At 55.7% G+C, this 87381-nt stretch carries 99 protein-coding genes and 5 pseudogenes; 78 read left to right on the forward strand and 26 right to left on the reverse strand.

The window, feature by feature from the left end:
* From EJL02_RS11395 to EJL02_RS14480, 3 genes are all read left to right on the forward strand, one after another.
* Positions 1-296: putative ABC transporter permease (locus tag EJL02_RS11395; protein WP_243114469.1), on the forward strand; the 296-nt coding region annotated here is incomplete at its 5' end.
* Positions 297-370: 74 nt separating this feature from the next.
* A complete protein-coding gene (locus EJL02_RS11400) occupies positions 371-856 on the forward strand; it encodes a phage holin family protein (protein WP_125116518.1) in 486 nt (161 codons plus the stop codon).
* Complete coding sequence (locus EJL02_RS14480; RefSeq protein WP_243114470.1) at positions 853-2181, forward strand: N-acetylmuramoyl-L-alanine amidase family protein; 1329 nt, start codon at positions 853-855, stop codon at positions 2179-2181. Before EJL02_RS11400 ends, EJL02_RS14480 begins: the two co-directional genes overlap by 4 nt.
* 61 nt (positions 2182-2242) lie before the next feature.
* Here EJL02_RS14480 and EJL02_RS11410 read toward each other — a convergent pair whose 3' ends face one another.
* The 3 genes from EJL02_RS11410 to EJL02_RS11420 are packed head-to-tail and all read right to left on the reverse strand — an operon-like array spanning position 2243 to position 2798.
* On the reverse strand, positions 2243-2347 hold the full coding sequence (locus EJL02_RS11410; protein ID WP_125116519.1) for a manganese catalase family protein: 105 nt from the start codon (positions 2345-2347) through the stop codon (positions 2243-2245).
* On the reverse strand, positions 2347-2604 hold the full coding sequence (locus tag EJL02_RS11415; protein ID WP_125116520.1) for a spore coat protein CotJB: 258 nt from the start codon (positions 2602-2604) through the stop codon (positions 2347-2349). Before EJL02_RS11415 ends, EJL02_RS11410 begins: the two co-directional genes overlap by 1 nt.
* Positions 2601-2798, reverse strand: coding sequence for a spore coat associated protein CotJA (locus EJL02_RS11420; protein WP_125116521.1), 198 nt, complete (start codon positions 2796-2798; stop codon positions 2601-2603). Before EJL02_RS11420 ends, EJL02_RS11415 begins: the two co-directional genes overlap by 4 nt.
* Positions 2799-2925: 127 nt before the next feature.
* Between EJL02_RS11420 and EJL02_RS11425 the strand changes: the two genes are divergently transcribed.
* The 3 genes from EJL02_RS11425 to EJL02_RS11435 are packed head-to-tail and all read left to right on the forward strand — an operon-like array spanning position 2926 to position 4475.
* A complete protein-coding gene (locus EJL02_RS11425; RefSeq protein WP_125116522.1) occupies positions 2926-3486 on the forward strand; it encodes a TIGR01440 family protein in 561 nt (186 codons plus the stop codon).
* 7 nt (positions 3487-3493) lie between these two features.
* Complete coding sequence (locus tag EJL02_RS11430; RefSeq protein WP_125116523.1) at positions 3494-4198, forward strand: HAD family hydrolase; 705 nt, start codon at positions 3494-3496, stop codon at positions 4196-4198.
* Positions 4199-4214: 16 nt separating this feature from the next.
* Positions 4215-4475 (forward strand): TIGR03905 family TSCPD domain-containing protein, encoded by a 261-nt coding sequence (locus EJL02_RS11435; RefSeq protein WP_125116524.1) that lies wholly within the window; start codon positions 4215-4217, stop codon positions 4473-4475.
* 47 nt (positions 4476-4522) lie between these two features.
* On the opposite strand, the gene EJL02_RS11440 is transcribed toward EJL02_RS11435, so the two are convergent.
* The 9 genes from EJL02_RS11440 to EJL02_RS11480 form a co-directional block, all read right to left on the reverse strand.
* Complete coding sequence (locus EJL02_RS11440; RefSeq protein WP_164510407.1) at positions 4523-5179, reverse strand: 4'-phosphopantetheinyl transferase family protein; 657 nt, start codon at positions 5177-5179, stop codon at positions 4523-4525.
* A 123-nt stretch (positions 5180-5302) separates the two neighbouring features.
* Positions 5303-6172, reverse strand: coding sequence for a 4Fe-4S binding protein (locus EJL02_RS11445; RefSeq protein WP_125116526.1), 870 nt, complete (start codon positions 6170-6172; stop codon positions 5303-5305).
* Complete coding sequence (locus EJL02_RS11450) at positions 6165-6311, reverse strand: CD1871A family CXXC motif-containing protein (RefSeq protein ID WP_125116527.1); 147 nt, start codon at positions 6309-6311, stop codon at positions 6165-6167. The genes EJL02_RS11445 and EJL02_RS11450 overlap by 8 nt, the downstream gene beginning before the upstream one ends.
* On the reverse strand, positions 6308-6919 hold the full coding sequence (locus tag EJL02_RS11455; protein WP_243114471.1) for a TlpA family protein disulfide reductase: 612 nt from the start codon (positions 6917-6919) through the stop codon (positions 6308-6310). Before EJL02_RS11455 ends, EJL02_RS11450 begins: the two co-directional genes overlap by 4 nt.
* A 168-nt stretch (positions 6920-7087) precedes the next feature.
* Positions 7088-9079: a carbohydrate-binding domain-containing protein gene (locus tag EJL02_RS11460; protein WP_125116528.1), complete on the reverse strand. Its 1992-nt coding sequence runs from the start codon at positions 9077-9079 to the stop codon at positions 7088-7090.
* Positions 9080-9093: 14 nt separating this feature from the next.
* The gene (locus EJL02_RS11465; protein WP_125116529.1) at positions 9094-9789 is read right to left on the reverse strand and encodes a DUF4956 domain-containing protein; all 696 of its coding nucleotides are present in this window, start codon (positions 9787-9789) and stop codon (positions 9094-9096) included.
* Complete coding sequence (locus EJL02_RS11470) at positions 9782-10501, reverse strand: polyphosphate polymerase domain-containing protein (protein ID WP_125116530.1); 720 nt, start codon at positions 10499-10501, stop codon at positions 9782-9784. Before EJL02_RS11470 ends, EJL02_RS11465 begins: the two co-directional genes overlap by 8 nt.
* A gap of 215 nt (positions 10502-10716) precedes the next feature.
* Positions 10717-11955 (reverse strand): sensor histidine kinase, encoded by a 1239-nt coding sequence (locus tag EJL02_RS11475; protein ID WP_125116531.1) that lies wholly within the window; start codon positions 11953-11955, stop codon positions 10717-10719.
* Complete coding sequence (locus tag EJL02_RS11480; protein WP_125116532.1) at positions 11952-12626, reverse strand: response regulator transcription factor; 675 nt, start codon at positions 12624-12626, stop codon at positions 11952-11954. Before EJL02_RS11480 ends, EJL02_RS11475 begins: the two co-directional genes overlap by 4 nt.
* A gap of 272 nt (positions 12627-12898) precedes the next feature.
* On the opposite strand from EJL02_RS11480, the gene EJL02_RS11485 reads away from it, so the two are divergent.
* The 6 genes from EJL02_RS11485 to EJL02_RS11510 all read left to right on the forward strand — a co-directional run bounded on the left by EJL02_RS11485 (position 12899) and on the right by EJL02_RS11510 (position 17099).
* On the forward strand, positions 12899-13084 hold the full coding sequence (locus tag EJL02_RS11485; RefSeq protein WP_125116533.1) for a DUF6514 family protein: 186 nt from the start codon (positions 12899-12901) through the stop codon (positions 13082-13084).
* Between the two features lie 142 nt (positions 13085-13226).
* Positions 13227-13754, forward strand: a complete 528-nt coding sequence (locus tag EJL02_RS11490; RefSeq protein ID WP_125116534.1) for an RNA polymerase sigma factor — start codon at positions 13227-13229, stop codon at positions 13752-13754.
* On the forward strand, positions 13754-14488 hold the full coding sequence (locus EJL02_RS11495; protein ID WP_164510408.1) for a DUF4367 domain-containing protein: 735 nt from the start codon (positions 13754-13756) through the stop codon (positions 14486-14488). The genes EJL02_RS11490 and EJL02_RS11495 overlap by 1 nt, the downstream gene beginning before the upstream one ends.
* A gap of 55 nt (positions 14489-14543) precedes the next feature.
* Positions 14544-14972, forward strand: coding sequence for a hypothetical protein (locus EJL02_RS11500; RefSeq protein ID WP_125116536.1), 429 nt, complete (start codon positions 14544-14546; stop codon positions 14970-14972).
* A 177-nt stretch (positions 14973-15149) separates the two neighbouring features.
* A complete protein-coding gene (locus tag EJL02_RS11505; protein WP_125116537.1) occupies positions 15150-15815 on the forward strand; it encodes a GTP pyrophosphokinase in 666 nt (221 codons plus the stop codon).
* Positions 15816-15833: 18 nt separating this feature from the next.
* Entirely contained in the window at positions 15834-17099 is a 1266-nt protein-coding gene (locus EJL02_RS11510; protein WP_125116538.1) for a DNA recombination protein RmuC, read from the forward strand.
* A gap of 294 nt (positions 17100-17393) precedes the next feature.
* On the opposite strand, the gene EJL02_RS11515 is transcribed toward EJL02_RS11510, so the two are convergent.
* Positions 17394-18068, reverse strand: a complete 675-nt coding sequence (locus EJL02_RS11515; protein WP_125116539.1) for a response regulator transcription factor — start codon at positions 18066-18068, stop codon at positions 17394-17396.
* A 168-nt stretch (positions 18069-18236) separates the two neighbouring features.
* Between EJL02_RS11515 and EJL02_RS11520 the strand changes: the two genes are divergently transcribed.
* The 5 genes from EJL02_RS11520 (at position 18237) to ybaK (ending at position 24433) form a co-directional block, all read left to right on the forward strand.
* Positions 18237-20072, forward strand: a complete 1836-nt coding sequence (locus tag EJL02_RS11520; protein WP_125116540.1) for an HlyD family efflux transporter periplasmic adaptor subunit — start codon at positions 18237-18239, stop codon at positions 20070-20072.
* A gap of 68 nt (positions 20073-20140) precedes the next feature.
* Positions 20141-20803, forward strand: coding sequence for an ABC transporter ATP-binding protein (locus EJL02_RS11525; protein ID WP_125116541.1), 663 nt, complete (start codon positions 20141-20143; stop codon positions 20801-20803).
* A gap of 3 nt (positions 20804-20806) precedes the next feature.
* Positions 20807-21982, forward strand: a complete 1176-nt coding sequence (locus EJL02_RS11530) for an ABC transporter permease (protein ID WP_125116542.1) — start codon at positions 20807-20809, stop codon at positions 21980-21982.
* Positions 21983-21995: 13 nt separating this feature from the next.
* Complete coding sequence (locus EJL02_RS11535) at positions 21996-23843, forward strand: S-layer homology domain-containing protein (protein ID WP_164510409.1); 1848 nt, start codon at positions 21996-21998, stop codon at positions 23841-23843.
* A 110-nt stretch (positions 23844-23953) separates the two neighbouring features.
* Positions 23954-24433, forward strand: coding sequence for a Cys-tRNA(Pro) deacylase (gene ybaK / locus EJL02_RS11540; RefSeq protein WP_125116544.1), 480 nt, complete (start codon positions 23954-23956; stop codon positions 24431-24433).
* On the opposite strand, the gene EJL02_RS11545 is transcribed toward ybaK, so the two are convergent.
* A complete protein-coding gene (locus EJL02_RS11545) occupies positions 24420-25190 on the reverse strand; it encodes a hypothetical protein (RefSeq protein WP_125116545.1) in 771 nt (256 codons plus the stop codon). The two genes, ybaK and EJL02_RS11545, sit on opposite strands and share 14 nt — an antisense overlap.
* Positions 25191-25318: 128 nt before the next feature.
* Between EJL02_RS11545 and EJL02_RS11550 the strand changes: the two genes are divergently transcribed.
* Genes EJL02_RS11550 through EJL02_RS11565 form a run of 4 tightly spaced genes read left to right on the forward strand, consistent with a single transcriptional unit; the run spans position 25319 to position 28190 of the window.
* Positions 25319-25831, forward strand: a complete 513-nt coding sequence (locus tag EJL02_RS11550) for a YqeG family HAD IIIA-type phosphatase (protein WP_125116546.1) — start codon at positions 25319-25321, stop codon at positions 25829-25831.
* The gene (locus EJL02_RS11555) at positions 25824-26684 is read left to right on the forward strand and encodes a TIM barrel protein (RefSeq protein ID WP_125116547.1); all 861 of its coding nucleotides are present in this window, start codon (positions 25824-25826) and stop codon (positions 26682-26684) included. The genes EJL02_RS11550 and EJL02_RS11555 overlap by 8 nt, the downstream gene beginning before the upstream one ends.
* Entirely contained in the window at positions 26681-27115 is a 435-nt protein-coding gene (gene aroQ, locus EJL02_RS11560; protein WP_125116548.1) for a type II 3-dehydroquinate dehydratase, read from the forward strand. Before EJL02_RS11555 ends, aroQ begins: the two co-directional genes overlap by 4 nt.
* A 10-nt stretch (positions 27116-27125) precedes the next feature.
* Positions 27126-28190, forward strand: a complete 1065-nt coding sequence (locus EJL02_RS11565) for an aminopeptidase P family protein (RefSeq protein ID WP_125116549.1) — start codon at positions 27126-27128, stop codon at positions 28188-28190.
* An 84-nt stretch (positions 28191-28274) separates the two neighbouring features.
* Here EJL02_RS11565 and EJL02_RS11570 read toward each other — a convergent pair whose 3' ends face one another.
* The 5 genes from EJL02_RS11570 to EJL02_RS11590 form a co-directional block, all read right to left on the reverse strand.
* Positions 28275-28517, reverse strand: coding sequence for an HPr family phosphocarrier protein (locus EJL02_RS11570; RefSeq protein WP_125116550.1), 243 nt, complete (start codon positions 28515-28517; stop codon positions 28275-28277).
* 297 nt (positions 28518-28814) lie between these two features.
* Positions 28815-30224: a hypothetical protein gene (locus tag EJL02_RS11575; RefSeq protein ID WP_125116551.1), complete on the reverse strand. Its 1410-nt coding sequence runs from the start codon at positions 30222-30224 to the stop codon at positions 28815-28817.
* On the reverse strand, positions 30205-30741 hold the full coding sequence (locus tag EJL02_RS11580) for an RNA polymerase sigma factor (RefSeq protein WP_125116552.1): 537 nt from the start codon (positions 30739-30741) through the stop codon (positions 30205-30207). The genes EJL02_RS11575 and EJL02_RS11580 overlap by 20 nt, the downstream gene beginning before the upstream one ends.
* 169 nt (positions 30742-30910) lie before the next feature.
* Complete coding sequence (gene aspS, locus EJL02_RS11585) at positions 30911-32236, reverse strand: aspartate--tRNA(Asn) ligase (RefSeq protein ID WP_125116553.1); 1326 nt, start codon at positions 32234-32236, stop codon at positions 30911-30913.
* Between the two features lie 118 nt (positions 32237-32354).
* Positions 32355-33800, reverse strand: a complete 1446-nt coding sequence (locus EJL02_RS11590; RefSeq protein WP_164510410.1) for a lipopolysaccharide biosynthesis protein — start codon at positions 33798-33800, stop codon at positions 32355-32357.
* Between the two features lie 170 nt (positions 33801-33970).
* Here EJL02_RS11590 and csaB point away from each other — a divergent pair, with 170 nt between their 5' ends.
* The 14 genes from csaB to EJL02_RS11660 all read left to right on the forward strand — a co-directional run bounded on the left by csaB (position 33971) and on the right by EJL02_RS11660 (position 48435).
* Positions 33971-36211 carry a polysaccharide pyruvyl transferase CsaB gene (gene csaB, locus EJL02_RS11595; RefSeq protein ID WP_243114475.1) on the forward strand — a complete coding sequence of 747 codons (2241 nt, stop codon included), beginning with the start codon at positions 33971-33973 and terminating at the stop codon, positions 36209-36211.
* Entirely contained in the window at positions 36208-37386 is a 1179-nt protein-coding gene (locus EJL02_RS11600; protein WP_164510411.1) for a glycosyltransferase, read from the forward strand. Before csaB ends, EJL02_RS11600 begins: the two co-directional genes overlap by 4 nt.
* Before the next feature lie 274 nt (positions 37387-37660).
* Positions 37661-38152, forward strand: coding sequence for a 5-(carboxyamino)imidazole ribonucleotide mutase (purE, locus tag EJL02_RS11605; RefSeq protein ID WP_125116557.1), 492 nt, complete (start codon positions 37661-37663; stop codon positions 38150-38152).
* A gap of 103 nt (positions 38153-38255) precedes the next feature.
* On the forward strand, positions 38256-38966 hold the full coding sequence (gene purC / locus EJL02_RS11610) for a phosphoribosylaminoimidazolesuccinocarboxamide synthase (RefSeq protein ID WP_125116558.1): 711 nt from the start codon (positions 38256-38258) through the stop codon (positions 38964-38966).
* Positions 38967-38991: 25 nt separating this feature from the next.
* Complete coding sequence (purF, locus tag EJL02_RS11615; protein WP_125116559.1) at positions 38992-40485, forward strand: amidophosphoribosyltransferase; 1494 nt, start codon at positions 38992-38994, stop codon at positions 40483-40485.
* Between the two features lie 3 nt (positions 40486-40488).
* Entirely contained in the window at positions 40489-41910 is a 1422-nt protein-coding gene (locus EJL02_RS11620; protein WP_125116560.1) for an amidophosphoribosyltransferase, read from the forward strand.
* 36 nt (positions 41911-41946) lie between these two features.
* Positions 41947-42984, forward strand: coding sequence for a phosphoribosylformylglycinamidine cyclo-ligase (purM, locus tag EJL02_RS11625; RefSeq protein WP_125116561.1), 1038 nt, complete (start codon positions 41947-41949; stop codon positions 42982-42984).
* 18 nt (positions 42985-43002) lie between these two features.
* Positions 43003-43626: a phosphoribosylglycinamide formyltransferase gene (gene purN, locus EJL02_RS11630; RefSeq protein ID WP_125116562.1), complete on the forward strand. Its 624-nt coding sequence runs from the start codon at positions 43003-43005 to the stop codon at positions 43624-43626.
* A gap of 17 nt (positions 43627-43643) precedes the next feature.
* Positions 43644-44369: an IMP cyclohydrolase gene (locus EJL02_RS11635; RefSeq protein WP_125116563.1), complete on the forward strand. Its 726-nt coding sequence runs from the start codon at positions 43644-43646 to the stop codon at positions 44367-44369.
* Positions 44366-45541 carry a phosphoribosylaminoimidazolecarboxamide formyltransferase gene (locus EJL02_RS11640; RefSeq protein ID WP_125116564.1) on the forward strand — a complete coding sequence of 392 codons (1176 nt, stop codon included), beginning with the start codon at positions 44366-44368 and terminating at the stop codon, positions 45539-45541. Before EJL02_RS11635 ends, EJL02_RS11640 begins: the two co-directional genes overlap by 4 nt.
* Positions 45538-46125 (forward strand): hypothetical protein, encoded by a 588-nt coding sequence (locus EJL02_RS11645; protein ID WP_125116565.1) that lies wholly within the window; start codon positions 45538-45540, stop codon positions 46123-46125. The genes EJL02_RS11640 and EJL02_RS11645 overlap by 4 nt, the downstream gene beginning before the upstream one ends.
* Positions 46122-46661: a hypothetical protein gene (locus EJL02_RS11650; RefSeq protein ID WP_125116566.1), complete on the forward strand. Its 540-nt coding sequence runs from the start codon at positions 46122-46124 to the stop codon at positions 46659-46661. The genes EJL02_RS11645 and EJL02_RS11650 overlap by 4 nt, the downstream gene beginning before the upstream one ends.
* Complete coding sequence (gene purD, locus EJL02_RS11655) at positions 46658-47914, forward strand: phosphoribosylamine--glycine ligase (protein WP_125116567.1); 1257 nt, start codon at positions 46658-46660, stop codon at positions 47912-47914. The genes EJL02_RS11650 and purD overlap by 4 nt, the downstream gene beginning before the upstream one ends.
* Entirely contained in the window at positions 47911-48435 is a 525-nt protein-coding gene (locus EJL02_RS11660; protein WP_125116568.1) for a hypothetical protein, read from the forward strand. Before purD ends, EJL02_RS11660 begins: the two co-directional genes overlap by 4 nt.
* A gap of 238 nt (positions 48436-48673) precedes the next feature.
* Here EJL02_RS11660 and EJL02_RS11665 read toward each other — a convergent pair whose 3' ends face one another.
* On the reverse strand, positions 48674-50650 hold the full coding sequence (locus EJL02_RS11665; RefSeq protein ID WP_125116569.1) for a fructose-1,6-bisphosphatase: 1977 nt from the start codon (positions 50648-50650) through the stop codon (positions 48674-48676).
* A 121-nt stretch (positions 50651-50771) separates the two neighbouring features.
* Entirely contained in the window at positions 50772-51515 is a 744-nt protein-coding gene (locus tag EJL02_RS11670) for a tRNA 2-thiocytidine biosynthesis TtcA family protein (protein ID WP_164510412.1), read from the reverse strand.
* 278 nt (positions 51516-51793) lie between these two features.
* Between EJL02_RS11670 and rplM the strand changes: the two genes are divergently transcribed.
* The 12 genes and pseudogenes from rplM to EJL02_RS11740 all read left to right on the forward strand — a co-directional run bounded on the left by rplM (position 51794) and on the right by EJL02_RS11740 (position 61036).
* Positions 51794-52222, forward strand: coding sequence for a 50S ribosomal protein L13 (gene rplM / locus EJL02_RS11675; RefSeq protein ID WP_125116571.1), 429 nt, complete (start codon positions 51794-51796; stop codon positions 52220-52222).
* Between the two features lie 15 nt (positions 52223-52237).
* Entirely contained in the window at positions 52238-52645 is a 408-nt protein-coding gene (gene rpsI, locus EJL02_RS11680; RefSeq protein WP_125116572.1) for a 30S ribosomal protein S9, read from the forward strand.
* Between the two features lie 477 nt (positions 52646-53122).
* Entirely contained in the window at positions 53123-53944 is an 822-nt protein-coding gene (locus EJL02_RS11690; protein WP_125116573.1) for a ParA family protein, read from the forward strand.
* Complete coding sequence (locus tag EJL02_RS11695) at positions 53901-54836, forward strand: ParB/RepB/Spo0J family partition protein (RefSeq protein WP_125116574.1); 936 nt, start codon at positions 53901-53903, stop codon at positions 54834-54836. Before EJL02_RS11690 ends, EJL02_RS11695 begins: the two co-directional genes overlap by 44 nt.
* 12 nt (positions 54837-54848) lie before the next feature.
* Positions 54849-55124, forward strand: coding sequence for a DUF5720 family protein (locus EJL02_RS11700; RefSeq protein WP_125116575.1), 276 nt, complete (start codon positions 54849-54851; stop codon positions 55122-55124).
* Between the two features lie 288 nt (positions 55125-55412).
* On the forward strand, positions 55413-56291 hold the full coding sequence (locus EJL02_RS11710) for a DUF6017 domain-containing protein (RefSeq protein ID WP_125116576.1): 879 nt from the start codon (positions 55413-55415) through the stop codon (positions 56289-56291).
* Between the two features lie 48 nt (positions 56292-56339).
* A complete protein-coding gene (locus EJL02_RS11715; RefSeq protein WP_125116577.1) occupies positions 56340-56702 on the forward strand; it encodes a DUF7768 domain-containing protein in 363 nt (120 codons plus the stop codon).
* 150 nt (positions 56703-56852) lie between these two features.
* Positions 56853-57353 carry a PcfB family protein gene (locus tag EJL02_RS11720; RefSeq protein ID WP_125116578.1) on the forward strand — a complete coding sequence of 167 codons (501 nt, stop codon included), beginning with the start codon at positions 56853-56855 and terminating at the stop codon, positions 57351-57353.
* Positions 57350-58369 (forward strand): annotated as a pseudogene (locus EJL02_RS11725) (type IV secretory system conjugative DNA transfer family protein); the annotation flags it as partial. The gene EJL02_RS11720 and the pseudogene EJL02_RS11725, both read left to right, overlap by 4 nt.
* A 90-nt stretch (positions 58370-58459) precedes the next feature.
* A complete protein-coding gene (locus tag EJL02_RS11730) occupies positions 58460-60340 on the forward strand; it encodes a recombinase family protein (RefSeq protein WP_125116579.1) in 1881 nt (626 codons plus the stop codon).
* A 26-nt stretch (positions 60341-60366) separates the two neighbouring features.
* Positions 60367-60720, forward strand: coding sequence for a TnpV protein (locus EJL02_RS11735; RefSeq protein WP_125116580.1), 354 nt, complete (start codon positions 60367-60369; stop codon positions 60718-60720).
* A 16-nt stretch (positions 60721-60736) separates the two neighbouring features.
* Positions 60737-61036, forward strand: coding sequence for a hypothetical protein (locus EJL02_RS11740; protein ID WP_118280934.1), 300 nt, complete (start codon positions 60737-60739; stop codon positions 61034-61036).
* A gap of 27 nt (positions 61037-61063) precedes the next feature.
* Here the strand turns inward: EJL02_RS11740 and EJL02_RS11745 are convergent, their stop codons facing one another.
* A complete protein-coding gene (locus EJL02_RS11745) occupies positions 61064-61432 on the reverse strand; it encodes a helix-turn-helix transcriptional regulator (protein ID WP_005933665.1) in 369 nt (122 codons plus the stop codon).
* 144 nt (positions 61433-61576) lie between these two features.
* Between EJL02_RS11745 and EJL02_RS11750 the strand changes: the two genes are divergently transcribed.
* The 13 genes from EJL02_RS11750 to mobQ all read left to right on the forward strand — a co-directional run bounded on the left by EJL02_RS11750 (position 61577) and on the right by mobQ (position 70657).
* Positions 61577-61756: a helix-turn-helix domain-containing protein gene (locus EJL02_RS11750; protein WP_125116581.1), complete on the forward strand. Its 180-nt coding sequence runs from the start codon at positions 61577-61579 to the stop codon at positions 61754-61756.
* The gene (locus EJL02_RS11755; protein WP_125116582.1) at positions 61740-62432 is read left to right on the forward strand and encodes a response regulator transcription factor; all 693 of its coding nucleotides are present in this window, start codon (positions 61740-61742) and stop codon (positions 62430-62432) included. Before EJL02_RS11750 ends, EJL02_RS11755 begins: the two co-directional genes overlap by 17 nt.
* Before the next feature lie 16 nt (positions 62433-62448).
* Positions 62449-63414: an ATP-binding cassette domain-containing protein gene (locus EJL02_RS11760; RefSeq protein ID WP_125116583.1), complete on the forward strand. Its 966-nt coding sequence runs from the start codon at positions 62449-62451 to the stop codon at positions 63412-63414.
* The gene (locus tag EJL02_RS11765; RefSeq protein WP_026650085.1) at positions 63392-64156 is read left to right on the forward strand and encodes an ABC transporter permease; all 765 of its coding nucleotides are present in this window, start codon (positions 63392-63394) and stop codon (positions 64154-64156) included. The genes EJL02_RS11760 and EJL02_RS11765 overlap by 23 nt, the downstream gene beginning before the upstream one ends.
* A gap of 7 nt (positions 64157-64163) precedes the next feature.
* Entirely contained in the window at positions 64164-65066 is a 903-nt protein-coding gene (locus EJL02_RS11770; protein ID WP_125116584.1) for a sensor histidine kinase, read from the forward strand.
* Positions 65067-65173: 107 nt separating this feature from the next.
* On the forward strand, positions 65174-65347 hold the full coding sequence (locus EJL02_RS11775; protein ID WP_125116585.1) for a receptor: 174 nt from the start codon (positions 65174-65176) through the stop codon (positions 65345-65347).
* A gap of 12 nt (positions 65348-65359) precedes the next feature.
* A complete protein-coding gene (locus tag EJL02_RS11780; RefSeq protein ID WP_125116586.1) occupies positions 65360-66049 on the forward strand; it encodes an ABC transporter ATP-binding protein in 690 nt (229 codons plus the stop codon).
* A gap of 5 nt (positions 66050-66054) precedes the next feature.
* Positions 66055-66807 (forward strand): ABC transporter permease, encoded by a 753-nt coding sequence (locus tag EJL02_RS11785; RefSeq protein WP_243114474.1) that lies wholly within the window; start codon positions 66055-66057, stop codon positions 66805-66807.
* 453 nt (positions 66808-67260) lie between these two features.
* Entirely contained in the window at positions 67261-67674 is a 414-nt protein-coding gene (locus tag EJL02_RS11790) for an RNA polymerase sigma factor (protein ID WP_125116588.1), read from the forward strand.
* Between the two features lie 103 nt (positions 67675-67777).
* Complete coding sequence (locus EJL02_RS11795; protein ID WP_125116589.1) at positions 67778-68230, forward strand: RNA polymerase subunit sigma-24; 453 nt, start codon at positions 67778-67780, stop codon at positions 68228-68230.
* Positions 68231-68240: 10 nt separating this feature from the next.
* Positions 68241-68702, forward strand: coding sequence for an RNA polymerase sigma factor (locus tag EJL02_RS11800; protein WP_125116590.1), 462 nt, complete (start codon positions 68241-68243; stop codon positions 68700-68702).
* Positions 68703-68730: 28 nt separating this feature from the next.
* A complete protein-coding gene (locus EJL02_RS11805; protein ID WP_125116591.1) occupies positions 68731-69021 on the forward strand; it encodes a DUF3847 domain-containing protein in 291 nt (96 codons plus the stop codon).
* 190 nt (positions 69022-69211) lie between these two features.
* The gene (gene mobQ / locus EJL02_RS11810; RefSeq protein WP_076917517.1) at positions 69212-70657 is read left to right on the forward strand and encodes a MobQ family relaxase; all 1446 of its coding nucleotides are present in this window, start codon (positions 69212-69214) and stop codon (positions 70655-70657) included.
* Positions 70658-70764: 107 nt separating this feature from the next.
* On the opposite strand, the gene EJL02_RS11815 is transcribed toward mobQ, so the two are convergent.
* Both EJL02_RS11815 and EJL02_RS11820 read right to left on the reverse strand, forming a co-directional pair.
* Positions 70765-71055, reverse strand: coding sequence for a type II toxin-antitoxin system YafQ family toxin (locus EJL02_RS11815; RefSeq protein WP_002596328.1), 291 nt, complete (start codon positions 71053-71055; stop codon positions 70765-70767).
* Positions 71052-71330 (reverse strand): type II toxin-antitoxin system RelB/DinJ family antitoxin, encoded by a 279-nt coding sequence (locus EJL02_RS11820; RefSeq protein ID WP_005924829.1) that lies wholly within the window; start codon positions 71328-71330, stop codon positions 71052-71054. Before EJL02_RS11820 ends, EJL02_RS11815 begins: the two co-directional genes overlap by 4 nt.
* Before the next feature lie 126 nt (positions 71331-71456).
* Here EJL02_RS11820 and EJL02_RS11825 point away from each other — a divergent pair, with 126 nt between their 5' ends.
* The 7 genes and pseudogenes from EJL02_RS11825 to EJL02_RS11855 all read left to right on the forward strand — a co-directional run.
* Entirely contained in the window at positions 71457-71855 is a 399-nt protein-coding gene (locus EJL02_RS11825) for a cysteine-rich VLP domain-containing protein (RefSeq protein ID WP_007860226.1), read from the forward strand.
* Between the two features lie 113 nt (positions 71856-71968).
* Positions 71969-72718: a phage replisome organizer N-terminal domain-containing protein gene (locus EJL02_RS11830; RefSeq protein ID WP_007860225.1), complete on the forward strand. Its 750-nt coding sequence runs from the start codon at positions 71969-71971 to the stop codon at positions 72716-72718.
* On the forward strand, positions 72715-73578 hold the full coding sequence (locus tag EJL02_RS11835) for an ATP-binding protein (protein ID WP_007860224.1): 864 nt from the start codon (positions 72715-72717) through the stop codon (positions 73576-73578). The genes EJL02_RS11830 and EJL02_RS11835 overlap by 4 nt, the downstream gene beginning before the upstream one ends.
* A 64-nt stretch (positions 73579-73642) precedes the next feature.
* Complete coding sequence (locus EJL02_RS11840) at positions 73643-73816, forward strand: transposon-encoded TnpW family protein (RefSeq protein WP_008978040.1); 174 nt, start codon at positions 73643-73645, stop codon at positions 73814-73816.
* 77 nt (positions 73817-73893) lie between these two features.
* On the forward strand, positions 73894-74259 hold the full coding sequence (locus tag EJL02_RS11845) for a hypothetical protein (protein ID WP_007860222.1): 366 nt from the start codon (positions 73894-73896) through the stop codon (positions 74257-74259).
* Positions 74260-74345: 86 nt separating this feature from the next.
* Positions 74346-75170: pseudogene (locus EJL02_RS11850) on the forward strand (VirD4-like conjugal transfer protein, CD1115 family); the annotation flags it as partial.
* Between the two features lie 216 nt (positions 75171-75386).
* Positions 75387-75515: pseudogene (locus tag EJL02_RS11855) on the forward strand (Maff2 family mobile element protein); the annotation flags it as partial.
* Between the two features lie 154 nt (positions 75516-75669).
* On the opposite strand, the gene tet(40) reads toward EJL02_RS11855, so the two are convergent.
* Positions 75670-76890, reverse strand: coding sequence for a tetracycline efflux MFS transporter Tet(40) (gene tet(40) / locus EJL02_RS11860; protein WP_125116592.1), 1221 nt, complete (start codon positions 76888-76890; stop codon positions 75670-75672).
* A gap of 45 nt (positions 76891-76935) precedes the next feature.
* Entirely contained in the window at positions 76936-78855 is a 1920-nt protein-coding gene (gene tet(W) / locus EJL02_RS11865; protein ID WP_069988272.1) for a tetracycline resistance ribosomal protection protein Tet(W), read from the reverse strand.
* Positions 78856-79442: 587 nt separating this feature from the next.
* Between tet(W) and EJL02_RS11875 the strand changes: the two genes are divergently transcribed.
* The 11 genes and pseudogenes from EJL02_RS11875 to EJL02_RS11930 all read left to right on the forward strand — a co-directional run.
* Entirely contained in the window at positions 79443-79724 is a 282-nt protein-coding gene (locus EJL02_RS11875; protein ID WP_330411767.1) for a sigma-70 family RNA polymerase sigma factor, read from the forward strand.
* A complete protein-coding gene (locus EJL02_RS11880) occupies positions 79717-79917 on the forward strand; it encodes a helix-turn-helix domain-containing protein (RefSeq protein ID WP_006858003.1) in 201 nt (66 codons plus the stop codon). The genes EJL02_RS11875 and EJL02_RS11880 overlap by 8 nt, the downstream gene beginning before the upstream one ends.
* A 586-nt stretch (positions 79918-80503) precedes the next feature.
* Positions 80504-80899, forward strand: a complete 396-nt coding sequence (locus EJL02_RS11885) for a plasmid mobilization protein (RefSeq protein WP_109056364.1) — start codon at positions 80504-80506, stop codon at positions 80897-80899.
* The gene (locus tag EJL02_RS11890; protein ID WP_125116593.1) at positions 80871-82493 is read left to right on the forward strand and encodes a relaxase/mobilization nuclease domain-containing protein; all 1623 of its coding nucleotides are present in this window, start codon (positions 80871-80873) and stop codon (positions 82491-82493) included. The genes EJL02_RS11885 and EJL02_RS11890 overlap by 29 nt, the downstream gene beginning before the upstream one ends.
* Positions 82494-82677: 184 nt before the next feature.
* Positions 82678-82890 carry a hypothetical protein gene (locus tag EJL02_RS11900; protein WP_005927784.1) on the forward strand — a complete coding sequence of 71 codons (213 nt, stop codon included), beginning with the start codon at positions 82678-82680 and terminating at the stop codon, positions 82888-82890.
* Complete coding sequence (locus EJL02_RS11905; protein ID WP_006859736.1) at positions 82880-83629, forward strand: phage replisome organizer N-terminal domain-containing protein; 750 nt, start codon at positions 82880-82882, stop codon at positions 83627-83629. The genes EJL02_RS11900 and EJL02_RS11905 overlap by 11 nt, the downstream gene beginning before the upstream one ends.
* Positions 83626-84483 (forward strand): ATP-binding protein, encoded by an 858-nt coding sequence (locus tag EJL02_RS11910; RefSeq protein WP_006859737.1) that lies wholly within the window; start codon positions 83626-83628, stop codon positions 84481-84483. Before EJL02_RS11905 ends, EJL02_RS11910 begins: the two co-directional genes overlap by 4 nt.
* Complete coding sequence (locus tag EJL02_RS11915) at positions 84480-84668, forward strand: transposon-encoded TnpW family protein (RefSeq protein WP_002569233.1); 189 nt, start codon at positions 84480-84482, stop codon at positions 84666-84668. The genes EJL02_RS11910 and EJL02_RS11915 overlap by 4 nt, the downstream gene beginning before the upstream one ends.
* 111 nt (positions 84669-84779) lie before the next feature.
* Positions 84780-86390, forward strand: coding sequence for a recombinase family protein (locus EJL02_RS11920; protein ID WP_117536987.1), 1611 nt, complete (start codon positions 84780-84782; stop codon positions 86388-86390).
* 90 nt (positions 86391-86480) lie between these two features.
* A pseudogene (locus EJL02_RS14660) lies at positions 86481-86576 on the forward strand (Maff2 family mobile element protein); the annotation flags it as partial.
* A gap of 83 nt (positions 86577-86659) precedes the next feature.
* A pseudogene (locus EJL02_RS11930) lies at positions 86660-87298 on the forward strand (VirB6/TrbL-like conjugal transfer protein, CD1112 family); the annotation flags it as partial.
* Between the last annotated feature and the right edge of the window lie 83 nt (positions 87299-87381).

Consider the following 87381-nt stretch of genomic DNA (forward strand, 5'->3'; position numbering starts at 1 on the left):
GAGTGTGCTTCGTCCTGATCGGCCTGCTCGACGAGTGGCAGGATCACCCGCCGCTCTGGCTGCAAATGCTCGAGGGGGCGATGCTCGTGACCGCGCTCGAGCTGATCACCGGACTGATCGTCAACCGGTGGCTCGGCTGGAATGTGTGGGACTATTCCGACGTGCCGCTCAATCTCTGGGGGCAGGTGTGTCCACAGTTCGCGGTCGCGTGGTTTTTCCTCTCAGCGCTGGCCGTGTGGCTGGAAAACGCGCTGCACCGGCTGGCGGCGCGGCTGATGCACCGGCAGGGGAGGTGATCTTTTGCCGGGTTGACCATAGGACGGAAAAAAGCGCCCACACAGGGCGCACAAGTAGAAAGGAGACACCGAAAATGGATCATGTAACCGAAATCAAGGCCGCTTGCGCGGCAGGTGTGGCTGTGCTGACCGCCCTGTGGGGCTGGTTCGGCTGGGTGATCGTGCTGTTTGTCGCCTGCATGGTGGTAGACTACCTGACGGGCACAATGGCCGCGATGTACGCGGGCAGCTGGTCGAGCTCTACGGCGTGTAAGGGGATTTTACATAAGCTGGGCTGCATTGTCGTGGTTGCAGTGGCCGGGGCAGCGGATCTGCTGCTCGGCATGATGCTCGCGCACCTGCCAGGCATTACGCTGCCGTTTGAGTATACCGTGCTGATCTGCCCGGTCGTGGTGATCTGGTACATCCTGACCGAGCTGGGCAGCATCATCGAAAACGCGGTGGCGTTGGGCGCGCCGTGCCCCAAATGGCTTGCAGGTGTGGTGGACGCAGCTAAGGACGCAGTGGAGGAGACCGGCAGCAAGATCCTGCCGCAGTCGGAGGGGGACGAGGACACATGAGCAGTATCCGATGCGACATTTACGACCCGTCCGAGTGGACCATCTGGTTTGCGGCGGCGCCCTACGGCGCGGCCAGTAAGCCCGCCAAGACGCTGAAAAAATGGGCGGCCGAAGAGGGCGCAGATGTGGTGTACAACCTCTGTCTGTTCAACATGACCGGCTCGGGCAGCGACCAGTACGGCGTCATCAAGGGGCGCACCTTGCAGTATCTGCGCGCGAAGGACGTAGACTGCGGCTATGGTGGCACGGCTGAGCGCCTGACCGTCAGCCCGGGCAACGTGGTCGCAGGCGTCAAGGTCGCGGTGCGCGACGGCGTGGTGCTGTCCGGGCTGGACAAGTCCACCTACCGCAGCCGCAACATGATCGGCGAGCTGGCCGACGGGCGCATCATCGTCGTGCAGTCCTCGGACGGCTGCACCGAGGAGCAGGTGGCGCGCTACGCCGCCGGGCGGTACACGATCGAGCTGCTGTTGGTGCAGGACGCGGGCGGCAGCACCGGCATGTACCGCGTGAATGACGGCTACTTATTCGCCCCCGAGAAGGAGGGCACGGACGGCAGACCGGTGTGCAGCGTAGTATGTATGAGAAAGAAGAACAAGGAGGGCAAACCTATGGGCAAGAAGAAGGTATTTCTGGGCGTAGGCCACGGCGGCAGCGACCCCGGCGCGGTTGGCTATCTGGTCGAGAAGGATGTGAACTTTACGATGGCGACCGCCTGCCGCGATTTCCTGACGGCCTACGGCGTGGACGTCAAGATGAGCCGCACTAAGGACGAGGACGACACGGTCAATCAGGAGGTCGCGGAATGCAACGCCTATGCGCCCGATCTGGCCGTGGACATTCACAACAACTCGGGCGGCGGCGACGGCTTCGAGGTGTACCACACGATCGGCGGCGGCACGGGCAAGACGCTCGCGCAGAACATCGAAAAGCATGTCAAGGCCATGGGCCAGAACAGCCGCGGCGTCAAGACGCGGCAGGGCAATAATGGCGACTACTACGCGTTCATCCGCGAGACGGTTGCGCCCGCCGTGATCTGCGAGGGCGTGTTTGTCGATACCAAGGCGGATGCTGCGCAGGCCGACACGCTGGCCGAGCAGCAGGCGTTCGGCGTCGCGTACGCCAAGGGTATCCTTGATACACTCGGTCTGGCGTATGATGAGCCGGAGGAAGCGCCGGAAGAGGCGGAGACCGACGAAGAGGTGCAGGCGGCCATCACCAAGGTGCAGCAAACGGCTGGCCTTGCTGCGGAGACCATGCAGTATCTGCTGGCGTATGAGTACGGTACGGATCTGGTGATTAAGCTCGCGAACGCAATGAAATAACGGTGTTCAATTTGGACACGGGAAAGCCCGGGGCGTTGTGCCTCGGGCTTTATTATCTGTTTTAGCAATTAGCACCGCCCAGCTGTGTGATAACGATCTTGGCGGTCTGCGGGTCGGGGTTTTTGATGTTGACCGGGTATTGCAAGCGTTTATCGTATGACCACATTAGTTATCCTCTCCTTCCCACGGCCACGGGTCGTCGATCCAGCGCCAGCTGCCGACACGGGTATCCACCTCGCGGGCGGTCAGCGGGCCGAAGGCGTCCTCGTATTCCGCTGCGGCCTTGTCGAAAGCGGTGCGCATTTTGCTGTAATAGGCCAGCGCCGCGGTGTTCTGCGGGTGGCCGTCGAGGTACTCGATCACATCCACGAGCGCAAAATCATACATGCGCACGCGGCTGAGCAGTTTTTCACGTTCGGTCATTGGGGAACGGCCTCCTCTCCGAGGAAAGGCTTGTCGAGTGCCGGAAAGATGGTGCCGCGGCTGAAGGCCAGCGCGGGTTCATACGGCGTATCAAAGCTTTGCGCCGGCACGAATGCCATGGCAAGCGAAAGCAGACGGGGATCGATGCTGTCCGCAGGCAGCGCCTGATCGCCCGAAGGGTTGGTCGTATTCATATGCAGATTGCTCCTTGTTTGTCGGTTTGAGGTCTCGCCTCAATCTCAGTGTATGCTGCCGGAAAAAAGACGGTGAAAGCGGGAAGAAACTGTGGTATACTGTAACTATAAAAGGAGGCATGGAAAAATGGAGCTTTCTGAAATCAGAGAACAGAGCGCAAAAGCGGCGGCTCTGGTGTGTGACGCGGCAAAGCTGCGTGCAGGAGATTTGTTTGTGGTCGGCTGTTCGTCGAGCGAGATCTGCGGCGAAAAGATCGGCACGCATTCGAGTGTAGAGGTGGCCGAGGCCGTGTTCGAAGGCATCTACGGCGTGCTGCGGGAGCGGGATATCTATCTGGCTGCGCAGTGCTGCGAGCACCTCAACCGTGCGCTTGTGGTCGAGCGGGCGGCATGCGAACGGTTCGGGCTGGACGAGGTCAACGTTATCCCGCAGCCCAAGGCGGGCGGTTCGTTCGGCACGACCGCGTATAAGCGGTTTACCGATCCGGTCGCGGTGGAAAGCCTCAAGCAGTCCGCATCTGCGGGCATGGATATCGGCGGAACACTGATCGGCATGCATATCAAGCCGGTTGTTGTGCCGCTGCGCATCGAGGTCAAGCACATCGGTGAGGCGATCCTGCTTTGCGCACGCCGCCGCGCGAAATTTGTCGGCGGCAGCCGCGCGGTGTATAACGAAAAACTGTTGTGAGGGATGTATGGGACTGAAAGCGGTATTTTTTGATCTGGATGACACGCTGTACAGCAGCTTTCAGGCATGCGACGCGTATGCCTATGAGCGGCTCGCGGCTTGGGCGGAGCAGGAACTGGGCATTTCCGGCGACGGATTCGCGCAGGCCTTCCGTGTGAACCGGCAGCGCCTTTCCCGCCAGCAGCCCGGCATGCCGCCGGTGCATGACCGCGTGCTGTTTGCACAGGGCGCGCTCGAGCGGCTGGGCTGCAACGCCATCCGCTATGCGCGGCGCGCGCATCGGGTCTACTGGGATGCGGTGCTGGAGAAAATGGAGCTGCGTCCGGGCGTAACTGAACTGCTGGACGATCTGCGGCAAGCCGGTGTCAAGACGGCGGTCTGCACGGATATGCTGGTGGATATCCAGATGGAAAAACTGGAGTATCTGGGCCTTGCCGATCGCGTGGACTATCTGGTTTCGAGCGAAGAGGCGGGCATGGACAAGCCGGGCGCGCCGATCTTCTGGCTGGCGCTGCAAAAATGTGGCTGCCTGCCGAATGAGGCAGTGATGGTGGGAGATAACTTCCGGCATGACGTGCAGGGCGCGATGGACGTCGGCATTGCAGGGGTCTGGCTCAACTGGACCGGTCTGCCGCAGCCGCAGGACGAGCGCCCGTTCTATGAGGCGGACACATTTGCGCAGGCGGCGGAGCATATCCGCGCCCTGCTGTGAGGAGGATTAGCAAACAATGCAGCATTTTGACTATAAACCGCGCGGCGTATGCCCGATGCGGATCTCATTCGATCTGGATGGGGATAAGGTGCACAATGTCTCCTTCCTCGGCGGCTGCAACGGCAATTTGCAGGCGATCAGCCGCGTGGTCGAGGGTATGACCGTCGATCAGATCGAGGGATATTTCAAGGGGATTTCGTGCAGCGGCAAGGGAACCAGCTGTTCGGATCAGCTGGCGACCGCGGTACGCGCGGCGTACGAAAAGGAAAAAGCCTGACAAAAAAAGGACGATGCAGATTGCATCGTCCTTTTGCTATATCGGGATCATTCCATGATGTGCAGCACGGGCTGCTCCGCACCGGCCTGCTCCACACATACCGCGAGACGGTAGTTGCGGTCGGCAAACTCGGGCAGGAAGAGCGAATAGCTGCCGGTGACTTCGTCGCAGTCCAGACGCGGCGGCATGCGGTGGATATCGATCCAGAAGCTGCGCAGCGGCAGGTCCAGCCCGCGGCCGGTGGACTTGACAAAGCTCTCCTTGAGCGTCCAGAGCTTGTAGAAGGCGTCATCCCGTGCAGAGGGAAGCACCGTGTTGAGGTAGCGCACTTCTTCCCGGTGGAAAAAACGGGAAGCGATGTCGCGCCGGCCGGGTTCACAGCGCTCGATATCCACGCCGACCGGGTGATCGCTGACGGCACAGACCGCCCATTCGCCCGAATGGGACAGGCTGAAGTGGATGCCGGGTTCGGACACCAGATAAGGCTTGCCGCCTTCGGCAATCGAGATGGCAAGCGGGTGCACCACCCAGGGATGCTGCTGTGCAACTGCGTATTCGAGAAGGAGCGAGGCGGCAAAGCCCTGCGCTCTGGCTGCTCCGTGTCGTCGGTCGAGCTGTTCCAGCCGTCCGCGGGATAGTCGGGCGCGGGACGCGCTGTCGTCCGGGTTCACAGCGGATACCGGGATAGCGTATACAGCAGTCAAGAAAATTCCCCCTAATGATTTGCGCGTGTGCGAAAGTAAAATCCTACCCCTATTATATCACGATGGAACAGAGGTTGACAATTCTCTTTCTCTTGCGGAATGAAAAAATGGATCAATTTGGATTTATGTGTTGCTTTTGTGGTGCTGCGGCACGGGATTGACCGTGCAGACCGCGCCGTGCGGGCAGGCGCGGCGGCAGTCGCCGCAGCGGATGCATTCCGGGCTGTTGGGTGTTTGCCAAACGGGAATATCCAGCTTGCAGGCACGCTGGCAGGCGCCGCACTGGGTGCATTTTTCCGCATCGATGCGGAACCGGTAGAGCGCGACCGGGTTAAACAGACCGTAAATCGCGCCGAGCGGGCACAGATACCGGCAGAACGGCCGGTACACCACGATGCTCAGCAGCAGCAGCGCTGCAAGGATTGCGGTTTTCCAAGTGAACAGCCAGCCGAGCGCCGCGCGCAGCGGCGGGTTGGACGCGATGAGCGGGATACCGGCAAACAGCGTGCCGGACGGGCAGATGTATTTGCAGAACCAGGGCTGCCCCTGTCCGACGATGTCCAGCACGGTCAGCGGCAGAACAATGACAAACCCGACCAGAATGACGTATTTCAGATATTTGAGGACGCGGTCACCCGGCAGGCGGCGCAGTTTTTTCGGGAAGGGAATCTTGTCCAGCAGATCCTGCACCAGCCCGAAGGGACACAGCCAGCCGCAGACCAGCCGGCCGAACAGCGCGCCGAACAGCAGGAAAAAGCCGATCACATAAAAGGTGAACTTGTTGGTGCGGCTGGTGATGACGGCCTGAAAAGAGCCGATCGGGCACGAGCCGAGCGCGCCCGGGCAGGAATAGCAGTTCAGCCCGGGGACACAAACCAGCTTGCCGGCCCCTTTGTAGATGCTTCCCTTGGCGAAACCGGCGGCGTAACCGTTCGTCAGGGCGGCAAAGACCAGCTGCACCAGCGTGCGCAGGTGCTTGCGCAGTTTACCCAAGGCCGATGCACTCCATGCAGATGTTGACCGCTTTGCGGAATACGGTCTGCGTTTCCCCGCGCAGTACGCCCAGCGCAAGAAACAGCACGGCAACCGCCAGCGTGATGATGGCGGCGCGGTTGCGGCGGATAAAACTCATGCCTGCACCTCGGAAAGCATCTGGTCAATGGTCTGCTCCCACTGCTCCTTGCTTTGCGCGCTGACGATGGCAGAGCCGACCTGTGTGCCCTCGCTGTCCACAAAGAAGGTGGTCGGCACATAGCTGATCTGCGACAGCACGCCCAGCAGGTCGTCCGAGGGCAGCAGATGGGTGTAGTTCGCGCCGGTCTGAGCGACGATGTCGCGGGCGGTCTGCACCTGTTCTTCATTGATGCTTCCGTCCGTGTTCAGTACGTCGGAAACCATACCGATGATCTGCACGTTGCGATCGGCGTATTCCTGCGCCAGCTCACCCAGATCGGGCATCTCGTTGATGCACGGGCTGCAGAAGGTCGCCCACACGTTGACCATGGTCAGATCGTAGTCGGCCAGCATGGACTGATCGACTGTGTTGCCGTCTAGATCGGTGGCGGAAAACTGGCTCAGCACACCGGCCTGCGCGGTATCGCTCTGTGCGCTGTCGGTTTGCGTTTGGTCGGTCGCAGGCGTCAGCTGGCCGCCGTCCGCGGAAGAAGATCCACCGCAGCCGCCCAGCGACAGCATCCCGGCGAGCGAGATGCTCAGCAATGCAAATGGGATTCGTTTCATGGGAATTCCTCCGAAACCTTGATTTTAATTATTATACGGGTGACAAAGCGGTCTGTCAACTGAAAAGATGACATGGGAAAACAGGATAAAAGAAAACCGTCCAGGAAAGCATTTCCCGGACGGTTTTGTCTGGATGGGTATGGGGAAAAGAGGCGTATCGGAACGGGGTCAAGCGGATGCGGCGGTCTGGCTTTGCGGCATTTCGCCGCGGCCGCCCTGCGTGCCGCCCATGCCGCCGTGGCCCATACCGCCGCCGCTGCCGTACAGCAAGCCGTCCAGCGTGACTTCGGTGGAGGCGTCGCCGGTCGTGACGGTGTAAGTGCCGTCCGCTTCCAGACCGGGGCAGCTGATGACCACCGAGCTGAACGCCTGCGGCGCATCCCAGGAGGCCAGCACGTTGCCGGCGCTGTCGCAGACCGAGACCGTGCTGCCCGCGGCCTGTGCATCCACGGTGAGCAGGATTGCGCCCTGCGTGGAGCTGTCGCCGAAATTCTGCGCCATGCCGGACGAGCCTACGCCGATCAGCGTGCCGCCGGTGATGGCGGCGTCGCCGTTGTAGTCGAGCGCCGAATCCGCGCTGCCGTCCTTGGTGGAAACATAGACTGTGCCGCCGCTGACGGTCAGGTCGCCGTTGGAATCCAGCCCGTCACCGCCCGCGTTGACGGTCAGGCTGCCGCCCGTGATCGTGATGCTGACGCCGTCTTCTGCGGCAAACTGATCCTGTCCGTTGCCGCCAAAGCCGCTTTCGTTCGCGCCGCCCGCGGCGTTGACGCCGTCGTCGCTGGCAGTGATGCTGATGTCGCCGCCGCTGACCGTGACGGTCAGGCCTTCCAGCCCTTCGTAGCAGGTGGGAATGTCGATCTCGCCGTCCGAGACGGTCAGCGCGTTGTCCGCGTGGAACGCGTCGTCGCCGGTTTGGATGTTGGCGGTGCCGCCGCTGACGGTCAGGTCGCCGTTCGAGTGGAAGGCGTCGTCCGCGCAGTCGAGCGTGAAGCTGCCGCCCAAAATGGTCAGCGCGGTGCCTGCTTTGAAGCCCTTGGTGCTGACCGTGTCGGTCGTGTCATCCTCGGACGCAGCGGAAGCGTCGGATGCCTGATTTTCGTCCGCGGCAGGCGCTGCGGCTGCATCCGAAGCGGCGGCATTGTCTGTCGGCGCTGCACCCTGCGGCGGATCGGCAGGCGGCTCTGCGCCCTCCTGCGGCATTTCGCCGGTCGGACGATCGGGCGGCTGCGTGCTGCCGTCCGCATTGGGCATGCGGCCGCCCTTGCCGCCCATACCGCTGCCGGGTGCGGCATCGCTCGTGTGTGTTTCGCCGTTTGCACTGCCGCCGCCGGTGGTGATCGTGCAGGTCGCGTCGTCCACCTGCATCCAGCTGCTTGCACTCAGACCGTCGCCTTCCGCGGTGATGGTGAACGTGCCGCCCGCAAGGTAGACAAAGCCCTTGTCGGCGTCCTCTTCGTTGTCGCTCTGGATGGCGTCTTTGCCGGTCGTCAGGGTGAAGGTGCCGTCCGCGATGCGTACGCTGTCCTTGCCGGACAGGCCCTGTCCCGCGGCAGTGACCACATAGGTGCCGCTGGCGATCGCCAGATCATCCTTGCTGACCACGCCGTGTCCCGCGGGGGAATCGACGGTGAGTGTGCCCAGCCCGTTTAGAGTGAGGTCGGATTTGGAAAAGACCGCGCCGTCGATGTTGTTGTCGTCCAGTTGGGTGAAGGTTTCACCGGCGGACAGCGTGTTCTGCGAGTCCGCTGCGGTGGTCACAAATACCTTGTCGGCCTGCCGGACGTAAAGCGCGGCGCAGTCCGTGCAGTGGATGCTGGCGTTATCCAGCACGAGCTGGACTTTGTCGGTGTCCTCGGCATCCACGATCACCATGCCGTCATCCAGTGTGCCGGACAGGAGGTAGGTGCCCTCGTCGGTGATGGTGACCGTGCTGCCGTCAATGGTGACCGCGTCGCTGTCGCTGGACGCGGAGCTGCCCGAAAGCGTGATGGCGGCGGCGGTCGTCTCGTCGTAGCCGACTTCCAGATCGCGGTCGGTGAACATGTCGTCCAGCGTGACCGTCGCGGTCTGGCCGGCTTCCTCCGTCGCTTGGGCGGACTGACAGCCGGACAGCAGTACGGCAGCCGCCAGCAGCGGCAGCAGGCAGTGTTTTTTCATAACAGATGGCTCCTTTATAATTCCGTGGTGAGGGTTTCCTGCTTGGAAACCGTGATCTCCAGATTGCCGTTGCGGCAGCGGAGCTTGTCGATCAGCTCTTTTTCCACATCCGCGCTGCGCAGCGTGATATTGTAAGTCAGACGGAACAGGCTGCCCATGTTGGTGGTTTTAACCTGCGTCAGCTCGCAGGCGGAGGTGTATTCGCGCAGCAGCCCGTCAAAGACACCGGTGTAGTCCAGGTCCTCGGGGATGGTGATGTGCAGGGTTTTGTACAGCGCTGCCTTTTTCCCCGCGCCGAAATCGATGTGGTTGTACAGCATGGTGGCTGCGCCCAGTACGACGGCGAACAGGAAGCCGTAGGCGATATAGCCCATGCCGATGATCAGGCCGGTGCCCATGGCCAGAAAGATCGCGCCGATCTCCTTGGCCGTGCCGGGAACCGAGCGGAAGCGCACCAGACTGAACGCACCGGCCACGGCAACGCCCGCGCCGACGTTGCCGTTGACCATCATGATGACCATGCAGACAATGGCGGGCAGCAGTGCCATGGTGGCGACAAAGCTGCGGGTATAGCGCGTGCGGTACATGTAGCAGCCCGCGAGCAGCAGCCCGATGACCAGCGCGCTTGCCACGCAGAGCAAAAAGTCGGAAACCGGGATGACCGTGGTCATCTCCGTGTCAAACAGGCCGCGAAACAGATTGTCAAGCATAAAGCAGTCCTCCGGAAAAGTCAGTGTCCAGCATATTCTGGTATGCTGCGCCGTATTTGGAAAATGAGGTGTGGAAAACGCCGTGTTCGGTGAGCGTATGCGTCATCCAGAGCGGCATACCGCCGGAGGTTTTGATCTCCATGAGCGTCTGGCCGCACGCCAGCAGAGACGTGCCGTAAACCGGACTGCCGAGCGAAAAGTCGCGGCAGCGGTACAGGATGTTCTCGTCGAAGGTGACGCGGAAGTCGCTGCCATCCAGCGCATAGAAGGCTTCGCGCTCGTAGGAGAGAAAGACCGCGGGACGCAGCGTGCGGTAATACGCGCGGAAATATTCGATTTCGTTCGCGATCTGGGACTGCACGGGCAGGGCGCTGCCGGTGCGGAAGCTGTCCATCGCCTGCGCTTCCGGCAGAACCAGACGCCGCTTGTAAACCACAGACTGGAACTTCTTTTTCAGTTCGACGAATACCGGGTCGCCCGGCCGCGCCTGACGGTAGCTGCGGATGCGCAGTTTTTCCTTATAGGTGGGCTTTTCCAGCGACCGCCGGATCAGCCGGAAGGTGTCGGTATCATAGTAGATATTCCGGATGGTGCTGCGGCCGAACCGATCCAGCTGCATATGCTCCTGCATGGCGCGCAGCAGCGCTTGCTTTTGCTGCGCGGTCAGTAAGTATTTGATTTCGTATCGCTCAAAGGTCGTCTGATACGCCATAGAGGGTTCCTCCTTCTTGCCGGGCCGGCGGCCTATGGCCGCGGGCCGTATCGTATTTTGACTGTGTTCAGTATACCGCCGCTGCCTTAACTAAACTTTAACAGAAACTTTAAGTAAACTTAAAACAACCGGATTGTTTTCCGGGGGTGGTAAAAAAAGAAACAGAACCCGCCGAAAAAGGCGGGTTCTGTCGGGTTATGGTGCTTTGCAATGGGTTATGCGGGAAAAGTGACAGTGATGAGCAGGGAGGCTTCGTCTGCGGTGGAAGCCGTGATTTTCCCCTTGTGCGCGGTGACGATCGCCTGCGCGATGGAAAGCCCGAGGCCGTAGCCGCCGGTCTGCGAGTTGCGCGACTGGTCGGTGCGGTAAAACCGGTCGAACAGGTGCTCGGTCTGGGTTTTGGTGATGTGCTCGGCGGCGTTTCGGACGGTGAAACGGATGAGGTTCTTTTGCTGTTCCAGCGTGCAGGTGATGGTGCTTTGCGGGGTGGAATACTTGACTGCGTTGTCCAGCAGGATGGAGAACAATTTGCGCAGCGATTTTTCATCCCCGCACACCGAGAGCATCGGCTGAAGGTGCAGCTCGAGCGCTTTGCCCTGCGTCCGTGCCACGGCCTGAAACGGTGCGATCGTTTCCTCCGCAATGTCGGACAGCGGCAGCTCGAGCATTTGCAGCTGGGTCTGTTCTTCCTCCATGCGGGAGAGCAGAATCAGGTCGTTCGTCAGGTCGGCCAGACGTCTGGTCTGCGTCTGGATATCGCTGACCCATTCATTTTCCCCGTAATCCATGGCGAGGATTTCCGCATCGGCGTTGAGAATGGTCAGCGGGGTTTTCAGTTCATGTCCGGCATCGGTGATAAATTGCTTTTGCTTTTCGTAGTTTTCTAGAAACGGCCGCACGATTCGTCCGGACAGAAACACCAGAAGCAGCAGCACCAGCAGCGAGCCGACGATCGACACGGACAGACAACTCAAAAGCAGGGTTTTGAAGTTGTCCAGTCCTCGGCTGCAATCGAGGAATAGGATAAGCGTTTCCGACGAGGAGTCGTCCACCAGAAAACGGTATTGATCAGTGAATCCCTGCGTTTTGCCCTGCGTCCATACCGCCTGTGCGTAGGCGATGGCGGCGGAGGAGTCCACCGCGGCGATTTTGCCGGTGTTGACTGCATGCACGCTGCCATCCTTGTCAAGCGTGACGAAAAAGTAGCGCGTTTCATAGGGCAGCTCGGGCGACAGATGAGGGCCTTTTTGGGGCATGGGTTCCTCCGGCGGGGTGTCGTGCAGGGCCTTTGGGAAAAAACCGTTGTTGTCTGCCAGCAGCGAAAGCGTGCTGTCCGCGTCCCGGATCACCTGACAGTAGTAAACAAGGTTGACGGCGCTCATGATGACCAGCAGCACGGCCAGCAGCGACACCATGGCGGCGATGATCAGTTTGATGCGAAGTTTTCGGATCATGGCAGTTCCTCCAGCGAGTAACCCGCGTTGCGGGTGGCCTTGATCTGGATATCGGCGTGCAGCGCGGACAGCTTTTTGCGCAGGTAGGAGATGTAGACCCATACCACGTTAATTTCGGCTTCGCTGTCATAGCCCCAGATCTTTTCCAGCAGGCGTTCGGAGGAAATCAGGCTGTGCGGATTGCGCAGGAGCAGCTCGAGGATCTGGAATTCCTTGTTGGCCAGCCGGAAACTGCCGGCGGGTGTGGACAGCTCAAAGCTGGCACAGTCCAGCGTCACGTTGCCCATTTGCAGGCGGGAATCGGTCTGGGCGCTTTGCGTGCGGGTCATCGCGCGGATGCGCGCGAGCAGTTCCTGCGTGTGGAACGGCTTGGTCAGATAGTCGTTTGCGCCCGCGTCCAGCCCGAGCACTTTGTCATCGACCTCGGCTTTGGCCGTCAGCATGAGTACGGGGATGCAGTTGCCCTTGCTGCGGATGGTTTTGAGCACGGTGATCCCATCCACTTTGGGCATCATGATATCCAGAATAACGCCGTCGTAGTTGTCCGCTTCCAGATAGTCCAGGGCGGCTTGGCCGTCGCCGACTGCGTCCACGGAATAATTGTTCCGTTCCAGAATGGTGACCAGCGCTTTGGACAGCGCTTTCTCATCCTCTGCCAGTAATAATCTCATGTGAAAGTCTCCTTGAGGGCAAAGTATGCCGCATGCCGTTTCCTGCTTTTATTATACAATACCGGTGCAACTTTAAATAGAGTTTAACGATGCACAAAATGCTAAACGCATAACTGGTGGAACACACAGGAAGAAAGTGGAAGAATAAGGAAGAAAAGTGCGAAATAACAGGGAAAAAATAAAAAAAGACAGACAGTTTTGAAATTTTTGTCGATAAAACGGATTATATTTTATTGAACGGTGGGGGAAGAAACAGATGGGAGGCAAAAACAATGCGGTATCGGATGATCGCGTGCAGCAGCGGACAGTTTGGCTTGGAAGGGGACGGCGTGTATATAGAGGATGTTTTCGTATCCAGACAGGAAATGGTACATTTTGTCGGGCGGCTCAATCGGTTTGATGTTTCGCCCTGCCATATATACGATGTGATCGAGGATTATTTTGGGGAACTCGTTTGACGGAGGAGTCAGATAATTCCAAAAAAGGACGCAGAATGCGTCCTTTTTTTCATAGCGCGACAGTTTTCGACAAAATTCTTTGCGTTTCGCGGAAAAAATCCGTATAATAACAAGTGATTGCACCGAAAGAAAGAGAGGGAGCATGCGGATGAAAGCGGACAAGGTGGAACGCTTGTATCGCAAATATGCGAAAATGATGCTTTGTGCGGCGCATTCCGCGACGAATGACCCGCAGCTGGCGGAGGATGCCGTACAGCAGACATTCGAGAAACTGCTGCGCATGGAGGATCGGATCAAGGAAGAGGAAGAAAAGATGACGGGCGGTCTGCTGATCCTGATGACCCGGCAGGCGGTCAGCGAACTGTTTGAAAAGAAAACCAAGGCGGTTGGAATGCAAACGGTGGATGATGAGAATACACCGGAGGCTGTGGATGAAATGGGGGACATCCTTGGCCTGATCTTCCAGAAGGATTTTGTGCAGGACCTGACCAAATCGCTGGGATGGCTGAAGGAGAAATATTCGGTTCCGATCATCTTGCGGTATGGATATGAAATGAATAACGATGAGATCGCGCGTCTGCTGCATATTGACAAAGGCAAAGTATGTGTGCGCATTCACCGGGGCATGAAAAAGATCCGGGAATATCTGGAGAAAGGAGGCGGGCTGTAATGGAGCAGAATCAAAAGCATGAGCAGGAAATGCTGGAACAGATGCTGAAATACGCCAGCGCGCAGTCGCTGGAAGCGCTGTATGACGAATATGCGGATGAAACGACGGATGACAGCCAGCCTTCCGAGCAGTTGGACAACGCGGTCATGCAGATGCTGGCAGATGCGCGGGAAAAAGAGCAGCAGGAGGAACGGGCGCGGAACAAGGCGGTGCGGTACCGGCACATGCTGCGGCGGCTGGCCGCTGCGGTGGCGCTGGTGGTTGCGATCGGCGCGGTCGGCGGTATGCTGGTGATGAATGTTGAGGCGTGGCGCGTGCCGTTTTTGAATTTTGTGTTTGAGATCACCGGCGAGGGAACCGAGGTACGGCTGAACGGGGAGGATGAACTTGCGAAACAGACAGTTTCCTTTTCTGTTCCGGTGCCGGAATATCTTCCGGAAAATTTTGAATTGACCAATAGTATGGATGATACGGTCAAAAGCTATTTGACGTATCAAGATGATGCAGGGAACGAGATTATTTATATTTTCACTTCTTCTGATGAAACCATGTGGACAAAATATGCGGATCAGGAGAAAGAAAATGTCAGCATCAATGGCATGAACGGATATTTAATCGGCGGGTCGGGGCAAGAAGGAATTACCCTGATTTGGGGAAGTGAAGATGAAGTATTCACTTTATGGGGTGAAATTTCGGCGGATGAACTGATCAAAATTGCGGAAAGTATAAAATGAAATAAACCCCTTTCTTTTCCAGTATATTAGATGACTGGTAAAGAAAGGAGTATACATGAAAAAGTATTTCAGATACGTCGCTTTATGTCTGGTATTGTCCATTTTTATGTCGAATGTTTCGCTCGCAGTCAGTGAGGATGCCATCACATTATCCAATGCAAGTGATGCGTTTGTGCAGACTTCGCATACCTCGGATTTGGATACGGATACAGGATTGTATATTTATGCTGCGGATGTGATTGCCAAATCGGGCGCAACGTCAACATATGTTTCCTGTGTGATTCAGAGAAGAGAAAACGGGGAGTTTGTAAACGTCCCGGGCGCTTGGCTCTCGGATTCACAGTCCGGCAGATTTGCAGCGGTTGGCGGCCAGCGATATGTGTATAAAGGTTATTGGTACCGCACGCAGGCCACCTATATTGTTCATATCAATGGTCAGGAATATAAGATTGTTAACAACAGTGACCAGTATTGGTACAACTGATTTGTCCAACCCATCAAGTGATTTATTAACAACGGAAAGACCAGTCACGAAAAGCCTCACGTTTGGTGGGGCTTTTTTGTGCCCGAAAGCCGGCCGGCGGCCGCGGATTGTGCGCTTTCCGGATTTATGGTATAATATAAAAAACATCCGTATTACTGTTTTCACGGAGGAGATCTTATGGACCTTGCTGATTTTTTCGCGATTGATAAACTGTCCGAGCACGACGAAGAGCAGCTGCTCCAGTCCGCCATGCAGTTGCAGCAGATGATGATGCTGTACGAAGCGGGCATCCGGGAAATCAAAACCAAACTGGATATTTTGAACGATGAATCCCACCTTTCGGGCAAACCCAGCCCGATCGACTCGATCAAAAGCCGTATCAAGACGCCGCGCAGCATCATCGGCAAGCTCAAGCGCCGCGGCTTTCCGATCTCGCTGCAATCCATGATGGAAAACCTCAATGACATCGGCGGCATCCGCGTGATCTGCCCGTTCATCGAGGATATCTATACCGTGGCCGATATGCTCATGCGGCAGGATGACCTGACCCTCATCGAGCGCAAGGATTATATTCAAAATCCTAAGCCGAATGGCTACCGCAGCCTGCATCTGATTCTGGAAGTGCCGATTTTCCTGTCCGACCGTACACAGCCGGTGCATATCGAATTGCAGCTGCGCACGATCGCGATGGACTTCTGGGCCAGCCTGGAGCATCAGCTGCGCTATAAGTCCAACGTAGAAGTGCCCGCGCATATTTCGGACGACCTCAAGGCCTGCGCGGATGTGATTGCGGCAACCGATGAGGAGATGCAGCGCATCGCCAAGGAATTACATGTACTCTGAACCGAAAGGAATCCCCCTATGCAATATATTCCCGTTATCACGCTGGCGCTGGTCGCCGTGTTGCTTGTGCTGGTCATCGTGCTGCTCGTGCGGCAGCGGCCGCAGGACAGCGGCGGCGCGCACGGCTCGATCACGGCGCTGGGCACACTGGTCAGCCAGAACCTGCGCGAGGGCCGCGAAGCGCAGCTGAACCAGCTTGCCGCCATGGACAAAAGCCTTGCCGGCAAAATGACCGGCGTGACCGATCAGCTCGGCCAGTTCGAGCGGCGGCTGCACGGCTTCACTGCGGAAACCACACAGAATCTGGAGAACATCCGCGTCACGGTGGACCACAACCTGCGCGCGATGCAGGTGGATAACAACAAAAAGCTGGACGATATGCGTCAGATTGTGGACGAAAAGCTGCAAAAGACGCTTTCCGAGCGCATGAATGAGTCCTTTCGGCTGGTCAATGAGCGGCTCGAGCAGGTCTACAAGGGCCTGGGTGAGATGCAGACGCTCGCGCAGGGCGTGGGCGATCTGAAAAAGGTGCTGACCAACGTCAAAACCCGCGGTATTGTGGGCGAAATTCAGTTGGGCGCGATTTTGGAGGACATCCTCGCGCCCGAGCAGTACGCCGTCAATGTCGCCACGCGGCCGGGCAGCCGCAATGTGGTTGAGTATGCGGTCAAGCTGCCCGCGGAGGACGGCGGCCACGTCTGGCTGCCGATCGACTCCAAGTTCCCGGGCGATACTTACGGCGCGCTGCGCGACGCCTATGAGGACGGCTCGCGCGAGCAGATCGACGCCTGCGTCAAGCAGCTGATCGCAACCCTCAAGGCCGAAGCCAAGGATATCCGCGACAAGTATCTGGAGCCGCCGTATACGACCGAGTTCGGCATCCTGTTTTTGCCGTTTGAAGGCTTGTATGCCGAGGCGGTCAGCCGCGGCATGGTCGAGGTGCTCCAGCGGGAGTACCATGTCAATCTCGCAGGTCCCAGCACGATGGCGGCGCTGCTCAACTCGCTGCAGATGTCGTTCCGCACGATCGCGATCCAAAAGCGCTCGGGCGAGGTGTGGAGCGTATTGGGTGCGGTCAAGACCGAGTTTGATAAGTTTGAAGCCTGCCTGACGCAGACGCAGACCCGCCTGGATCAGGCCAGCCGGGAGCTGGATAAGCTGGTAGGCACGCGCACGCGCGCGATCCGCCGCAAGCTCAAGGGCGTGACCGAGCTGAGCGAAGCGGAAAGCGAGTCGGTGCTCGGGCTGACGGATGGCGCGGGCGCACCGGAAGAGGAAGAATAACGCCAAAGCAAAAGGGCTGTCCCGCGGGACAGCCCTTCATAAATTCTTAAGAAATATTTCACAGTTTTGTGCAGGACATGCCGCGGAAAACCGGATACAATAAAAGCAGAAAAACGACAGGAGGATCGTGGTATGAAGCAGGACCAGCAAAAGACAAACGGACTGTGGGCGTTGTTCCAGCACTGGGCGGATGTTTTCTTCGGCCCGATCGAACGCGGCAAATACCGCGGCTGGTAACCAAAACGGCAATTTAACGTCCCTGCGGCCAACGGGTTTGGCTGCGGGGACGTTTTGTTATGTTTCGATGTAATAGCCTACGCCGCGTTCCGCGTGAATCTGCGCTGCCGAACCGATCGTGCGCAGCTTGCGGCGCACGAGGGACAGATAGACCTCAATCGCGTTGTAGGCGGATTCGGTGTCCAGCCCCCAGACCTTTTGCCGCAGGGTCTCGCGGGGCAGGACCTGACCGGTGTGTAGCAGGAACAGCTCGATCAGCTGCAATTCCTTGCAGGATAGCCGGACTTCGCCCTTCGGGCCGTGCAGCAGGCAGTGCCCGCGGTCGAGTGACAGGTCGCCCGCCTGCAGCAGGCGGGGCTGCAAAACCGGGCTGCGCCGGCTGAGCGCGCGTATGCGCGCGAGCAGCTCGCCGAGCAGATAGGGTTGGGTCAGCACATCGTCCGCGCCGGCGTCCAGCACCAGAATGCGGTCGCGCGCGGACAGATGTGCTGCCACGATCAGCAGCGGCACGGACATGCCGTCCTCCCGCAGCGCGGGCAGGAGCGCAGCCAACTGCTGCGCAGCCGCTTTGCCTGTGCTGTCGGTCAACAGGACTGCGACGTCATACAGTCCCTCCGGGCAGAGCAGTGGTTCCGTGCCGGGCATTGGGATATGGTCGTATAGAATATGGTCGCGCCGGAGCGCTTGCGGAATCTTTTCATTCTCCGTTTCCCCAATCAGAAGAACACGCATGAAGAATCTCCTTTCCTTCGGGGGTGCTTCTCATTGTGATAGTTTTTTGTGGAGTTTTTGTGTCTGGGCGATGGAAAAATTGTTAAGTTGCGGTTTCTTCAATCTTTCTTCAAACCATTGCGCTTATGATGTAACGCGGCAATAGACCGGAGCAGGAGGGAGCATAGATTGAAACTGCCGTTTGATACATTGCGAGGGAAAAAGCCGCGCAAGGGAAGAAAGCTGTTTTCGTTCCGCAAAGCGGAGACCGAGCAGCCGCAGACGGATGCGGCGCCCGGCGCGCACAGCAAAAAGAAAAAGCGCGGGAAGCTGAAAAAGAAGGTGGTCATCCCGGCCGTACTGATCGTTGTGCTGGTCGGCGGTTTGGGTGTGCGGCACTTTTTGCTGGCGGGGAAGGACGAGGTCACCCAGACCTATACCGAGAGCGAAGCGTCCCGGCAGGACATTCAGCTGACCCTGTCCGCAACCGGCACCATCGAGCCGGCCAACCAGTACGAGGTGACCAGCGCCGTGCAGGGCGAGGTGCTCTCCTGCACGTTTGAGGAAGGCGACGAGGTCAAAAAGGGCGATGTACTGTATGAGATCGACAGCACGGACGCGCAGAACTCGATCGAGCAGGCGGAGCTGTCGCTTCAGCAGAGTCAGAACAGCTATAACCAGACGGTCGAGAGCCTGGATGATCTCAATGTCAAGTCGGACAAATCCGGCGTAGTGACCAAACTGTATGTTGAGGTGGGCGATCAGGTGCAGGCGGGGGCGACGATTGCGGATGTGCGCGATTCTTCGTCCATGGAGCTGACCGTGCCGTTCAATTCCGCGGACGCGGCTTCGTTTGGTGTGGGCGCGACGGCAACCGTCACGCTCGACGGCTCGTTTGAGACGCTTACCGGCGCGGTCACGGCGATCGATGCGGCGGATACCGTGCTGGACGGTTATCAGATCGTCCGTTATGTTACCATCCGGGTGAGCAATCCGGGCGGCCTGTCCACCTCGTCGGCGGCCAGCGCAACGATAAACGGCGTAGCCTGCAATCAGGGCGCAAACTTTACTTATCTGTCCGAATTTACCATCACTGCCGATACCGCCGGCAAGGTGGCGAGCCTGTCCATCCGGGAAGGCTCGTCCGTGTCGGCGGGACAGACCGTAGCGACGCTGTCTTCCACCTCGGTGGCAAATCAGGTCGAGAACAGCAAGCTGTCGCTTGCGCAGCAGGAGCTTTCCTATCAGAATACCGTGGATAAGCTGGACGACTACACGATTACTGCCCCCATCGACGGCACGGTGATCACCAAAAACACCAAGGTCGGCGATACGCTGGACGCCACCAACGGCCAGACCACGCTGGCCGTCATCTACGACCTGTCCTATCTGACCTTTGATATCTCGCTCGATGAGCTGGATATCAATGAGGTCGCAGTTGGCCAGACGGTCAACATCACCTGCGATTCGCTCGAGGATGCAGGCACAATTGAGGGCGTGGTGACTAAAGTTTCGGTTGCAGGCACGACCGCCAACGGGGTAACCAGCTATCCGGTCACCGTGCAGATCGACAATCCGCCGGAGGATCTGCTGCCCGGTATGAACGTGGACGCGACCATTGTGGTCGAAGAGGCGACGGATGCGATCGCGGTGCCGATTGCTGCGGTGCAGCGCGGCAATGTGGTCTATGTCAAGGATGACAGCGCCAAAAATACGGACGGCACAATGGTGAACGGCACGCTGCTGCCCGACGGCTGGAAGGCGGTTGAGGTGGAAACCGGCCTGTCGGATGCGAACTACATCGAGATCGTTTCCGGTATTGCAGAAGGCGATATCGTTTATGTGCCGCAGGTGATCCGTGAGTCGTCCGAGGAGCAGGGCGAGATGGGTGAGATGCCCGGCGGTATGGGCGGCATGGGTGGTATGTCCGGCGGCGATATGGGCGGCATGCCCTCCGGCGGCGGAGGCGGCATGCCTTCTGGAGGCGGCGGTATGCCTTCGGGCGGCGGAGGCGGTATGCCGTGAGCCGGATACAGCAAACCGCAGCCCAAACGCCGCTCATCGAGCTGCGCGATATCTATAAGATCTACCATATGGGTGACACCGATGTGCATGCGTCGGACGGCGTTTCCATGAAAATTTACCGGGGCGAGTTCGTGGCGATCGTCGGCCAGTCCGGTTCGGGCAAGAGTACGCTGATGAATATCATCGGCTGTCTGGATGTGCCGACAAGCGGGCAGTATTTGTTAAACGGTGAGGACGTGTCCGAGCTGACCGATGATGAGCAGGCCGAGATCCGCAACAAAACGCTCGGCTTTATCTTCCAGCAATACAACCTGATTCCCAAACTGAACGTGCAGGAAAATGTCGAACTGTCGCTTTTATACGCCGGTATGCCGGCGGACGAGCGCGCTGAGCGGGCGCGCTATCAGATCGCGCGCGTCGGCCTTGCGGGCAAGGAGAAAAACCTGCCGAGTCAGCTTTCCGGCGGTCAGCAGCAGCGTGTGTCCATTGCCCGCGCGCTCGCGGGCAACCCGTCGGTCATTCTGGCCGACGAGCCGACCGGCGCGCTGGATTCGCGCACCAGCCGGGAAGTGCTGGACTTCCTGCGCAAACTCAATGACGAGGGCAACACCATCGTCCTGATTACGCACGACAACAGCATTGCGCAGGAGGCCAAGCGGGTCATCCGCGTGGCGGACGGTAAAATCATTTTTGATGGCCCGGCGCGTGAGGCCTTCCCGAGAGGAGACTGACGGATGGGATTTACACAGGCGTTCAAGCTGGCGCTCAAAAGTCTGGCGGGCAGCAAACTGCGCGCGTTTCTGACCATGCTGGGCATCATCATCGGCGTCGGCTCGGTGATCATTCTGGTTTCCCTCATGCAGGGCATGACGGGTGAGGTCACCTCGATGTTTGAGGACATGGGCACCAATGTGCTGACCGTCAATGTCACCGGCCGCGGCTCGTCCCGCACGGTGGACGTGGACGATATGTATGACCTGTATGAGCAAAACACCGATGTGTTCATGGGCATGAGCCCGACGGTGTCGGTTATGGGTTCGGTCAAAACATCGACCGGTTCGGACAGCTTTTCGTCCACCACGGTCAGCGGCGTGTCCGAGCAGTATGCCGAGATCAACGACCTCGGGCTGCAAAGCGGCCGCTTCATCAGCTATGCTGACCTCGAGGCGCGCAGCAAGGTGGCGGTCGTCGGCGCCTATGTGGCGAACATGCTGGGCGGGAACGCGGTCGGGCAGACGGTCAAGGTTAACGGCAATGCGCTGATCGTGGTCGGCGTATTGGCAGCGCAGGACGACGCGTCCGAAGGCTCGGCGGATGACTGCATCTATCTGCCGTATACGACGGCCTCCAAGCTGACCTTTGGCGAGATCTCAACCTATACCTTTGCCACATGGGATGCCTCGCTGAACACACAGGGCACGACCATTCTGGACAATGCACTGTATGCGGTGTTTGAAAACGAGGATTTTTATACCATCTCCGACATGCAGGAGATGATTGACTCGATGGAAGAGATGATCGGGATGATGACCATGGTGCTGGTCGGCATTGCAGGCATTTCGCTGCTGGTCGGCGGCATCGGCATTATGAACATTATGCTCGTGTCGGTCACCGAGCGCACGCGCGAGATCGGCATCCGCAAATCGCTGGGCGCAAAGCGGCGCGATATCATGCGCCAGTTCGTCATCGAGGCGGGAACGACCTCGGCGCTCGGCGGCGTGATCGGTATTGTGTTCGGCGCGGCGGTGGCGGTGTCGCTCGGGCAGCTGATCGGTATCAACGCGACCCCTTCGGTGAGCGCGGTCGGGGTCAGCTTCGGCGTTTCAGTGTTCATCGGCGTGTTTTTCGGCTTCATGCCAGCGAGCAAGGCGGCAAAACTCAACCCGATCGATGCGCTGCGCTATGATTAAAAGGAGGAAGAACATGAAAAAACTGATTTCGCTCGTGCTCGCGGCGGCGGTCCTGCTTGGCTGCCTGCCGGCGGCGCTTGCCGCGTCCGTGGCGTCGGAGAGCGTGGTCGAACAGGTGATCCGCGCGGCTGGCATCATGGTGGGCAACACGAGCGGCAACCTGAATCTGGACAAATCGGTCACCCGCGCGGAATATGCCAAGATGCTGGTCGCAGCGTCCAGCTACAAAGACAAGGTGGCGGGTACGTCCAATGTTTCCCCCTTCTCCGATGTGCCGTATACGCATTGGGCGGCGGGCTACATCAAAACCGCGGTGCAGCAGGGCTGGCTGACCGGCTATCTGGACGGCAGCTACAAGCCGGATAAGACGGTCACGCTGGAAGAGGCAGCGACCGGCTGCCTCAAGCTGCTCGGCTACACAACTGAGGACTTTTCCGGTTCGTACCCGTATGGTCAGTTGGCGCTGTATCAGTCGCTCGGGCTGGACACGGGCGTGACCGCGTCGCAGGGCACGACCATGACCCGCCGCAACATGATGTACCTGTTTTACAACCTGCTCAACGCGGATACCAAGGATGGGCAGGTGTATGCCCAGACACTGGGTTATACGCTGAACAGCAACGGCGAGATCGACTACCTGAGCATGGTTTCCGACACGATGGAAGGGCCGTTTGTCGTGGAGGGCAGCCTGTCCGATCTGGTTTCGAGTGCGGGCAGGACGGTTTACCGCAACGGCTATGCATCCACGGCCGACGCGGTGCAGCAGTATGACGTAATTTATTATAACGATTCGGCCATCTGGGCCTATGCCAACGCGGTCAGCGGCACCTATCAGGCGGCGTCTCCGTCCGCTTCTTCGCCGACCTCGGTGACGGTGGCGGGCAATACCTATGAGATCGAGACGAGCGAAGCCGCCTATGCGCTGTCCACGCTGGGCGGGCTGAATATCGGCGATATCGTGACCCTGCTGCTCGGACGGGACGGCAAGGTGGCCTACGCGCTGCCGGCGGAGGATTATGCCTCCGCCGTGGCCGGCGTAGTGACGGCGGTCGGTACGGGCACCTATCACAACGCGGTCGGCAACGCCTATACGACGCGCACGGTCACGGTGGCGGCGACCGACGGCAATTGTTACACTTATCCCTGCTCCAAAACCTCGATTGAAGAGGGCGATTTGGTTTCGATCGGTTTCGGCTCGTCCGGAACCGATGTTTCTATCCTGCCGTCTTCGTCGGTGACCGGTACGGTATCCGGTCACACGATCGGCAGCAAAACCATGGCGGATGATATCCGCATCTTGGACGTAAATGACACCAGCACCGTGCGTGTGTATTATTCCCGCTTAAACGGTGCGGTGCTGGACAGCCGGGATGTGCGGTATTATGCGGAAAATGAGGACGGTGAGATCACCGATCTGATTCTGAACGACTTTACGGGTGACCTGTACGAATATGGCATCATCACCTCGGTGGAGGAGGAGTCGAATGACATGAGCCTGTCCGGCAGTTATACCTATCTGCTGAACGGTGAAAAGCAGACGATCGCGACGAGCGGCAAAACGCTCGGCGCCAAGACCGGCCCGGCGCGGCTGACGATCGAAAACGGGCAGCTCGCCGCGACGCGCACCCTGTATCAGATCAAGAATCCGGACAGCATCACCCAGCTTGGCGTGACCAAGGATGAGGAAAGTTGGCTGTTTGCGGATGCCTGCGCGGTGTATCTGTATGACAATTCGGCGTACAGCCTGCTTTCGCTCAACGAATTGCGCAACAACTTTGATGCGTACAACATCACCTGCTATTATGACAACGACACGGATGACGGCGGCCGCATCCGCATCATCGTGGCGCGGCCGGCATAAGGTCGGACGAAAAAAGGGTTTCTCCTATGGAGAAACCCTTTGATATTTCTTGCGCTTTGCACAAACAAAAGATATAATATCTGTATAAAATGCAGATTGGAGCGAGAACAATGGCTTCGGATAAAACCAATGTAATGCGTGTGCTCGAGCAGCATAAAATCGCGTATACCGCACATGAATATCCGCACGGCAAGGAAGCGGTGGACGGCGTGAGCGTGTCCAAACTGCTGGGACTGAACGTCGATCAGGTGTTCAAAACGCTGGTCGCGCGCGGCCGCTCGGGCAGTTTTCATGTATTTGTCATCCCGGTGGCCAAAGAGCTTGACCTGAAAAAGGCCGCCAAGGCCGCGGGAGAAAAGTCGGTGGAGCTGGTGCATGTCAAGGAGCTGCTGGGCCTGACCGGCTATGTGCGCGGCGGCTGCTCGCCGGTGGGCATGAAAAAGGCGTTTGCCACTGTGTTTGACGAGAGCGTCAACACTATCCCGACCGTGATCGTGTCGGCGGGCAAGATCGGCTACCAGATCGAGTGCGCCCCGGCGGATTTGATCGCGCTGACGCGGGCCAAAACCGCGCCCATCACGACGGACTGAGCAGTTCTTCGGCATCCGGAAACAGTGCGAACACGGTCTGCACGCCGCAGCCGGCCAGCTGCGCGAGCTTGGCCTCGAGCGTGGAGGTATCGTCGAACAGCACAAAGTGCGCGCGTCCGTCGGGATCGGTGTAGGTGAAGTATTTGGCGCACAGCTCGCGCGAGAAAAAGGTCTGCGCACCGGTGCGCGTCAGCAGGGCTTCGCGCTCGGTTTTGGTCAGGGTTTTGCCGTTCGGCGTGTTGGAGGGCAGCATGAAATCCTGCGAGACCGGCTGCAAGAACGCTGCGATGCGCGCCGCGCCGTAAATGCCCTGCAAAGAGGAAATGTAGGCGGTCAGACTGCCGCCGGAGAGCGCGGTCGGCGTGGTCAGTATGGCGTGCGTCAGCTGGCGGCCGCAGGGAAGCGGGACGAAAAACGGGATGCCCGCATCGTGCAGCGCGGTGTCGAACGCCGCAAGCAGCGCGCGGCCGCGCGGGGTATCGTGTTCAAAATCGGCGAATACGCCGGGCGCGCCCGTGCGACGGGCTTCATAGACCAGATCGGCCGCCAGCCGTTCCGGGTTGCACATCGCCAGATCGAGCGGCGGGTCGCATAAGCCCAGCAGGCAGTGCGCCTGCGCGGTGGGAAGCTGCAGCCGCTGCAAGGCGCCTTTGGGCGTGATGCCCAGACAAAGGTGCAGCACGGGCATGCCCTGCCCGGCTGCGCGTGCCGTATCCCGGCCGGTGCATACCAGCACCAGATTTTTCGTATATACCATCATGATCGACTCCCTTGTGTTCGGGCAGCGGCGCATGGTGGGGAGAGCGGCGCTGCACTGGACTTTTTGGACAAATTCTATTACACTATATGTGGCACCCGCCAAAGTGAGAACGCAGGAGTGAACGAATGAGCAAACTGATTCCGGATTATGTGTTTGAATCCATTTATGATATTACGCCCGCGCTGCTGCAGCAGCACGGGGTGCGCGGCGTGCTGATCGACCTGGACGGGACGATGGCCTCACGTAAGGCCGCGCTGCCGCCGGATACGCTGGCGCCGTTTGTGCAGACGCTGCGCGAAGCCGGGCTGCGCGTGCTGGTGTTTTCCAACAATCGCGAGACGCGTGTGCGCAAATTCTGTCAGGCGCTGGGCGCGGAGTACCATTGCCGGGCGGCCAAGCCGCTGGCATTCGGCTTCCGCCGTGCAGCCGAGCGGTTGGGGCTGCCGCTGACACAGGTCGCCGTGATCGGCGATCAGATTTTTACCGATGTGCTGGGCGGCAACCGCGTCGGCGCGCTGACCTGTTATGTGCAGACGCTCGACCGGCATTCGTTCTGGATCAATCTGCGCTATCAGATCGAGCGCGGATTCATCGAGCGCGGCAAGCACAGAATGGAAGCGAGGGAACGGCATGAGTGAGGCGAAATTCGGTCCGGCGGGCAATTCTGAGTCCTTTGCCGCCGAAGGGTTCAAAAAAAGCGAGGACGCGCCCGCGTGGCTGGCAGCCAAGGGGCTGACCGCGTTTGAATATCAGTGTGGCCGCGGCGTGCGCTGCGGGGAGGAGACCGCGCGCAAGATCGGCGCGGCGGCGGCTCTGCACGGCATCGCCATGAGCATCCACGCGCCGTACTTTATCAACCTTTCCTCGGAGGAAAGCGAGCGCATGGAGAAAAACGTCGGCTATGTGATGGAGACAGCCAAGCTGGCTGTGCCGCTCGGCGCGACGCGCATGGTGGTGCACTGCGGCGGACAGGGCAAGCTGACGCGCGAGCGCGCGATGCGCAACACGCATGAGAATGTGAAAAACATTCTGCGCGCGCTCGAGGAAGCCCATCTGACCGGCTGCACGGTCTGCCTGGAAACCATGGGAAAAAAGAGCGTGCTCGGCTCGGCAGAGGAGGTCTGCGAGCTGGTCGCAGCGGATGAGCGTCTGCTGCCCTGCATCGACTTCGGGCATCTCAATTGCCGCACAGGCGGCGGCATGTCCACGCGGGAGGATGTAAAACGCCTGTTTGACCTGATGGAAAACACCATCGGTGTTGAACGCACGCGTGTGCTGCACGCGCATTTCTCGCATATTGAATATAACGACAAGGGAGAGGTGCGGCACCTGACCTTTGCCGACACCGCGTACGGACCGGATTTTGCGCCGGTTGCACAGGAGGCCGCGGCACGCGGCTACACCCCGACGTTTATCTGCGAGTCGGCCGGCACACAGGCCGAGGATGCCGTGACCATGATGCAAATTTTTCAAAAGGAGATAGAAAAATGAAAAAAGTGCTGCTGATCCATGGACCCAATATCAATTTGACCGGTCAGCGCGAGCCGGGCATTTACGGCTCGGAAACGCTGGCCACCATCAATGCGGAGGTCGTGACCAAGTGCCAGCGGCTGGGAATGGACTGCGCGGTGTTTCAGTCCAATTCGGAGGGCGCGCTCATCGACCGCATCCATGCCGCGCGCGAAGACTGCGACGCCATCATCATCAACGCGGGCGCGTATACGCATTACAGCTACGCTCTGCGGGACGCGATTGCGGCGGTGCGGCTGCCTGCCGTAGAGGTGCATATGTCCAATGTGGATGCGCGCGAGGAATTCCGCCACAAGTCGGTCATCGGGCCGGTCTGTGCGGGTTCGATTGCGGGCTTCGGCAAGCACAGCTATCTGCTGGCCGTGGATGCGGTCAAGGCAATCATTGGGTGAGGCGACAAAAATGAAACGAAAGGAATTGCAGGAGCTTTTGCTCGAAGCGCCCTATGACGCGCTGGTGCTGACGAGCGAAGTCAACCGCCGCTATGCGACCGGTTTCCACTCGACCGCGGGTGCGGTGTATCTGTCCGCGAAGCAGGCAGTGTTCTTCACGGATTTCCGTTATGTCGAAGCGGCGCGCGCCGCGGTGACGGACTTTGAGGTGCGGGAGATCGGCGGCGGCCGCAGTTATACCGCGGCGATCAACGAGCTGATCGAGCAGGACGGCGTCAAAACGGTTGCGCTCGAGGACGGGACGCTGACCTATGCGGAGTACATGACATGGGCTTCCGCGCTGCACGCGACCGCCATGCGGCTGGAGGACGGCGTGGCCTGCCTGCGTGTGGTCAAAGAGGACGACGAGGTGCAAAAGATCGTTGCGGCGCAGCGCATTGCCGAGCAGGCGTTTGAGGAGGTCATGAACGACATCCGCATCGGCGTGACCGAAAAGGAGATCGCCGCGCGCCTGACCTATCTGATGCTGCATTACGGGGCGGAGAATATGTCGTTCGACCCGATCGTGGTATCGGGCGCGAACAGCTCCAAGCCGCATGGCGTGCCGACCGAGAAAACCATCGCCGCGGGCGATTTTGTGACGATGGATTTCGGCTGCATCGTGGACGGCTATTGCTCGGATATGACGCGTACGGTCGCGGTCGATCATGTGACCGAGGAGATGCAGCGCGTATATGACACCGTGCTGGATGCACAGCTGGCAGGCATCGCGGTGTGCAAGGCGGGCGTGCCCGGCTCTGAGGTGGATGGCGCGGCGCGCCGCGTGATCGAGCAGGCGGGCTACGGCGATGCGTTTGGCCATGGCTTTGGTCACGGCGTCGGTCTGGAGATCCACGAGGCGCCGAATGCTTCCGTGCGGTCGGAAATGCCGCTGCCGGCAGGCAGCATCCTGACCGCGGAACCGGGCATCTATCTGCCGGGCAAGTTCGGCGTGCGCATCGAGGACATGCTGTATGTCATCGAGGACGGCTGCATCAACCTGACCGAGGCGCCTAAAACGCTGCGTATTTTGTAAGGGTACCATCAGACAGAAAAAAGCACCGGAAACGAATTTCGTTTCCGGTGCTTTGCATGTTAAGTAACCGATAGGAGGAAGAGATTAGTCTTCGTCTTCGATTTCCAGATAATCAGCCAGATCCTTGAACAGTGCGGTCGGGTCAACGTCATCCTCCAGCACGATCTGCAGGGGCTCGTTGAGGGACAGCAGGAACATGCCGAGCAGGCTCTTGGCGTCTACCATGCCGCTCTTGCCGTGAATCCAGATGTCGAAGCCGTACTTGGTGACGATCTTGTTGATCTTCTGAATGTCGTCCGTATTCTTAACACGAATACCTCTGGTCATAAAAATTACCTCCATTTCAAAAACGCGTTTTTCCTTTTCTGCTAACATTATAGCATAAAAATGCGGAAAGAAAAGAGTTTTTTGCGCCATTCGGCATTTTTCATCATTTTGAAGCGTGGATTCGTGTGCATTGCATAAAACTTGTGTTTTATGCACAAAAAGTGCGCAGAAAAACTGTGCAATGTGCGAATTTCACAATAATATAACAAAAAAACAACAGCCTGCGTATCAGCAGGCTGTTACATTCCGGACCGGACGGCCCCACACCGTCCGGCACTGTTTGCCCCCACGGGCTTTCTACTCTTCTATCGAAATGGTGAATTGATCGATGCGAACAGCCGCAATCGTTTCGGTTTTCAAAAAGCGGCGGCTTTCCGATCCAGCCTGAAATTCATACTCGATGCCGAACTCTGCTGTTGCGGCATCTGTGCTGCCGGAACTGAGTGAACTGCCGCGTGCTGCGGTTTTTACGATGGTGCCATCCCGCAGGACAAGCGTTACGGTTGGCGCCTGCCGGTCGTAAAAGAACGAATGTTCCTTAGAGGCGGAGTCGATCGGCATTGTGCCGGTCAGCTCCAGACCGAGCGGCGAAATGGTCAGTCCGGTCAGATGCATGTCGTTGGCGGCGTTCAGATTCAGCTGGCGCGTCAGCGTTTGTGCGCTCGGCGCGCAGAAGGAAAACGACCAGCCGTCTTTGGTCAGCGGGGTGAAGCGCTGATAGGAGATCTGCGGCTCCAGATAGGGCAGATCCTGCTCGGTCAGCCCCTCAAACTGGGTCTCGTACAGTTCCGTGTCGCAGTCGGCATCGCCGTAGCCGTGCTGCGAACCGAAGTACAGACGGCCGGTGCGGATATCCCGCAGGGAATCAATTTGCGCGGCTACGCTGTCGTACAGATTGCGTTCGGGCATGCGCAGCGAAACGCACAAAAGGTCGCCCTCAAAGGCGACGCCGGCAAATTGGATCTCGGGCGATTGGTAGGACTGCGGCAGGAGGGCGTTGGTGCAGTCCTGCTGCTGGAGGGCGGCCAGACGCTGCGCACCGCTGTCCTCTTCCTGCAAGGAAACCGGATGCGAGCGATAGATCGCGGCCAGATCGACCGGCGCGGGCAGCGAGTCGGTTTGCTCCATGGTGGAGGCCGGCTCGATCGTCAGCGTCAGCTGCCGGTCGCCGGGGTCTTCGGTCAGCGAAAAGGCGCTGTAATAGTATTCGACCGACGGGTCGGTGCTGTCAAGCGAACCCGTGCCGCTCGACGAAACGCAGTACTCCTCCGAGCCGTCCATCAGCAGGGAGGCATCGCCCAGCATGGTCATGCGGGAATCGCCGTGGATGTCCGAGCCGTCCTCATAGCGGAAGGAATAGAGCACGGCGACCTGTTGTTCGCTGACGATGGCGTCCTCCAGCGTAATAGTGCATCCATCGACCGTCTGCGTTTGCCATACGGGCGTAGCCAAACCGTCCGGCATCATCACGCCCCGCCCGAACAAGGCGTTCCAGCCGCCGGAAAGCTGCACCATGGCAGCGGCTGCGGTCGCCGTCAGCAGGACGGCGGCAAGGACAGCGGCCAGAATGCGCTGCGGGCTGCGCAGCGGCATGCGGTGGCTGCGGCGGGCACGCTGCTCGCGCACGGCGCCGGCAATGTCGTACATCGGGGTCTCGATCTGTTCGAGTGCCTGACGGATCCGCAGGTCATCCGGTGTGAGTTTCATACGACTTGCTCCTCCTTTCTGCCGGCGTCCCCTCCAGCGCTTGGGCCAGCTTTTTGCGTGCGCGTTCGTACCGCTTGCGCAGAGTAGCGGCCGGCCTGCCGTAAATGACGGCAAGTGCGTCAAAGCTGCGCTGTTCAATGACACGGCTGTATACCAGCGCGCGCTGCTCGGGTGAGAGCGTTTCCAACGCGCGCCGCAGGTCCTCGCCGATATAATCCGGATCGGACGCCACGGGCGGCGGCGTGACCAGCTGGCGCTTACGATGGCGCAGCATGTCCACGCAGGTCGTGTAGGCAAGGCGGTACAGCCATGCGCTCAGGCTGGTGCCCGGACGGAACCGGCGATGGTTGTCATAAGCTTTGATGAAGGTCGTCTGCACGGCGTCCTGCGCTTCGTGATAGTCGCACAGGATGTGGTGACAGTACCGCAGGAGCGGCTGACCGTATAGTGCAATTGCATCTGCGAGCGCTGCCTCGCTGCCGCTGGCAAAGCGCTCGTCCAATGGGCGGGCGTCCATGACTGCGCCCCCTTTCGTAGGAACATGTTCACCCGTTATAACGGATGTGGGGCGCGTTTTGTGACAGGGGTTTCGGATATTTTTCCGTTTTGTTACGAATATTCGTGAAAGACAACAAAAAGAGCCGCCGGAATTGTGCATTCCGACGGCTCTTTCTTTTGAAATGGGATTACGGCTCGAGGCGGTTCATGTCACGCGGGAACATGGACGCTTCACGCACATTGTTCAGACCGAGCAGCTGCATGGTCAGGCGCTCCAGGCCGATGCCCAGACCGCCGTGCGGCGGCATGCCGTACTTGTGCAGCATGGTGAAGGACTCAAACAGCTCGACGTTCATCTTGCGCGCTTCCAGCTTGGCGATCTGCTGCTGATAGTCGTGGATACGCTGGCCGCCGGTCGTGATTTCCAGACCGCGGAACAGCAGGTCAAACGACAGCGCGAGCTTGGGATCTTCCGGATCGTCCATCGCGTAGAACGGGCGCTTAGCAGACGGGAAGTGGGTGACGAACACGAAATCACTGCCGTGCTCTTCCTTGGCCCACTGGCAGAGCAGCACTTCCTCATCCGGGTTGAGGTCGTAGCGGTTCTTGGACTTGTGGCCGTATTTCTCTTCCATGATCTGCTTGGCTTCGTGGAAGCGGATGGTCGGGATCTCGGTGATCTCCGGCACATCGGTTTTCAGCATCTCAAGTTCTTCCGGGCAGTGCTCCTTGACGTACGCCATCACATACTTGAGCATGCCGGTCTCCATTGCCATAACGTCGTACATCGAGTCGATATACGCCATCTCGAAGTCCAGGCCGATATATTCGTTTAAGTGGCGCGAGGTGTTGTGGCGCTCGGCGCGGTATACGCTGCCGATCTCAAACACGCGGCCGAACGCGCCGGCCAGATACTGCTTGTGGAACTGCGGGGACTGCGCCAGATAGGCCGGCTGGCCGAAGTAATCCAGCTTGAACAGGTTTGCGCCGCCTTCCGCGCCCGCAACCACGATCTTGGGGGTGTGGATGTGGGTGAAGCCCTGCGACTGCATATACTGTGCAAAGCCGTCCGCGATCGCGCCCTGCACGCGGAATACCGCCTGCTTGCGCGGATGGCGCAGCGTGATCGGACGCAGCGGCAGGTCAACGTCGAGCGACAGGCCCATATACTTCTTGCCCAGCGGCACCGGTAGCTGGTCGTACGGACGGGCAAGCACCTGGATCGCGCTGAGCACGACCTCCACGCCGTGTTCGGCGCGCGGCTCTTCGCGCACCGTGCCGGTCACTTCGAGCACCAGCGCATCCTTGATTTCGCTGCGCTTGATGCCGCCGATCTCATCGCCCTGGAAGGTGCACTGGATCAGGCCGCGCTCGACGCGCATGATGACGAACGCAAAGTCCGACATGTCGCGCACGCGGTGTACCGTGCCGCGGAACGTAACTTCGCCGCCGACTGCATCGCAGACGCGCTTGACCGTATCGACGTACTGGCCCGCTTCGTGAATCATTTCCATAATCATTAACGCCTCTCTATTTCAGCATTTTCATACAGGGTCATATTATACCATTGATTTGCGGGATAGACAAGATTTTTGAGAGAAAAAGGTGGGAATTTCAACGGAAAAATTGGATTTACCGCTTGAGCTTGCGCAGGACGGCTTGCATTTCCGCGCGTCCTTCGCCGCTGGCGACGATGCAGACTGCATAGACCACCGCGCCCGCAGGCACGGCGCACACCAGCCGCAGCAGGTTGCTCACCGGCAGCATCGTGCAGGCAAAGGCCGCCGCGCCGCACAGCAGGGCGGAAACCACGATGCGAATGATGTTTTTGGCGGGAACGCGGAACAAAAAGCGGCGGCGCACCCGCGCGCAAGTGATGAAAAAGTAGGATGCGAAGGCGACGATCGAACCGATGGCGCCGCCCGTGAAGCCGACGGCCTGCAGCAGCAGGACGCTGGAGATCACCTTGATGACCGCTGCCGCCGCGCTGTTCTGCAGCACGGAAACCGTGGACTGCTCGAGCTCGTACGCCTTGTTGGCGTATTCGGTCAATCCCATGAACAGCATGGCCAGCGCGGTATACGCGATGACCGGCGCGCCCGCGTCATACCCTTTGGCGAACAGCACGCGCGACATCGGCAGCGCGACCGCCGTCAGTCCGGTCACGGCCGGCACGGCGATCAGCAGGTACAGCCGCACGCCCTGATCGAGCAGGGGCTTGGCCGTTTCGCGGCCGCCCTCACGCCACGCGCGCAGCACCGCGGGATAGACGCCGCGCATGATGCCGACCGAGATCATGGTGAACAGGCCGGACGCGATCGAGTTGTTGGAGGAATAGATGCCGTAAACATCCATATCGAAAAAGCCGACCACCAGATATTTGTCGATCTGGTTGAGCAGCGTGACCGAGATGGAAACGCCCATCAGCGGCACGCCGAAACGTAGGAATTTGTTCAGCAGATCGCGCGAGAACCAGCGCAGCCGCGCGATCGACGGCAGACCAAGCGCGAGCACCGCACCGATCCCGGCCACGCCGTCCGCCACGGTGTTGGCACAGATGGCGGGGAAGGGGGACGCAGGGTTGCGCATGCCGAACACCAGCGCGTAGGCGACCAGCAGCTTGAGGCCGGCCGAGGTCAGGCTCAGCGAAATCGAGGCCCGCATCCGGCCGAGCTGGATGAGTGCGGCGTTGAGGATCTGGAAGATCGTGTAGCTGAAAAACATGGTCATGAATCCCAGATACAGCGGATCGCACAGCAGGATGGCCGCGCCGCAGCAGAATACTGCGACGGCCGCACAGATGATCAGGTAGATGGTCGAGACCGTGGAAAACAGGCCGCGGCCCTGATCCTTGCCGAATTCCTCTCCGACATAGCGGGTGGCGGCGTTTGCCATCCATCCGGCCAGAATCAGATAGGCGATCTGCACGTTGAAATTGATGAAGTTGAACGTGCCGACCGTGGATTCGTAAAACAGGTGGGTATACAGGGAGGTACACGCGATTACCAGCAGGCCTTCAATGACCTTCGCGGGCAGAAACAGCATCGCGTCGCGTGTCATGGTGTTTTTTGAGGACAAAGGGAAACCCTCGCTTTCGGTCAGATAGATATAGTATAGCATGGTTTGGGGGCAAAAACAAATAACGGTTTGTAAACACCGCGACTTGTGTTTTGCATTTGCGTTCTTTTCGTGCTATACTGTCTGTATCTGTGAGAAAATGTCCTTTGGAGGAATCTGTTTTGCGAGTGATGCATGTGATGGGCGGCGGCGACGTGGGCGGCGCCAAGACCCAAATTATGAATACCGTCACCGGGCTTGCCAGACGCAATGATGTGATGCTGATTTCCTTCCGCGCCGGCCCGTTCGCGGACGAGGCGCGTGAGCGCGGCATCGATGTGCGCGTGATCGAGCGGCACAACCCGTTCCGTGCGGCGCGGGCGATGCGCGATCTGGTGGACCAGTTCCGGCCGGACATCATCCACTGCCACGGCGGCCGCGCCAATCTGATGGGCGCGATGGTGCGCCGCACGCGCCGCGTGCCGGTCGTGACGACCGTCCACTCGGATTATAAGCTGGACTACCTCGGCAACCCGCTCAAGCAGCATACGTTCGGCGCGGCCAATGCAGTGGCGCTGCGCTTTCTGGATTTTTATCAGCCGGTGGCCGACCGCATGGCGCGCACCCTGATCGAGCGCGGCTTTGATCCCGAGCGCATCGTTAAGATCTATAACGGCATGGAGTTCCGGCGGCCGGAGGGCGAATTTGACCGCGCCCAGTATCTCAAAGAAAACTACGGCGCGGAGATCGAGGAAGGGGACGTGCTGTGCGGCATTGCCGCGCGTCTGACCGCGGTCAAGGACATTGCGACGACCGTGCGCGCCTTTGCCGCAGCCTTGCAAAGCGCGCCGCAGCTGCGTCTGTTCATCGCAGGCGAGGGCGAGGATGAGGACATGCTCCGCAAGCTCGCCGACCAGCTCGGCGTTTCCGAGCGTGTGACGTTCTGCGGCTGGGTCTCGCCTGTGGAGCCGTTTTTCCGCGCGATGGATATTAACGTCCTGTCCTCGGTGTCCGAAACCTTCCCGTATTCCATTCTGGAGGGCGTCTGCGCGGGGTGCGCGACCATTTGCTCGGACGTCGGCGGCATGCCCGAGCTGATCGACACGGGTGAAAATGGTTATATTTTCCCGGTCGGGGACGACAAAAAGCTGAGCGAATATATGACGCGGCTGGCAAACGACGCTGCGCTGCGCGAGACCTTTGCGCAGGCGCTGTATGAAAAGGCGTCGAGCAATTTTTCCAAAGACAAAATGTGCGAGCGGCAGGAGGCTAACTACCGGCATCTGCTCGCGCGCTTCCACCGCCCCAAGGACGAGCGCGAGAGCATCGTCATCTGCGGCGCGTATGGCCGCGGCAACGCGGGCGACGACGCGATTCTGGAGGCCATCGTGCAGGAGATGCGCGCGCTCGACCCCGAGCGCACGATCTGTGTCATGTCCCGCCGGCCCAAGGAGACAAAGCTCACTTACCGCACGGGCGCGGTGTATACCTTCAATATCTTTTCCGTTCTGCGGCGCTTCCGCCGCGCGGCACTCTATATCAACGGCGGCGGCACACTCATGCAGGACGTGACCTCGACCCGTTCGATCTGGTATTACTGCTACACGCTGCGCGCGGCGAAAAAGCGCGGCTGCAAGGTCATGATGTACGGCTGCGGCATCGGCCCGATCAACCGGGCGGGCAACCGAAAGATGGCGGCCAAAACCATCGATGGATCGGTTGACCGCATCACGCTGCGCGACGAAAACTCCCGGCAGGAGCTGGCGCGCATGGGCGTGACCCGGCCGGATATCCGCGTGTCCGCCGATCCGACCATCATCCTCGACCCCGCGCCGCGCGAGATCGTCAACCTTGCGCTCGAACAGAGCGGCATCGACCCGGAGGGCAAGTATATCGGTTTCGGCCTGCGCAACTGGAAGGGGCTGGACGCGGCGCTGCCCGCGATCGCGGCGGCGGCGGATTATGCCTATGAAAAGCACGGCCTGACGCCGGTGTTTGTGCCGATCGAGTTCCCGAGCGACCTGACGCCTGCCGAGCGGGTGGGCGCGCTGCTGCATTGCCCGTGGTACGCGGTGCGCACGCGGCAGCCGATCGAGGTGACCATCGGCATCCTCGCGCGCATGCAGACCGTGGTCGGCATCCGCCTGCATTCGCTGATGTTCTCGGCGGGGCAGGGTGTGCCGGTCGTCGGCATGAGCTATGATATCAAGGTGGACAGCTTCCTTAAGTATATCGGCAGCAGCACCTGCTTGCAGCTGCGCGAGGTGCGGGCGGATGAGCTGTGCCACCTGATCGATAAATGCCTGTCCGGTGCGCTGGACGAGGAAGTGCGGCGCAACGCCAAGCTGCTGCGCGAGCGCGAGCACGAAAATGTGCGCGGCGCCGCGACACTGCTTGGCATTCAAAACGAAAAGGAGGAGGCAGCACAATGAAAAACCATGTCGTTTGCCTTTCAACCACCAACTATCACCCGCTGCCCACGCGCAAACAGAACGTGATGAGCCGTCTGCGGAACAGCGAGGTGCTGTATTTTGACCCGCCGGTGTCGCTGATCGCACCGCTCAAGGACAAAAAAGCGTCCGCCTATCTCAAGAAATACAAGCAGCCGGGCGAAAAGGTCGAGGGACACGAAAACATCACGGTGTACGCGCTGCCGCCCGTTCTGCCGTTCTTCAACAAGTTCCGTTGGGTTAACAAGATCAACCAGAAGCGGCAGGCTGCCTTTGTGCGGCAGAAGATGCGCGAGCATGGCTTCGGGGACGAGACCGTGCTGTGGTGCTACTCGCCGTCCTCGTGCGACATTGTGGAGCACATTCCGCATCGCGCGTTGGTGTATGACTGCGTGGACCGCCATTCGGCCTATAAGGGTCACATCAACCCGGCGGTCGTCGATCAGATGGAGCGCGACCTAGCAAAGCCCGCCGATCAGGTGTTTGCGACCGCGGTCGGTCTGGCCGAAACGCTCGAAAAAATCAACCCGACGACCAAAATGATCCCGAACGGCGCAGCGTACGAGATCTTCTCGCGCGTGCAGACGGAAAAGGACACGCTGTCCTGCCCGGAGGATATGAAGAATCTGAAACATCCGGTGTTCGGCTTTGTCGGCATGCTGCAGGAGTGTATCGACTACGCGCTGATCGAAAAGCTGGCGAAAGAACGGCCGGACGCGACAATCTTCCTCATTGGCCGTACGCTGCCGGGCGTCGACCTGACGCATCTGCGGCAGTATCCCAACATCGTGTTCCACGGTCTGGTGCCGCAGCCCGAGCTGCCCGCGTACCTTGCGCAGATGGACGTGTGCCTGAACGTGTTCCGTGCGGGTGCTTTGAGCAAGGATGTGTCGCCGCTGAAATTCTATGAGTATCTGGCGACCGGCAAACCGGTGGTTTCCACACGCGAGCCGCTGCAGGTAGAGGATTTCAAGGACGTGGTCTACATTGCGCACAATGCGGACGAATTTCTCTCGCTGTGCGACGCTGCCGCGGCGGAAAACGATCCGGAAAAGGTGCAAAAACGCTTGGCGTACGGCGCGCAGTGCTCGTGGACCGAGCGCGTGCACCAGATGGAAGCCGTATTATATGCCAAGGGCGTTCTGCACGAAAGCTGACGCGCGCGGCGGATATCTTTGGGCATTCGTACAAAACACGAAAAAACCATGTAAAATGCTTGCAATGCACGGCTGCATTCGATAAAATAATAGTGTATCTTCACCGATCATCCGAGAGAAAGAGGTGCACCCATGACCGGCAGTGTTTTCTTGATCAAAACAGTGGAAATGCCCGGGCATTCGTGCATGATTTCGGGTATTGGTGCAGCACATTGAGCACATATAGGACACGGGTATATCCGTGTCCTCATTTGTTTTTGAGGAGGAATCGCAGATGAAAAAAGTACTGGTCATCATGGGCTCGGACAGCGACCTGAAGGTGATGGAAAAGTGCATCGATCGCCTGAAGTCGTTTGACATCCCGACCGAAGTGCGCATTTGTTCTGCACACCGCACGCCGGCGGTGGCGGAGCAGCTGTCTCAAAACGCGAAGGCGGACGGCTTTGGCGTCATCATCGCGGCAGCGGGCAAGGCGGCCCATTTGGGCGGCGTGCTGGCGGCCAACACGACCCTGCCGGTCATCGGCGTGCCGATGGGTACGAGCGTCATGGGCGGCATGGACAGCCTGCTCTCCATCGTGCAGATGCCCAAGGGTATCCCGGTGGCGACCGTTGCGATCGACGGCGCGGACAACGCAGCCATTCTGGCCGCGCAGATGATCGCCCTGTCGGACGACGCGCTGGCGGACAAGCTTGCACAGTTCAAGAAGGACATGGCAGACGAAGTCATGGCAAAGGACGAAAAGGTCAAGGCACAGTTTGCATAAAGGGTAAAGGCGCGGCGGGCGGAACCATTGCCGCACGCCGGGTACAACCCAAAACAAAATGGTTTGTTTTAAATTACACATATAAAAATGGAGGAAAATGGACATGGAAAAGAAAGAACAGCTCTACGAAGGCAAGGCTAAGAAGGTTTTTGCGACCGACGATGCAAATTATGTAATCGTGGACTACAAGGACGACGCGACCGCGTTCAACGGTGAAAAGAAGGGCACGATCGCAGGCAAGGGCGTCATCAACAACGTGATGAGCAACCATATGTTCCAGCTGCTCGAGCAGCAGGGCGTGCCGACGCATTTTGTCGAGCAGCTTTCCGACCGCGAGACCCTGGTCAAGAAGGTGTCCATCGTACCGCTCGAAGTCATCATCCGCAACATCTCGGCCGGTTCGTTTGCCAAGCGTTACGGCGTAAACGAAGGCATCGTGTTTGACGAGCCGACCATCGAATTCTCCTACAAAAACGACGATCTGGGCGACCCGCTCATGAACGCTTACCATGCCATCGCGCTCAAGCTCGCGACCCGCGAGGAGATCGAGCGCATCAAGGCCATGGCATTCAAGGTCAACGAAGTGATGAAGCAGTATTTCGATACGCTCAACGTCACGCTCGTGGACTTCAAGCTCGAGTTCGGCAAGACCGCGGACGGCACCATCGTGCTGGCTGACGAGATCAGCCCGGACACCTGCCGTCTGTGGGACAAGACCACGGGCGAGAAGCTGGATAAGGACCGTTTCCGTCGCGATCTGGGCGGCGTAGAAGAGGCCTACCAGGAAATCATGAAGCGCGTAATGAGCAAGTAATCCCATATTGAAAAAAGGCAAATCCATGAAATATCGTATTCTAAAGCAAAGCAAAACCCCGTTTGACAAGGTGCACGAAGAGTGCGGTGTGTTCGGCATCGCCGCACCGGAAGGCAAGGAGATCGCAGCCGCACACGAAGCGTATGTTGCACTGTTTGCCTTGCAGCACCGCGGACAGGAGGCAGCCGGCATCGCGGTCAATAACCGCGGTGTCATCCACTGCCACAAGGACGTCGGTCTGGTCAGCCAGGTGTTCAACCAGCAGATTCTGGACAGCATGCCCGGCTCGATGGCGGTCGGTCACGTCCGCTATTCGACCACCGGCAAGCAGTCGCGCGAAAACGCACAGCCGATCGCCATTACGCACGTCAAGGGCAACCTTGCCGTGGCACACAACGGCAATCTGGTCAACGCGGGCGAGTTGCGCCGCCGCATCGAACTGAACGGCGGCATCTTCCGTTCTTCGAACGACACCGAAGTGCTGGTGTATACCATCGTCAACGAACGCCTCAAGTGCGGCAGCATCGAAGAGGCGGTCAAAAACACCATGAGCATCATTCAGGGCGCGTATTCGCTGGTCGTGATGAGCCCGCGCAAGCTGATCGCTGCGCGTGATCCGCATGGCTTCCGCCCGCTGTGCATCGGCCTGCTGGACGACTGCTATGTTTTCGCTTCCGAGACTTGCGCGCTCGACGCGCTGGGCGCGACCTTTGTCCGCGACGTTGAGCCGGGCGAGGTCTGCGTGGTGGAAAACGGCAAGCTGCGCTCGATGCACTGCGGCGTGCAGTGCAAGAGTTCCGCCTGCGTGTTTGAGTATATCTATTTTGCCCGTCCGGACTCGATCATCGACGGGGCCAGCGTCGAACTGGCCCGTCAGGAGGCCGGCAAGTACCTGTCCATCGAGCATCCGGTCGGCGCGGATGTGGTCATCGGCGTGCCGGATTCCGGCATTCCCGCCGCGATCGGCTATGCTAAGTTTTCTGGCATTCCGTATGGCGTGGGCCTGATCAAAAACCGCTATATCGCCCGCACCTTCATCCAGCCGGGACAGGACAAGCGCGAGCGTTCGGTGCGCCTCAAGCTCAATGCTCTGCGCACCGCGGTCGAGGGCAAGCGCGTCATCATGGTCGATGACTCGATCGTGCGCGGCACGACCTGCGCGCGGCTGGTAAAGCTTTTGCGCGACGCAGGCGCTGCCGAGGTGCATATGCGCATCTCCGCGCCGCCGTTCCGTCATCCCTGCTTCTTCGGCACGGATATCCCGGAGCGCAGCCAGCTGCTGGCGCACGGCCGCACGGTTGAGGAAATGCGCGAGATCATCGGCGTGGACAGCCTCGGCTTCCTGTCGCTGGAAGCGGCGCGCAAGATCGCCGTGGGCTGCCATCTGGGCTTCTGTGACGCCTGCTTCTCGGGCGAATACCCGATCCCGGTGCCCGAACAGGCCGAAAAGAACATGTTTGAAAACGAAATACCGCTCGGCGCGGACAAGCATGCCGGCGGAAATCAAGACAAGGAGTAACAAATGGGAGGATTTTTCGGCGTAGTCTCCAAGCAGGACTGTGTGCTGGATATTTTCTTCGGCGTGGACTATCACTCGCATCTGGGTACGCGCCGCGGCGGTATGATTCTGTATGACAAGGATCGCGGCTTCCAGCGCCAGATCCACAGCATTGAAAACACCCCGTTCCGCACCAAGTTTGAAAAAGACCTGCCGGACTTTTCCGGCTGCAGCGGCATCGGCTGCATCAGCGACACCGATCCGCAGCCGCTGCTCGTGCGTTCCCACCTCGGTCTGTATGCGCTGACCACGGTCGGCATCATCAACAACGCCGAGGAACTGGTTTCCCGTTACTTTTCCGACCACGGCCATCAGTTCATGGCGATGAGCTCGGGCAAGGTCAACTCCACCGAGCTGGCCGCGGCGCTCATCAACCAGAAGGACGATCTGGTGTCCGGCATCCTGCACGCGCAGGAGCTGATCGACGGTTCGCTGACCGTGCTGGTGCTGACCAAGGACGGCATCATCGCCGCGCGCGACCGTCTGGGCCGTCTGCCGGTGCTGATCGGCCAGAATGAGGACGGCTGCTGCGTCTCGTTTGAGTCCTTTGCTTACCACAAGCTGGGCTATGAGGACGCGTATGAGCTTGGGCCGCGCGAGATCGTCAAGGTCACTGAGGACGGTTTTGAAACGCTCTCGCCTGCGGGCAAGGAGATGAAGATCTGCTCCTTTCTGTGGACGTATTACGGCTACCCCAATTCCAACTATGAAGGCGTCAACGTCGAGGTCATGCGTTACCGCAACGGCGCGATCATGGCGCAGGACGATAAAAAGCGCGGTCTGGCCGAGGATGTGGACTACATCGCAGGCGTGCCGGATTCCGGCGTGCCGCACGCGATCGGCTATGCCAACGAATGCGGTAAGCCCTTTGCCCGTCCGTTCGTCAAGTATACGCCGACCTGGCCGCGTTCGTTCATGCCGGCCAATCAGAAGGTCCGCAATCAGGTCGCCAAGATGAAGCAGATTCCGGTGCCCGAGCTGATCGAGGGCAAAAAGCTGCTGTTTGTGGACGACTCGATCGTGCGCGGCACGCAGCTACGCGAGACCGTGGAATTCCTGTATGAGTCGGGCGCAAAGGAAGTGCATATGCGCTCGGCTTGCCCGCCGATCATGTACGGCTGCAAATACCTGAACTTTTCTTCGAGCAATTCCGAAATGGAGCTGCTCGCTCGCCGCATCGTGCAGGAGCTCGAGGGCGACGAGGGCCAGAAGCATCTGGAGGAATACGCGGACGCCAACACCGAGCGCGGCCAGTGCATGCTGAAAACCATCTGCGAGAAGTTCGGTTTCAGCTCGCTGGGCTATCAGTCGCTCGACGGCCTGCTGGAGGCCATCGGGCTGGACCGCGACAAGGTTTGCACCTATTGCTGGAACGGCAAGGAATAAGCCGTTCCGCCCAATAAACGACGAAGGAGTATTACTATGAGTGAGAGCCGTTCTGAAAGCTACAAGGCAGCCGGTGTAGACGTTACCGCCGGTTACGAGGCAGTCAAGCTGATGAAGCCGATGGTCGAATCGACCTTTACCAAGGGCGTCATGGGTACGCTTGGCGGTTTCGGCGGCCTGTTCCGTCCGGACTTTAAGGGCATGGCTGATCCCATTCTGGTTTCCGGTACGGACGGCGTGGGCACCAAGCTCAAGCTGGCCTTCCTGATGGACAAGCATGACACGGTCGGCATCGACTGCGTCGCTATGTGCGTCAATGATATCGCCTGCTGCGGTGCGCAGCCGCTGTTCTTCCTCGATTACATCGCGGTCGGCAAAAACCACCCGGCCAAGATCGCACAGATGGTTTCCGGCATCGCGGAAGGCTGCCGTCAGGCGGGCTGCGCGCTGATCGGCGGCGAGACCGCCGAGATGCCCGGTTTCTATCCGGTGGATGAATACGACATGGCGGGTTTCTCGGTCGGCATGGTCGATAAGGAGAAGATGATCGACGGCACGAATATCCGTCCGGGCGATGCGCTGATCGGCGTGGCGTCCTCCGGCGTGCACTCCAACGGCTATTCGCTGGTGCGCAAGACGCTGGGCATCAACGAAAAGTCCGTGCGCCGCTACATCGATGAGTTCGGCAAGACGCTCGGCGAAGAGCTGCTGACTCCGACCAAGATCTATGTCAAGGCCATTCAGGGCCTGATGGGCAAGGTCGAAGTCAAGGGCATCAGCCATATCACGGGCGGCGGCTTCTATGAGAATGTGCCGCGCATGCTGCCGGAAGGCATCTGCGCGAAGATCGAGAAGAGCGCAATGCCGGTGCCGCCGGTGTTCGACCTGATCGCCAAGACCGGCAAGATCCCGGAGCGCGATATGTACAACACCTTCAACATGGGCGCGGGCCTCGTGCTTGCAGTCGCAGCGGAGGACGCTTCCCGTGCGGTGGCCGCGATTTCGGCTGCGGGCGAGAAGGCATATGTCATCGGTGAGTGCGTCGCGGGCGAAAAGGGCGTCGTGCTCGAGTAATAGAGTGGAGAATCAGTTATGACGAACATCGCAGTTTTGGTTTCGGGCGGCGGCACGAATTTGCAGGCGCTGATCGACGCGCAGGCCGCGGGCAAGATCGAAAACGGCGCCATCCGGCTGGTGGTTTCCTCCAATCCGGAGGCGTTTGCGCTCGAGCGTGCGGCGAAGGCGTCCATTCCGTCCGCCGTGCTGCGCCGCCGCGACTTTGACAGCGCGGAGGATTATGATGCGGCGCTGACCGCGCTTTTGGAGGAATACGGCATCGGGCTGATCGTGCTGGCCGGGTTTATGACCGTGCTGCCGGACAGCTTCTGCCGCCGGTACGAAAACCGCATCATCAACGTGCATCCGTCGCTCATCCCGTCCTTCTGCGGGGCGGGGTATTACGGCCTGCGCGTACATGAAGCCGCTTTGGCCAAAGGGGTGAAAGTGACCGGCGCAACCGTCCATTTCGTATCCGAAGTGGTGGACGGCGGTGCAATCATCGCCCAGAAAGCGGTCGAAGTGGAGGAGGGCGACACGCCGGAGATCTTGCAGAAGCGCGTGATGCAGAATGCAGAATGGATTCTGCTGCCGCAGGCGGTCAGCGACTTCTGTGCGGGACGCCTGAGCGTCCACGGCGCGTGGGTCACTAGGAAATAAGGAGGAAGCAAAGCGTTATGAGCAAGAATGTGTTCGATATCAGTAATGAACTGATGAGCAACGCTTATCCCGGCCGCGGCATTATCTTCGGCCGCACGCTGGACAATAAGCAGAATGTGGTCGCGTACTTCATCATGGGCCGTTCGGAGAACAGTCGCAACCGCATTTTCGTGGAAACCGAGGACGGAATCCGTACCCAGGCTTACGACCCGTCCAAGATGACCGATCCGTCGCTCATCATTTATCATCCGGTGCGCCAGTGCGGCGGCAAGCTGGTTGTCACCAACGGCGACCAGACCGACACGATCTGCGACTATCTGCGCGAGGGCAAGAGCTATATCGATGCGCTGCGCACGCGCCAGTTCGAGCCGGACGCGCCCAACTACACGTCCCGCATTTCGGGCGTCATCAATGAGGACGGCTCGTACAGCCTTTCCATCCTCAAGAATTTCACGTCCGACCGCACCTCCAACAAGCGCTTTTTCTATGAATATGACAAGCCGGTGCCGGGCCTCGGTCACTTCATCCACACCTATCAGTGCGATGGCGATCCGCTGCCGCCGTTCCGCGGTGAGCCCAAGTGCATCCGCATTGAAAAGCCGATCAAGCAGTTCACCGAAATGCTGTGGACGAGCATGAACGAGCAGAACAAGGTCGCCCTGTTTGTGCGCTATATCGACCTGGAAACCGGCGCATATTGGCAGGAAATCCGCAACAAGCATGAGGAGGGCAAGGACGCATGAAGGAACTGGCACTCAAATACGGCTGCAACCCCAATCAGAAGCCCGCGCGCATCTTTATGACCGAGGGCGAGCTGCCGATCGAGGTTTTGAACGGCAAGCCGGGCTATATCAACTTCTGTGACGCATTCAACTCGTGGCAGCTGGTCAAGGCGCTGAAAAAGGCGACCGGTATGCCGGCGGCGGCGTCTTTCAAGCACGTTTCTCCCGCGGGCGCGGCGCTCGGTAAGCCGCTGACCGAGGTGGAGAAGCAGATGTACTTTGTCGAGGCCGATCATGAGCTGTCGCCCATCGCGTGCGCCTATATCCGCGCGCGCGGCGCAGACCGTCTGTGCTCTTACGGCGACTGGGCGGCGCTCTCCGACGTGTGCGACGCGGATACCGCCAACTACCTCAAGCACGAGGTGTCGGACGGCATCATCGCGCCGGGTTACACGGACGAGGCGCTCGAGATCCTCAAAACCAAGCGCAAGGGTGGCTACAACGTCGTCAAGATCGACCCGGATTACGTTCCGAAGCCGATCGAGCAGCGCGACATTTTCGGCATTCGCTTTGAGCAGGGCTATAACAACTACGAGATCGACGAGAGCCTGCTGAACAACATCGTCACCGAAAACAAGGAACTGCCCGAGAGCGCCAAGCACGACATGATCCTGTCGCTGATTACGCTCAAGTATACCCAGTCCAACTCGGTCTGCTATGTCAAGGATGGCATGACCATCGGCGTGGGCGCCGGCCAGCAGAGCCGCATCCACTGCACCAGACTCGCGGGCAACAAGGCGGATAACTGGTTCCTGCGGCAGCATCCCAAGGTGCTCGGCCTGCAGTTTGTCGACGGCATCCGCCGCCCCGACCGCGACAACGCGATCGATGTGTATATCTCGGACGAATACGAGGATGTGCTGGCAGACGGCGTTTGGCAGAACACCTTCAAGGTCAAGCCCGAGGTGCTCACCGCCGAGGAAAAGAAGGCGTGGATTGCGAAAAACACCGGCGTGACCGTCGGTTCGGACGCGTTCTTCCCGTTCGGCGACAACGTTGAGCGCGCGCGCAAGTCGGGTGTACAGTATATCGTGCAGCCGGGCGGCTCGATCCGTGACGATAACGTCATTGAAACGGCCAACAAGTACGGCATCGTCATGGCGTTCACCGGCATGCGCCTGTTCCACCATTGAGTCGAGAAAACGCCGCATCCGCGGCAAACTGGACGCTGGCAGCGCTGGTCGTGCAGGTCGCAGCCGCGGCCTGCATCGGCATGGTGGGCGCGTTGGCCGGGGCGGCGCTCATGGCAGTGTGCTATCTGATGAACGCATGGGCGGCATGGCGGCTGCGCTGCTTTGTGGCGATGGGCGCGGCACTGGTCGGCTGCGTGCTGACGCTGCTGCTGCCGAACGGCACGAGCCCGGACTGGATCGGCAATATGCTGGTCAACCTGCTGTTTTTGCTGATGTATCTGCCCATGCAGCGCAGCTTTGATCGAAAATTCCGCGCGCAGGATGCGTCTGAGCAGACGCTTCGGCTGGGCCGGACGTGGTCGCTCGTGACGCTTCTCCAGCGCGGCGCTTCCATGATGGGATTTCTGCCACTGTTTGTCGGGCAGGCGGAGCTGTCGGCCGCGCAGGGCGCGTATACGACGCTGTTTACCGTGCAGGTGACGCTGGAAATGATCGCGCTGCTGGCGGCGATCGTGTCCTATATCTGGATGGTGCGCTATTTGTGGCGCGCGCGGACGCTGCTGAAAGCGCAGGTGGAGCCATGAAGCTGATTCGCGGCTATTATGCCTATCTTGCCATCGCGGGCGGCTGGCTGCTTCGGCTGATATTGCAGCAAAACTGGATGCTGCAAGTCGTGGCTTACGCGCTGATTGCCGCAGGCGCGCTGTCTTTACAGCAGGTATCGCGCTGGTTTTGGCGTGCGAGCATCGCGGCCGATGTGTGTATCGTCTTTCAAGTGGTCTGCGGGCCGGCGGTTATTCCGGCGGGGCTATTCCGCACGGTGCTGGAATATGCGTCGCTTGTGCCGCTGCTGCTGACCGGCTGCATGCTACTGATGGCGTTTATGGCGCAGATGCAGGACGCAGGCCGCAGTACGCTTCCCGAGTGGGCGATTTTCGTCGTGTGGAGCGCGGGATTGATCCTGACGCTGCTCATGGCGCCCGGCTGGCTGAACGACTACGCGCTGGCACTGATTGTCACCGCGGTCAACACGCTGACGGTGCTTGGGTACATTGCGCTGCTGGCGGATACGTTCCGCGCGCAGAAAGAATACATCCGTACGGAGGGAGAAAAACCATGAAAGTAATGGTGATCGGCGGCGGCGGGCGAGAGCACGCCATCGTGCATACCTTAAAGAAAAGCCCCAAGGTGGACTATATCTGGTGCGCGCCGGGCAACGGCGGCATCGCACAGGAAGCGGAGTGCGTGGACATCAAGGCGACCGATATCGATGGCGTGGTGGCGTTTGCCAAGGAGCATAAGCCAGACCTCGTGATGGTCGCGCCGGACGATCCGCTTGCGCTCGGCATGGTGGATGCGCTGGAAGAGGCGGGCATCCGCGCCTTTGGCCCGCGCAAAAACGCAGCGGTGATCGAAGGCTCCAAGTCCTTTGCCAAAGAACTGATGAAGAAATACGGCATCCCGACGGCGGGCTATGCGGTATTTGAGGATTCGGCAGCGGCCATCGCCTATATCAAGGAGCAGGGCGCGCCGATCGTGGTCAAGGCGGACGGTTTGGCGCTCGGCAAGGGCGTGACGGTCGCCATGACCGAGGACGAAGCGATTGCTGCGGTCAAGGACGCGATCGACGGCCACGCGTTCGGCGGCGCGGGCGCACGCGTCGTCATCGAAGAATACCTGACCGGGCCGGAGGTATCCGTCCTTGCGTTTGTGGACGGCAAGCACCTCAAGACCATGCCGTCGGCGCAGGATCACAAGCGTGCCTACGACCACGATGAAGGGCCGAATACGGGCGGCATGGGTGCGTTCTCGCCCTCGCGGTTCTATACGGACGACATCGCGCAGACCTGCATGGAGACGATTTTCAAGCCCACGGTCGCGGCGATGGCCAAGGAGGGCCGTCCGTTCAAGGGCGTGCTGTACTTCGGCCTGATGCTGACGCCCAAGGGGCCTAAGGTGATCGAATACAACGCGCGTTTCGGCGATCCGGAGACGCAGGCGGTGCTGTCCCGTCTGGAGACCGACCTGTTTGACATCTTTAACGCGGTTATCGACGAAAAGCTGGACGAGATCGACATCCAGTGGTCGGATAACGCGGCTTGCTGCGTCTGCATGGCGTCGGGCGGCTATCCCAAGGCTTATGAGAAGGGCAAGGTCATCACCGGGCTGGACGACGTGACCGACTCGTTCGTGTTCCATGCGGGCACGGCGGTCAAGGACGGCGCGTTCGTCACCAGCGGCGGCCGTGTTCTCGGCGTGACGGCGACCGCGCCTACGCTCGACGAGGCGATCGTCAAAGCATACGCGGACGTCAAGAAGATTCATTTTGACAAAGCACATTACCGCACGGATATTGGAGTGAAAAAGGGATGAAAAACGAACAACAGGAGCAGATTCTCGGCTGTATGGCCGATGTGCTGAACCAGAACGGTTTTCGCGCTGAGGTGATGCGCAAGGAAGGCGCGCCCACGCTGCTGCGCTGCGAGGCGATGCGGCAGGGTAAGGTCGCCAAGGATGTGGTGATTGAAGCGTGCTTCATCCCGATGCAGCTACCGGGCGAGGATATGGGCCTGCTGCAATTTTTCGTGACGCTGTTCCAGGGTGCGCCGGATACGCACACCAATCAGCTGCGCCGCGCCTGTGCGTACTGCAATGACTTCTGCGCGCTCGGTGCGTTCGGCTTTTATGAGCAGGCGGGTCAGATCTACCTCAAGCACAACACGCTGTTGGACGGCTCGCTCGAGCTGGAGAAGATCATTCCCTTTGTGGCGGATAATATCTCTGTGCTGCTGGCGGCGGTCAGCCGCTTTATCGACGGTCTGGCGCAGATCGCCTATGCGGGCATGACGCTGGACGCTGTGATCGATCAGGAACTGTTCCCCAAGATGGGCTGAACGGAAAACGACAAAGCACCGGAATCCAATGGGTTCCGGTGCTTTTTTGCAGGCAAAAGGGAAAAAGTATATAAAAACAGATGCGGTACTAATAGGGGAATCTATTTTGCTGAAACGGAGAAAAACAGTAAAATCCTGTCTGCATCTCAAATAAATGACCGCATGTTCTCTTTTGAAGGAAAAGAAAAAGCTGCCGGAACATGTCCGGCAGCTTCTGGGTGCAGAGAGAAAACACCGATTAATTCTCGCGGTTGTCCTCTTTGATTTCGCCGCGGCGGAAAGCGGCCAGCAGCTCCTTGAGGTCGTCGATCGTCTGCTGCAGCGCGTGTCCGACATCGGTCTCGCAGATGCGGATGCGGTTTTCCGAGCGGTCGAACGCCATCGAGGTGGACAGGATGTCCTTGTTGTCGCGGATGGCGGTTTCCTTGCCGGGGAAGGGCTCGTGCGCGGTGATGTGGATGCCCCACGAGTCGAATACCAGCGTATAGCCTGCGATGCCGGTCGTCGGCTGATAGGCGCGGCAGAAGCCGCCGTCGATCACGATCAGGCGGCCGCCCGCCTTGATCGGGCTTTCGCCGTCCTTGGTCTTGACCGGCACATGGCCGTTGACAATGTGGCAGTGCTCGCCCTCCAGACCGAACTCGCGCAGGATGCGCACGCACACCTCATCCTCGTTGTAGAAGGAGTAATAGGGGTTTTTCGGCTCGGCCCAAGTGGATTTGTCCTCGATCAGGCGGCGCTCAAAGGTGGCAATGTGGTCGCGTCCGAACGAGGGCGAGTTGCGCCCGCACCAGAGGAACCACAGGAAATCCTTGCCGAACTGGCGCTCTTCCGTGCCCTCGCGCGCGTAGTATCCCTCGCGGGCCACGGTTTCGCACCAGTCCATGAGCGCCTTGCCGGACAGCTGTTGTCCGCCGAAGGAGAACTGCAGAAATTCGCCCTTGTCGTCCATCGGGATGCAGCCGTGGAACAGCAGATTGCCGTTGAAGCACTTGTACAGTCCGCCCTTGGAGTACAGGAAGCCGATATGTCGCTGCAGCTTTTCGCTGCGCAGAAAAGAATTTTTCAGCTGCGCCATCAAGGTGTGTTCCTCGGGTGTCAGACGATAGGGGTCCGCCGGGTCGATGGTCGGGAAGTCGCAGTCGCGCAGCGTATATTCGCCGGTCGGCAGCGTAACCGTCCCCTTTGCAAAGTCGATCTTGTCGAGCAGCAGGCGGTCATCCATGTGGAAGGAGGGGTTGCGCTGGATGGTTTGCCCCTCGAGCTTGAACTGGATGATGGCGATGGCTTTGTGCATACGCGCGGCACGCGCCGTGTCCACACCGGTCTGCTCGGCGGGCTCGAGCATTTTGGGCATAAAGCAGGAAACATCGCTGTTTCGGTAGGTCTCGTCTGCAAACAACGCCAGCGGGCGCAGGCTGATGCCGTAGCCGGTTTCGATCACGTCCAGATTGTTGTAGGTGATCGAGTTGCTCAGCACGGTCGCAATGCAGGTGCGGCTGCCGGTGGCAGCGCCCATCCATAACACATCGTGGTTGCCCCACTGGATATCGACCGAGTGATGGTCCATCAGCATGTCCATGATGATATCCGCGCGCGGGCCGCGGTCAAAAATGTCGCCGACGATATGCAGGTGATCGACGACCAAGCGTTTGATCAGATTGCACATGGAAATGATGAACTCTTCAGCGCGGTCGGTTTCGATGATCGAGGAGATGACGGTGTCAAAGTATTCGCGCTTGTTGTAGATATCGTTATTCTTGTTGAGCAGCTCGTTGATGATGTCACCGTTCCAGCGCGGCAGGGCGCGGCGCACCTTGGCGCGCGTGTACTTGGACGCGCACAGACGGCAGATTTCAAGCAGGCGGCTGAGCGTGATACGGTACCACTCGGCGCGGTCGGGCGAGGCCGCGACCAGCTCTTCCAGCTTTTCTTCCGGGTAATAGATGAGGGTGGCGAGGCGGGCGCGCTCATCGGCGGGCAAGCTGTCGCGCAGCACGATGTCCACTTTCTCGCGCACGGCGCCCGAGGCGTTGTTCAGGATATGTACGAAAGCGTCCGCTTCGCCGTGCAGGTCGCTCATAAAGTGTTCGGTACCTTTGGGCAGGCTGAGGATGGCCTGCAAATGGATGATTTCGCTGCTTGCCGCGCGCACATTCGGGTATTGCAGTGCGAGCAGACGCAAATATTTTTGTCGGTCGGTGATGTTGTCCATGGGGAAGCTCCTCTCTGATACCTTTTCTTTAGTATGCCATAAAACCAAGGGAAACACAAAGGGATTTGTGTAAAAACAAAGAAAACCGCTGTCCCATTGGGATGAGACAGCGGTAGGCGGATTATTTGGGACGCTTTTTGGGCGTGCGGGTGCGGTCGGGTGCCCAGCCCGGAAGCGGGTAGCGTTGGATCGCGCCGAAGATGCGCTCGCGCAGGCCGGGCATGGTCTGTTCAAGGTTTTTCAGCAGGTCCTTGATCTCCTGCCGCTTGGTGTTGCCATCGGCGGGGCAGGGATTATGGACGATCGGCAGAGCGTGCCGCTGCGCGAACGAGCGGACATAGTACTCGGGGGTATACAGCAGCGGGCGGATGAGTGTGATGCCCGTACGGTCGAGAAAGGTCACCGGCTGGAAGCACGAGATGCGTCCCTCGTAGAACAGGGACAGCATATAGGTTTCCACCACGTCGTCAAAGTGGTGGCCGAGCGCGACCTTCTTGCAGCCTGCGGCGAGCGCGGCCTCGTGCAGCGCGCCGCGGCGCATCTTGGCGCACAGCGCACAGGGGTTTTCCTCCTTGCGGATGTCGAAGATGATCGGTCCGATCTGGGTCGGGATGCGGATATACTCGACGCCCAGCTCGTCGCACAGCGTCTGCACGGGGGAGAAGTCCATCTCGTCGTAGCCCATTTCGAGCGTGATGGCAATCACTTCGAATTTCTTGGGATAGAAGGCGCGCAGCTTGGCCAGCGCAACGAGCAGCGCAAGCGAATCCTTGCCGCCCGACACACCGACCGCGATGCGGTCGCCGTCTTCAATCATATGGTAATGGTCCACCGCGCGGCGGACGTAAGAGAGCATTTTCTGCATGATTTGGTCTCCGTTTTCTCGTGAAACTTAAGTCGAATACCATTATTTATAGCAGAAAACCGCTTGTGACGCAAATCAAAAATTTGAATTGCAAAGTGAGAAAACAAGAGAATACAAGAGAACAAGCGAGAATAAGAGAGATCTTAATGGATTTGAGATAAATTTCAAAAAATCCGCTTGACTTGCGAAAACAGATGTGTTTTAATAGATATGCTCGCTTAGAGCGGTTAAAAATGTTGTCAAAATAATTTTTGATAGAATAAACGGAGGAAGAAAACATGTCTACTTTTATGGCTAAGGCAGAGACTGTCGAGCGTAAGTGGTATGTGCTGGACGCCGCGGGCAAGCCGCTTGGCCGCACCGCCGCTACCGCCGCCATGCTGCTGCGCGGCAAGCACAAGGCCGAGTTCACCCCCCACGTTGACTGCGGCGATTTTGTCATCGTCATCAACGCGGACAAGGCGATCCTGACCGGCAAGAAGCTCACCCAGAAGTACTACCGTCATCACACCGGCTGGGTCGGCGGTCTGAAGGAAGTACAGTACAAGACCCTGATGCACGAGAAGCCGGAGTTTGCAATGCAGCTGGCTGTCAAGGGCATGCTGCCGAAGAACTCGATCGGCCGTCAGTCCGCGACCCGTCTCAAGGTTTACGCTGGCGAGAACCACAACCATCAGGCGCAGAAGCCCGAAGTTTGGGATAAGTAAGGGAGGAACTAACTGATGTATACACCTAAGAAGGCTTATTTCTATGGCACCGGCAGAAGAAAGTCCTCCGTTGCCCGCGTTCGTCTGTTCCCGGGCGGCACCGGTGAGATCAAGATCAACAACCGTACCATCGACAACTACTTCGGTCTGGAGACCCTGAAGATGGTTTGCCGTCAGCCGTTCGAAGTGACCGGCACTGCCGGCAAGTTCGACGTAGAGTGCACCGTAACCGGCGGCGGCTTTACCGGCCAGGCTGGTGCGATCCGTCACGGCATCGCCCGTGCACTGCTGCAGGCGGATTCCGATCAGTACCGCGCAGCCCTCAAGGCGGCCGGCTACCTGACCCGCGATCCGCGCATGAAGGAACGCAAGAAGTACGGCCTCAAGGCAGCACGTCGTGCTCCTCAGTTCAGCAAGAGATAATCAGCTGTTCAAACTGTATCAAAATGCTTCAAAAAGCCCGGAAAATCAAGGTTTTCCGGGCTTTTCCTATGCCCTGAATGGCTGATGTAGTTTGATAAAGTTTGATGTAACGAGACCCATCTTAACACAATTTTTAGTGGTTACCAAGTGGATAACCGGCAAAAAACAGGCTAAAAAGAGGGCCAAGTGGTTACTAAATAGGATAACCGAAGGCCGTTTTTTGCCCTTTGGAGAGGTGACTTTTTCTTCTCCTTCATCGACCATTTTCATCTGATTAGTTTGAGATAATTTGACCTAATTTGAATACAACAGAATAAATCTAATCGCCAAGCGCTCAGTATTTTTCTACTGGGCGCTTTTTGCGTTTCCGGGGAATTTCATTCCGGGATAAGAAAAGGCCGTCACTTTCAATTTTTGAAGTGGCGGCTTTTTCTATTTCCAGAAGCCATAGAACAATTCAGAAATGAGGTGAAGTCATTGAACACGCAAATCATCGCCATCGCCAACCAGAAAGGCGGCGTTGGCAAGACAACCACCTGCGCGAACTTGGGGATCGGGCTGGCGCAGGCCGGGAAGAAAGTGCTGCTGATTGACGGGGACCCGCAAGGCAGCCTGACCATCAGCCTTGGAAATCCCCAGCCGGACAAACTGCCCTTTACCCTGTCCGACGCTATGGGCCGTATTCTGATGGATGAGCCAATCAAGCCCGGTGAGGGTATCCTGCACCACCCGGAAGGCGTTGACCTGATGCCTGCTGACATTCAGCTCTCCGGCATGGAGGTCTCCCTGGTGAACGCCATGAGCCGTGAAACCATCTTGCGGCAATACCTGGACACACTCAAGGGACAGTATTCCCATATCCTGATTGACTGCCAGCCTTCCCTGGGTATGCTCACGGTCAACGCACTGGCAGCCGCCAACAGGATCATAATCCCCGTCCAGGCGGAGTATCTACCCGCCAAGGGCCTGGAACAGCTGCTCCAGACGGTCAATAAGGTGAAGCGGCAAATCAATCCCAAGCTCCAGATCGACGGCATACTGCTGACGATGGTGGACAACCGCACCAACTTTGCCAAGGAGATCGCCGCCCTGCTGCGGGAGACCTACGGCAGCAAAATCAAGGTGTTCGGCACCGAGATTCCCCATTCCGTCCGGGCAAAGGAAATCAGCGCCGAGGGCAAGAGCATTTTTGCCCACGACCCCAATGGCAAGGTGGCCGAGGGGTACAAAAATCTGACCCAGGAGGTGATAAAACTTGAAAAGCAGCGCGAAAAAAGTAGAGCTGGCCTCGGTAGATGATTTATTCTCCACCGAGGAAGGCCGTCAGGATGCCAAGCTGGAGAAGATTCAGGAAATCTCCCTTTCTGAGCTGCATCCTTTCAAGAACCACCCATTCAAAGTCAAGGATGACGAGGCCATGATGGAGACCGCCGACAGTGTGCGGCAGTACGGTGTTCTGGTTCCGGCGATTGCCCGCCCGGACCCGGAGGGCGGCTATGAGCTGATAGCCGGTCACAGGCGGCACCGAGCCAGTGAGCTGGCTGAGAAAGAAACCATGCCGGTCATTGTCCGAGACCTGGACGATGATGCCGCCACCATCATCATGGTGGACAGCAACTTGCAGCGGGAAAGCCTGCTCCCCAGCGAGAGGGCTTTTGCCTACAAGATGAAGCTGGAGGCCATGAAGCGACAGGCCGGGAGACCCACCAAAGAAAATAGTTCCCAACTTGGGAACGATTTCGGAAAGAAGTCCAGCGAGCTTTTAGCTGAACAGGTTGGCCAGAGTAAAAATCAGATTTTCCGCTATATCCGCCTGACGGAGCTGATTCCCGAACTGCTGGATATGGTGGATGAAAAGAAAATCGCCCTCAACCCGGCTTATGAGCTGTCTTTCCTCAAAAAAGAGGAACAGCGGGATTTGCTGGACGCGATGGAAAGTGAACAGGCTACCCCCTCTCTCTCCCAGGCCCAGCGGCTCAAGAAATACAGCCAGGAGGGACATCTGACCCTCGATATGATGCGCGTCATCATGGGCGAGGAAAAGAAAAGCGATCTGGACCGGGTAACTTTCACTTCTGACACCCTGCGAAAGTATTTTCCCAAGAGCTACACGCCCCAGCGGATGCAGGAAACCATTATCAAACTGCTGGAGGCGTGGCAGAAGAAGCGCCAGAGAGACCAGGAACGATGAAAGGAGCCGCCTATGAGGGATATTTCAGCCCGTGAGCTGAAAGGACACAATATTTTGGCCGTAGAGCGTTTTCAAGATAACACCCGCTGGATGATCGAGTTTTCCGTTCAGCGCCCTTGTTCCTACGGCAACCCCGGCGATGAAATGCGGCTGTTTCTCACGGAGGACGGGTATCAGGCCGCCCTTCACAGCCAGAAGCGCCGGGAAATCAAAATCAAGCGGTATGCCCGTGTGATCGAGGGCCATGTTCTCGACTTCAAACCGGACAAGCGCCGCCGCCACCCGTAAACTCATCATCACTACGAAAGGAAAGGAATGAATATGTGTACTGTCCAGAGCATCAAAGATGCCATCCGGGAAAGTTGTCAGTCCCAGTATGATATGGAATCCACCGACATTGACCGGGTTTTGCAGACCCTCCCGTTTTCGGAGCATGAACCGATGTTCAGTCATCCGCCGAAGTACAAGCGTCCCTACCGGCCCTGGCAGAACAACAAAAACAGCTGAAAGCCACAGTCTTTTTCACGAAAGATTGTGGCTTTTTTCATGCCCTGAAATTAGAAAGGAGTGAAGTCAATGGCCGTTTTTCGCATTGAACGGACCAGAGATTATACTGTGATGAGCAATCATCACCTGCGAAACCATGAACTGTCCCTCAAGGCCAAGGGACTGCTTTCCATGATGCTATCCCTGCCGGATGACTGGAACTATACCACCCGTGGCCTTGCGAAAATCTGCAAGGAGGGCGTTGACGCCATCGGTAATGCGCTGCGGGAGTTGGAAACCGCCGGTTACATCGTGCGGAACCAGCTGCGGGACCGACAAGGCCGGATCAGCGACACGGAGTATGTCATCTACGAGCAGCCACAGCCGAAGAACCCGGATACGCCCCAGCCGGATACGGCTTCACCAGATACGGAAAACCCGTATCTGGATAAACCGGATACGGAAAAGCCCGCAGAATTAAATATAGAGAAACCAAATACCCAAAAACAAAATACTCATGGAGCAAGTACCGATTCCATTCCCTTCCGGGAAACAGCGGCAGCACAGCTGCCGGAACGGAAAGGAAGGGATGCGATGTCTGTCTCAGAGATAGAAAATTATCGGGAATTGATTCTGGAGAACATCGAGTATGATTATCTGTGCAGAGAGTTTTCGACCTATCGGGAGGACCTGGACGAGATTGTGGAGCTGATGGTGGAGACCGTTTGCGCCAAGCGTAAGACCACTCGGATCGCTGGCAGCGACTTTCCCCATGAAGTCGTGCGCTCCCGGTTCTTGAAGCTGGATAGCGAGCATATCCGATTTGTCATGGACGGTATGCAGAAAAACACCACAGAGGTCCGCAATATGAAACAGTATTTGCTTGCAGTGCTGTTCAATGCGCCCACCACCATCAGTAATCACTACACCGTACAAGTCAATCACGATATGAACGCAGGCGGCTGGTAAACAGCCGCTTTTCTGTTGCCCGGAAATACCGGGAGAAAGGATTTTGCCATGAAACGACCTCTTGCCTACATTACGGCTCCCTGGAGCAACAACCAGTATGAGAACGCCGAGAACGCTGCTACCTACTGCCGCCAGGTGTACGATGCCGGTTATTCGCCCATCTGCCCGGTTCTGTTCCTGTCCACCTTTCTCAAGGACGAAATCCCCCAGGAACACAAGGACGGGCTGGATATGGCGCGAGACTATCTGCGTCGCTCTCATGTGCTGGTGGTCTGCGGCCACGGCATCGACGAGACCGTGAAGAATGACATTGCCACCGCTGAGCGCCTGCGAATCACCGCCACCACCCTGGACGGTATCCTGACCGTGAAGGGCCAGGGACGCGGGAAAGGAGGTGCGCGCCATGGCTGAGTGAAAGGCCGTGGGCCAGCTGTATAACCATCCTAACCAGCTTTGCTGAAAGGAGGCATAGACAATGAAATACCTGTTGAGGCGGTTGGTGGTTCCGCCTTAGTTTCAGATACCACCCCTGCAAAAACCGCAGAAAGGAGGCGATGACCTATGCAGGAGGAAGTGGAAAACAGGACTTTGACGCTGGTAGTCAGCGGCACAAAGTTCACCGGGCGTCTGTTTAAGGCCGCCATTTGCAAATATCTTGCCCACCGCAAGGAAAAGATGCTGCAAAAGCAGAGAAGCCGTGATGCGCCTGTGAAGCCCCAGGGCAAGCAGACGGTGAAACAGCTGATCGGTCAGAACCAGGGTGTTTCCAACATCGAGATTACCGACCCCTCCATCAAGGAATTTGAGAAAATCGCCCGGAAATATGGTGTGGACTATGCGGTGAAAAAGGACCGCAGCAGTTCCCCACCCAAGTACCTGATTTTTTTCAAAGGCCGGGATGCGGATGCCCTGACAGCTGCCTTTACCGAATATACCGGCAAAAAGGTAAGAAAGGCAGAGAAATCCGAGCGCCCGTCCGTGCTGGCAAAGCTGAGCCAGTTCAAAGAGTTGGTGAAGCACGCCGTCGTGGATCGGAACAAGCGAAAGGAGCTGGAACGATGAAAAAGCAGCTTGACATCAAAAAGCTCCTTGTTTTGAACCTGCCGTATATTCTGATGGGCTTGTTTGCCACCAACTTCGGTGAAGGATGGCGGATGGCCGTGGGCGCGGACGCTTCGGCAAAAATGCTCTCGTTCTTCTCCACACTGCCGGAGGCGCTTGCCAGCTGGTGGCCCAGCCTGCACCCGCTGGACCTGCTGGTGGGCCTGTGCTGCGGCGGTGGCCTGCGGCTGGCGGTCTATCTCAAGAGCAAGAACGCCAAGAAGTACCGGCATGGCATGGAGTACGGCTCCGCCCGCTGGGGAACCCATGAGGATATTGCACCTTATATCGACCCGGTATTCCAGAACAATGTGATTCTGACCAAAACCGAGAGCCTGACCATGAACAGTCGCCCCAAGGACCCCAAGACCGCCAGAAACAAAAATGTGCTGGTGATCGGCGGCTCCGGTTCCGGTAAAACCCGGTTCTGGCTGAAACCGAACCTGATGCAGATGCACTCGTCCTATGTGGTCACAGACCCCAAAGGCACCATCCTGGTGGAGTGCGGCAAAATGCTTCAGCGCGGTACGCCCAAGCTGGGCAAGGACGGAAAGCCCATGAAGGATAAGCACGGCAAGGTCATCTATGAGCCGTACCGGATTAAGGTCCTCAATACCATCAACTTCAAGAAATCCATGCACTACAATCCCTTTGCCTACATCCACTCCGAAAAGGACATCTTGAAGTTGGTCACGACGCTCATCGCCAACACTAAGGGCGAGGGCAAGGCCGGGGACGATTTCTGGGTCAAAGCCGAGACACTTTTGTACTGCGCCCTCATCGGGTATATCCACTATGAGGCACCGGTGGAGGAACAAAACTTCTCCACCCTCATCGAGTTCATCAACGCCATGGAGGTCCGGGAGGATGACGAGGAGTTCAAAAACCCCGTGGACCTGATGTTTGACGCATTGGAAGCGGAAAAGCCAAACCACTTTGCCGTCCGGCAGTATAAAAAATACAAGCTGGCGGCGGGTGATATATGCTCTAAGTGACTTCTTAATCATGATTTTGTCATGATTAGTGAAGCAATCACTTAGAGCATTTTTGTTTCAGGAGGTACAGCTATGAGAAACGAAAAAATCACCCCACTGTACGAGCGCCTGAGCCGGGACGATGAGTTACAGGGCGAGAGCAATTCCATATCCAACCAAAAACAGATGTTAGAGGATTTTGCTCGCCGGAACGGGCTGCCCAACCCTACGCACTTTACTGATGATGGTATCTCAGGCACTCGTTTTGACCGCCCCGGATTTTTGGCGATGATGGAGGAAGTGGAGGCAGGGCGCGTAGAGGCAATCGTCATCAAGGACATGAGCCGGTTGGGGCGCGACTATCTGAAGGTTGGTCAGGTCATGGAGGTTTTGCGGCAGCGTGGTGTTCGTCTGATCGCCATTAACGACGGTGTGGACAGTCTGAAAGGCGATGACGATTTTACCCCGTTCCGCAACATCATGAATGAATTTTATGCCCGTGATACCAGCCGGAAAATCCGTTCTGTGTTCAAGTCAAAAGGCATGAGTGGCAAGCACCTGACCGGCACCGTGATTTACGGCTATTTGTGGGACGAAAAACGGGAGCATTGGCTGGTAGATGAAGAAGCCGCCGAAGTGGTACGCCGTATCTTCTCTCTCACGCTGGAGGGATATGGGCCTTATCAGATTGCTTGTAAACTATCCACAGACCGGATTGAAATTCCTGTCGTACACCTTGCCCGCTTCAATGAGGGTGTGAACCGTTCAAAGCCGGTCAAAGACCCGTATGGATGGGGATCATCTACCATCGTGAACATTTTGAAAAAACGAGAGTATTTGGGACACACCATCAATTTCAAGACCCGCAAGCACTTTAAGGACAAGAAAAGCCACTATGTTTCTGAGGACGAGTGGACGATCTTTGAGAATACCCATGAAGCCATTATCGACCAGCAGACCTTTGATTTGGTGCAGAAAATCCGTAGCAATGTACGGCGTTATCCAAACGGCTGGGGCGAAGCGGCTCCCCTCACAGGCTTACTCTATTGTGCCGATTGTGGCGGCAAGATGTATGTCCACCGCACCAACAATGGCAAGCGGATTTCTCAATATACCTGTTCCAATTATACCAAAGTTCCGTGTGGGACACTATGCCTTACACAACACCGTATCAATGAGAGTGCTGTTCTGACATTGGTTTCCGACACACTCCGGGCTATCGCTGAATATTCCAGAAATGACCGGACGGAATTTATTCACACTGTTCAGGAAACGCAGGTTGCCCAACAGAGTGCCGATATAGCGAAAAAGCGCAGGCGTCTGGCCGCTGCTCAAAAGAGAGCCGGAGAACTGGAAAAACTGATTTGCAAAATCTATGAGGACAACGCCCTCGGCAAACTGCCGGATGCACGATATAGGGCGCTTGATGCACAGTATGCCAAAGAGCAGGACACACTTGAGATTGAAATTGTGGAGCTGGAAAAGGCTGTTACCGGCTATGAACAGAGCCAGAAATCAGCGGAGAAATTTATAGCCCTGATTGATAAGTACGAGAATTTTGACACGCTGACAAATACCATGCTCAACGAGTTTGTAGAGAAAATCCTTGTCCATGAACGCGCCCGAAAAGGCAGCCAGGACACCACGCAGGAAATTGAAATCTACTTCAATTTTTTAGGACGCTATATCCCACCATCCTTACAGCCGGTTCCTTTAACCCCGGAGGAACAGGAAGAACTGCGGAAAAAAGAAGAACGCAAGGACAGGCTTCATCAGAATTATTTGAAGCGGAAAGCCAGCGGCGCACAAAAACGGTATGAGGACAAAATTAAGGCAAAGAAAAAAGCGGAAATGGACGCTAAGAAAGCCCTGATCCGGGCTGAGGATATGAAAAAAGGTGTTTTTTCTACTGTCGGGCAGCTGCCAAAAGAAGAACCGCGCAAAGGCAGCATAGCAGCCAGCGCAGCAGTCTAATCATCACGGAGCAAAGGAGAATGAATATGAGTAAGTTGACTTACATTCGTTGTGGAGATTATGATATACCCAACCTAAAACTTTCTGAACAGCCGGAAACTTCTATCGGCAAGTACGGCAGGATGCGAAAATCCTACTTGAAGGAACATCGCCCCATTCTCTACAACCAACTGCTGATGAGCGAGAAGCTGTATCCGCACCTGTTAGAGATTGACCGGACAGCGCAGGAGCGTATGGACACCATGTTACCTCACATGATGGAGGCTACGGGTGTCACTGAGGAACTGAAAGCCTGTGATCCTATGCGTTGGGTGGGGCTGATGAACACATTAACGGCACAGATTGAGGAAATTTTAATCAGGGAACTGATTTGCAGCTGAATGGGAGGTGCGGGAAATGCTGACCTTTGAAAAGGTTTTGAAAGTGTTTCAGGCATATCTGGATGATGATCCTCTGTATGAGGTGGTTCAGACCAGTCATGGTTATACATTGATGGCATGGGAACCCCACCGGAATGACTGGTACAGCGCCGAAATACAGAAAACCCCGGAGGATTTACGGAACGCTTTGTTGGGTACATACGCTAACTTTCTGGAAGATAAGATTACCGGAAATGACCGCGACCTGACTGTGACAGAAACCGCAGAAATCCAGCAGAGGTGCCGGGAACTTTGGGAAAAGTGCCGGGAAACTTGATATAGAAACGCCAGAAGGAGGCCGCGATTATGCGTCCTCCTTCTGCTTCGCAGTCTGTTCCATTTTGAGCGCCCCGTCTATGGCACCTTCGATAATCGGCAGGTATTCTTCAGGGCAAAGCTTCAGCTTGTGGCTGACCCGTTGCCGCTGTTCGCTTTCTTCCCGCATGATCTCCGGGTTAAAATATCGCTCTACGGGAAGTCCGCAGACCTTAATCAACTGGATCATCACAGGCAGGCTCGGAATCGCACCTTGATTCTCAATGTTGGCAAGATACCGCCATTCAATCCCAACCATTTCTGCCAATGTTTTTCGTGCCAGACGCTTTGCCTCTCGTGCGGCTTTGACATCTGCGCCGAAGGTTTCAAAACCGGGACAATCTTCAACTTTCGCCATATAACATCACCCAGTTACATTGTATAATTCATACTTTGCCCGTGTAATGTTGCCATATGCAGTTTGATTGAAGTTTATAATTCATATTTCGTTTCTTGCATTGTTCGAGAAAGAGAACTATAATATATCCTGTGGAGGTGCGAAATGGACTATATGACATTGAAAGAGGCCGCCGAAAAGTGGGGCGTGACACCTCGTAGGGTAAATTATTATTGTGCCGGTGGGCGTATCCCCGGTGCTGTGAAGATGGCCGGTGTCTGGCTGATACCAAAAGAGACAGAAAAACCGCGTGACAGGAGAACAAGAGATGGAAAACAGCTTTAGTATTTTAATTATTGAAGATGACGTACTGCTAAACGATATGACTAAGCGGCTTTTAACCCAACATGGATATTGCGTAACTTCTGCCTATTCTGGAAGTGAGGCACTTCTATTGATTGAAAAAAGCAGCTTTGACTTGATTTTACTTGATCTGATGCTTCCCGGCATACCGGGCGAGATAGTATTGGACAAGATAAAGAGCATGATGGATATTCCGATTATCGGTGTGTCCGCTAAAACGGATATAGACAGCAAAGTGAACCTCATACGAAACGGTGCAGATGATTACATCACAAAGCCATTCGACAATCAAGAGCTGCTGGTGCGGATTGAAGCAGTGCTCCGGCGCTTTCAGAAGTCTACCACCCCCAACAATAGCAAAATACTTCGATTTAAGGACTTGTCCCTTGATACAGAAGCTATGGAGGCTAAAATCAGGAATACCCCCATTACTTTGACACGGTATGAATACCTGATTTTGCAACTTCTGATGTCCTCGCCCTCAAAGGTATTCACAAAGAACAATATTTTTGAAAGCGTGTGGAATGAAAATTTTATCGGGGACGATAATGCAATCAATGTCCACATTGGAAATCTCCGCAAGAAGTTTGCCAAAGTCAATCCAGAGGAAAAGTATATTCAGACGGTTTGGGGCCTCGGTTTCAAAATGCAGGGCTAACCCTTAGAGAAATCTTATGAAGTTTGCACACCAGTCTGCTACAATAAGACAGCATGGAAAGGGGATGATTATTTTGGAGACTGCTTTGGAAACAGCTGGGTTGACCTATGTTTTCCCGGATGGAAACGGAATTAAAAATATCGCGTTTCAGGTAAAACGCGGAGAAATCTATGCACTGTATGGCGGCCATAACGCCGGGAAATCTGTACTGTTGCAAACCATTATAGGTACACTTAAACCTCAAGCTGGTACGCTCAAATTATTTGGCAATATAGACTATCAGAAGGAGCGCCGCCGGATTGGGTTTGTACCACAAAAGCCTGTGACAATCGGCTCTCTGTCACCTGCTGATATGTTGCGTTATTTTTCTTCCGTTTTTGGAACCGCAGAAATCCATATTTTAGATATACTGCATTTGAACCTGAAAGAGAAAAAGGCGGTACGGCGATTGCCATTATCGACCCAGCGTTTAGTGAATTTGGCTGTTGCCCTTTTTGGAAATCCAGATATGATAATTTTGGACGATCCTTGTTCCGGGCTAGATAAGGGAGAATGTGAACACCTGCTTTCTGTTCTGAACTATCTGCATGAAATCAACCATACCACACTTTTAATCTCTGGACAGGATTATACGCTGCTTTCCCGGCTTGCATCCAAATATGGCGTGATGGCAGATGGCAAGCTGCTTTGTGAGCTTACGGCTGGGGAATTGAAAGAGAGCTGCCAGCGGTGCATAAAGATAAGAACTCCACAATTAGAACGGGCTATTACGATTTTAAGCCAGCAGTTCCCGGATTTTGAAGTGTTGGGTCATGACCTGATTAGAATTTTTCATTGTAATGAGCAATCCGGGGAAATCAATACGCTGCTGGTTCATTCCGGGATAGAGGTATCAGAAATCTGGCTTGCCGGTATGGAGCCGACCGACTATCTTTTGAAAATGACAGGAGGTGCAAAGAGTGATTCAGACGATGCAAAGTGAGTTGTTCCGTATCCGCAAAAGCCGCCTGTTTTGGGCCTGCCTCGTATTGGCTGCGTTTTTTGTCTTTGCGCTTGCCCTGACCTTTTATCACAATTCGGTAAATGGTATGCTTCCGGTTATATCACTGGTTTCGTTCACGGAGTTTCTGTTTTCAGATTACAGTCTGATTTTTCCATTGACGCTCTTTTTGTGCCTGTACTTTACAGAAGATTTTCATACCGGCACATACAGTATCACACTTTCTAAAGGTACAAGCAGAGTACACCTATTCTTTGGAAAACTGCTGGCCTCATGGGGTGGCGTTTTATTTTTTCTGTTTGTATGCTTTGGTGTTGCGTATTTGTCAATTCTGATGATGGGAGCATCCCGGTATGACATAGAGTATTCGTTTTCTGCAATCGGAGTCTTTCTTTTGTTTCAATGCCTGTGCTTTTTAGGTTACACTGCATTTCTCAATTTGTTAAGTTACCTGCTCCGGCATCGGATCATTGTTACGATTACCGCATTTTTTATGCTGGGGGTTTTGTATTTATATCTCACAAAGATAAGTACAGCACTGGATATGGATTATTCGCTCTACAAGTATTGGGTTGTAGGGCTATCTCATAGCTTGCAGATCAATACCTTTGGGGAGGATTTAATACCCATTTGTTTGACACTGGTAGTATATCTGTTTTTACCAACAGCCATTTCGCTCTCCCTGTTTCTAAGGTTGGACTTGCGCGATTTGGAAAGGCGGTGATGGCTACATGATGGTGTTATGTATCTTGCTTGCAATGCTTTCCCTGTTTTTGTCCCTGAAACTGATTTATCAGCGAAAGTTGGTTCAGAAAGTAAAAAAACAGATTGACTTTCTGATTGACCGTGATACGCAAACCGAAATTATGGTGGAAAAAACGGATGGGACAATACAGGATTTGGCTGCAAGTATCAATCATCTTCTGAAAAAATATCGTAGCATGGGGCAGGAAATTGAACGGAGCGATACACTGTTCCGAGATACCATTACCAGTCTTTCCCATGACTTGCGAACGCCGCTGGCAACAGCAAATGGCTATATCCAGCTCTTACAGGAACAGGATTTAACAGGGGAGCAAAAAGAATATGTGACGATTGCGGGAGAAAGAATTTCCGCTGTAAAGCTGCTTCTCGACCAACTGTTTGAATTTGCAAGGATTGAGGCCGACGAACTGAAATTGAATTGCAGAAATACGGATATACACAGTGTACTTCGGGATGTTGTCGCCTCATACTACGGCGATTTTGAACAGAAAAAATGTGTCCCCTATATCGTTATCCCAAATCCACCAGCTATCATTTGGGGCGATCCAGATGCCTTGACCCGGATTTTCTCAAATGTGGTTTATAATGCACTTGTTCACGGGGAGGGAAATTATCAAATCACTGCAGCGATAGAAGAAGCTCAAACGGTCATAACCATTAAAAATGCGTCGAGCAGTATTCAGCAAGAAGATATTCCTCATTTGTTTGACCGTTTTTACACCACCGACCAGTCACGAACAAAAAAGACAACCGGGCTGGGATTGGCAATCGCTCAAAGACTTGTGACCCGCATGGGCGGGCAGATTGTCGCTTCCTTGCAAAACGGTATCTTTGCAATTCAAGTCGTGTTTCCCATTGTCAATTCCTAAAGGGCTGCTTCGGCGGCTCTTTTTTCATCCTTAGACTTTCCTTAGACTTTTCTCAAACAAATCCTAAACCTCTTTGGTAAAGTATGAGCCATAGGAGGTATAAACAAATGGTTAAAGTAGCTTTAGTGTTTTCTATCATCGCTTTGGCGGTGTGCCTGCTCACGGCCTTGCATGGCGTATTGAGCGATGGACTAAAAGGACTAAAACAGAGATCAAAACCCATTGGTATTTCATTTTTGATTTATGCTGTGGCCTTTTTGCTTTTCATCTTTTTTCAATAACGGAGGTATTTCATGCTGCAAATCAAAAATGTAAATCTGAATATTGGAAATACTGCCTTGCTGTCCAATATCAACCTGTCCTTAGAGCAAGGAAAAATCTACGGTATTCTGGGACCAAATGGAGCCGGTAAAACAACTTTGTTTAAGTCCATGCTGGGGCTGACTGCCTTTTCAGGAGAAATCCTCTCGGATGGACAGCCCGTTTCCAGCAGATGTTTTGGAAGTTTGATTGAATACCCGGCTTTTTACCCCCGGCTCACTGTAGAGGAAAATTTGAAGCTCCACGCGCGGTATTTGGGTCTGAAGCGGCCAAACATTGAAGTGGCGCTCGAACAAGTAAACTTGCTGGATGCCCGGAAAAAGCTGTTTTCTCAACTTTCTTTGGGGATGCGCCAACGCCTGGGAATTGCCCGCGCCTTTTTAGGCGATGTTCAATATTTGCTGCTGGACGAACCTACCAATGGCCTTGATCCGATGGGTATAAAGGAAATCCGACTGCTGCTGAAGGAACGCCTGAAATCTCCCCAACACTGTATTTTGGTATCAAGTCATAATCTGACGGAAATTGCCGCTGTTACGGATATTCTCATTTTCATTCGGGGAGGCAAAATCATCAAGATCGTAAAAAATGGCTATAATGAAAAGGAACTGGAAGCACTGTATGAGGATATTATGACTTCCGGCCAGAGGGAGGAAGCATAATAGGAATGTTGATTAAAAACGAGTTTTACAAGTTGAAGCGGGAATGGTTTATGGTATTTCTTCTGCTGTTGTCACTTCTTCCCATTCTTACCGGCGGAGCAGGAGCAGTTTTCAACAACAGCGCAAAATCACTTACTGACCTGTTTTTCTTTATGAATAACCAGTTCTCCATGTTCTTCCCAATGGTCATCTTCATTTTGATTGGTTCGCTGTTTTATCAGGAATACAAGAACAAAACTTACATCAACTGGATTACCTATGATTTTTCAAAGAAGAAACTCTTTCTATCGAAAGTCGCTGTTAGCATCGTTATCGGCATAGGCTTTGCAGTCATCTTATTTATTGCTTTTGGTCTGCTTGTAGCGGTACTCAATGGAACTGATAGGTTGATTGGAGGAGGTATTTCCCTATTCCTCAATTTGGCAATCGGGTTTGGAATTGAAGCTTGTGTTGTCGTTTTGATAACTACTTGTTTGGGGGCAATCGTTATCAATCTGAGCCGCAATATTATTGTGACAAGCGTAGTAGGGGTTATATATGGCTTTGCATCCTGCCTGTTCATCGGTTCAGAAAGCGGCTTTGTCATTCCGGGTAGCTTTGCATATCGTGTGTCTATGTTTTTTTCGGATAAATCCACTTATTATGATTCCCCTGTGCTGGCCACCATTGGCGGATGTATCAGTTTTGTACTTTGCTTTATTGTGATGTTTTTGGTTGGATTGATTGTCTTTTCTCACAAGAAAAAAATAGAAAATTAAATTCTGCCGCACGACGGCAAAGAAAAAAAGCTGTCGTACAGCAGACACATTTCCACGCGCCTATGAAGCGGCGGCTTTGATTTTCAGAGCCGCCGTTTCTTTTCGTCTATTCTAAACCAACGACGACCTAACACCGTGTGAATCCACGGCGGCATATAGGAGGATTGCCGCCGTGTCTATTTTTGCCTTTTTTCACAGTGCCCATAATCTGCACCAGCTAAAAAAAGCCTGTTTCCAGCAGCGGAGCAATGCGGTCAGCAGTATGCACTATACCATGTAACTAAACGGCAAAATATACTCTATTACGCTCGTATGGCTTTATGCCGTTCGGGTGTTTTTTTGTCCCTATGGAGCCGGAACATCGGGTCAGCATGGCCCGAACTTTATCCCCGGTGCCGTTCTCCGCCGCCCCATTCAGATTTTCCCGAAAAAATCTGAATGGAGGAAAGGCAGATGGAAGTTACCATCAATTATAACGGACAAGCTGTGGCCGTGGAGGTCACGCTGGAAGTCTATGAATTTCTTGACCGGGCCGATCACAAAACGGAGAACCTGTTCCATGAACAGCGGCGGCATTGGGATGGCCGGGAGTTTGACGAGTACATCATTACCACCGAGGGTGTAGGAGCCTACGGCGAAACGCCGGAAGAATACCTTTGCCGCAAGGAAACACTGCATGAGCTGATGGCTGTTCTGGACACCTGTACCGAGACCCAGCGCAGCCGGTTCCTACTCTATGCGTTTGACGGGCTGAGCCTTGCAGAGATCGGAGCGGTGTGCGGCTGCTCCAAAGTGGCTGTGTATCAAAGTGTGGAGGCGGTCAGAAAAAAATTTATAAATTTCTTTGAGAACAGGCTTAACGAATGACCTGTTTTCTGGCTACCAAGTGAAAGGGATCATTTCCCTTATCTCAGCGAGGGGCGGACAGCGGACGAGCTGCCCGCCTCTCCGCTTTTCAGGAGGTAAGCCTATGAAAACAATCAATCTGCGATGGATGTATCCCCACTACCGGCATGATGAGTTTGTGGATGTTACGGACGAGGTATGGGCAGCGATGTATCAGGCCCAGCGGGAGATGGAGAACTATGAGCGTCGGAAAGTCTACCACCGCGCCTACTACTCTCTGGACGCATACAGCTGGATGGAAAATTACGCACTGGAACACAGCAGATCGCCGGAAGATATTTTGCTGGAACGAGAAGAAATGACCACCCGCCTGCACCTGATTGCAGCTCTGCCGGTGGCTCTGGCTCATGCCACTCCGACACAGGCCCGCCGTGTTCACGCCTACTACATTGCTGGTATCAAGCAGTCGGAAATCTCCCGGAGAGAGGGCGTCCACAGCAGCAAGGTCAGCGTTGCCATCCGTCGAGGTCTGCGGAATATGCGCCGCTGCTATGATGACCTTTTTCAAACAGAGTGAGGGCGCGCCTATGCAGACCATCAATCTCAAACAATATTATCCATTTTGCAAAGAGGACATTTTTGTGGAGGTGTCCGATGAGATCGTCGAAGCGTTTCTTCTGGATAAGAGAGCCGAGGCCGCCAGAGAGCGCAAGATGTTCCGGTATAAGGCGTTTTACTCCCTCGATTGTAACGACGGAATCGAAAATGCTGCTATCGGCTGGGCGCAGCCATCGCCGGAGGATTATCTGATAGAAAAAGAAGAATTAGCCGAATACGAAGAACTGATCCGGCGATTGTATGAAGCCATTTCTTCCCTGCCGCCTATGCAGGCCCGCCGTGTCCACGCCCGCTATATATTGGGTATGAAAGTGAAAGACATTGCCGCAATGGAGGGTATCACACCATCGCAGGCGGGAAAATCCATCCACGCTGCACTGCGGAGGCTGCGCCGGTACTTTGCGCGTCAGAAATGGACGGTCAATCTATGAGCGTTTCCAAAGAAAAGAGGTGCATGGCATGAACGAAAAAATTACAGCCCACCCCCAAAAAGAGGAACGGGAGAAAGTCCTGAAGGAGATCCGACAGCTTGAAAACCGCAAGAAGATTTTGGAGAACAAGCAGCGGAACGAAGAACGCAGGGTTCGCACCCGCCGCCTGATTGAGCGCGGAGCCATTTTGGAGGGGATTTTCCCGCTGGCTCCCAACCTTTCCGGCGTAGAGGTCAAAGCATTTTTGATTGCCCTGTCCCATCTTCCGGGGGCTGCGGAATTGACTGCAAACCTGCCAAAATCCGGGGATATGCCATAAGTCCCTTGTTTACAAGGGCGCACTTATACACCGTTGCCGGTGCTGTGCGCCCTGCCGGGGGCGTTGCGTACTTCGTCCGCGATGGGAAGCTACGCTCCCCAAACCCCTTGTGCGCTCTGCGCAGTCGTCGGACACCCGCTTTGCGTTTGTCCGGCTCCACAGAGCCTGCTATCCCCCTCACTGAAAGGAGGTGTTCCCCATAGATTTCTGTCATATCCCCGTCAGTATCATCAAGCGCAGCGCAGGCCGTTCTGCCGTTGCCGCAGCTGCTTACCGCAGCGGAACCAAGCTGACAAATGAATGGGATGGAATGACCCACGACTACACCCGGAAAGGCGGCATTGTCCATGCGGAGATCATGCTGCCTGCCCACGCCCCGCCAGAATTTGCAGACCGTTCTATCCTCTGGAACAGCGTGGAGCAAATCGAGAAAGCAAGGGACAGCCAGCTTGCCCGTGAGATCGAGGCAGCCCTGCCCCGTGAACTGTCCGGCGAACAACAGCTTGCCCTTGTGCGTGCCTATGTGAAGGACAATTTTGTAGACAAAGGAATGTGCGCCGACTTTGCCATCCATGACAAGGGAACCGGCAACCCTCATGTCCATATCATGCTGACGCTCCGGCCTCTGAAAGAAAACGGACAGTGGGGCGCAAAGTGCCGCAAGGCATACGATCTGGACGAGAATGGACAGCGTATCCCGGATGGGAAAGGCGGCTGGAAAAATCATCGGGAGGATACGACCGACTGGAACGATAAAGGAAATGTGGAGATTTGGCGGGCAGCGTGGACAGCCTACACCAACCGGGCGCTGGAATCTGCCGGTAGACCGGAGCGCATTGACCACCGCAGTTACAAGCGGCAGGGCATTGATAAAATTCCCTCTGTCCATCTGGGGCCAGCTGCCAGCCAAATGGAAAAGCGCGGTATCCGCACCGACAAGGGGGAAGTAAACCGACAGATCGTCGCCGACAACAAACTGCTGAAAGAAATTAAAGCCCGCATTACCCGTCTTTATCGCTGGTCGAAAGACGAAGCGGAAAAACCACAAACACAGCAAAGCAGCTTGACTGCTTTGTGGGAGGCCCAGCAGCAGTTGAACACTCCCCGCACCCGCACCGGCAAAATCCGGGCTTTGCAGGAAAGCGCTGCACTATTCAGCTTTTTACAGGCAAACGGCATCCAGTCTATGCAGCAGCTTCATGAAAAAATCGCTGATATGAACAGCCGTTACTATGACCTTCGCGGAAAGATTGTCAAGGCTGAGCGCCGGATCGCCATTCTTACCGAACGCGGGGAGATGTGGGAACAGTACAACCAGTACAAGCCCATCCACAAACAGCTTGCCAAAGTAAAGCCGGAAAAGCGGGAACAGTTTGAGCAGCGCCACAGCCGGGAACTGATCCTGTATGACGCAGCAGCCTGGTATCTGAAAGAACTGAAAGACAGCGGCGAGGGGATCACCCCGAAGGCATGGCAGCGGGAGATCGACCAGCTGACCGCCGGAAAGCAGACGGACACGCTTGCCATGAAATCCATGAGGGAGGATTTGAAAGCAGTGGAACGGCTCCGCAAAACCGCCGAGCAGCTGTCCCGACAGGAAAGGGACAAGTCTCACGACCGTGGGCCGGAGCGGTAAAGCCTACCGCGTTTTGGCGTACCCCTGTCAAGTGTGTCGCGTTTCACGACATACCTTTGCATACAGAAAAACCGCCGTACAGGTTTCCCCATACGGCGGCAGACTGTTTATTTGCCGAACAAGTCGCTGTGTGTGCCGGTGCGGGCCAGCGTCAGCACCAGAACATCATCCTCTATGCGGTAGACAAGCAGCCAGTCCGGGAGAATATGACATTCCCGATGGCCTGCCCAATCGCCGGACAGGTCATGGTCGCGGTTCTTATCCGGCAGCGGTTCGCCCATTGCCAGCAATGCTACGACCTGCTCCAGCAGCTCAATCTTCAAGCCACGCTTTATGGCTCGTTTGTAGTCTTTTTTGAAACTGGTCGTGTACTTGACGGTATATTTGGTTTCTTTCATCTTTTCAGGTCAGCAAACAACTCGTCAAGGTCATTGTAGCCCTTTACAGACGGGTCTTTTGCAATCCTTTCCGCTTCCAGCATGGCAGCAACCGTTTCTTTGTTCGGCTGTTCCAGCCTTACCTCAAAGGGAATGCCGCCTTCACGAAGCGACTGGCGCACAAAGATGTTAAACGCCGTAGTCAGGTTCATGCCAAGTTCAGTAAACAGTGCGTCCGCCTGCGCTTTCAAATCTGCGTCCATGCGGATACTGATGTTTGTGGTATTTCCAGCCATACGATCAACCCCTTTCTGCTGGCAATTATAGTATATGCCATTTGCACGAAGAAAACAATACTTTGCACGAATATTTAACAATAAATTCATTCGAGGAGGTTACACGCTTTATGAAAGAAATCATTTATGAAGAACAACAAGACTGAACCTATCCCTGTCATGGATTACCGCCAGTACCGCAGAGCGCGGAGGCTGGTGCATGAGTGCTGTAACTACATTGACGGAAACTGTATCGCCCTGGACGATGGGGAGGAATGCATCTGTGTCCAGTCCATTTCCTACTCCCTGTTGTGCAGGTGGTTTCGGGCGGCGGTATTGCCGCAGGATAAGGAACTGGAAACGGCGCTGTTCCACCGACTGAATGCTAAGAAATGCGCTGTATGTGGGGCGCTGTTTACCCCCGGTTCTAACAGGGCCAAATATTGCCCGGAATGTGCCGCGCGCATGAAGCGGATCAACGCCGCAAAGCGCAAGCGGAAACAACGGGAGAAATGTCACGCTTTAGGGGCTGAAAAACCCTTGTAAATCAAGGCTTTTTTCGAGGGTGTCAAAGGCAGGCTGATAGATTTATCCTCTGACTCCTAAAATAGCCTTAAAATGCGTACAGAATCCCAAGAGAATCCCCAAGGAGGAACCCTATGTCAGACAATCGAAAATATTATTACCTGAAACTCAAAGAAAACTATTTTGACGATGATTCTATCGTGCTGCTGGAAAGTATGCAGGACGGTGTGCTGTATTCTAACATTCTGCTCAAGCTGTATCTGAAATCGCTGAAACATGGCGGGCGGCTCCAGCTTGACGAGGACATTCCTTACACGGCGCAGATAATCGCCACCATCACCCGCCAGCAGATCGGCACTGTGGAGAGAGCCTTGCAAATCTTTTTGAAGCTGGGTCTTGTGGAAGTGCTGGACAGCGGCACATTCTACATGAGCAACATCGAACTTTTAATCGGCCAGTCCTCTACCGAGGCTGAGCGAAAGCGGGCTGCAAGGCTTCAAAATAAGGCTCTTTCTGCGCTCCGGACAAGTGGCGGACATTTGTCCGACATTCGTCCACCAGAGATAGAGATAGAGTTAGAGAAAGAGATAAAGATAAAGAGAGAGATAGAGAAGGTACGCCCTGAAATGGGGCACCCTTCCCACACCTATGGCCGTTACCAGAATATTTTCCTGACGGATGAAGAACTGGCTGACTTGCAGGCCAGTTTTCCTGCTGTATGGGAACAGTACATCGAAAAACTGTCCGAGTACATGGCTTCTACCGGCAAGCGTTATCAGAGCCATGCAGCGACCATCCGGCGCTGGGCCGGTGAGGACGCTAAAAAAACTGTCACACCCTCACGCAACCGGGATTACAGCGTAAAGGAGGATGAAACTGTATGATTGAGATTACCGCAGAAATCCGGGCGTTCATCGACAAGGCAGCTGCCGGTGTGGAATTGGCTGAGGACGAGTATATAGACTTGTCAGACGGGCTCATTCACTGTAAGAAATGCGGCGGCCAGAGGCAGACCGTTGTGCCATGCTTTGGGAAATCCGGCTACTTTATGCCGCGTTGCATCTGCCAGTGCCAGCGGGAAGCTGAGGAGCAGCGCAAGGCTGCTGAAGAACGGCAGCGCCGTATGGAGCGTATCAAACGCCGAAAGGCACAGGGCTTGCAAGACCGTTATCTGTACGACTACACATTTTCCAATGATAACGGGCAAAACCCATTGATGGACAAGGCTCATGCCTATGTGGAGAACTGGAAAGAGGCATATAAGAGCAATATCGGGCTTTTGCTGTTTGGAGATGTGGGAACCGGCAAGTCTTTTTTCGCCGGATGTATTGCCAACGCTCTACTTGACCAGGATGTGCCGGTGCTGATGACGAACTTTCCCACCATTCTGAACCGCCTGACCGGGATGTTCGCTGAGGACAGGTCGGAGTTTATTGCCAGCTTTGATGAGTATGACTTGCTTATCATTGACGATTTGGGTGTAGAGCGCAGTACCGAATATGCTATGGAGCAGATGTTTTTCGTCATTGACAGCCGCTATCGCAGCCGCAGACCCATGATTATCACAACAAACTTGAAACTGTCCGAGCTGAAAAACCCGCCTGATCTGGCCCACGCCCGTATCTATGACCGTATTTTGGAACGGTGTGCGCCGATCCTCTTTGACGGGAAGAATTTTCGGGAAGAAAATGCCGGTGCTACCCGACAGACAGCAAAAGACATTGTAAACAGTAAGCACGACTGATTTTTTACCGGGCGGCACAGACCCGTTCGGAGAAAGGAGCGCCATGAACAAAGAACCCCGTACTATGCAGGTGGCAGACGCCGTTACTGCGTCCAGAGCGCCGGAAAACACGCCGGCGATGGTAAAGAAAATCGGTAAGACGACCTACAAGGTTCATGTCCATTTCAGCAATACCAGCACAGAAACCATGAGCGATAAAATCAAGCGTATGCTCAAAAATGAAATTCAGCAGATGTGACAGACTGATAAACGAAGCCGCCTTGTGCTAAACTGATGATGGTATGCACCAAAATTTTTGTCAAGGAGGACACAAAAATGCTTTACACAGAAAAAGAGAAACATGAAATTGAGCGAGTAAAGGAAGTCTTTGCGGAACATCTGCGGCAAAGCCCCGATTTTGAACTGCTCTGGTCGGACAAGGTGGGCTATGTCTGGCTGACGATTGGCGTAAATCCGCTTTATGTGGATACCGGTATCAGGATAGAATCAGCCGCCGATCTCTGCGGCAGGTGTTTGGACGATGTTGCTACGGATGTTTTGTATATGACGGGCAACGATCATGCACTGGAAGCAGCCGACCCGCTGGAATTGGCCGAAATCAAGCGGCGCTGGGAGTCATATATCAACCAGCTGCCAGACTACGCGTATCTCTGCAAAGACCTGCTGAACGGAAAAATGTAATCTATCAAACGAGGTGTCAGGAGCCATACAATGCTTCTGGCACCTTTTTTGTAGATTTTTTGTGAATTTGATTAAAAAGTCCTTGACAATTTGTCTCTGGCAAAACGGCAAAATCCATCCTGATTTCCTGCGGTGCGCGCCTTGCCGTATTCGACATTGCGGAGCTGCGGGAGGTCACTTCCTACGACGAGTTGGAACTGGATACCCTGGGAGATCGCCGGACTGCATTGTTCCTCATTATGAGCGATACGGATGATAGCTTTAACTTCCTAATCTCCATGTGCTACACCCAGCTTTTCAATTTGCTCTGCGAAAAGGCTGACGATGTGTATGGCGGTCGGTTGCCGGTCCATGTGCGCTGCCTTATTGACGAGTGTGCCAACATCGGTCAGATACCCCGGTTGGAAAAGCTGGTTGCCACCATCCGAAGCCGTGAGATTTCCGCTTGTCTGGTGCTGCAAGCACAGTCCCAGCTGAAAGCCATCTACAAGGACAATGCCGATACCATCATCGGCAACATGGATACCTCTATCTTCCTGGGCGGCAAGGAGCCGACTACCCTCAAGGAGTTGGCCGCCGTGCTGGGCAAGGAAACCATCGACACCTACAACACCGGCGAGAGCCGTGGGCGGGAAACTTCCCACTCGCTCAACTATCAAAAATTGGGGAAAGAGCTGATGAGTCAGGACGAGCTGGCTGTTATGGACGGCGGCAAGTGCATCCTCCAGCTGCGCGGTGTGCGGCCTTTCCTTTCGGATAAGTACGACATCACCAAGCACCCCAATTTCAAATACACAGCCGACGCAGACGAAAAGAACGCTTTTGACATTGAGGCGTTCCTGTCTACACGGCTGAAACTCAAGCCCAATGAGATCTACGATGTGTACGAAGTAGACGCAGAGGGCGCGTAAATCTGTTCCGCTGTGAAAGGAGTGGTCGTATCTATTCGCCGCAACTGCCCTTATGGGGCCATTGGCGTACAAAGCGGACAATCACCAAAAAATAATGAAAAAAGGAGGACAGCCGGAATCAGCCCCCGGAAACCGGGCGGCAGATTGCTCCGGCTTTTGTATGCCTATGAATGACTAAATAAACCTTTTTCAAATGATTCCGGCTAACTATAATTTATGGAATTTTTTACCCAGGCTATCACTGTTCTGAAAACTCTCGTTATCGCTCTGGGCGCTGGTCTCGGTATCTGGGGTGTCATCAACCTGCTGGAAGGCTACGGAAATGATAATCCCGGCGCCAATGCTCATGTACGGTAAAGTATCACAAGAAAATTATGTCGAATTGACAGCCGCCTCCGCTATACCGAATAAGGAGATAAAGAGTCCTCAAATTTTGCGCTGCTAAATGAAGACGAGCGGAAGTAATCTCCCGCTCGTCAGTAAACTTAACTATGCCATATCAATCCCGCTTCTTTCCCGCCACTGGCACCAAGAACAGCGCGGGCAACAGCAGGAAAGCGGTGCAGACCAGCCCCCAGGGTATGGACACCTGTTGGGCTACCAGCCCCACAATAGGCCCGCCGATGATCTGCCCGAAAGAGTCCAGTTGTCCACTGGTAGAAAAGAATGTGGCGCGCATTTTCTCCTCCACATGGTCGTTCATCCAGGCGGCCAGCACCGGCTCCTTGATGGTGCGCATAAGCCCCGCCAGGAGGAACACCAACAACATGAACCAAAAGCTCCGCCCCACCGCAAAGAGAACTAGGCACAGGATATACCCGGCGCTGGTGGACATGACCACACTGGTTCGGCTGACAGTCCCTTTTTTCTCCATGCGGGCGATGAGCAACTGAGAAGCCAGAATACCTAAGCCGTTGCCGATAAGACTGATAACACCGAACCAAGTGACGCTGTTCAGTGGCCCGATAACGGGTATTACCGTGTCATCCAGAAAATGAGCGGTGGAGAGCCGGTCAAAGCCTTCACTGGCAAGTCCCCCGCACAGTGTGATTGCTAAGAGCGCCAGCAACACAGGTGCGCCTTTCACAAAGCCCAGGTTGAGCTTGAACAGGCAGACAAAGTCTTTAAGCAAGCCCTGCCGTTCCTCAATAGCAGGGGAGAAGTTGGTTTCTGGCATGATGCGAACCAGCACCAGCCCCAGCAGCAAGCACAAACTGCCCCCCAAGATGATAGGCATTTGCAGGTTTATGTTTCCCAGCAGTGTGCCCAGCACCACGCCCAGAACGCCGCCGATTTGCCCCATTTGAATGCCACGCAGGAACACCTTATCCATGGGCTTGTCCTCTTCCTCCGAGGCAATCCACGCCTCCAGAGCGCCGGTGATGAAGGTATCACCGCAACCCCAGACAACCTGGGCCAGCAGAACCGTCGCGAACCACGGCAGCGCACCCTCCATCAGAAAGCCCAGGCCGTAGAGGAACATTCCAATCAGCACCGAGCGCCGACGGCTATACAAATCCGCCACCACACCGGTGGGTATCTCGAACAGAAAGCAGGAGGTTTCCAGAACAGTCCCCACCAGGACAAGCTGAAAAGCATCCAGCTGCACCACCTCCAGGTGGTACACGATGGAAAGCACTGTGGCCATAGAAGCCGCCAGGGAATAGACAAATCGGAACAGCAGATAGACAGAATATGCCTTTGAATTTTTAGAAAACATGAAGTTACATTCTCCTTTCTCATTTTATACGACTTTCGCAAGCTGTTAGGCTAACTTGTGGAACATATGCCGAACCTTATCTATACGGCTATTCGGGCGGCGGGGCTGGATGACCGGCTGACCGACAGCGGCCTGATATCCTTTCAGCTCTGTAAGGCATACGCTCCGCCCGTTGGTGTAAAAGGCCAGATCAGTACGGTATGCCTGTATACAGCGGGCGGGAATCTCGCCAGTAAAGACAACTTCATCCTTTTTTACCTGGGCCGTTTCGATGGTGGCACAGTATTTCGGTGCATCATGATAAGCCCTGGAAAGGTATTCCTGGGGCGCATAGAGGATGAAGGAGAGATAAGGTTCCAGCAGCTGCGTCCCCGATTCCTTCAATGCCTGTTCCAATACAATCGGGGCCAATGAGCGGAAGTCCGCCGGCGTGCTGACCGGACTGTAATAAAGCCCGTATTCAAAGCAAATCTTACAGTCCGTTACGTTCCAGCCGAACAAGCCCTGCTCCAGCCCGTAACGGATACCATCCCTGACAGCGTTTTGAAAACTCTGGTTCAAGTATCCCAGCGAAACCCGGCTCTCGTATTGTACACCGGAGCCAAGCGAGAGTGGTGTAACAGACAGTCCTATGGATGCCCAAAACGGGTTGGGCGGCACCTCGATATGGATGGTGTGGCTGGCTGCTTTGAGCGGCCGCTCCATATAAATGACGGAGGGTTCCTTTACCACTGTTTCAAGCTTGTATTTTTCCGACAGCAAAGCGGAAACAACCTCCAACTGCACCCGGCCCAAAAAAGAAAGAATGATCTCATGGGTGATGGAATCCACTTCGCAACGCAAAAGCGGGTCAGTATCCGCAAGTTGCGTAAGAGCGTCCAGCAGCCGTTCTCTTTGCGCTGCCGTTTTCGGCGCAATCGTCGTCCGCAGCATGGGGAGGGGGTCCTCGCGCCACCTTTTACGAGGGAGCCGGGTTTGGTCCCCTAATACATCGTTTAACCTCACGCTGTCGCTGGGAAGGATAACAATTTCACCCTGATAAGCGGTGTCTGTCCGAACAATTTCCCCTTTGGATGGAATACGCATCTCTGTGATTTTCAGCTTTTCTCTCCCGGCCAGGGCCACCGTATCCCGCAGGCGCAGCGTTCCGCTGTATAACCGTAGATAGACACGCCGCTGGCCGCAATCGGTGTACTCAACCTTGAAAACGCTGCCGCATAGGGCGGCGCCCCCCTGTTCCCCAATCGGTTGGAACAGCCCTGTCACCGCATCCATCAACGGTTGAATGCCAAGGCCATTTTTGGCGCTGCCATGATAGACTGGGAACAGGGAGGCGTCTTGAACCCGCTGCTGTTCCTCCCGCGCAAGTTTTTCCCGGCTGATTGGTTCTCCTGCGATATACTTTTCCAATAATTCATCGTTATTTTCGATGACCGCATCCCATGCTTCTATGTCGGTATTTTCCTCCAGGACTATTTCCGGGGACAGCGACACCGTCTGCTTGATGATAATATCGGCGGAGAGCTTATCCCGAACAGACTGAACCACGCTCTGCAAATCAACGCCAGCCTGGTCGATCTTGTTGATAAAGATAACGGTGGGAATGTTCATTTTCCGCAGGGCATGGAACAGAATACGGGTCTGGGCCTGCACGCCATCTTTAGCGGAGATCACCAAGATGGCCCCATCTAAAACAGCCAAAGAGCGGTACACCTCCGCCAAAAAATCCATGTGGCCGGGCGTATCCACAATGTTAACTTTACATCTGTGCCACTGGAAGGAAGTGACTGCCGCTTGAATGGTAATCCCACGCTGCCGCTCCAAAAACATGGTGTCCGTCCTCGTTGTCCCTTTTTCGACGCTCCCCGGTTCTGAAATGGCTCCGCTGGCATATAGCAGGCTCTCCGTCAAGGTCGTCTTTCCAGCGTCTACATGGGCAAGAATTCCAATATTGATTATTTTCATGTGATTGTCCTCCCTTTACAGCCCCAAAGGGCATAAAAATCCCCAGCAGTAAAATACTTTTACCACTGGGGATTATAAGTTGCGGACATACACATATACAGCATACACCTGTTTGTGATTGCTGTTTTTGGGGATATGTCAAAATTGATAAGGCAAAAGTATTCTTAAATTGGGTACAAAAAACTAAGCCCCTACAAAAGGAGCTATCATAATCCTTTGTTCCCACTATTTGATTATAGTTTTATTTAAGAATACCTTGCCGCATATTTTTTACTCCTTTTCTGGATTAAATCATTGTATCACATCAGTTTTAATCATTGTATCACATCAGTTTTAGGAAAGCAAGTACCTAAAAGAAATTTTTCTTCCCCTTATATGTAACAATCATACCGGCTTCCTAGCGTTCAGAATGTTTTCTGCTGTCTGCTGTGGTGTTTGGTTGGAATTGTCCAACCAAAAGCCGATCCGTGGTGTTGTCTGCATTTTACTAAATACAAATTCAATGTATACAGAAAGATATAAGGAGTGGGAGGGATTCCGCCGTAGTTGGCATTGTAGGAAAATCCAAAAGTTTAGATTTTCCCACAATGCTTATCTTTTGGTCTTTGGTTCGGAATAGTGTAGTGCTGGCGGTCTATCTCTTGTTTTCGGTTGCTTGCTTCCTTACCGTACATGAGCATTCTCTTGCGGCTGCTCTTGCCCGATTGCCGGAACAGACGCAGGAAGAAATCTTTTTGTACTACTTTCAGCACTTGACGCAGAAAGAAATCGGAGAACAAAGCGGCTGGACACGCAGCACAATCGGGCGGCATATACGGCTTGCCTTGAAGCGGCTGAAAGAGGAAATGGAGGTGCTGTCCCATGAGTAACCGACTTCTCCCCTATGACACTATCATAAAGGCACATGAGGGCGACCCCATAGCGATACAAGCCGTCCTTGACCGATACGCTGGATATATCCGCTACTTCTCTAAGATGAACGGCTATTACAACTCTGATATGGAGGACTACATCAGAACAAAGCTGATTGAAAGCCTGTTCAAGTTCCGGCTTGACCGATAACATAGAAACTGAATATCCCGCCGCCCCGCAGCGGCACATGAAGCAGTAAATCCGAAAAAGATTTGCTGCTTTTTTTGCGCTCATTTTTGGCAAATTTCCAAAAGTTCCGTATTAGATAGTGAAACCAAAAAAGGCTGCCGTTTTTTTTAGACAGCGGGCAAAACGCAGCTTCCGAAACGCCTTATTGTCGGGAAAGACCGAGCCGCCGGAAAAGTTCTTGCCGGAAAGTCCGTCATTTTTGCTTTTTGCGGTGTTGTAGGGAGTAAGAGGAAGAACGCCAGCCCGCAGCCTTTTATGAAAAAGCTGGTTATAGATTTTCTGAAAAAGTGGCAGTAGGAAGTGAACGGCAGTCCGGCAGTTTCTTAGAGCAAGATTCTACCGCAGTACCAAAATTCGCTTATCGCTCATTTTGCCCCTGCGGGAATCTTGTTGGGGAGTGCCTTCCCCAAACCCTGCCATGCGGCTTACGCCGCTTAAAAATCCCTCAAAATATTTTTTCGGATTTTTCAAAAACAGTTCCGCTTCACACCCTGTTTTTCTCCTATTAGTGAGAGGACACCATACACAGAAAGGAGGTCTGTCGACCATGAAACGATACAACACACCGCACCGCAGCCGGGTAGTCAAAACACGCATGACCGAGGAAGAATACGCCGAGTTTGCAGAAAGGCTTTCTGCCTACAACATGAGCCAAGCCGAGTTTATCCGGCAAGCCATAACCGGGGCAGCCATACGCCCCATCATAACCGTTTCTCCCGTCAATGATGAGCTGCTTGCCGCTGTTGGGAAGCTGACCGCCGAATACGGCAGGATCGGCGGCAACTTAAACCAGATAGCCCGGACGCTGAACGAGTGGCACAGCCCCTACCCGCAGCTTGCCGGGGAGGTACGGGCGGCGGTTTCCGACCTTGCTGCCCTAAAGTTTGAAATCTTGCAGAAAGTGGGTGACGCTGTTGGCAACATTCAAACATATCAGCTCTAAAAATGCCGACTATGGCGCAGCGGAAGCCTACCTCACATTTGAGCATGACGAGTTTACCATGAAGCCCACCCTTGATGGAAACGGGCGGCTGATACCGAGGGAGGATTACCGCATTTCTTCCCTCAACTGCGGGGGCGAGGATTTCGCTGTTGCCTGTATGCGGGCGAATCTCCGCTATGAGAAAAATCAAAAACGGGAAGATGTGAAAAGCCACCACTATATCATCAGCTTTGACCCACGGGACGGGACAGACAACGGCTTGACCGTAGACCAGGCGCAGGAGCTGGGCGAGAAGTTCTGTAAAGAGCATTTCCCCGGACACCAAGCCCTTGTATGCACCCACCCGGACGGGCATAACCACAGCGGCAATATCCATGTGCATATCGTCATCAACTCCCTGCGAATTTATGAAGTCCCGCTTCTGCCCTACATGGACAGACCAGCCGACACAAGGGCGGGCTGCAAGCACCGCTGCACCAATGCCGCTATGGAATATTTCAAGAGTGAAGTCATGGAGATGTGCCACCGGGAGGGGCTTTACCAAATCGACCTCTTGAACGGTAGCAAGGAACGGATAACAGAACGAGAGTACTGGGCGGCAAAGAAAGGGCAGCTTGCCCTTGATAAAGAGAACGCCACCAGAGAAGCCGCCGGACAGCCGACCAAGCCCACCAAGTTTGAAACGGACAAGGCGAAGCTGCGCCGGACGATACGGCAGGCACTTTCCCAAGCTACCAGCTTTGACGAGTTTTCTTCCCTTTTGCTGCGGGAGGGCGTGACCGTCAAGGAGAGCCGAGGGCGGCTTTCCTACCTCACGCCGGACAGGACAAAGCCTATCACAGCCCGGAAGCTTGGGGACGATTTTGACAAGGCTGCTGTCCTTGCCCTGCTTACACAGAACGCCCACAGAGCCGCCAAACAGACCAAAGCCATACCCGAATACCCTGTCGCAGTTAAAAAGCCGTCACAAGGGGAAAAACCCACAAAAACCACCCCGGCAGACAACACCTTGCAGCGCATGGTTGACCGGGAAGCCAAGCGAGCCGAGGGCAAGGGCGTGGGCTATGACCGCTGGGCGGCAAAGTACAATCTAAAGCAAATGGCGGCTACCGTTACCGCCTACCAGCAGTACGGCTTTTCTTCCCCGGAGGAACTGGACGAAGCCTGCTCTGCTGCCTATGCCGCCATGCAGGAAAGCCTTACAGAGCTGAAGCAGGTGGAAAAGACGCTGGACGGGAAAAAGGAGCTGCAACGGCAGGTGCTTGCCTATTCCAAGACCCGCCCTGTCCGGGACGGGCTGAAACAGCAGAAAAACGCCAAAGCAAAAGCAGCCTACCGACAGAAGCACGAAAGCGACTTTATCATAGCAGACGCAGCCGCCCGCTATTTCAAAGAAAACGGCATTTCCAAGCTGCCGGGCTATAAAGCCCTGCAAGCCGAGATTGAAAGCCTTATCCAAGAGAAAAACAGCGGCTACAACGATTACCGGGCAAAACGGGAGGAATACTGCCGCTTACAGACTGTCAAGGGCAATATCGACCAGATTTTACGCAGGGAACGCAAGCCTGTGAAAAAGCAGGAACAGGAGCGATAAAAACCGCCCCCAAATGTACCCGAACCCATACAGAACAAGGGGGCTGCCCCGTACCCTATCCGCAATACCAAAGGATTTTTTAACGGGCTTACAGGGCAGAAAAACCCCGAAAATGATACCGAGATGATACAGAATTACCGCCGATACCGTCACACCAGCGGAAACGGCAGAAAGGAGCGCACCCATGCCAAGAATGAGCAAGAAACGGCGGCTGGAATGGTCTTTTTTCCTGCGGCAAGTGAAAGTCGGGAATACCACCTGCGACCGTATCACATACAACGACCTCTGCCGGGGCTGTACCCATAGCTGCAAGCAGAGCTTCCGGGCGGTTATCATACTCTGCCCCCGCTACTACTCCAAACGCCGGAAAAAGGAGGACAGGGACAATGGCAGATAACCGCAAGTATTACTACCTCAAGCTGAAAGAGAACTTTTTTGACAGCGACTCCATTGTGCTGCTGGAAGATATGAAAGACGGGATTTTATATTCCAATATCCTCTTGAAGCTGTACTTAAAATCGCTGAAAAACGGCGGGAAGTTGCAGCTTGACGAGCATATCCCCTACACAGCGCAGATGATAGCGACACTGACCCGCCACCAGATAGGGACGGTTGAAAGGGCTTTAGAGATTTTCCGGCAGTTGGGGCTTGTGGAGCAGCTTGACAGCGGGGCTTTTTATATGACCGATATTGAGCTGATGATAGGACAGTCCTCTACCGAAGCCGAGCGAAAACGGGCTGCAAGGCTGGAAAACAAGGCACTTTTACCGTCTCGGACAAAAGGCGGACATTTGTCCGACATTCGTCCACCAGAGATAGAGATAGAGTTAGAGAAAGAGATAGAGATAGAAAAAGAGAGAGAGGGAGAAACGGGACACCCCGCCCCCGCCGCTTATGGCAGATACAACAATGTGATACTGACCGATACAGAGCTTTCCGGGCTGAAAACAGAGCTGCCCGACAAGTGGGAGTATTATATTGACCGGCTTTCCTGCCATATCGCTTCCACCGGGAAGCAGTACCACAGCCATGCAGCCACCATTTACAAGTGGGCGCAGGAGGACGCTGCCAAAGGCAAGGCTGCCCCGAAACAGGGCATACCCGATTATTCATGCAAGGAGGGTGAGAGCTTATGAGAAACGAGATTGAAGCTATGATTACGGACATTACAGCCACTACCGCCGAAGCGGAGGACTACACAGGCGAGGACGGGCTTTTATACTGCGGCAAGTGCCATACGCCCAAAGAAGCCTACTTTTCAAAAGAAACCGCCCAATGGTTAGGGCATGACCGACACCCGGCAGAGTGCGACTGCCAGCGGGCAGCCCGTGAAAAACGGGAAGCCGCTGAAAGCAGACAGAAGCACCTTGAAAAAGTGGAGGACTTGAAACGCCGGGGCTTTACCGACCCTGCTATGCGGAACTGGACATTTGAGCATGACAACGGCAGAAACCCGCAGACCGAAACCGCCCGCTTTTATGTGGAGAGCTGGGAAACCATGCAGGCTGAAAATATCGGCTACCTGTTTTGGGGCGGCGTGGGGAAAGGAAAAAGCTACCTTGCCGCCTGTATCGCCAACGCCCTTATGGAGAAAGAGGTTGCCGTCTGTATGACAAACTTTGCAACAATACTCAATGACCTTGCTGCCAGCTTTGAGGGCAGGAACGAATATATTTCCCGCCTTTGCAGCTATCCCCTGCTGATACTTGATGATTTCGGTATGGAGCGAGGGACAGAATACGGGCTGGAACAGGTTTACAGCGTGATTGACAGTCGTTACCGAAGCAGCAAGCCGCTGATCGCCACGACCAACCTCACGCTGGAGGAATTGCAGCACCCGCAGGACACGCCCCACGCCCGTATCTATGACAGGCTGACTTCCATGTGCGCCCCCGTCCGCTTCACGGGCAGCAATTTCCGAAAGGAAACCGCACAGGAAAAGCTGGAACGATTAAAGCAACTGACGAAGCAGCGAAAGGAGAGCCTATGACAGAAACCAAACAGACAAGCACCACCAAAACAGACCGCCGCCCGGACTGTGTAACGGAAATCCGCATGGGCAACTCCGTCCTTACCGTTTCCGGATTCTTCAAGCAGGGCGCAACCGACACCGCAGCCGACAAGATGATGAAAGTGCTGGAAGCGGAAGCTGCTACACAAAAAACGGCGATTTGACCGACCATAAAGAAGCAGATTTGACGCTTTTGCCGCTATACAGACAGCCGCCCCATGTGGTACAATCAAGGTACGGAATAGTGGGGCTGGCTGTCGGAAACGGAGGATTTTATGTTAAGACAGACCAACCAACAACCAATTACCGCCCTTTACCCAAGACTTTCCCATGAGGACGAGCTGCAAGGCGAGAGCAATTCCATTTCCAATCAGAAGCGTATCCTTGAAACCTATGCAAAGCAGAACGGCTTTTCCAATCTGCGCTGGTACACGGACGACGGTTATTCTGGTGCAAACTTTCAAAGACCCGGTTTTCAAGCCATGCTTGCGGACATTGAAGCCGGAAAAGTCGGGACAGTTATCGTAAAGGATATGTCGAGGTTAGGGCGAAACTACCTGCAAGTGGGAATGTACACGGAAATGGTTTTCCCACAGAAAGGCGTCCGCTTCATCGCTATCAATGACGGAGTGGACAGCGCACAGGGCGACAATGACTTTGCCCCGCTGCGGAATATCTTTAACGAATGGCTGGTGAGAGATACGAGCAAGAAAATCAAAGCAGTAAAACGCTCAAAAGGTATGAGTGGCAAGCCCATCACAAGCAAACCTGTGTATGGCTACCTCATGGACGAGGACGAAAATTTCATTATTGACGAGGAAGCTGCACCCGTAGTTAAGCAGATATACAACCTCTGCCTTGCCGGGAACGGTCCGACCAAGATAGCCCGTATGCTCACAGAGCAGCAAATCCCCACGCCGGGGACGCTGGAATACCGCAGGACGGGCAGCACCCGCCGCTACCACCCCGGCTATGAGTGCAAGTGGGCGACCAATACCGTTGTGCATATCCTTGAAAACCGGGAATACACGGGCTGCCTGGTAAACTTCAAGACGGAAAAACTCTCTTACAAAGTCAAGCACAGCGTAGAAAACCCGGAGGAAAAGCAAGCGATATTCGAGAACCACCACGAGCCTATCATAGACACCCAAACATGGGAACGGGTGCAGGAGCTTCGCAAGCAGCGCAAACGCCCCAACCGCTATGATGAAGTGGGCTTGTTCTCCGGCATACTGTTCTGTGCAGACTGCGGCAGTGTGATGTATCAGCAGCGATACCAGACGGACAAGCGCAAGCAGGACTGTTATATCTGCGGCAACTACAAGAAACGCACCCATGACTGTACGGCGCACTTTATCCGCACCGACCTCTTGACCGCTGGTGTACTCTCCAATCTGCGGAAAGTGACCAGCTATGCGGCAAAGCATGAAGCCCGGTTTATGAAGCTCCTGATTGAGCAGAACGAGGACGGGGGCAAGCGCAGGAACGCCGCCAAGAAAAAGGAGCTGGAAGCCACCGAGAAACGCATAGCCGAGTTATCCGCTATCTTCAAGCGGCTGTATGAGGACAGTGTGACCGGGCGCATATCAGACGAGCGTTTCACAGAGCTGTCGGCAGACTATGAAGCAGAACAACGGGAGCTGAAAGAAAGAGCCGCCGCTATCCAAGCGGAGCTTTCCAAAGCACAGGAAGCCACCGTGAACGCAGAAAAGTTTATGAATGTTGTCCGGCGGCATACCAGCTTTGAAGAACTTACCCCTACTCTGCTGCGGGAGTTTGTAGAGAAAATCGTTGTGCATGAGTGCAGCTATGACGAGAACAAGACCCGCAGACAGGACATTGAGATTTATTATTCTTTTGTTGGCAAGGTGGACTTGCCCGAATAACCGCCCGACCTATCCGACACAAGAGCTAAGTGCCGGATAGGAACGGCAAAATTTTTTACACTTCTATTACTTCTTTATCGCACATCAATAAAGTCTCAGGGTATGAAGCAGCTCATGGCTGGCGCTGGCGTCGCCGTGGTCGGCATGATCCTCGTACCCCTGCTCTCCAACCTGTTTACCGTTTAATCGCTCACGCCGTTAAGCTGTCATAAGAAATCCTTGCCGCCCCTGCCCCCACGCGGGGGCGGCTGAAAGGAGGTTGACACCGTATGGATTTCTTACTGGATGCCCTTACCAACTGGCTCAAAGAAATGCTGGTGGGCGGCATCATGGGAAACTTATCGGGGATGTTCGACAGCGTAAACCAGCAGGTTGCAGACATTGCGACACAGGTGGGTCAGACCCCCCAGGGCTGGAACGGTGATATTTTCAATATGATTCAGAGCCTCTCCAACTCCATCATGGTGCCGATTGCTGGCGTGATCTTGGCTATCGTGATGACGCTGGAGCTGATTCAGATGATTACCGACCGAAACAACCTGCATGATGTGGACACCTGGATGATTTTCAAATGGGTGTTCAAATCTGCCGCCGCCATTTTGATCGTCACAAACACATGGAATATCGTCATGGGTGTGTTCGACATGGCGCAAAGTGTGGTAGCGCAGGCGGCAGGTATCATCGGTTCTGATGCTTCCATCGACATCTCCTCTGTCATGACCGATATGGAGACCCGGCTGATGGAAATGGATTTAGGTCCGTTGATTGGCTTATGGGTGCAGTCGCTCTTTATTGGCATTACCATGTGGGCGCTTTACATTTGTATCTTTATTGTGATCTATGGCCGTATGATTGAGATTTACCGCGCGTCCAGAAGCGCCGCTTTTCATCCAAAGGCGGTGTGCGGGCATTTTGGGAACCCGGCTTTAGCAAGCCGGTAAAGAAAAGTATCAAAGACGTGAAAAGCGTCACTTTAGCGTCATCCGATTTA

This window comes from Agathobaculum sp. Marseille-P7918 (assembly GCF_900625105.1).
Taxonomy (GTDB): Bacteria; Bacillota; Clostridia; order Oscillospirales; family Butyricicoccaceae; genus Agathobaculum.

Bases quoted from the DNA above. Each gene is read 5' to 3' on its own strand.
- EJL02_RS11400 (WP_125116518.1), top strand. From the start codon at position 371: ATGGATCATGTAACCGAAATCAAGGCCGCTTGCGCGGCAGGTGTGGCT.
- EJL02_RS14480 (WP_243114470.1), top strand. From the start codon at position 853: ATGAGCAGTATCCGATGCGACATTTACGACCCGTCCGAGTGGACCATC.
- EJL02_RS11410 (WP_125116519.1), bottom strand. From the start codon at position 2,347: ATGTGGTCATACGATAAACGCTTGCAATACCCGGTCAACATCAAAAAC.
- EJL02_RS11415 (WP_125116520.1), bottom strand. From the start codon at position 2,604: ATGACCGAACGTGAAAAACTGCTCAGCCGCGTGCGCATGTATGATTTT.
- EJL02_RS11420 (WP_125116521.1), bottom strand. From the start codon at position 2,798: ATGAATACGACCAACCCTTCGGGCGATCAGGCGCTGCCTGCGGACAGC.
- EJL02_RS11425 (WP_125116522.1), top strand. From the start codon at position 2,926: ATGGAGCTTTCTGAAATCAGAGAACAGAGCGCAAAAGCGGCGGCTCTG.
- EJL02_RS11430 (WP_125116523.1), top strand. From the start codon at position 3,494: ATGGGACTGAAAGCGGTATTTTTTGATCTGGATGACACGCTGTACAGC.
- EJL02_RS11435 (WP_125116524.1), top strand. From the start codon at position 4,215: ATGCAGCATTTTGACTATAAACCGCGCGGCGTATGCCCGATGCGGATC.
- EJL02_RS11450 (WP_125116527.1), bottom strand. From the start codon at position 6,311: ATGAGTTTTATCCGCCGCAACCGCGCCGCCATCATCACGCTGGCGGTT.
- EJL02_RS11455 (WP_243114471.1), bottom strand. From the start codon at position 6,919: ATGAAACGAATCCCATTTGCATTGCTGAGCATCTCGCTCGCCGGGATG.
- EJL02_RS11460 (WP_125116528.1), bottom strand. From the start codon at position 9,079: ATGAAAAAACACTGCCTGCTGCCGCTGCTGGCGGCTGCCGTACTGCTG.
- EJL02_RS11465 (WP_125116529.1), bottom strand. From the start codon at position 9,789: ATGCTTGACAATCTGTTTCGCGGCCTGTTTGACACGGAGATGACCACG.
- EJL02_RS11470 (WP_125116530.1), bottom strand. From the start codon at position 10,501: ATGGCGTATCAGACGACCTTTGAGCGATACGAAATCAAATACTTACTG.
- EJL02_RS11475 (WP_125116531.1), bottom strand. From the start codon at position 11,955: ATGATCCGAAAACTTCGCATCAAACTGATCATCGCCGCCATGGTGTCG.
- EJL02_RS11480 (WP_125116532.1), bottom strand. From the start codon at position 12,626: ATGAGATTATTACTGGCAGAGGATGAGAAAGCGCTGTCCAAAGCGCTG.
- EJL02_RS11485 (WP_125116533.1), top strand. From the start codon at position 12,899: ATGCGGTATCGGATGATCGCGTGCAGCAGCGGACAGTTTGGCTTGGAA.
- EJL02_RS11490 (WP_125116534.1), top strand. From the start codon at position 13,227: ATGCGGATGAAAGCGGACAAGGTGGAACGCTTGTATCGCAAATATGCG.
- EJL02_RS11495 (WP_164510408.1), top strand. From the start codon at position 13,754: ATGGAGCAGAATCAAAAGCATGAGCAGGAAATGCTGGAACAGATGCTG.
- EJL02_RS11500 (WP_125116536.1), top strand. From the start codon at position 14,544: ATGAAAAAGTATTTCAGATACGTCGCTTTATGTCTGGTATTGTCCATT.
- EJL02_RS11505 (WP_125116537.1), top strand. From the start codon at position 15,150: ATGGACCTTGCTGATTTTTTCGCGATTGATAAACTGTCCGAGCACGAC.
- EJL02_RS11510 (WP_125116538.1), top strand. From the start codon at position 15,834: ATGCAATATATTCCCGTTATCACGCTGGCGCTGGTCGCCGTGTTGCTT.
- EJL02_RS11515 (WP_125116539.1), bottom strand. From the start codon at position 18,068: ATGCGTGTTCTTCTGATTGGGGAAACGGAGAATGAAAAGATTCCGCAA.
- EJL02_RS11525 (WP_125116541.1), top strand. From the start codon at position 20,141: ATGGGTGACACCGATGTGCATGCGTCGGACGGCGTTTCCATGAAAATT.
- EJL02_RS11530 (WP_125116542.1), top strand. From the start codon at position 20,807: ATGGGATTTACACAGGCGTTCAAGCTGGCGCTCAAAAGTCTGGCGGGC.
- EJL02_RS11535 (WP_164510409.1), top strand. From the start codon at position 21,996: ATGAAAAAACTGATTTCGCTCGTGCTCGCGGCGGCGGTCCTGCTTGGC.
- ybaK (WP_125116544.1), top strand. From the start codon at position 23,954: ATGGCTTCGGATAAAACCAATGTAATGCGTGTGCTCGAGCAGCATAAA.
- EJL02_RS11545 (WP_125116545.1), bottom strand. From the start codon at position 25,190: ATGGTATATACGAAAAATCTGGTGCTGGTATGCACCGGCCGGGATACG.
- EJL02_RS11550 (WP_125116546.1), top strand. From the start codon at position 25,319: ATGAGCAAACTGATTCCGGATTATGTGTTTGAATCCATTTATGATATT.
- EJL02_RS11555 (WP_125116547.1), top strand. From the start codon at position 25,824: ATGAGTGAGGCGAAATTCGGTCCGGCGGGCAATTCTGAGTCCTTTGCC.
- aroQ (WP_125116548.1), top strand. From the start codon at position 26,681: ATGAAAAAAGTGCTGCTGATCCATGGACCCAATATCAATTTGACCGGT.
- EJL02_RS11565 (WP_125116549.1), top strand. From the start codon at position 27,126: ATGAAACGAAAGGAATTGCAGGAGCTTTTGCTCGAAGCGCCCTATGAC.
- EJL02_RS11570 (WP_125116550.1), bottom strand. From the start codon at position 28,517: ATGACCAGAGGTATTCGTGTTAAGAATACGGACGACATTCAGAAGATC.
- EJL02_RS11575 (WP_125116551.1), bottom strand. From the start codon at position 30,224: ATGAAACTCACACCGGATGACCTGCGGATCCGTCAGGCACTCGAACAG.
- EJL02_RS11580 (WP_125116552.1), bottom strand. From the start codon at position 30,741: ATGGACGCCCGCCCATTGGACGAGCGCTTTGCCAGCGGCAGCGAGGCA.
- aspS (WP_125116553.1), bottom strand. From the start codon at position 32,236: ATGGAAATGATTCACGAAGCGGGCCAGTACGTCGATACGGTCAAGCGC.
- csaB (WP_243114475.1), top strand. From the start codon at position 33,971: ATGCATGTGATGGGCGGCGGCGACGTGGGCGGCGCCAAGACCCAAATT.
- EJL02_RS11600 (WP_164510411.1), top strand. From the start codon at position 36,208: ATGAAAAACCATGTCGTTTGCCTTTCAACCACCAACTATCACCCGCTG.
- purE (WP_125116557.1), top strand. From the start codon at position 37,661: ATGAAAAAAGTACTGGTCATCATGGGCTCGGACAGCGACCTGAAGGTG.
- purC (WP_125116558.1), top strand. From the start codon at position 38,256: ATGGAAAAGAAAGAACAGCTCTACGAAGGCAAGGCTAAGAAGGTTTTT.
- purF (WP_125116559.1), top strand. From the start codon at position 38,992: ATGAAATATCGTATTCTAAAGCAAAGCAAAACCCCGTTTGACAAGGTG.
- EJL02_RS11620 (WP_125116560.1), top strand. From the start codon at position 40,489: ATGGGAGGATTTTTCGGCGTAGTCTCCAAGCAGGACTGTGTGCTGGAT.
- purM (WP_125116561.1), top strand. From the start codon at position 41,947: ATGAGTGAGAGCCGTTCTGAAAGCTACAAGGCAGCCGGTGTAGACGTT.
- purN (WP_125116562.1), top strand. From the start codon at position 43,003: ATGACGAACATCGCAGTTTTGGTTTCGGGCGGCGGCACGAATTTGCAG.
- EJL02_RS11635 (WP_125116563.1), top strand. From the start codon at position 43,644: ATGAGCAAGAATGTGTTCGATATCAGTAATGAACTGATGAGCAACGCT.
- EJL02_RS11640 (WP_125116564.1), top strand. From the start codon at position 44,366: ATGAAGGAACTGGCACTCAAATACGGCTGCAACCCCAATCAGAAGCCC.
- EJL02_RS11650 (WP_125116566.1), top strand. From the start codon at position 46,122: ATGAAGCTGATTCGCGGCTATTATGCCTATCTTGCCATCGCGGGCGGC.
- purD (WP_125116567.1), top strand. From the start codon at position 46,658: ATGAAAGTAATGGTGATCGGCGGCGGCGGGCGAGAGCACGCCATCGTG.
- EJL02_RS11660 (WP_125116568.1), top strand. From the start codon at position 47,911: ATGAAAAACGAACAACAGGAGCAGATTCTCGGCTGTATGGCCGATGTG.
- EJL02_RS11665 (WP_125116569.1), bottom strand. From the start codon at position 50,650: ATGGACAACATCACCGACCGACAAAAATATTTGCGTCTGCTCGCACTG.
- EJL02_RS11670 (WP_164510412.1), bottom strand. From the start codon at position 51,515: ATGCAGAAAATGCTCTCTTACGTCCGCCGCGCGGTGGACCATTACCAT.
- rplM (WP_125116571.1), top strand. From the start codon at position 51,794: ATGTCTACTTTTATGGCTAAGGCAGAGACTGTCGAGCGTAAGTGGTAT.
- rpsI (WP_125116572.1), top strand. From the start codon at position 52,238: ATGTATACACCTAAGAAGGCTTATTTCTATGGCACCGGCAGAAGAAAG.
- EJL02_RS11700 (WP_125116575.1), top strand. From the start codon at position 54,849: ATGAGGGATATTTCAGCCCGTGAGCTGAAAGGACACAATATTTTGGCC.
- EJL02_RS11710 (WP_125116576.1), top strand. From the start codon at position 55,413: ATGGCCGTTTTTCGCATTGAACGGACCAGAGATTATACTGTGATGAGC.
- EJL02_RS11715 (WP_125116577.1), top strand. From the start codon at position 56,340: ATGAAACGACCTCTTGCCTACATTACGGCTCCCTGGAGCAACAACCAG.
- EJL02_RS11720 (WP_125116578.1), top strand. From the start codon at position 56,853: ATGCAGGAGGAAGTGGAAAACAGGACTTTGACGCTGGTAGTCAGCGGC.
- EJL02_RS11730 (WP_125116579.1), top strand. From the start codon at position 58,460: ATGAGAAACGAAAAAATCACCCCACTGTACGAGCGCCTGAGCCGGGAC.
- EJL02_RS11735 (WP_125116580.1), top strand. From the start codon at position 60,367: ATGAGTAAGTTGACTTACATTCGTTGTGGAGATTATGATATACCCAAC.
- EJL02_RS11740 (WP_118280934.1), top strand. From the start codon at position 60,737: ATGCTGACCTTTGAAAAGGTTTTGAAAGTGTTTCAGGCATATCTGGAT.
- EJL02_RS11745 (WP_005933665.1), bottom strand. From the start codon at position 61,432: ATGGCGAAAGTTGAAGATTGTCCCGGTTTTGAAACCTTCGGCGCAGAT.
- EJL02_RS11750 (WP_125116581.1), top strand. From the start codon at position 61,577: ATGGACTATATGACATTGAAAGAGGCCGCCGAAAAGTGGGGCGTGACA.
- EJL02_RS11755 (WP_125116582.1), top strand. From the start codon at position 61,740: ATGGAAAACAGCTTTAGTATTTTAATTATTGAAGATGACGTACTGCTA.
- EJL02_RS11760 (WP_125116583.1), top strand. From the start codon at position 62,449: ATGAAGTTTGCACACCAGTCTGCTACAATAAGACAGCATGGAAAGGGG.
- EJL02_RS11770 (WP_125116584.1), top strand. From the start codon at position 64,164: ATGATGGTGTTATGTATCTTGCTTGCAATGCTTTCCCTGTTTTTGTCC.
- EJL02_RS11775 (WP_125116585.1), top strand. From the start codon at position 65,174: ATGGTTAAAGTAGCTTTAGTGTTTTCTATCATCGCTTTGGCGGTGTGC.
- EJL02_RS11780 (WP_125116586.1), top strand. From the start codon at position 65,360: ATGCTGCAAATCAAAAATGTAAATCTGAATATTGGAAATACTGCCTTG.
- EJL02_RS11785 (WP_243114474.1), top strand. From the start codon at position 66,055: ATGTTGATTAAAAACGAGTTTTACAAGTTGAAGCGGGAATGGTTTATG.
- EJL02_RS11790 (WP_125116588.1), top strand. From the start codon at position 67,261: ATGGAAGTTACCATCAATTATAACGGACAAGCTGTGGCCGTGGAGGTC.
- EJL02_RS11795 (WP_125116589.1), top strand. From the start codon at position 67,778: ATGAAAACAATCAATCTGCGATGGATGTATCCCCACTACCGGCATGAT.
- EJL02_RS11800 (WP_125116590.1), top strand. From the start codon at position 68,241: ATGCAGACCATCAATCTCAAACAATATTATCCATTTTGCAAAGAGGAC.
- EJL02_RS11805 (WP_125116591.1), top strand. From the start codon at position 68,731: ATGAACGAAAAAATTACAGCCCACCCCCAAAAAGAGGAACGGGAGAAA.
- EJL02_RS11815 (WP_002596328.1), bottom strand. From the start codon at position 71,055: ATGAAAGAAACCAAATATACCGTCAAGTACACGACCAGTTTCAAAAAA.
- EJL02_RS11820 (WP_005924829.1), bottom strand. From the start codon at position 71,330: ATGGCTGGAAATACCACAAACATCAGTATCCGCATGGACGCAGATTTG.
- EJL02_RS11825 (WP_007860226.1), top strand. From the start codon at position 71,457: ATGAAGAACAACAAGACTGAACCTATCCCTGTCATGGATTACCGCCAG.
- EJL02_RS11830 (WP_007860225.1), top strand. From the start codon at position 71,969: ATGTCAGACAATCGAAAATATTATTACCTGAAACTCAAAGAAAACTAT.
- EJL02_RS11835 (WP_007860224.1), top strand. From the start codon at position 72,715: ATGATTGAGATTACCGCAGAAATCCGGGCGTTCATCGACAAGGCAGCT.
- EJL02_RS11840 (WP_008978040.1), top strand. From the start codon at position 73,643: ATGCAGGTGGCAGACGCCGTTACTGCGTCCAGAGCGCCGGAAAACACG.
- EJL02_RS11845 (WP_007860222.1), top strand. From the start codon at position 73,894: ATGCTTTACACAGAAAAAGAGAAACATGAAATTGAGCGAGTAAAGGAA.
- EJL02_RS11875 (WP_330411767.1), top strand. From the start codon at position 79,443: ATGCTTATCTTTTGGTCTTTGGTTCGGAATAGTGTAGTGCTGGCGGTC.
- EJL02_RS11880 (WP_006858003.1), top strand. From the start codon at position 79,717: ATGAGTAACCGACTTCTCCCCTATGACACTATCATAAAGGCACATGAG.
- EJL02_RS11885 (WP_109056364.1), top strand. From the start codon at position 80,504: ATGAAACGATACAACACACCGCACCGCAGCCGGGTAGTCAAAACACGC.
- EJL02_RS11900 (WP_005927784.1), top strand. From the start codon at position 82,678: ATGCCAAGAATGAGCAAGAAACGGCGGCTGGAATGGTCTTTTTTCCTG.
- EJL02_RS11905 (WP_006859736.1), top strand. From the start codon at position 82,880: ATGGCAGATAACCGCAAGTATTACTACCTCAAGCTGAAAGAGAACTTT.
- EJL02_RS11910 (WP_006859737.1), top strand. From the start codon at position 83,626: ATGAGAAACGAGATTGAAGCTATGATTACGGACATTACAGCCACTACC.
- EJL02_RS11915 (WP_002569233.1), top strand. From the start codon at position 84,480: ATGACAGAAACCAAACAGACAAGCACCACCAAAACAGACCGCCGCCCG.
- EJL02_RS11920 (WP_117536987.1), top strand. From the start codon at position 84,780: ATGTTAAGACAGACCAACCAACAACCAATTACCGCCCTTTACCCAAGA.